Source organism: Nocardia alni (genome assembly GCF_019038435.1).
In the GTDB taxonomy this organism is placed as follows: Bacteria; Actinomycetota; Actinomycetes; order Mycobacteriales; family Mycobacteriaceae; genus Nocardia; species Nocardia alni.
This window is the reverse complement of sequence record NZ_JAGPOX010000004.1, coordinates 56,773-148,045: the sequence shown is the minus strand read 5'-3', so window position 1 is coordinate 148,045 and position 91,273 is coordinate 56,773. Positions and strand designations below refer to the sequence as shown.

Here is a 91,273-nt window from a genome sequence, read left to right as displayed (position 1 = left end):
TCGTCGGCAGCGTCAGATGTGGATAAGAGACAGGTGGCGGACAGGGACTGTGGCAGAGAGGATCTATGGCCGACGGGGTCTGTGGCCATGTGTTGCCGGGGTGGCTATGTCGGCTCTCGGCTATGTCGGCCTGATGACTCCAGCATCGTGCAGCCGCCCCAATTCGGCGGTGCTCAATCCCAGGACCTCGGACAGCACCTCACCGGTGTGTTCGCCCAGATCGGGTGCAGCCGCGTAGTCCCCGTACTCGGAGTCGATGCGCAGGGGAGAGCGGCTGGTCAGGACGGGGCCGACGCCGGGCTGGTCGACCTCGCCGAAGATCGTGGGTGATCCCTCGGCTCGGTAGCCTGCCGCTACGTCGTGGACCGTGCGGAACTTACTCCACAGCACACCGGATTCGGTGAGCACGCGGTCGATTTCAGTCAGCGGGCGGGCGGCGAACCACGGACGCAGGATGGCGGTGATGACGTCGCGGTGACGATACCGGTCGTCCTCGGTGCGGAAGTCGGCGTCCAGGGATTTCTCGAGGGCGTCGAACACCGCGCCCGTGCCGGTCAGGAGACGCAGCGCATCCCAGTGCCTGCGGGTGAGGGCTACGACCATGACGCGGCTGCCATCGGCGGTCTCGAAGTCGGCGCCGTAGCTGCCGTAGACCTGGTTGCCGTGTTTGACGCGGGCGTGGCCCAGTTCGTCGGCCTCGGCCAGCCAGCCCAGATTCACCAGCGAGGAGAACGCCACATCGGCCAGTGCGAGGCGGATGAACGAGCCCTCGCCGTGGCGGGTGCGGCGGTGCAGGGCGGCCAGCAATCCGGTGGTCGCGGTCATCCCGGCGAGCAGATCCCAGGCGGGCAGGACGTGATTCACCGGTGCGGCCGCGTCGAGTGGTCCGGTCATATCGGCAACGCCCGCATCGGGATTCACCGTGTAGTCGACCGCCGCCCGGCCGTCGGAGTAGCCGTCGATGTGCACCTGGATCAGGTCGGCGCGCCGTCGGCTCAGCGCCTCGTACGACAGCCACGGCCGCCCGACATTGTTGTCCACGACGATGCCGGAATCGGGTCCCGGCGCGGTGGCCAGCCCGATGATCAACTCCTGGCCCTCGGGAGAGCGCAGGTCGACCGCGACCGAGCGCTTCCCCCGGTTCAGCGCGGTCCAGTACAGGCTGCGCCCGGTCCGCTGCGACAGCGGCCACCGCGTGTAATCGGCGGCCCCGCCGATCGGATCGACCCGGATGACGTCGGCGCCGAGCTGGCCCAGCGTCATCCCCCCGGACGGGCCCGCCACGAAGCTGGCGAACTCCACGATCCGCAAGCCCGCCAGGGGAGTTCGGGTCGAATGGTCTGTGCTCACGTGATCCTCCACGATAGGTCGTCTGCGTGCTGCGCTCGCTGATGGTGAAAGGGGTTGTGCTTCGAATGGCCGCGGTCGTCGTGCCCGGCACGGCCCGCTCTAGCGGCAGAATGTCCGGATGGGCACTGATCTCCATGATCGTGGACGGCTGATGGAGGTGGGCGCTGTGAACCAGGCACCCTGGCGTGGCGATGCTGAATATATAATACGCGACTAGTGGGCGGGCAGCCCGGGTTCACGTGAGGGGTTCGGTGGCATCCCGATGCGGGCAGCGGAACACAGTGTGCGGTTTCGTGTTTGCGGGGATGAGTTGTCAGCGCGTCCGGATCGGCGCGTCACGCAGCCAGTAGGACACTGCCTCGGCACGGTTGGCGGCGCCGAGTTTGCGCAGGATGTGGGTCACGTGTGTTTTGACCGTGCCCTCGGAGATGCAGAGTGTGCGGGCGATCAGGCGGTTGGGCTCGCCTGCGGCGAGCAGTTCGACGACCTCGACCTCCCGGCTCGACAGGAGGGGGTGGGGTTGGGGAAGCGCCTGTCGGGCGGTGAGCGGTACACCGCCGGTGAGCTGCTGTAAACCGCGCTGGAGATCGGCGACGCCCTGGAGTACTCGCACCCGGGCGAGGCTGTGGCTCAAGCCCTCGGCGAACAGGTTCAGCACCGCGCGGTCGGCAGTGTCGACCTCGCGGTGCGGCCGGTAGCAGTCGCCGTGCACCATGCCTACGACCTGCCCCTGCACCGCCAGCGGCGCGACGCCGTAGGAGGTGCAGCGCGACATTTTCACCAGGGTGCGCTCGACCCGCGGATTCCGCTGCACATCCAGGGCCAGACCGGCGCGCCGGTGCGCGACGACATCGGATTCGATCAGGGTGCCGTCCAGGCGCGGCGGGTTGTCGCGACCGGCCGCCACCATGTCCTCGGCGAGTTTCGGATCGCCGACCACGTTCATGGTGTGCAGCTTCCAGGTCGAATTCTCCACCGTCGAGAGCAGCACCCGATCGAATCCGAGGGTGCACGCCGCCTCGGGGGCGCGGGAGAACAGCTCGTCGACGGTCGTCGCGTCGTGCATCCGTGCCAGTGCCCGGCGGACCCGGCGCAGCAGCTCGACGCCCTCGCTGATTCGGGCCTCATCGATCGCGCTCTCGGCGTCCCGGATCCGGGTGAGCAACAGGGTCAGCCGAGTCAGTTGTGCGGGCTGAACAGCGTTCGCCCGCAACAGGTCCGCGACGGTTGCCTCCCAGAGGTATCCGAGGACCTGTTCGGCCGTCGCCGCGCGGGACAGGTCGTGCGCGGGGAACTCCCGGCCGAGGGTATCGCCGGCGTCGGTGACCAGCTCGCGGATCCGGGCGCCGAGATCGCCGTGCAGCGCCACGTCACGGTGGTGCGCCTGCCTTGTTTCGGTCGCCACGATCGCTCCAGTATTTCGACAACACTATATATAATGTTAAATGTTAGCGGTAGGATGGTCGACGATATCGGAAAATCGCGGAACTGCGGGCGATCGTCCGCCCATCACCGCCGCGGCTGCCCTGAGAGGACGCGCTTCGTGTCGAAGACCATCGTCGAACAATTGGCCGATTTCACCACCGGGGTCGAATACTCCCGCCTGCCGACGGAGGTCGTCGTCGAGGCGAAGCGCATTCTGCTGGACTCGATGGGCTGCGCGCTGGGTGCGGTGGATCAGCACAAGGGCCGGATCGGCATCGAATACGGCCGACTGACCGGCGGAACCACTGGAGATGCCACCATCATCGGCACCGCGGACCGTGTGTCGATCTTCGGCGCCAGTTTCGCCAATGGCGAGTTGATCAACGCCCTGGACTTCGACGCGGTCCTGCCGCCCGGGCATGTGACGCCGTATGTGCTGCCGCAGACCATGGCGGTGGCCGAGAGTCAGCAGCGGTCGGGCAGGGATGTGATCGCCGCGATCGCGCTGTCGCACGAGATGTCGTTCCGGTTCTACAAATCGGTCGACTATCTGCGTGATCGCACCGACACCGAGATGAACCTGTCGCCGGTACTCGGTTACAGCAACACGATTTTCGGCGCGACCGCGGCCGTCGGGAAGCTCGAAGGCTACAGCCCGGAGGTGCTCGCCAACGCGCTCGCGATCGCTGCCGCCACCTCTCCGGTGAACTCCATGCGGTCCTGGCTCGCGCACGCGCCGACCGCGACGATCAAGTACTCGCTGGCCGGGGCACTCACCAACGCCTCACTCACCGCGGCGTACATGGCCAAGCTCGGCCACCGCGGTGATCTGCCGGTCCTGGACGACGCCGAACTCGGCTACCGGCGCTTCATCGGCACCCGGCGCTGGGAACCGCGGAACATCACCGACGGTCTCGGCGACGAATGGCTGTTCCCCGCCGAGCAGACCTTCAAGCCGTATCCGCACTGCCGGATCCTGCACGCGCCGCTGCACGCGCTGACCGAGATCGTGGAGCACAACGATCTGAAGCCGGAGGAGATCGAGGCGATTCGCTGCTGGGGCGAGGCGGCGGTCCTGCATCCGCTGTGGTTGAGCAACGTCATCGAACACACCCACGACGCGCAGTTCAGCATCGCGCACGGGCTGGCCGTGGGCGCGCACAACATCACTCCGAGCAAGGCGTGGCACGATCCGGAGCTGGTGTTCAGCCGTTCGGTCATGGATCTGATGGAGCGGGTCACCTTTCAGCCGCATCCGGACTATTTCAAGGCTCTGTCCTCGCACCCGTCGGCGCGTCCCGCTCGTATCGAAGTCGATGCCCGCGGAACGACTTTCGTCGCCGATCGAGTGTTTCCGAAGGGCAGTCCGACCCCGGACTCGCAAACCCGGATGACCGACGCGGAACTGATCGCCAAATTCCGCGTCAATGCCGAGGGCGTCATCCCGGAGTCGCGGATGGACGACATCGTCGAAGCCGTCTTCGACCTCGAGAACGTCGCCGACTTCGCGACGGTGATGCGCCGGCTCGGCACCCGGTGACCGTTATCGGCTATAGGTCGCAGTCGAATACGACCGGCGACGGATATCGCCTCGGGTGTGCGCTGCGACACACTCGGGGACAGCGCGCCGCGCGGCGCAACTACTGAGCCGCCCCCGTGTCCGAGACGGCGGCTCCATGACACGACCGGCGCGAGCGATGCTCGGCCTGTATCAGGAGAAGAACGTGATCTATCAAGGCAATTACTCGAAGCTGTTCATCGGCGGCCGCTGGGCCGAGCCCAACGCCACCGAGCAGATCGCGGTGATCTCGCCGTATACCGAGCAGACCGTGGCGCACGTGCCCAACTCCGCGGCCAGTGACGCCGACCGTGCCGTCGCGGCCGCCCGGCACGCGTTCGATCATGGTCCGTGGCCGCGGATGTCGCTGACCGAGCGGATCGAGGTGCTGACCCGCGTCAGCGCCGGCCTGGGTGACCGGCAGGAGGAGATCGCCCAGCTGGTCACCGCCGAGATGGGCAGCCCCATCACCCTGTCACGCAGTACCCAGTCGCTGGGGGCGAAACTGCTGCTCGATGCCTTCCTGGAACTGGCGCCGAGCTATGAATGGAGCAGTATCCGCCGCTCCGCGACCGGCACCGGCCTGGTGACGCGGGAGCCGATCGGCGTTGTCGCCGCGGTCATTCCGTGGAATATGCCGTTGCAGATCGCCATGCTCAAACTGGGGCCGGCCCTGCTCGCCGGATGCGCGGTGGTGCTCAAGACCGCGCCCGAGGCGCCGCTGAACGCCTACATACTCGGCGAGATCCTTCAGACAGCCGGTCTGCCGGACGGCGTGGTCAACATCCTGCCCGCCGACCGCGGGGTCAGCGAGCACCTGGTCACCCATCCCGGTGTCGACAAGGTGTCGTTCACCGGCTCCACCGCGGCGGGCCGGCGCGTCGCGGAACTCTGCGGGCGCGATCTGCGGCGGGTCACCCTGGAACTGGGTGGCAAGTCCGCCGCGATCGTGCTCGGCGACGCCGATCTCGACGTCGTGATCGGCCAGATCCGGAAGCTCTCGATGCGCAACAGCGGCCAGGCATGCAGCAACAAGACCCGGATCGTGGTGGCTCGGTCTCGTGAGGCGGAACTGGTCGAGCGGCTGGTCGCGATGGTCGAATCGATGCCGGTGGGTGATCCGGCCGATGCGGCCACCGAGGTCGGTCCCGTGGTCAGTGCGCGGCAGCGCGCGATGATCGAGAGCTACCTCGAGATCGGCCGCGACGAGGGGGCGAAGGTCGCCGTCGGCGGGGGCAGGCCGGACGGGCTGGACCGGGGATGGTTCGTGGAGCCGACGGTCTTCACCGGGGTCCGGGCGGATATGCGCATTGCGCAGGAGGAGATCTTCGGCCCGGTGCTGTCGGTGCTGAGTTTCGCCGACGAGGACGAGGCGGTGGCGATCGCCAACGACTCGATGTTCGGTCTCAACGGTTCGGTCTTCGCCGCCGACGACGAACACGCGCTGGCGGTGGCCCGCCGGATCCGCACGGGGACAGTGGAATTGAACGGCAACGTGGTGGGCTTCCACTCGCCCATCGGTGGCTTCAAGTGCAGCGGCATCGGTCGCGAGGCGGGGCTGGAGGGGTTCGACGGATATGTCGAGCCCAAGTCCTACGGTCTGTCGCCGTCGCTGGCGAAATCGCTGTCCTGACAGAGTTGTTCGATCGACCCGGCGGTGGCCGGAAGCAGAGGAGGGCCGATGCGCGGCGTTGTGTTCAATGGTGACCGCAACCTCGAAATCGTCTCGTTCGACGACCCCGAACCGGGGCCCGCGGACGTGGTTGTGCAGATCAAGGCGTCCGGGATGTGCGGTAGCGATCTCCGGTTCTATCGCGCCCCGGCCGGAGAGGCGCTGGCGGCGTTCGGATTACAGGGCGACGACGTGGGCATCATCGCCGGACACGAGCCGTGCGGTGTGGTGGTCGCACTCGGATCCGAGGTGGATTCGCGTGCGGTGCGCGTCGGCGACCGCGTGATGGTGCACCATTACGACGGGTGCGGATTCTGCGACCGGTGTCGCGGCGGATGGACGCAGATGTGCGAACGCGGCGCGAGGATCTTCGGCGCCACGGCGCACGGTGGCCACGCCGACTACATCAAAGTGCCTGCGCGAACCCTGGTTCCGCTGCCGGACGACCTGAGTTTCGCCGCCGGCGCGGCCATCGCCTGCGGAACCGGAACGGCCTTCGGTGGCCTGGTGCGCCTGGATCTGACCGCTCGCGACACCATCGCCGTCTTCGGCCAGGGCCCGGTCGGGCAATCCGCGGTGCAATTGGCCGCGGCGATGGGGGCCGAGGTCATCGCCGTCGATATCGCGAGCGAACGGGTCGCCCGCGCAGCCGAATTCGGCGCTGCCCACGCCGTCGACTCCAGCGTTACCGACGCGGTGGCGGCGATTCGCGACCTGACCCGGGGTAAGGGCGTGAGCTGTGCCCTCGACTGCACGGGCGCGGCGGCCGCACGGGCCGCGGCGGTCCAGGCCACCGCACCGTGGGGTCGCGTCGGATTCGTCGGCGAGGGCGGGGAGGTCACCCTGAACGTCAGCCCCGACGTCATCCGCAAGCAACTCACCATCATCGGCTCCTATACCTTCTCCGTTGTCGGACAGGGTGATTGCGCCCGCTTCATCGCCGGGCACGGTGTGGACGTCGACAAGATCTTCACCGACCGCTGGACTCTCGACGACGCCGATCAGGCATACCGTGAATTCGACAAGCAGACGGGCGGAAAAGCGGTCATCGAGTTCTGAGGTAACGGGTCGACCGCGACAACCCGACGAAATGCTCGCCCCGGCCTGGCCGGGGCGAGCATTATCGTTGCGGCGGTGGTCAGTACAGCGTGCAGCCGCCGCCTGTGGCCTGGGTCAGGCGGGTCGTCGAGGACGCGGCGTACGACAGCAGCCGCAATGAGGCCTCGGCACGCCTCACGGGTTCGCTCGGCGCCGGTCGCCGAACTCGGTTCACCGGATCAGTGCGAGCGTCAGCGTCCGCCCGTCGGCGACGCGGGTGCCGGTCTGGACGATCGCGGTTTCGTCCGGGGCGAGGACGCCGCCGGCGCCGATGTGATAGCGGCGCAGGATGTTCTGCCCGATCCGGACGGGGTCGGTCCCGAGTGCCCAGAGCGCATTGCCGCTGGGCGACATCACCGACGACTCGGACATCGGGCCCAAGGGGCTGTTTCCGAAGGGCGCATCGGGCAGTGGATGCAAGGCTCCGTCGGGTCGCACGGCGTAGGCGCTGATGAAGCTCGAGCCCATATTCGGGACGTAGACGTATTTGCCGTCGGGGGTCACGCTCATGACGTGGGGCAGTAGCCCGGAGGGAAACGGTGAGCCCGCGATCGGGATCAGTGTGCCGTCGCCGGCGACGGCGTAGCCCGACACGCTGCCACCGCGTTCATTGGAGATGTACAGATGGCGCCCGTCCGGGGTGATCGTCGGGTAGATCGGGCCGGAGCCGGTCGAGACGCGTTGCCGCGCCGCGGTGACCGTGCCGTCGCCGCTGATGCTGAACCGGACCAGTTGGTCCATGAGATAGCTTGCCGCATAGAGGTTTCGGCCGTCCGGGGAGACAACCACCGAGGAGACTCCGTCGGTCGGCGTACCGAACGGCACGGTGGGGCCGTTCTGGACCGGGGTGCCGTCGTCGCGGATGGTCAGCGCCATGATCGAGGCGTCGGCCGCGCCCATCACGACATACGCGTGGTGGCTGTCCGGCGTGAAAGCGATGTCCACCGGAATGTCGGGCAGTGCCATCCCCCCGAGGGCGGTGAGCCGTCCGTCGTGCCCGATCCCGTAGACGAGCAGCGTTCGAGTCGCCGCGGAGGCGACGTACAGGAAGCGGCCGTCCGGAGAGGCGGTCTGCGGCCAGCTGGCCATGCCGGAGAGGGCCTCGGGGATGGGCTGTGGCGGCGCGGTATCGGTGGCGTTGTAGCCGGCCAGCCCGTCACTGAGAAAACCGTGGGCGTACAGGTGATATGCCGGTGAACTCACGGTCGGAGAGTCGGCGAGGGCCGCCGCCGGCATCGGGAGGACCACCATGCCTGGCAGCACGATCGTCGCCAGGGCGGCCACCCACCATTCGCGCCGGGTCGGGCGCTGTTTCGGACGGTCGGCGGCGTCGGTCGTTGTCGCGGTATCACCTGTCGGCTTTGAACCAGATGTCATGAATCCGAAGCTAGGCAGTATTGCGGGCGGCGACTGTCCAGATAGTTGGACAGGAGTTGTCCCTCGACAACCCGGCCGTGGCAAGCGCTCCCGTGGCGGCGACATTGCGGGGATACCCCACGTCGGGCCCGGCGCGGGCGACAGCGCTCGGCGCACAGTTGCGGGAACGACGTATATCCCCGGCTCGAACGAGCCGGGGATATACGTCCGTTGGAGTCGATCCGCCGCCGCTAGTGCACCGCCGCGAACATCAGCCGGGTCTCGTCGGCCTCCTCCGGGGCGAACTCGGCGGCGATCGTCCCGTTCTTGGCCACCAGGATGCGGTCGGACAGGGCGCGTATCTCGGGCATGTACGAGGAGATGACCACGACCGCCACACCGTCGTCGGCGAGTCCCCGGATCATCGCGTGGATCTCCGGGATGGTTCCCAGATCCACGCCGCGAGTCGGTTCGTCGATGATGGCGACGAGGGGTTTGCGGGTCAGGCCCTTGGCAAGCACGACCTTCTGCTGGTTGCCGCCGCTGAGTTCTTCCAGGGTGGCCCGGTTCGGTTGCAGGGTTCGAACCTGGAACAGTTCGACGAATCGTTGCGCCACAGACTTCTTGGCGCCCGGGCGGACCAGGAACGGCAGTCGCGGTGCGCTGCACAGATGGCCGAGGTAGATGTTGTCGGCGATCGTCAGGTGGCTGAAGAAGCCGGAGGCCTTGCGGTCCTCGGTGATGTAGACGATGCCTGCCTTGCGGGCGTGCCGCGGTGTTCGGAACCGGACCTCACGGCCGTTCAACCGGGTGGCGCCCCCGCGCAGTCGGCGGCGTTTCATGATGCCGCTGACGATCATCGCGATCTCACTGCGGCCCGCGCCGACCAGACCGTAGATGCCCACGATCTCACCGGCGTAGGCGGAGAACGACATGTTGCGCACGACCGGCAGCAACGTCACATCCTCGACCTCGAGGACCGGCGTCGGATCGGGTTCCCGGCCCGCGGGCACCCGGCCCATCTCGACGTTGCGCCCCACCATCATTCGCACCACCTCATCGCGGCTGAACTCGGGCCGGGCCAGCGTGCCCTGCACCTCGCCGTCGCGCAGCACGGTGATGCGGTCGGCCTCCTCGAAGGCCTCGTCGAGCATGTGGGTGATGAAGATGACGCCGATGCCCTTGCGCTTGAGATGCTGCATCGACATGAACAGCTGCAACCGCTCCTCCGGGGTCACCGAGGAGGTCGGCTCGTCGAGGATCACCACCTTCGCATGGCGGTGCACCGCGCGCGCGATCTCGACCATCTGCTTCTGACCCACACCCAGCGTTCCCGCCGCCACATCGGGGCGGATGTGGAAGTTGTGCGATTCCAGCAGTTCTCGCGCCACGATGTTGAGGTGGCCGAGATTGTTGAACACCTTCTCGTTGCCCATGAACAGGGCCTGTGCGACCGTCATGGTCTCCACCAGCGAACCCTCCTGGTACACCATCGATATTCCGGCTTCCACCGAATCCTTCGGAGCGCTGAAAATCCGTTCGGCGCCGTCCACTTCCAGTGCGCCGCTGTCGTGAGCGACGGCGCCGGAGATGATCTTCACCATCGTGGATTTGCCCGCGCCGTTCTCACCCAGCAGGGCGTGGATCTCACCGGGCCGTACATCGAAGTCGACGCCGCGCAGCGCGTAGGTGCCGCCGTAGCGTTTGCTCACCTTCGACAGCCGGATCACCGACTCGGGGGTCATGTCGTTGTCCGCGTGAGGCATTCGTACCACCTCATTCCTTCTCGCTGGTCACGTGCAGGATATTTCCGAAACCGTTGGCGGCGACCATGATCCGGCCGTCCGATACCGCGACACCGGTCACGCCGTGCCGCTTGCTGTCGACGCGTGCGTGCGCGCTTTCCACCACGCGCCCGGTCCGGTCCAGACGCAGCGCCAGGCCGCACGAACGCGCCGGCGCCCAGGGCTTGACCACGCCGAGAACCCGCAGCTGCCCCATCTGCATGGTGTCGGTATAGGGATTGTCACAGCGCAGTCGCGGGACGAACCAGTCCTCGGGCGCTATCCGCGTCACCATCTCCTCGAGCACCGCGGGTTCGTCCAGCAGCATCTCGGTCACTCGATTGCGGATGTAGGGCGCCGCGACCCACCAGCCGTCACCGTCGGCCGCCAGGCGCCCCGGATAGACCGGCATATTGCGGGCGATCGGACGCGACGGGCGGGCCGGCGAATCCAGGGAACGCAGTTCGATGCGGTGGTCGAAACTGAGCGACACGAGCGCCTCGGCGCCGGAGGCCACTTCGATGCCCGAAGGCCACCCCAGACCCTCCGCCTCGACCCGCGCCCCCGAACCGTCGATTCGGACGATGAGGCCGGAACGATCTCCGCGGACCAGCGCCCGAGACCAGTTGCGTGCGTCATGGTTTCGCGAGCCGACCGTGGCGATCAGCGAACCGTCGGGCAGTACGGCGAGGTCGGTGACGCAGGCCGAGACCACCGGGTCGGCGCACACTTCCGTGACCGTCCCGGAGGCGTCCACCGCGACCAGCCCGGCGCCGTCGACAGCGGCGATCAGTGCGCCGCCACGGCAGACGAGCGACCCCACCGGTCCGGGCATTTCGGCGAGTGTGCGAATCTCGCCGTCCCGCAGCGAGAACAGGGAATTCCCGCTGCTGAACAGCACCGCACCCGATTCGGTGACGACCAGGTCGTCGGGTGCGTATGCGCCCGTCGGCAGCAACTCTTGCGCCTCGTCCAGACGCCGGTTGGCGCGCAACCCGGCGTCCATCGGCGGTACGGTGCGATGGCGCCCCCACGCCGGATTGATCCACTCGGCGAGTGTCGCGATCGTGCGGTTCACGCGATCACCCCCGCGGGTGTGCGAATCGTATCCGACAGTCCTGGAACGCGATTCGGGTCGATCGTGCCGATCTCACCGGCCGCCAGGGGTAGCCGGCCGATGCGATTGTTGCTGACGCCGCACAGATACAGATGGCCCGCGTGTTCCTTTACCGAGGTCACCATCGGGTAGTTCTCCATGGTCTCGTCCCACAGCACCTGAAGGATCTGCCCGCGATCGTCGAACTTGATCACACACGACATGTTCAACTGGGGAACGACCCAGTTGTCCAGCGACACTTCGCGAGTCATCCGCCGCCGGACGCTGGGATATTCGCGCAGCAGATCCGACATCGGGGTCCGCATCGCGCACAACGGCAGCCAGTAGTTGCCGTCCGAGGACCGATTCAGGTTGTCCGGGTAGCCGGGCAGGTTCTCCAGAACCGGTTCGAGCTGACCCTGTTTCGGCCCGGTGATCCACAGCCGATCCACGCGGCACAGCCCGGTGCTGACGATCAGGATCGACCGGCCGTCGTGGGAGGTGCAGATCCCGTTGGGGAATACGTGATTGGATACGACCACCTCGGTGCTGCCGTCGGGGTCGACGCGCACGACCCGTCCGTTGGCGCGGAATTCCACCAGTTCGATGAGGAAGTCCGCGGTGTTGTTGCGGGTGGAGAAGTCCGAGGCGTAGATCGACCCGTCGGGGGCGACATCGAGATCGTCGATGGCGCGCAGTCCGGAATCGTCGAGCAGGGAGAAGGGGCTGCGCTTGACCTTGTTGGCCAGCAGTTCCGATTCCCCGTCCGGCGACACCCGGTAGATGCCCATTCCGCCGACCGCGACGACGAGCTGCCCGTCGCGGTCGAACACATGACCGCAGGGGAAACCGCCCGTGCGAGAAAAGATTTCACCCTCGGTGCGGTCGGGTGCGAATTTCCACACCCAGCCGCGCTGGTCACCGCAGAAGACATTGCCGTCACCGTCGACGGCGCAATCCTCGGCGCCGCGGATCTGCCCCAGACCGATCGGCGGCGCATCGGTCAGGCGGCTGTTGAGATTCCAGACGCTGCCGGGCGCGTCGATACCGGTCAGCGGCGGCAGCACCAGGCGCGCCGGGTCGATCTTGAGCTTCTCCACCGTGCGCTGGCGATACTTACCCCATTTCAGGTCGAGGATCGTGAACAGCAGCAATACGGCGGCCAGGATCACCGTGTAGTACGACCCCTGCGCGCCCTCGGCGATGGTGGCCTGCTGGACGATCGCCACCACCAGGACGCCGACGGTCGCCCGCAATACCGACCCCCGGCCACCCTTCAGGCTCACACCGCTGAGCACCACGGCGGTCAAAGCGATGATCTCCCAGCCGTTTCCGACGTTGGGGTCGGTTCGGCCGAGCCGGGCGGCGGTGAGCAGGCCCGACAGGCCCGCGAGCGCACCGGAGAGCACGTAGATCCAGAAGGTGGTGGCCTCGACCGGAATTCCGTTGCGGCGCGCGGACCTTCGATCCGAGCCGACCGCGGTGATCCACCACCCCCAGCGGGAACGGGTCAGCCCCAGGTGCACCACGATCAGTACCACCAGGAAGATGAACCACTCCACCGGAATTCCCGCGATCTTGCCGAAACTCAGGAAATCCCAGACGATATCGGGCTTGGCGAGGCCGATCTTCGTACTGTATGCGCTCTGCAGCGCCGAGGCCGCGCCACCGAAGGCGATCAGCGTCACCAAAGTGGTGATGAACGGCCGCATCTTCAGCCGGGCGATGAGCACGCCGTTGATCGCGCCGAGCACGGCCCCGATCACGACCGCCGCGGGCGCCACGAGTGCCATCGGCCAGTTCCACACCCGGTCGGCGACCATCGCGCCGAGCGAGGCGACCCCGACGACGGAACCGACCGACAGATCGATCCCGCCGCCGACCAGGACGACCGTCAGGCCGATGGCGAGCAGTCCGTATTCGGTCGCCTGGTCCAGGATCAGGGGAGTGTTGTCGGCGCCGACGTCGGTGGTGGCCAGCACGATGGCGCACAGGATCAGAGCCAGTCCCAGGGGGACCGCTCCCTCCATCCAGCGTTTCTCGAACAGTTCCGACAGCGTGCGGTAGCGCGCGATACGGTCGGTCCACCTACCCCCGGTGAGCGGGAAGGAGTCCACACCGCGGGAGAGGTACCCGGTCCCCAGCCGCCCGCGCGTCAACGTCCTGGAAGGCGTCGCGGGCGGAGGGGTTTCGGCGACAGAGTTCGCGGCCATGCTCACTGGCCCTTGTAGCAGGCGATGGAGACGTCGTCGACGTTGCTCTTGTCGACCATCGCGTCGGAGACGAAGGACACGGTGTGGTTGCTGCCGGGTTTGGCGCCGGACTGGATCAGCTGCTGGGCCGCTACCGCCGCCGCTTCACCGATGCCCTGCACGTCGTAGGCGACCGAGGCGGTGACCAAGCCCTGCTTCAGCGCATCACACCAGCTCTTGTCGGCGTCGAAGGTGTAGGTACCCACGGAATTCGGCGCCACCTGGCCGCGGCCGACCGCGTTGGCGACGGTCTGGCCGACGGTCACCGCGTTGACATCGTAGGTCACCAGGAAGCCGCACAGCTTGCCCTGCGACTGCTGCAGCATCGACTCGGCCGCTTGCTGCGCGACCGCGTTCTGGAACTGCGAATGGGCAAGGGTCACTGTGTATCCCAGTGGGTCGAGCACATCGTGGATGCCCTTGTCCCACTGGATCGACGCCGGGTCGTTACCGGGTCCGTCGATCACCGCGATCTGTTTCGGTGCGTTGCGATGGCCGCAATCGTCGGCCGCGCGTTGGGCGATGGCGCGTGCCGCGTGCCCGACGTCGACGCCGATGAACGCGTCCCCGAGCCGTGTCGACATCATGTTCAGCACCACGGTGTAGATACCGGCTCGCTGGGCCTGCTGGATCGCGTTGTCGAGCAGGCCCAGGTCCTGGTTCTGCAGCACGAGCACATCGGCGGCCTTGCGGGCGATGAGGTCGTCGATGGTGCTGATCATCCGGTCGCTGGAGAAATTGGAATCGTAGACGCGGAAGTCGGCGCCGAGGTTGCCGAAGGCCCGCTGCATCGTCGAACCCCAGTTCTCGGTCAGCGCATAACCTTTGTAGAGAATCGGGACGAAGGCTATCTTCTTGCCCTTCATCACGTCGTGGGCCTTCTGCACCGCGGCGTTCATCTCGACATTGGTGCCGAATGCCGGGTCGCCCGAGGCGGTCCCGCCGGAACCGGAACCCCTGTCGACCGAACATCCGGCGATGGCGAACGCCGTCAAGGCGGCCGTTACCAGTGCGAGAATCTTCTTTCGGCTCATCGTTGAACCCTCCTGCTGTGTGCGGTGTTGAATATGAAAAGTGCTGTGGTGAAACGCATTACAGTTCTCCGGATTTCTCGGTCTCGACATTGCGCGGATGCAGCCAGGCATCGACGGCGATGGCGGCGATCAGGACCGCGCCGCGGATGAGGTCTTGCGCGGCGGTGCTCAGCCCGTGCAGTACCAGCAGGTTGTTCAGCACGCCGACGAACAGCGAACCCGCGAGCACGCCCAGAATCGTGCCCCGACCGCCCGACAGCGAGACGCCGCCGATGACGGCAACGGTCAAGGCCGTGAACAGAATCGGATCGAACGAACTCACCGTCGTCTGCACACTGCCCTGAATCGACACCGTCACATAGCCGGCCAGCACCGCCAGCAGGGCGGCGATCACATAGGTGAGCACCTGCAGCGGCCGCACCGGCGCACCGGTCGCGCGGGCGGTGTCGAAGTTGTCACCCATCGCGCGGATCAGCCGCCCCGGCGAGGTGTAGGAGATGAACAGCCAGGCCAGGACGAACACTGCGGCGGCCACCAGCACCGGTCGCGGAATGCCGAGCACCGAACCGTCGCTCAGCGCCGCGATCCACGATCCGCCGGGCACGTTGTAGACGTTCTGGCTCAGGAACAGAAGGTCGACCCCGCCGATGGCGAGCATGCCGGTGGCCAGGGTCGCGAACAGCGCCGGCGCCTCGAAGTAGGCGATCAGCACGCCGTTGACCACGCCGACCAGCAGCGCGAGCCCGGCCATCAGGATGATCGCCGTGCCCTCGGGCATCCCGCGATTCATGAACGCCAGGGTCGCCTGCGCGGACCCCAGCCCGATCCCGGCCACCGACAGATCGATCCCCTTACCGAGGATTACAACGGCCTCGCCGACGGCCAGGATTCCGAATGCCGCCGACAGGCTCGCGATACTGGTGAAGTTGTTCAGCGACAGGAAATTCCGGGTCGTCAGCCCGCCCACGACGCAGACCAGCGCCGTGATGCCGAGCACCAGATAGCCCAGTTCCACCCGTGCGATCCGGGTTCGGGGCGAGATGTGCGCGCGGGTGTCCATCGTGGTCGCGGTCATCGCCGATCACGCCCGTCCCTGTTGTGTGATCGCTCCATCGCCGCTCCTCGTCAGTCATGTGGTGTGGCTGACAACTGTGTCTCGGGGCACAGTGCGACGGCATCCGGCGTCGGTCCGATTCGACTACGACGTTCGGATGATCGGCCGGCGATGGCTGCGGGCGATGAGGGCCGAGCGCAGGTACCACAGGCCGGCGGAACGCGACACGTCGAGACCGGTGAGCTGGGCGATGCGTTTGAACCGGTAGTCGACCGAATTGGGGTGCAGATGCAGCCGGGTGGCCGTGCGCTTGCGGCTCTGATCGCTGGCGATGAAACACCGCAGCGTGCTCAGCAGTTCGGGGTAGTCGTCGAGGGGATCGAGCAGTGCGCTCAGCTGATCCAGGCCGGGACCGGGGCGGGTGAGCTGATATTCCAGCGCCAGGTCGTCGAAGCGACGCAATCCGGTCATGCCGAGCCGGGATGCCAGGTCGAGCAGCTCGTGGGCGCGGTCGGCGGCCGTGGGGATGCCCGCGGTCTCGGCGCGGATGACCGCGGCGGCGATCGGTATCCCTGCGGCCCGGGTGAGGTCGGCGACGAGAGGGTCGAGGCCGGGGTCCGCGGCGAGCGCCGTCGGCACAAGCACGGTGCCACCGTCGGGGGACAGGATTTCCAGTGCGGCCCCGTGGAATCGATCGGTGAGTTCGGCACGCACCCGGCGCATCGGCGCCGCGGTGAGGGCGTCGGACGGCGCTCGCGGGCACAGCGCATCCGGGAATCGCAGCACGGTCAGTGCCAGCACCCAGTACTCGTCGGCGACGTCGAGCCCGCCGTGGCGTGTCAGTGCGGAGGTCGGCCGGCCCCTGAGCAGAGCGGACGCCAGGGCGCGGGTCGATCGATCGTCCCCGGCGGGGTGCGGCTGGGGTGAATAAGCCGCGGCGACCGTGGTAGTGATCGTGGTCAGCAGGTCCAGGACCGCGGCGTTGTCCACGGTGTGTTCCGGGCCGGCCGGAATGGGGGTGGCATCCGGCACGAGGTCGAGGGCCAGCCGGACGCCGTCGTGGACCAGCCGCAGGATGGTATCGATCGGGATGCCGTCGAGGGCCCAGCGTGACGCCTCGTGCTCGAGTCGCCGCAGATGCTCGGGGCGTTCCTGGCCGGCGAGTATGCAGATCGACAGTTCCAGACATTCCTGCACGGCGCGAGTGAGGTCGTGGCCGGTAGGTTGTTGCGGCACTGCTCCTCCTACCCGGAGTCGATCTCCGGCGTCCGGACTGTCCTTCGGGTCACCCGAGACTACGGACGCGGCCGGTAGGGGAGTGTTCAGGTATTTGGACACCTCGTGCTCGCGGACGTTGGCGCTGGCCATCCACCTGTTCTGCCGAATTGGATGTGACCTGCTTCATTTCGTGTATAAAATATAATGCTTCTCACTAGCGAGACAAGGTGGTGTCGCTTGCCTTCGATATCGGCGAATCCCGGCATTCGACCGGTGCGACCGGATATCGCGTCGGCGTGGTCACGGTCGCGGCTCAACGGCCTCGACGAGAACGTCACGCCCCGCTTCGATCCGGAGGCGGTCGCTGTCGACACCGGCCTGACCCGTGCGGCGCGGCCGGTGCTCGAGCGGGCCTCGGCCGAACTCGCGGGCACCGCGGTCACGCTGCTGCTTGCCGATCAATCCGCCCGCGTGGTCGATATCCAGTGCGCGGATCGGGCGACGCTGCGCACGGTGGCCGACCTCGGCGTGGTCGCGGGGATCCGGCTCGCCGAGGACGAGGTCGGCGCCAATGCGGTGGGCACCCCGATCGAGATCCGGCGGGGATTGCTCGTGGCGGGGCCAGAGCATTTCATGTCGGCTTTCAAGGGCTTCACCTGTTACGGCCATCCGATCGTCAATCCCGTCACCCGCCGGCTGGAGGGTGTCCTCGATATCAGCGGTAGCGCCGGGCACGACCATCGGCTGTTCCCGCCCTTCGCCCGCCGCGTGGTCCGCGATATCGAAGATCGCCTGCACCTGGACGCGTCCCGGTCGCAGCGGCAACTGCTGGATGCCTTCCAAGCGGCGGCGGCCCGCCGGAAGCGGGCGGTCGTCGCGATCGGCCAGGGACTGGTCCTGGCCACACCCGCCGCCCTGGATCTGCTCGATCCCGCCGACCACGCGGCCGTGCGGATGTGTGTGGAGGGCAAACGTTTCGACGGTGCGGCGACCCACCGGCTGACGTTGGTCTCCGGGCGTGCCGTCCGGCTGCTGTGCGTGCTGGTGGACGACGGTCACGGGGTACTCGTCGATATCGTTCCCGATCAGGACACTCGCCGCGGCGAACGTCCCGTTCGGCAGGTGCCGGGGTGGCCGTTGCTGGTTGCCGGGGAATTGGGCAGCGGCCGGACCACCGCGGCCCGGACCGCCGCGGGCACTGATGCGGCCACCGTCGACGCCACCGAAATCGTGCGGCTGGGGGAGCAGGTATGGGCTGCGAACACCGAACTCGTGCTCGACAGCGCGGGGCCGGCGGTCGTGGTGGAGAACATCCAACTGCTCTCGGAGCAGATGACGACACTGCTGGCCCGATATCTGCGCACCGCGCGCCGCAAGGTCGTGCTGACCTCGACGCCGGGCGATCACCTCGAGACCGTCCACGCACCGCTGGTGGTGCTCTGCAACGAGCGGCACGATCTGCTGCCGCTGCGCCGGCGTCGCCACGAGATCCCGCAACTCGCCCAGCGCATGCTCGCCGAGGGGAACCCCGGCGGACGCACCCGTTTGACCGCGGAGACGCTGCGCATCCTGGCCGAACAGCCGTGGCCGGGCAATCTGGCGGAGCTGCGACGGGTGGTCGCGGCCGTCGCCGACCTGCGGTCGGCGGGTGACATCATTCCCTCGGATCTTCCGGCCTCGTATCGAGGTCGTCCCGCACCGGCGTCGCCGTTGCGCCAGGCCGAGCGGGAGATCATCGTCGCGGCGCTCGCGACAGCGGGCGGTAACCGGCTGCAGGCGGCGCGGGCGCTCGGAGTCAGTCGCTCGACCCTCTACAACCGGCTGCGCGCCCTGCGGATCGACTGAATCCGAATTTCTCCGGTGATCGAGGCCGGAAACGGGCGCCGGTGCTGTCCAAAAGCTTGGACATTCTGTGTGAACCCGGGGCCATACCGTCATTGCAGCGGTCCGGTGGATTGAAATCGGCCGCCGAACGCCCGAGCTGATAGTGCGCGCAGACGAACCAATGGAGGTTGTCTTGAACGATCGGAATATCCCAGGCGCCGGGAAAATCCGTGTGTCCCGCAAGACGCGTCGGCGAACGTCGGCGCTCGCCGCGGCGGTCGGTGTAGCCGTCGGGGTTTCCGTGGGCGGTGTCGCGGTCCCGCCGGCGAGCGCGGACGCGACCGGCGCCGGTTACCTCCTCGTCGGGGGCACGGGCTCGTCGAATCTCGGCGTCTTGCGTGAATCGGGCGACCGTTTGTCGGGTACCGGCCCCACGGTTCCCATCGAAACCGGAACTCTCACCGTCGCCGTCACCCCGAACAATCGTTATGTCTATGTCGCCCATACGGTTTCGGGGACATTGCAGGGTTTTCGAGTGAATCCCGATGGCTCGTTCGACCGGCTCGCGGGGGCGCGCCTGGATCCGGGACAGCCGATCGTGGGAGCGGTGGTGAGCCCCGACGGACGGTGGTTGTTCGCCACCATGGGCTCGGTGACCAACGAGGTCCGCACCTATGCGATCGAGCCCTCCGGTGCGCTCGCCCCGGTGGCATCGGCGACGATCCCGGGGCCCACGAGCGGCCTGTCGATCCCGACGATCTCACCCGACGGCCGATTCCTGTTCGCGCCCAGCTTCATCGGCGCCACCATGAATTCCTTCGCGATCGGCGACGACGGGCGCCTGACCCTCGCCGGACCGCAGGTACGCACGGGCGAGCGCCCGGCACTGCCCTCGGTGACCCCGAACGGGAAGTTCCTCTACATCACCAACGAGGGCTCCAATGATGTGTCGGCATACAGCATTTCGCCCACGGGCGCACTGACGCCGATCGGCCGGTTCCCGACCGCGGGAACCCCGCACGGCATGGCCATCACCCCGGACGGCAGATACCTGTATCTCCCGCAGACAACCGGAATGGGCGTGAACGGCTTCGCGATCCTGGACAACGGCTCGCTGGCCCCACTACCCGGCGCGTCCGCGCCCAGCCAACCCGGACATTTCCCCGGCCGAGTCGTATTGAGCCCGGATGCCAAGCGGCTCTACATAATCGACACCCTGAGCGCGGGCGGCACCGAAAAGGTGTTCAGCTATCGAGTGGAGCAGAACGGTGCACTCGAGCCCACCGGCGAACCGCCGGTCGACACCGGGGTGGTGTTTTCCGACGGCGCCACCGGCGTATTCATCACGCCGTAAGGTACTCGGGGCAGGTGGATGCGTGTGCCGACAGGAGATGTCAGACCTTTTTGCCGATCGCGCCGTAGAGCGACACCTGCTTGTCGTGGCTGCGGGGGTGTTCGATGCCCTCGTTGCGCCAGCGGTGGATCACCTCGACTCCGGGGTCCACCAACTCGAGGCGCTCGAAGAAGCGGGCGACCTCGGCTCGGGTGCGGGGCCGCACGGGAATTCCGCGGTCGATGTAGACCTGTAGGAGGCGCGCCATGCCGTCGGGATCGTCGTCGCCCTCGTCGAAATCGGTGGTCACATGCGACATCGCCAGATACGAGCCGGGCGCCAGCGACTCGATCAGCGTGTTCACCACCTCGTACACGTCGCCGGGCACGAAATGCAGCAGCGCCATCAGCGACACCGCCACCGGCTGCGAAAGATCCAGTGTGTCACGCAGTTCCGGTGCGGCCAGGATGGACTCCGGGTGCGCGGCGTCGGCATCGATGTAGGCGGTACGCCCCGCTCGTGTGCTCAACAGCCGCGCCCGGGCGTGGGAGAGCACGATCGGATCGTTGTCCGCGTACACCACCCGGGATTCGGGTGCGAGTTCCTGGGCGACCTGGTGCAGGTTGGGTTCGGTCGGGATGCCGGTGCCGATGTCCAGGAACTGGCGGATGCCCTGCCCTGCCAGGTAGCGCGTGGCGTGGCGCATGAAGTCGCGGTTGGTACGCGCTGTCACCCGGACCGCGGGGAACTCCTGCAACGCCTTCTCCGCGGCATCGCGGTCGGCTTGGTAGTTGTCCTTGCCGCCGAGAAAGTAGTCGTACATCCGGGCCGAGTGCGGCACGTCCGTGCGCAGGTCGATGGGACCGTCCGACACGGCAAATTCTCCCTCTACGTTGGTATCCGAACATCCGTACCACGCAGATATACCGCATCCGGGCACACCGTGCGAGACGATTCCGGGCATTCGTGATCCCGTGCCTCGCTCACCATCGGGAGCGAGGCACGGGTCATCGGCGGCGACTGTCGTGGTGGAGATCCTTTACCAGGCGACGGGGAGGGAGTAGACGCCGTACACGACCATGTTGTGCTTGAACGCGATGTCCTCGAGCGGGATCGCCAGTCGCAGCGTGGGAATCCGCCGATACAGCGTGCTGTACACGACGTTCAGCTCCATCCGGGCCAGCGGCTGGCCCAGGCACTGATGCACCCCGTAACCGAAGGCCACGTGATGCCTTGCCTCCCGGTGGATGTCGAGGCGGTCCGGGTCCGGAAACGCGTCGGCGTCCCGGTTCCCCATGTCGTTGGCCAGGATGATGCCCTCGCCCGCCCGGACGAGCCGGCCGCCGACCTCGACATCCTCGGTGGCCACCCGCCGACGCCCGCTGTGCACGATGTTCAGGTAGCGCAGAAGTTCCTCGACAGCGCCCGCGACCAGACCGGGATCGTCGGTGTCCCGCAGTTCGGCCAGCTGGTCCGGATGCTGCAGCAGGGCCAGCGTGCCGAGGCTGATCATGTTCGCCGTCGTCTCGTGCCCCGCGATGAGCATCAGCAGCCCCATGTTGGCTACCTCCTCGACGGTCAGCTCACCCTTCGCGAGCGGACCGGCGGCCAGCTGTCCGAGCATATCGTCGGTCGGCGACTTCTGCTTGGCCTCAACGAGATCCGTCAGATACGCGACCAGCTTGGCGTTGGCCGCCAGCGCCTCGTCGGCGGGCGTGTCCCGCGCGATGAGCACGCTGCTGCACGCCTGGAAGAACTCGTGATCGGCATACGGCACACCGAGCAGCTCACAGATCACCAGCGACGGCACCGGCAGCCCGAAGGCGGTCACCAGATCCGCGGGCATGGGCCCCGCGAGCATGGTGTCGATCAACTCGTCGACGATCTGCTGCACCCGCGGCCGCAGCGCGTTGATCCGCTTGATGACGAAGTTGCCGGTGAGCATCTTGCGCAGCCGGGCGTGATCCGGATCGTCCATCGCGATGAACGAGCGGGCGGAGCGCCGGCGCACCAGAATCGACTCGGACTGGTACGGGTAACCGTCCTTGAGCGTGTCGGCGCTGAAACGGGGGTCTGCCAGCACGGCCCGCTGATCCTTATAGCTGGTGACCAGCCAGGGCGTGCTGCCGTTCCAGATCTGCACTCGGCCGATCCGGTCGACGTCGCGCAACTGCGGCGGTGGATCGAACGGCGTGGTGGCGGCCCGGGCCATGGGAAAGGCGGGTAGTGCTTCAGTCATCAGGAACCCCAAAGTTACTAAACGAATGTTCACTAACTCTGTTAGGGTAGATGTAACCGGTTCCGCTGAGCAACCTTTGGTGACGTGTGAACCATCCTCGGCCGAGCGGCGTTGCGGCGCCGGGCCGCCTGGCGCGGGTTTCGACCCTCTCGCGCGGACGGCCCGGCTCACGACGGAAAGACAACTGTCGTGCGAGGTCCGAATTGGTCAGGCGTCGCCTTTCGCATGCAGAGTGTTGTACATCTGTGCGGCGCTGGCGATTCCGACAGGAATTCCGACGAGCGCGCTACCGACGATCGCGCCGGCGCCGCCGACCGTCGCAATACCGACCACGCAGCCGACGGCTGCGCCGAGCGGGGTCAAGACCACGGTCGGGGCGGTCAGCGCGCCACCGGTCACCACGCCGAGCGGACAACCGATCAGCGCGCCGGTCACGCCGCCGACCATGCTGCCGACACCGCTCGCCAGGCCGAAGTTCACCGCGGCCGTGCCCAGCGCACTCTGGAAGTCGCTTTGCTGATCCACCGGACTCGCGTGGGGCTTGTCGACCGGAGTCGTTACGCCTGCCACAGTCGACACTGTGCGACCGGGCGAGGCGGCGTTGTCGGTCTGCGTTGCTTGCCGAGTGGACCGAGTCGCCGTGGTGTCTGCCGGGACGGGCGAGGTGTTCGGATTGCCCCACACGCTCTTTCCTTGCGCGTCCTGCACGGCGAATTGGTTGCCGGAAGACGTCACTGTCCCGATCGGAGTCACGATTCTGGTGGACCGGGTGGCGGCGTCTCCGGTGTATTCCACGCCCGGCAGGATCTGCACCCGCAGCACACTTCCCGGCGGCGACTGGTCGGCCGTCGAGGGAGCGGCATTGGCAGTCGCACCGCTCACCGCGACCGCGCTCGCGGCCAAGACGGTGGCACCGATCATCATTTGCGTCAAATTACTCATGATTTCCTCATCTGGAATTGATACCGATTTGCCGAGATAAAGCGTGCGGGTATTTCGGGACCGCGAAACTCTCGCGCATGGCTCGATATTCTGCGCCGCGGCCTCGTATTTCTTGCGACAGTTCGCTCGGGTACCCGTCGAAAGCGGGTGGATCGACCCCGACGGGGTCCGTATCCCGATACCCGCGCCTCTGGGGGGTGGTATTCGGGAAGGTTCGATCAGGATGCATCGGCATCCTGCGGTGGCGTTTCTCCTCCTCGACGCTGAGGGTTACTTGCATCACTAGGGTGACGTAGTTAACTAAGATACATACACCAGGGCTGCTGGTCCAGATCTCGGGGCGATGCTGTTGCCGTAGCCTCCCGGGCTGGTTACCCTCCAGTGAGATGTAAGTTCACCTAGTTAGCTATGAGGAGGTGCCTTGTCATGGTGGAGCATGTGTTCTCGCACTTGGCGCTGGTGGTGACCGACGTGGAGAAGGTCGCGACGTTCTATGTCGAAGGGCTCGGCTTCCGGCGGGGCGAGCGATACAGCGCCGCGGGACGCCGGGTGTCGGGTTTGATGGATATCGAGCCCGACGGCTTCGAGGGAGTGTTTCTCGGCCGCGGCGACTTTCGGCTCGAACTGCTCGGATACCGGACGCCGGTCGACGCGGGCGAACGGCCGCGGATCGCCTCGAAGCCCGGCTACGCTCACACGAGCTTCGTCGTGGACGATTTCGAGCGGGCCATCGAGGCGATCGAGAGGGCAGGTGGGCGGCTGCTGCACCGCCTGCACAATCAGTACGTCGGACCGGGGGAGACGGCGATCGCGTTCTGCGCCGACCCCGACGGCAACCGGGTCGAACTGATATGGCATCCCTCGCAGGGGGAGGCCGACGCGCACATCGGCTTTCTAGGGATAGCCGGAATCGGTTGGCCGGCAAGGAATCAGATTGCGGTGGGGTCCAGGTGAACACTGCGGGCCTCGACATCGGCATGGTGATGGTCCGCTTGGCGTTGGGCCCGATGTTGGTGGTGCACGGCTGGAACAAGGCATTCGGCCTCGGCGGCCTGACGGGGACGACCGGGTGGTTCGAGTCGATGGGGTTCAGGCCTGCCCGGCTGCATGCGCGGATCGGGGCGGCGAGCGAGATCTGCGCCGGGATACTGCTGATCCTCGGTTTCCTGACCGGCCTGACCTGCGCGGCGTTCGTTGCTCTGATGGTGGTCGCCGCCGTCACCGGCCACCGGGGTAAGGGCTATTTCGTATTCAACGGGGGAGTCGAGTACGTCGTTCTCGTGGCGATGACGGCCGTTGGGGCGGCGGCCGCCGGGCCGGGGGAATGGTCGCTCGACCATGCGGTCGGCTGGACTGTCGCCGGTCCGTGGTGGGCGCTGGCCGCTGGGGTCGGCGGTGCGCTGGCCGGGCGGACGTTTGTTGCCGTTTCATGCCGTCCAGCATCCGAAGCTGTTGTGTCACAGGGAGAAGGAGAGAGAATATGACCGACGCTGCGAAGGGGGGGCCACTGCGGCCGCTCTTCGAATCGATCGAATTGCCCGGGGGGCTGGTGCTCCCCAACCGAGTCGCGATGCTCGCCATGACCCGGGTGCGCGCGCAGGTCGATGGGACGCCGACCGCCTTGATGGCGGAGTACTACGCACAGCGCGCGGGTGCGGGGCTGGTGATCACGGAGTCGACCCCTGTGAGCGAGACCGGTCGCGGCTTCCTGACGGCTCCGGGTATGTACACCATCGAACATGCCCTCGGCTGGAAGCGGGTAGTCGAGGCGGTGCATGCCGCGGGCGGAACGATCGTTTTGCAGATCAATCATGTCGGGCGCGCGAACAATCTGCTGCACCGGCCCGTGCCGCTGCGGCCGGTGGCGCCGTCCGAGGTCCGTATCCCGCGCAAGAGCCGCAAGATCACCGTCAATATTCCGCGTGTCACACCGTACGATCGCCCCCGCGCGCTGGCGACCGAGGAGGTGCCGCTCGTGGTCGACGAGTACGCCCGCGCGACACGCCTGGCGGTATTCGCCGGATTCGACGGCGTTCAGGTGCACGCGGACTCCGGCTATCTCATCCACCAGTTCCTCTCGACCAACGTCAACCTGCGCACCGACCGCTACGGCGGGTCGCCGGAGAACCGTGCGCGGTTCCTGCTCGAGGTGCTCGACGCGGTCGTGGCCGTCAACGGGCCCGAGTATGTATCGGTCAAGCTGACACCTGGCTTCGATGTGCACGAAATCGAGGAAACCGACATCGATGAGAAGTATCCCTACGTCATCGATGAGCTGAACAAGCGCAAGGGGCTGTCGTTCCTGCATCTGTACTTCACCGATCTGCAGAACTCGCCGGTGTTCGAGAAGCTGGCGGCACAGTTCGACGGAGCCGTACTCGGCGAGGGAAGTCTGGCACCGCAGGCATATGCGCGGATGCTGGCTGCCGGTGAGATGCAGATGACCGGTTTTGCGCGGCCGTTCATCGCCAATCCCGACTATCTCGAACGCATCGCGAACGGCTGGCCCCTGTCCCGACCGGACTCGGATCTCATCTACTACCCCGGCGCCGAGGGGTACGCCGATTATCCGCAGTACGACCCGGCCGATGCCGACGCAACGGTTCTCGGTCGCGAGGCGGATGCCGGCGTCAACCCGCTCTCCGCATAGGAGGATCGAATCGGTTGGTCGCCACGGGGGTTCGGGTTCTGCGCGGATCGGCCGCAGTTCCCGTGTTGACGCCTCGAATCTCCTCTTGTATAACTAGGTTAGTGACCTGAAAAGGAGCTTGTCGTGTCTGTTCCCATCGCCGCGGTCCCCCTGGAGGATGCCGGTCTTCCCGCGCTCGATCTCCGATCGGCAAGGTTCGCCGACGATCCGAGGGCCGTACTCGCCGAGGCGCTCGCGCGAGGCCCGCTCGCGATCAGTAGGCGTGGCGTCGAAGTGCTGTCCTACGAAGCGATTTCGCAGGCGTTCGTCTCCGAGCATCTCGACACCGCCGGACCCGAGCACTACACCGAACTCGGGGCGGGCCCGAATCTGCTGGGCTGGGTCGACAGTGGCCTCCTGTCGACCATGGGGCGCACTCGCCACGACCCGATCCGCCGACTGCTGCTGATGGCGCTCAACTTTCGCAACATCGAAGCCCAGCGGACCTTCGTGAACGAGACCGCCCGGCGCATGGCGGCCCCGTGGCTCGACAGGGGTGAGGTCGACCTCGTCGGCGATTTCACCGAGTATTACCCCATCAACGTCCTGTCGGCGATGATCGGATTTCCCGCCGCGGACATCCCCGGCTTCGCCAGGGCGGCACACGAACTGCATCTGCTGGCCGCGGTCCCGATGGCCCCCGGATTCCCGCGCATCGAGCAGGCCCTCGCCGACCTCGCCGACTACGTGCGCGATCTGCTGGACAAGCGCCGGGCGCAGCCGGGGGACGACTTCGTCAGCGCCCTGCTCGCGGCCCAGCAGGACCAGCGCAAGCTGAGCGAGGACGAACTGGTCGGCCAATTGGTCAACCTCATCTTCGCGGGCATGGGCACCACCACCAAACAACTCGCATCGGCCGCCGCCGATATCGTCCAGGCCGGCCGGTGGGAGTATCTCGCGGCGAATCCCGGGCAGATCGGCCGGGCTATCGACGAATCGCTGCGCTTCTCACCCGTCACCCAGTTCGTCGTGCGAATCACGCAGGAGGACTTCGAGTTCCAGGGGATCCGAATCCCGCGCGGTACCAGGATGCTACTGAATCTGCTCGCGGCCAGCCGTGATCCGCGTAAGTTCCCCGATCCGGGGACCTTCGACATCTCACGGATCACCGACGATTCCCGGCTGCCCTTCGGGTGGGGTGTGCACCGCTGCCTCGGGCAGCCGCTGGCCCGGTTGCTGATGGAGGAGGGGCTGCGCGTCATGCTCGAGAATCTGACCGATGTGGCTCTCGTGGAACGCGATCGCGGCCCGCATCCGGCGCAGATGCTGGGCGGGCCGAACAGCCTCACACTCACCTTTGGGCGGCGCTGATATGTGCAAGGTCGTTTACCGTCACGCCGACGGCACCGAAACCGCACTCGATGCGGACGAGGGGCAGTCACTGATGAATATCGCCGTCCAGCACGGTGTTCCCGGAATAATCGGGGAATGCGGCGGTGAATTGATGTGCGCGACATGCCATGTGTATGTCGTATCGCCGGAAACCGGAGGCCCGGCAACCGAAGAGGAAGACGAGATGCTGGAGTTCGCCGCCTGCCCGCGCCGGGAGAACAGCCGGTTGTGCTGTCAGCTCGTGGTCGGCCCCGACGTCGAATTCGTCGTGGAGACACCGGAGGCGCAGCGTTGAGGGGCGGCGGTGTGGTGGTGATCGGCGGCGGCCAGGCCGGCGCCGAGACAGTCCTGGCGCTACGCGCGGCGGGATACGAGGATCCGGTGACGCTCGTCTGCGCGGAACCCGAGCTCCCCTACCGGCGCCCGCCGCTGTCGAAGGGATTCCTCGACCACTCCGAGGTTTCCGACGAACTTCCGGTGCGTGCTCGGGCCGTCTACGACGCTCAACGAATCGGTCTTCGCCTGGGCGCTCGTGTCGTCTCGATCGATCGTCCCGGGCGCCTGGTCGGTCTGGATGACGGCGACGAGTTGTCCTACGACTGGCTCGTGCTGGCGACGGGCGCCGAGCCCCGGCGCCTCCCGATGGAGGGCGCCGAGGCCTCGGGAGTCCACGTCCTGCGCAGCATTCACGATGCCGATGCGCTGCGGGGGGCCTTGGACAAGGCGCAGAGCGTAGTTGTTGTCGGCGGTGGTTTCATCGGGCTCGAGGTCGCGGTCAGCGCGCGTAAGCGCGGCGCGGCCGTCGCAGTCCTCGAAATGGCGCCCCGCCTGATGGGGCGCGCGGTCTCCGCGGAACTGTCGGACTATGCGCTCGGCTTCCATCGGGAGATGGGGACACAGATCCGGCTCGGGGACTCCCTTGCCTCGATCGAAACCTCCGGCGGCATCCTGTGCGGGGTGACCACGGCCGCGGGAACGGCACTGCCCGCCGACGTCCTGGTCGTCGGCGTGGGAGTGCGAGTCGAGGACAGTCTGGCCGCGGCCGCGGGCCTGGCCGTCGACGACGGCATCCTGGTCGATGAATTTCTCCGCACCCGGGACCCTCGAATTTTCGCCGTCGGCGACTGCGCCCGCTTCCCGACGCGCTTCGCCCCGGGCAGCGTGCGGCTGGAGTCGGTGCAGAATGCGACCGGACAGGCGCTGCACGTCGCCACGGCGATCGCGACCGGGAACGCAGAGGCGTATGACGAGGTGCCGTGGTTCTGGAGCCACCAGGGCGACCTGCGCATCCAGATGGCGGGACTCACCACCGGCCACGATCGGACCCTGCTGACCGGTGCGGTCGAGGCCGGCCGATTCTCGGTGCTGTGTTTCCGGGAGGGCGTTCTGGTCGGTGTCGACTCCGTGAGCGACGTGCGGTCCCATCAGTCGGCTCGCAGGCTCGTGGGTTCTCACAACCCTGTGACCTATGCAGAGGCGTCCGCCGCGGATTTCGATCTCAAGACGCGGGCACTGGCGCGGGAGAGCCGATGAGAACCCTCTACCAGGTCGACGCTTTCACGCAGTGGCCGTTCACTGGAAACCCGGCGGGTGTGGTGCTGGACGCGGACGGGCTGAGTGACGAGCAGATGCTCGCCCTCGCGCGTGAACTCAACAATTCCGAGACCGCGTTCGTGCTGTCCGCCGACGCCGGTGACCACGACATGCGGGTGCGGTTCTTCACTCCGACGACCGAGGTGCCGACCTGTGGTCACGCCACGGTCGCAACGCACTTCGCCCGTACCGTCGAGCACGACCTACCGGCACATACGGTTGTGCAGAAGACCGGGTCCGGACTGCTCCAACGTATACACGTCGAACGGGAAGACGGGCGTGTACGCATCCGAATGCACCAAGGCACACCACATTTCGAGGCCATCCTCGACGGCGAGCAGCTGAGCGGGCTCGTCACGGCGCTCGGCATCGATCGTAGCGATCTGGCCGGCAGCCCCGTGCAGATCGTGTCGACCGGCCACTCGAAGGTCATCGTGGAGGTGAACACCCGCGCCGTTGTCGATGCCATCGCGCCCGACCTGCCGGCGTTGGCCGCACTGAGCCGGGACGTCGGCTCCAACGGGTACATGGTCTTCACGATGGATGCCGGGCCTGACGCCCTCACCTGGTCGCGCATGTTCGCTCCCGCGATCGGTATCAGCGAGGACCCCGTCACCGGCAACGGGCACGGCCCCCTCGGCGCCTACCTCGTCCACCACGACCGCGCAGCCCTCACCGACGGCGCTCTGAGTTTCACCGGACGTCAGGGAGAGGCCATGCACCGCCCGGGCGATGTCGAGGTCCACATCCGCCGGCAACCGGGCGATCACCTCGACGTCAGTATCACAGGCGACGCGGTCACCGCTTTTCGGACGGAGATCGCGATCGGCTGACGATGATAGTTAACTAAGTATGACATGATCGATATTCGGACCGATATGGCGTAGGACTCACGATGCGACTTGCTCCCACCGACGAAATCCGCGAGTTCCAGCTCGCGGTGCGTGCGCACATCGCGACGCACCGTCCGGACCTGCCGCGTCTGCCAGGCACCCGGAGCCCGGACAGCGTCGATCTCCCGGCGTACCGGGCGTGGTGCGGGAGTCTGTTCTCCGCGGGCTTGATGGGGTCGGACTGGCCCGTCGAGTGGGGCGGCTCGGGCGTTACGAATCCGTTGCGGGACTTCGTACTCGACGAGGAGCTGGCGGCGGCGCAGGTGCCCAGGGCGATCGGGGCGTGGAATCTGGTGTGCGGTACGCTGTTCGAGTACGGCAGCGAGCGGCAGAAGGCTACTCACCTCCCGCGAATACGATCCTTCGACGACCTGTGGTGTCAGCTCTTCAGCGAGCCTGAAGCGGGCAGTGACCTTGCCGCACTTCGTACTACGGCCAGAGTCGACGGCGACGGGTGGATCGTCCACGGGCAGAAGGTGTGGACCACCCATGCCCACATAGCGGACTTGGGATTTCTGCTCGCGCGCACCGACCCACTGGCGTCCAAGCATGCGGGCATCAGCGCGTTCATCGTCGATATGAGCGCGCCGGGCGTCACCGTGCGCCCGCTTCGGGACATCACAGGCGCCAGCGACTTCAACGAGGTGTTCCTGGACGACGTGCGGCTGCCCGCCGGCGCGATGATCGGTGCGCCGGGGCAGGGCTGGGAGATAGCGCGGTCCGCCCTGGCCCGCGAGCGATCCCACAGTGTGCGTGAGGATCCGGTGGTGGCGAAGGTCGAACGCCTGGTGGGCATCGCGGGCCGGACCGCCGATTCCACGGGTACGACCCTGGCCGACCGGCGTGATGTCCGTCAGCGACTCGGTCAGTTGTATGCGCGTGCCCGGGCGACCGACCTGCTCGGGTTCGAAGGGGTGCTGCGCGAGGCGTCCGGAGCGGACCGATCGTACGACGCGCCGGTAGTGAAGCTGATGTTCTCCGAGGCGAACCTCGATGCGGTCACCTATGCGGCCGAACTACTCGGCGAGCAGGCGGTCCACGGCGAGGACGATCCGCAGGCGCCGGACGACGGTTACTGGCAGAAGGCATGGCTTTTCGCGCGCGGTTACACGATCTCCGCGGGGTCCAACGAGATCCTGCGCAACCTCGTCGCCGAGCGCGGTCTCGGCCTGCCCCGTTAGGACGATGATGCCTCTTTCCATATCCGACCAGGACGACCTGCGCAGCGCCACCAGGGACGTGCTCGAGGCACTCTGCACCTCCGAGAAGGTCAGGGCGCGAACGGAATCGCCCGGCAAGTTCGATGCAGAGCTGTGGAAGCGCGGGGTCGACCTCGGATGGAACGCGCTGGCGGTGCCCGAGCAATACGATGGCCTCGGCCTGTCGGTCGCCGAGGCATGCATTGTGGCCGAGGAGTTCGGTCGCGTGGGTCAGGCCAGTCCGCTTCCCGCGACTCTCGGCGTCGCCTTCGTGGTGTCCGAGTTCGGTTCGGAGCGTGTGAAGACGCAATGGTTGCCGCGCGTCGCAGCAGGCGCCGCGCTGTCGTGGGCGAGTGGTCGCGGCACCGCGCGGCCGTCGTCCTCGCTGACTCTGCGCGAGTCCGAAGACGGGTTCGTGCTGGACGGCGCGATCGAGTGGTTGCCCGACGGTCCCACGGCCGCAGGGTTTCTGGTGCCGGCGCGGCTCGGCACGCGCGATGTGGCCGTCATGCTGGATGCCACGGATCCCGGTGTCGATGTCGGCCCCATGCAGTCGCTGGACATCGGACGTCTGCACGGCCGGTTGAGCTGCACCGGGGTCGCGATCGGCGCCCCAGCGGTGCTGCACGAGGGCGCGGCCGAGGCGCTGTTCGACGTCGCGGTGGCGCTGCAATGCGCGGAGACGGTGGGTTTGTCGAACGCACTGCTGTCGATGACGATCGCCTACGTACAGTCGCGGGTCCAATTCGGGCGTCCGATCGGAAGCTTCCAGGCGCTCAAGCATCGGATCGCGGACATGCTCGTGCTGTGCGAGGCCGCTCGCGCGACGACGTCGGAGGCTGCGGCGCTGCTCGCCGATTCGATCGGCGGCGCCTCGGAGGCGGTGAGTGTGGCCAAGTCGACCACGGGCCGCGCCGGGAATTGCGTTGCGTCCGAGGCACTGCAATTGCACGGTGGTATCGGCTTCACGTGGGAGCACGACCTTCATATCTTCTTGCGGCGCGCGAAGGTGAACGAACTTCTTCTCGGGACGCCGGAGTGGCACGACGATCGTCTGACCGCGTTCGTGCTGGCGCGCATCGGTTCCGAGGCGAGTTGATGCCGCAGTCCGATTCCGGACCACGAGGTAGGAGAACGATGGCGGATTCTGGTGCGGCCAACGGATCGGTGCCCGCCGCTCGCGCGGCGGCGCACCGAATTCCGAAGATGGCCGAGGTTATCGCCGCCGAATTGCGGTCGAGAATTCTCCAGGGTGAGCTCGAGCCGGGGGAGTCGCTGCTGAGCGAGGCGATCCTGATGGATCAGTACGAGGTTTCGCGCCCCACGCTTCGTGAGGCGTTGCGGCTGCTGGAGGCGCAGGACCTCATCTCTGTGCGGCGTGGTTCGCATCGCGGCCCGGTCGTCAATCTTCCGGATGTGGGTGTCGCGGCCCGGGCCGTCGCGATCCAGCTGCAGATCCGTAAGACGACGCTTGCGGATGTCTATCGGTTCCGGATGCTGTACGAGCCGCCTGCGGCCCGGCTCGCCGCGATGAATGCGACCCCCGAGAGCGTGCGGCTACTGCGCCGGGGCTTGGACGACGAGGCGGCGGCGATCGGCGACAGCGCCGCCTATGCGGCGGCGGCATGGCAATTTCACTCGGTCCTGATGGACCTGAGCGGGAATACGACCATGGCCGTGGTCACCGAGGGGCTGCAGCACATCAGCGAGCAGCATTCCGCCCGCGGGATGGTGAGTCTGCCGGACCAGAGAGAGCAGCAGGAGCGCTCGTTCAAGGCGCACTGCAGATTGGTCGACCTGATCGAGATGGGCGATGGCGCCAGGGCGGAGGAGTTCTGGGCCCGTCATATGGAACTGGTCCGCGAGGTGCAGTCGGGCTGGTCGGAGGATCAGCACATCACCGAACTGCTCGACTGACCGCGCGCCACTCGACCGGTTCAGAGATTGAGCACTACGAAAGGTACTGACATGGGCCACCTCGACGGGAAGGTCGCAATCGTCACCGGCGCGACGCGCAGCATGGGCATGGCCATCGCGCTCGGCTTGGCAGAGGAGGGCGCCCGGCTCGCCTGCCTGGGACGCAGTGCGCCCGAGGGTGAAGTGATCGCGGAGCGGTTGCGCAACAAGGGATTCGACGCCACCTTCATTCAGACGGACATCAGCTCCGAGGAGTCGGTCTCGGGCGCCGTCGCGATGGTGGCCGGACGGTACGGCCGCCTGGACATCATCGTCAACAATGCTGCGGCGACCGAGATCCTTCGTGTCGAGGGTGGTGTCTCGGCGATCGAGGAGACGACGGAGCGGTTCGATCGCATGATGAAAGTCGGTGTCTACGGTCCCTTCTGGCTCGCGAAGTACGGTATCCCGCACATCATCGCCAGCGGGGGCGGCGGCTCCGTGGTCAACATCGGTTCCATGAGTTCGCAGCGCGTCGAGAGCGCGATGCTGGGCTACTCGACGTCGAAGGCGGCGTTGGAGGGGTTCACGCGTCAGCTGGCGCACGACTTCGCCGATGAGGGGATCCGGGTCAACCTCGTGCTGCTCGGCTCGATCGCGAGCGACGAGACCGCCTATCTGCACAACGATCCGGTGAACGGCGCCGCGCGCGCCGACAACCGGATGATCAGGAAGGCGGGCACGCCGCGGGATCTCGCCAACCTTGTCCTGTTCCTTGCTTCGGACCTGAGTGCGTACATGACCGCCGCGATGGTGCCCCTGGACGGCGGCGCCATGGCGAAATATCCGGTGCCGCGCATCGCCTCGACGCCGTTATCGGAGTGAGGCGTGTCATCTCAGGGACTCGACTTCCGTCTCATATATAACTATGATTACTATCAGTACTAGGAAGGACTAATAGTGATCAGGTGGACAACGAGCGAACTCGATTCTGTCGATGCGGTTTTCGACCGCGCGTTCGAGGCCGTGCCCGACCGGCTGTACCTCGATTTCGGCGCCGAGCATCACACCTACGCCGATGTGGCCGCGCTCACCGCACGCACGGCCCGCGGGTTGGCGGAACTCGGGGTGGGCAAGGGCGATCGAGTCGTCACCGTGCTGGACAACAACATCGACCACGTTGCCGCGATGCTGGCCACCAGCCGGCTCGGGGCTGTTCTCGTGCCGGTGAATACCGCCTACCGCGGTGAATTCCTGCGTCATCAGATCGCCGACTCCGGTGCGAAAATCGTTATCGCCGAGCATGATTACGCCGAGCGGATCTTCGATGTCGCGGCGGGGCTCGGCGATGTGCGCGCAGTCCTGCGTCGTGGCAACGAGGTGACGGATACGCGGTCGCTGGGGCATCACGACGGTATCGATCTGCTGTCGCTCGACGAGCTTCGCGAAGGCGCGGACGACAGGCTGCCCGCACCCGTCGCCGCACCGTCGGACCTGTGCTGTTTCGTCTACACGGCCGGCACTACCGGGCCCTCCAAGGGCTGCATGATCAGTCACAACTACTTCGTCAACACGACTCGGCAGTATCTGCAGGTCAGTGGCCGTGGCAAGCAGCACCACACCTGGACGCCGTTACCGCTGTTCCACTTCAACGCCTGGAACTGCACGGTGCTGCCCACCGCCGTCTTGCACAGCAGCGCCACCATCGCCCCCCGCTTCTCGCTGTCCGGCTTCTGGCCGGAGATCGAACGGTCGGGCGCGACGATGACGACACTGCTCGGTACGATCCTGAGCCTGATCGCCAATGCTCCCGACAGCGAGGCGGCGAAACGGTGCTACGGCCAGCTCGAGATCGTTCAGGGCGCACCCTTCCCGCCCGAGTTGGAGAAGAAGTGGAAGGAGCGCTTCGGCGTCGGGTGGACCGGAGCCAATGTCTTCGGCCTCACCGAATGCTGCATGACGACGAGTCTGTCGCATGGTGAGATCGCCAAGTCCGGTAGTTCGGGCCGTCGCAACGAGGATTTCGATGTCCGCATCTTCGACGACGAGGACAACGAACTTCCCGCGGGGGAGGTCGGTGAGATCGTGGTGCGGCCACTGAAACCGCACGTCATGTTCGAGGGCTATTGGAACCGGCCCGACGCCACCCAGAACCTGATGCGCAACATGTGGTTTCACACCGGAGACCTCGGCAGGTTCGACGAGGACGACTTCTTCTACTTCGTCGACCGCAAGAAGGATTACCTGCGCCGGCGGGGCGAGAACATCTCCTCCTTCGAGATGGAGACCGCCTTCCAGCAGCATCCGGACGTGGTGGATGTCGCGGTCCATTCGGTCCTGTCGGATGTCGGTGAGGACGATGTGAAGGTGACCGCCGTGCTGGCCGAGGGCGCTGTGCTCACGCCCGAAGTGCTGTGCAAGTGGTCGGTGGAACGGCTTCCGTACTTCGCGATTCCGCGCTACATCGAGTTCCGGGCCGAGTTGCCGAAGAACCCGGTCGGGCGGGTGCTGAAGTATGCGCTTCGTGATGAGGGGGTCACCGCGGGCACGTGGGACCGCGAGAAGTCGGGCATCGAATTCGGTAAGCGCTGAACGACTTCGGCAAGCTTCGGCTGAACGATTTCGGAAGGCATCGAAAGACCCGAAAGACCCCGAAAGGTCGGAACCCCGCCCGTTTCCGGGCGGGGTTCCGGCCTTTCAGTGATCCCGTGCGTCGTAGCGGGCGCGGATCAGGGGGCGAGCTGACCGAACGGGCGGATGACCAGTTCTTCGATGGTGACATTTTCGGGCTGAGCAAGCACATGAACGGTGGCCGCTGCGGCAGCCGCCGGATCCATAGGGGTGAAGGTGCCGTAATGCGCTGTCCTGTCGGCGTTTCCGACATCGATCCGCGCGTCGCTGCGGATGTGGTCGACCAGCTCGCTTTCCATGCGGCCGGGCAGGAGCAGGCAGCAGCGGATGCCGCGGGGGGTCAGGCTCAGGCGCATCGAAGAGAACGCGCTGTCCAGGCCGCCCTTGCTGGCGCTGTAGACCGTCAGGTCCGCGATCGCGGTGCGAGTGACCGTCGAACCGACGAGCACGACATCACGGGGCCCGGTCGCGGGGAAGTGCGGCAGGCTCGCCCGGACGGTGTGCAGCGAGCCCAGCAGATTGGTTCGCAGCACGTCCTCCCACAGGACCGGATCGCCGGTGGCCACGTCGGTTGCCGTGGTGACCGCCGCGTTGGCGATCACGCCATCGATGCCGCCGAACCGGGCCGCCCCCTGCTCGGCGGCGGACCGGATCGAGGCGTAGTCGCGCACATCCGCCGCGGCGGCGTATATCTGTGCGGGCCAGCGCGATTCGAGTTTCTCGAGGCGATCGATCCGGCGCGCGACCGCGACGACCCGCGCGCCGGCCTCGGCGAGAGCGTGCACGATCGCCTCACCCAGACCGGCCGATGCTCCCGTGACCAAAATTGTTCTACCGACAACGCTCACTGTGCCTCCTTGGACAGCGATGGGGACTCGCGGAATGCTTGCCCGGCGCGCTCGATCGTGATCGGGCGCAGATCGGGGAAATGCGTGCTGGCGATGGGGGTTTCGGCGTCGGCGAAGCGTCCGAACCAGGACATTCGTTCGTGGACGACGCCCGATGGATCGGCATCCACGCCACCGAGCCAGCCGGGGTGGGTGAACTCCAGCGGATGATGCGCGAGGTCGCCGATCAGCGCCAGCTCCGCTCCCTGGTCGGAGACGAACACGATCGAATTGCCGGGGGTATGTCCCGGACAGTGCACCACGCGAAGCCACGGCAGGATGTCGGTGTCCGTCGTCCATGTCCGGACTTGTGACGCGGTGGGTTCCATGGCCGTTCGCACCCGGGGGTCGGCCTCACCGATCACGAACCAGCGCCAGTCCTCCTCGTGGCAGACGTACTGTGCGTGGGGAAAGGTGGTCCGGCCGGCCGAGGAGGCCCCGCCGCAGTGATCGAAATGCAAGTGGGTGAATACGACGTGTGTGACGTCCGCGGGCGCGACTCCGGCCCGCTCGAGCTGCTCGACCAGCAGCCCGCTGGTGTGCAGTCTGCCTTTGTCCTCGGCGACCGCGAACGACTCGCCGCCGCCGGTGTCGACCAGGACGACGGCGTCGTCCCGGCCGGACAGCAGATAGCCGCCGTAGTCCAGCGGCACGTTCCCGTCCTCGTCGAGCCGGTCCTCGGCGGCCAGGTCGTCCGGGCCGGCGAACGGGTACAGCACATGCGGGGCGACGCCCATGTGGCCGTCCAGGATCGGGTGGACTCGCACCGACCCGACCTGAAAGTCCGCCGGGCTCACAGCAACTCCAGGATCGTCGCGTTCGCGAGCCCACCACCTTCGCACATGGTCTGCAGCCCGTATCGGATTCCGCCGCGAGACATGCGGTAGATGAGCGTCGTCATCAGCCGCGCGCCCGACCCGCCCAGTGGATGGCCGAGTGCGATGGCCCCGCCGTCGGGGTTGACGACCTTCTCCTCGGCGCCGGTTTCGGCTATCCAGGCGAGGGGAACCGATGCGAAGGCCTCGTTGACCTCGAACGTTCCGATGTCGTCGATGGTTAGTCCCGCCTTGGCCAGGGCTTTGGCGGTGGCCGGGATCGGTCCGCTCAACATGATCATCGGGTCGTCCCCGACCACGACCGCGGTGTGTACGCGCACCAGGGGAGTCAGGCCGAGTGCCGCGGCACGCTCACTGGTCATCACCAGTAATGCCGCCGAGCCATCGCTGATCTGCGAGCTGTTGCCCGCGGTGATGACGCCGCTCTCGGTGAAGGCCGGACGCAGACCCGCCAGTCGCTCGAGCGATGTCGTCCGCCGAATCCCCTCGTCGGCGCGGATCACGGTGTCCTGGACGGGAATCTCGGTGATCTGCGCGTCGAAGGCGCCGGAGTCCTGGGCGTGCGCGGCCCGCTCGTGCGACTGGAGGCTGTACTCGTCGAGGCGCTCACGCGAGAGGTTCCATCGCTCCGCCATGCGTTCCGCCCCGACGCCCTGATGCGGTTCGACATTCTCGTATCGGGCCAAAAGCCTTGGGGAATTCGGGGTTTGGCCGTTGGTGCCCATGGATGAGCCGATCGGCACCCGGCTCATCGATTCGATGCCGCCGGCCACGGCGATCTCGTACTGACCGCTGATGACTCCGGCCGCCGCGAAGTGGACGGCCTGTTGCGAGGAGCCACACTGGCGGTCGACGGTCGTCCCCGGCACGGACTCCGGCCACCCGGCGGCGAGTACGGCATTGCGGGCCACGTTGACGCCCTGTTCGCCGACCTGGCCGACGCAGCCCCACACCACGTCGTCGATGAGCGCGGGGTCGATACCGGCCCGCTCGGTCAGTGCGTCCAGGACCGTTGCGGACAGGTCCACCGGGTGCAGCGGGGACAAGCCGCCGTTGCGTTTGCCTATGGGGCTGCGAACGGCGGCGACGATGACAGCGTCACGCATGGAAACCTCCTGGAGCTTCGGCACATCGTGCCGCGTATGGTGAAATATGTTGCGGTAGGGCGGGTCTCATTTGCCGGTCCAGACGGGGGGCCGTTTCTCGGCGAATGCGCTCGCGCCCTCGCGCGCGTCGTCGGAGACGTAGATCGGCGCGAGGATCTCCTCCTGCCGCTGCCAGCCGTCTTCGGTCTGCCAGTCGATCGTCCGGGAGGCCACCTCCTTGGTCGCGGCCAGGGCCAGCGGACCGTTGGAGACCAGGACCTCGGCCAGTTCGATCGCACCGGCCAGCGCCTCGCTATCGGCGACGACGCGATTGATCAGGCCGAGTTCATAGGCGCGCCGCGCGCTGACCGGTTCACCGGTCAGCAGCAGTTCCAGCGCGACGACGTACGGAACGCGACGCGGCAGTTTGAGCACCGCGCCCCCGCCCGCCACCAGACCGCGCTTGACCTCGGGCACACCGAACTTCGCCGTCGACGCGGCGACAACGAGATCGCATGCGAGCAGCAGTTCGAACCCTCCGGCCAGCGCCCATCCCTCGACGGCGGCGATCAGCGGCTTACGCGGCGGTGTCTGGGTGATACCGCCGAGGCCTCGTCCGGGCAGGTCCGGACGTTCCCCACGCAGGAACGCCTTCAGGTCCATGCCGGCGGAGAACGTGCCGCCGGCGCCGGTGAGGATGCCCACGCTCAGGCCGTCATCGGCGTCGAGTTCGTCCATGGCCGCAGCGAGGGCGTGGCCCGCCGCCCCGTCCAGGGCGTTGCGCTGGCGCGGCCGGTTGATCGTGACGATCAGGATGCGGCCCCGCCGCTCGACCAGGACGACGGGTTCGCCCGCGCCGGACGGTGAGTCGTCGGTACTCATGCCCGCGCCCGTCACTTCGGCTGCATCCGGACGGCGCCGTCGAGGCGGAACGTCTGCCCGTTGACATAGGAGTTTGTCAGCAGATGCGTTGCGAGCGCAGCGAATTCCGCCGGGTCGCCCAATCGTTTGGGAAAGGGAATGGTGGCGGCCAGGGAATCGCGCATCTCGGTCCCCCAGGCGCGCATCGGCGGCGTATCGAACAGGCCCGGTGCGATGGTGTTGATGCGAATGCCCGCGGCGGCCAGGTCGCGGGCGACGGGCAGGGTCAATCCCACGATGCCCGCCTTCGCCGAGCCGTAGCCCGCCTGACCGATCTGTCCCTCGAACGCCGCGACGCTCGCCGTGGTCACGATGGCGCCGCGGCCGCCGTCGGCATCGGGTTCGTTGCGGGACATCGCGGTGGCGGCCAGCCTGATGACGTTGAACGTCCCGACGAGGTTCAGCATCACGAAGTTCGTATAGGACTCCAGCGAATGCGCGGAGCCGTAGGAGCCGTCCCGGCCGATCGTGCGGCCGCCGAGGCCGCCGCCGCCCGCGCAGCTCACCGTCGCGCGCAGCGGTGCGAGTGCGGTCGCGGCCTCGACGGCGGCGATGACATCCGCCTCGCTGGTGATGTCTGCGTGGGCGTACTCGACGCCGAGTTCCGCGGCGAGTTGTTTGCCCCGCTCGTCGTTGACGTCCAGGATGAGGACCTTCGCGCCCTCGTCCTTCAGCCGCCGCACGGTGGCCTCGCCCAGGCCCGACGCGCCTCCGGTGACGATCGCGGATGATCCGCGCAGTTCCATCAAGACTCCTCCTGAAGAGTTGGTGTCGTATTGTGGACTCGAGAGAGTCTCAAATCTAACCTAGTGCACTAACTTAGAGAGTAGTCCAACGGCAGGTGCGCATCAATACCCTCCCGTAACGACCGCGGATTACCCACGGCCACTGTCGGTCTCTTTCATAGTTGGATATGAGGTACATATGAGTTACGAAAATCGCCGCTCGGTCGGCCTGGCCATTCCGAATATGGGCACGGATTCTCCGGACACGGTTCGGGACCTGCCCAGGATCGCCGAGGACCTCGGCTACGACAGCGTGTGGGTCACCGACCACCTCGTCGGCCTGCGCGCGACCGATGATCTCTACGGCTCGCACTGGATGGAGGCGCTCACGGCGCTGACCTGGGTCGCCGCGACGACGACAACGATCCGGGTCGGCACCGGCGTCCTGGTGGTCCCGTATCGGCACCCCGTCCTCACCGCCAAGATGCTGGCCACCGTGGACGTGCTGAGCGGCGGCCGGCTCGATGTCGGCATCGGAACCGGGTGGAGCAGAACCGAGTATCGGGCTGTCGGCGCGGGGGACCTGTTCGCCGAGCGGGGCGCCGCGACGGACGAGGCGCTGGATCTGATGCTCGCCTGCTGGCGCGGCGGCCCGATCGAACACGACGGGCCGCATTTCCCGGTCCGGCACGTGCAAGTGCAGCCCCGGCCCGCACAACATCCACATCCGCCGATCTGGGTGGGCGGCAACGGTCCCGCTGCCATGCGCCGCGCCGCGCGGATCGCCGATGTCTGGCATCCGTGGGACCTGACTCCGGCGGAGCTGGCGGAGCAGGGGCATCGGCTCGACGACATTGCCGGGCGGGCCGTGGCACGGTCCATCCGGCTCAATCTCGACGAGGCGGCGCTGGACCGCATCGACGATCTGGTGGACGGTTACCTCGAGGCCGGTGCGGTCCGGGTCGTGGTGGAGTTCCGTGGCCGGAACGGTCAGCAGGCGTGTGCGCTCGCGCAGCGTGCGGCGAAAGCGTTGTTCGGCTGAGATCTTCGGCATTGGAGACACCGGGGTCCCGGCGGCGGAACGTATTCCGCCGCCGGGACCCTCGTTCCGCCCGGCCGGTATGGTCAGCCGACCGTCTGCCCGGTGGTCCGGCCGCAGATCGGCTCGGCGCCCGGCAGCGGCTGGAAGGCATTGCCCTGCAACTTCACGATGTAGATACAGTTGCCGGGCCCGGTGCCGACGCTGACGTTGCCGATCTGGCTGAAGTCCAGCTTGGACCCGGTGTAGAGCCCGCCACCGTCGTAGTCGTGGATACCTCGTAGCGCGGCGACGAACTGTTGCTGCGTCGGGTTCGCCGGTGCGGCGCGCAGACCGGCGATGAAGGCGTCGGCGAGTAGCCAGCCGTAGTACTCGGCGGTGGTGGGTGTTGTGGTGATGCCGGAGTATCGGCGCATCGCGTCGAGCACCGCCTTGGTGGCGGGAGTGCCCAATTCCACGGGTGCGATGAACGAGGTGAAATCATCGCCCTGGGCGGCCTGGACCGCGGGGGGCGACCCGAGCAGATCGTGGCCGTAGCCGGTGAGCACGACCGCCGCCTTGATGTCGACATGCAGTTGCGCGAGCTGACCGAGCAGGCTGAAGGCCGTGTTGGGCAGGATGGGCAGGAAGACGCCGTCCGCGCCGGAGCGCTGAATGCCCAGGGCGATGGCCCCGATATCGGTCGAGCCGATCGGCAACGAGGTGTTGGTGTAGCTGACCTTCAGGCCCGTCGCCGCGGCTCCGGCCAGATGCGCCTTCACGGCGTTCGCCGAGGCCGCGTCGGGGTAGCCGACTCCGGCCACCGAGGTGACGCCCTGCGAGCGAAAGAAGTCGCCGTAGGTGGTTGCGACGGCATAGTGCGGGTTGTAACTTCCGGTGACCGAGAACATGTTGGTGTAGGCGGGCTCGCCGAACTGCGGGGCGCTGGATCCCTCACCGAGGTAGGGGATCTTGTGCTGGTGCAGGAAGTTCACGGCATTGCTGCCGTCGGCGTTGTCGCCGATCACCGCAAACGCCTTGTCGTTCTGCACGAGCGTCTGCGCCGCGGACAGTGTGCCCGCGCCGGTGGAGGTGGTGTCGGCGACGGAGTAGGCGAGCTTGTGCCCGTGCACGCCGCCCTGATCGTTCTGCAGGTCGAACCGGGCCTTGATGCCCTTCTCGGCTGTGTCGAAACCCGAGGCGTACCCGCCGGTCAGATCGGCCATGAGGCCGACCGTGATCGTGGAACCGGGGGTGGTGCCACTGCCGGCGGAATTGCTACAGGCCACAACGGAACTGGCTGTCAGCGCTAAGAGGAGCGCGGACCCCAGGAGCTTTTTCATCGTTGATGCTCCCATGTGATGCGGCCCGGGAGGGCCTCGACTGTGTTGCTTCTCATATATAACCAGGATAGTTATGATGAGGCAAGGATCGATCGGATCTTCACTATCTTCGCTAACTAGGTTAGCCTTGTCGAGCAGAATCTTCGGAGGTGGCGATGGACGACGACAATGTTGTGGCTCGAGTGGAAGGGTCCGTCGGCGACGAGGCTCCGTTGCGTGGGCGTGTGGCCTGGGTGAGCGGCGGTGCCAGCGGAATCGGAGCCGCGACCGTGGCCCGGCTCGCTGCCCTCGGTGCGAGCGTCGGCGTGCTCGATCTGGCCTCGCCGGCAGCTGCCCTCGGTGCGGACGCCCATCGGGTCTGTGATGTCGGCAGCGCGGAGTCCGTGACGCGCGCGACCCGGGAACTGACCGAGGTGCTGGGCCCGCCGGACATCGCGGTGACCTGCGCGGGCATCTCCGCGTCCGCGCCGCTGCACGACTATCCGCTGGAGCTCTGGCAACAGCTGATCTCGGTCGATCTGACCGGCACCTTTCTGGTCGCCACCGCGGCATACCGGGCCATGGTGGCCGCTGGCGGCGGCAGGCTGGTGCTGGTGACCTCGGATTCGGCGGTGCGGCCGCTGCCGGGACAGGGCGGCTACTCGGCGGCCAAGGCGGGGGTCATCGCCCTGGCCAAGACCTTCGCCGTCGAGGGCGGGCCGCGCGGCATCACCTCCAACGCCGTCTCACCCGGCGTGGTGGACACGCCTTTGACGCGCAATCGGTGGCGCAGCGTGGAGGAATTGGCGGCGGCCGTCGAGGCGTCACCGGCGCGAAACCTCATGTCGGCGGTGCTCGATCCCGGGGAGGTGGCCGCCGCCATCGCCTTCCTCGTCCATCCGGACAGTCGCCACATCACGGGCCAGACGCTGCACGTGAACGCGGGCGGAGTACTCGCGTGAGCAGGCCACCGCTGGGCATCGCAGGGGCGCAGCTCATGACGACGCGGAGGGGTGAGCGAGCGTCGATGGAGTACACACCGGGCCTCCGCTGGCGCCGGAGCGCAGGAGAGGCGTGAGCGAGCGCGGTGAGTGGCCGATCAGCGAGGCCGAGCCGCCGCGAGTGCTGGAGCGAAGAGGCGGCATGAGCCGGTGATGGCGTTGACAGGCAACGATTTCGAGAGACAACAGGGAGAGACGATGACGGACGACGATGGCGTTTTCGTGGTGACGGGTGGCGGTTCCGGCATCGGCGCGGCGGTGTGCGAGGAGTTGGCGAAGACCGGGGCGCGGATCGCCGTCCTGGACCGCGACATGGAGAAGGCCGAGATGGTCGCCGGCGAAACAGGCGGCACGGCATACGAACTCGACGTCACTGACGAGCAGGCGGTCGAACGGACCTATCGTGGCCTCGGACCGATCCGTGCCGCGGTCAACTGTGCCGGTTTCTCGTTGCTCCAGCCGATCGTGGCCACCCCGCTGTCCGAATGGCGCCGCATGACCTCGGTACACCTGGACGGCACCTTCCTGTGCCTGCGAGAGGCCGCCGCCTCGATGATCGAACACGGCATCCCCGGATCCATCGTGAACATCGCCTCGGTCAACGCCCAGTTCGCCCACCGCGGCCTGGCCGCCTACAGCGCCGCGAAGGCGGGCGTCGTAATGCTCAGCCGGGTCGCGGCACTGGAACTGGCAACGGCGGGCATCCGCGTCAACTGCGTAGCGCCGGGCATGGTGGTCACCGGAATGAACAGCTGGCGCATGCAGGACGAGAGTTTCGTATCCACCTGGTCCGGCGCGGTACCCCTGGACCGGGTAGCGGCGCCAGTGGATATCGCCAAGGTCGTCACCTTCCTGACCAGCCCCGACAGCGGGTGGGTCACCGGCCAGACGATCGTCGCGGATGGCGGGGTGTCGCTACGAGTCGAGCCGAAGGTGACCGGCGACGAGAGGTGGATGCCCGAGACCATGCTGGCGGCCCGGCAGGCCGACGACGCCGAGCGCCGCTGACGATCGGCCGGCACGAGCATCCGAGAGGCGCGACCCTCCATGATCGGGTCCATACACGCGACGAGGTCCGGTGAGGATTTCACCCTCTCACCGGACCTCGTCGGTTGCCGCGCCCCTCAGCCCTCCGTGCCGAGGTAGCCGCGCAGCGCGTGCTCCTGCGCCTCGGCCGCGGGCCCGCGCCAGGCGACCGTGCCGCGTTGTAGCATCAGGCATTCGTCGGCCAGCGACAGGGCTCGGTGCACGAACTGCTCGATGAGGATGATCGCCGCGCCGCGCTCGCGCATCGCGGCGAGCGTGGCGAATACCAGGTCGACCATCTTGGGGGCGAGGCCGAGTGAGAGTTCGTCGGCGACCACCACGGCGGGGGTCACCGCGACGGCTCGGCTCATGGACAGCATCTGCTGCTCGCCGCCGGACAGTCGTCCTGCGAGCTGTCGCCGCCGCTGCTCCAGGACGGGGAATGTCGCGTAGACCGTGTCGAGTGCGGACTGGCGGTCCCGTCGCGGCAGCGTCAGGGTTGCCAGCCGCAAGTTCTCGGCCACGGTGAGAGAGGCGAAGACTCCTCGGCCTTCGCTGAGATGTAGTAGCCCGTGCCGACGGATCCGGTGTGCGGGGGCATGCGTGACGTCGACACCGTTGATGAGGACGTGGCCCGCGCTCGGTCGCACGAGCCCCGAAACCGCGCGGGCCAGTGAGCTTTTCCCGGCGCCGTTCGCGCCGAGCACGGCGACGGCCGAGCCGCGGGGCACCTCGAGGCTGACCTGATGCAGGGCCGCCGCCGGGCCGTAGCGTACGTCCACGCGGTCGAGAACCACCGCCGGAGTGCTATCGGTCGTACCGTTCACTGGTCCTCCTGCTCGGTAATGGCCTCGCCCAGATAGGCGGCCCGGACTCGGGGGTCGGCGGCGATGTCCGCCGGGGTCCCGTGCGCGATCATGCGGCCGAAGTCCAGGACCGCGACCCGGGCGGACAGGCCCAGGACGAGTTCGACATCGTGCTCGACCAGGAGTACGGCCGGACCGTCGCGCTCGACGATCTCCCGCAGCGTGCCGGCCAGGCGCGTGGTCTCGTGGGAGTCCAGTCCGGAGAACGGCTCGTCGAGCAGAAGTACCGCGGGGTCGCACGCCAGGCTCCGTGCGAGTTCGATCAGGCGGCTGGTACCGAGTGGCAGGCCGATCGCCGGGCCGTCGAGCAGGTGCTCGATTTCCAGCTGGGCGGCGAGCTCGGCGATCCTGCCGGCTTCCGGTGCTGGGGCGCGGCGGAAGGCGCCACCGGTCAGCAGGTCGCTCCACAGTCGACGGTGGGCGAAGCGGACACGGTAGGCCAGTTCGAGATGCTCGCGGACTGTCAGTCCGGTGAACAACTCCGGATGCTGGAACGTCCTGGCCATTCCGGAGCGGGCCCGGCCCTGGGCGCTGGCCCGGGTGACGTCCCGGCCATCGAGCAGCACCGTGCCGCCCTGCGGTGGGCGTAAGCCCGACAGCACGGCGAACAGCGTGCTCTTCCCGGCGCCGTTGGGCCCGACCAGCCCGGTGATCGTGCCTGCCGCGACCTCGATATCGACCGAGTCCAGCGCGAGTAGTCCGCCGAACCGGACGGTGATATCGCGGGCCGCCAACCGGGGCGGGGGTGCTACGGATGGGGTGTTCATCGGGCGACCTCCGATCGCTCGGTCGACGGCTGCACCGGGACGGGCGGATGTGCGGGGGATGGCGCGGTCGTCCGGCCGCGCAGCAGCCGCCCGACCAGCCCGCGCAACTGCCGCGCATGCATCGCCACCACTCCGTCGGGGTTGGCCACGAGCAGCATCGCGCCGATGCCGAAGCCGATCGAGGGCAGTTGGGCCCATTGCCCGGACAGATATGTCTGGCATACCGCGGGCAGGATCGTGAAGATCAGCCCGGCGATCACGGCGCCGGTGACGCTGCGGACGCCCACGGTCACGACGACGGCCAGCCAGACCAGACCGCCAACGGTCGAGAACGACTTGGGCACGGCCGTACCGGAATACATCGCCGCCAGCGCGCCGCCGATCGCGGCGACACCGGCGCCGAGCCCGCTGACCAGTACCTTCGACTGCACCACGCTGAGTCCGATGGTCCGCGCCGCCGACGGGCTGGTCCGCACCGCGCTGAGCGCCAGACCCGCGGTGGATCTGCGCAGATTGACGGTGATCGCACCGAACAGCAGCAGGATCGCCAGGCACAGGTAGGCGAACGGCAGATCGTCGGTGGCGAAGCCCGGCCGGTCGAGGGTGACTCCCGCGCCGTACTGGTCGAAGACGTTGAGCGTGAAGACGATCATTTCGACGAGCAGTCCGAGGCTCAGCGTGACGAGGCTGACGAACAGATCGCCCAGCCGCAGCGTCGCCAGCGCCACTAGCACCCCGAGGACACCCATGCCGACGGCGGTCACCAGCACAGCGGGCAGCAGCGCCCAGTGATGGACGGTCACGAGTTGCGCGGTGGCGATCGCGCCGCCGCCGGCGAAGGTGGCCTGGCAGAGCCAGATCATGCCGCCCTCGCCGGTGACCAGCACATACGACAGGAAGATCACGGCGAACGCCATGCCCTGCGCGACCAGCCCGAGCCAGTACCCGCCCAGCACCGCGGGCAGGATCGCGAGGATCAGCATCGGTACGAGGCCGGACACGGTGCCCAGTGCGCTGAGGTGTCGTGACTGGTATCCGGCGGACGCCACGACCCGGCCGGTCGCCGCGGCGCCGGCCGCGGGCCGGATCGCCTGGTCGAGGCTGCCGCCGTGGACCTGGTCGCGGGTCTGTCCGCCGCGCCAGGTGTAGACGGCCAGGAAGACGAGAATGAACGCGAACGGGATGCTGGGCAGTACGGCCGCGGAGAAGCTGCTGCTCGGCGGCAGGTATTTCTGCACGATGTCGGTGACCAGTCCGATCAGCAGCGCCACTCCGACCGCGACCGGCAGGCTGCGCAGGCGGGCGGCCACCACGGCAGCGAAGGCGGCGGCCATCAGCGTGGTCATGGCCTCCACGGTCAGGCCGTTGGTGGGTGCGACGAGGATGCCCGCGAGCCCGGCGAGCACGCCGGACAGCGCCCACACCGAGACGCCCACCCGGCTCGGGTTCACCCCGGACATCGAGGTGAGGGCCTCGGAGTCGACCAGCGCCCGCACCCGCAGGCCCGCACTCGTCCGGGTGAGGACGAGGGATCCGGCTACCACGACCACGAGTACCGCGGCGTAGGTGTAGATCTGGTTGAGGTTGACCACCGCGCCCAGCACGGAGAACGTGCGCGGCGGGGTACCGCCCAGGCCCGGTGCCTGGGGTATGGCCGTGTTGCCGAACAGCACGATGGTGAGGGGCGGCAGGGCCACGCTGAGCCCGATCGTCGCGACGATCCGGATCAGCTGCGGCTGATCCCGCAGGCCGCGGAACAGCAGCGCCCACAGCACTGTGCCCAACGCGGGCGCCACCACGAGCAGTGACACCACTGCTGCGGCCGGTGTGGGCCACGCCAGCTGGACGTTCAGCCAGTAGTAGACGCGGGCCACCACGTACGCCATCGAGCCGAAGGCGAAGTTGATCAAGCCTGCGGACACGTAGGTGACTACGATCCCCGCGGCCGCGATCGCGTAGATCGAACCTAGTGCCAATCCAGCGAATATGTATCCGAGCATGCGATTCCGATTCGTGCAATGGACCTGTGGACGCCACCCTGCGGCACCCTGAGTGCGGGGAAGCCGTGGGCGGCAAGGGCGGAGGGAGGTGACCTCCGTCTCTTCCTGGACCCTCGCACGGTTCGATGCCTCTAGTCAATGGTAGATAACCTAGTAATCTATGAGTACTATGTTGGACAACTGGAGGTGCACCCTAGATGTTGCCGAGAACGATCTTCACCGAGGACCACGAGGACTTCCGGGCGCTGGCCCGATCCTTCTTCGAGAAGGAGTGCGCGCCGCACACCGCGCAGTGGGAGCGCGACGGGATCGTCGACCGGGAGGTGTGGCGCAAGGCGGGCAGTATCGGCCTGCTCGGCTGGGAGGCGCCGGAACGCTTCGGCGGCACGGGCATTCGTGACTACCGCTACAACGCCGTGCTGACCGAGGAGTTCATCGGCGCCGGGTGCGCGGGCTTCGGCTACGCGCTGCACAACGACGTCATGCCGCCCTACCTGCTCGACCTCACCACCGAGGAACAGCAGCGGCGCTGGCTGTCGGGCTGGGTCAGTGGTGAGCTGATCACCGCGGTCGCGATGTCCGAGCCCGGGGCGGGCTCGGACCTCAAGGCCATCGGCTCGACGGCCGTGCGCGACGGTGACCACTACATCCTCAACGGATCCAAGACGTACATCACCAACGGCATCCTGTCCGATCTGGTCGTCGTGGTCGCCAAAACGGATCCGGCCGCCGGTCACCGAGGAATCAGCCTGCTCGCAGTGGAACGCGATATGCCCGGCTTCACCCGCGGTCGCAACCTCGCCAAGGCCGGTATGCACGCCCAGGACACCGCCGAACTGTTCTTCTCCGACGTCCGCGTGCCTGCCACCAACCTGATCGGCCAGGAGAACCGCGGCTTCTACCACCTGATGACCGGCCTGCCCCAGGAACGCCTGGGCTGCGCCGTCCACTCGGTAGCCGTGATGACACGGGCGCTCTCGCTGACCGAGGAGTTCGTCCGCACCCGCCGCGTATTCGGCACCCCCCTGGGATCGCTGCAGAACACCCGATTCGTCCTCGCGACCGTCGCGACAACCCTGTCCGCCGCCCGCGCATACGTCGACCGAGCCATCGAACTACACATCGCCGGCGAGCTGTCCAACACCGAGGCCGCCGCCCTCAAACTGTGGACCAGCGAACGCCACGGCGAGGTCGTCGACGCGTGCCTGCAACTGTTCGGGGGAGCGGGTTACATGGACGAATACGAGATCTCCCGGCTGTGGCGCGACAGCCGGGTCCAGCGAATCTACGCCGGAACCAGCGAGGTCATGCGCGAGATCATCGGGCGAGAACTGAATTTGGCGCCCTAGGTTGAGATGGCGGTGGCGGCAGCGACCGCCGGACCGGATACCGATGTTCGCGCGCCGCCCCGGCATACACGCCGCCGCTTGCCCCGCCACCGTCGAGGCCGTCTTGCAGGCCGTGGCCCCCGAGGAGCGCTGAGCCCGCACGGGGGAGGCCGCCGCAGAACCTCCGGCACAACCCAGATGGCGAACCAGCCGAGTCGAGTGCTGGTGCGGTACCGAAGGATCAGGAATCGAGTGGGGCGGGGACGAAGGCGCGCTCGAAGGTGGGGATGATCTGTTCTGCCCGTTCCAGGGCCAGGCGTTCCAGTATCGACTCGGGTGCGCCCGCGGCCGCGCGGACCTGTCCGAACAGCGCGGCGTCCTTCGCGATCAATTGGCGTGCGTGCTCGGCGAATTCGGCGTCGCTCAGCAGGCGGGACGCGATGGAGTTCAAGGCCGCGCTGCCGGCGCTGCCGACACGGAGCACCTCCATGGCCTGCACCGGGTCCAGGCGGAGGCGTTCGGCGATTTCGATTGCGATGCAAGCCAATCGGCCGGTGGCAGCGCCCAGCACATTGTTCAGCGTCTTCATCGTCTGGCCCGCGCCCAAGCCGCCCACGTGGACGATCCGCTGGGCATAGCACGACAGGACCGGGCGGACCCGTTCGACGTGCTCGACCTCGCCGCCGATCATGACGGTCAGGGTGGCGGCGAGGGCACTCGCGCGGGCGCCGGTGACGGGGGCGTCGACCAGGGCCAGCCCGGCCGCCGCACACGCCGCGGCCAGCTCGCGACAGGTGTCGGGCGCTATCGTGCTGTGCACGACGACGACGGACCCGGAGCGGGCGCCTTCGAGGATTCCGTCCGGGCCTGTTATCACCTCCCGGACATCGGCGTCGCCGAATACGCAAAGGCCGATTACCTCACTGCCTGCGGCGAGTTCCGCGGGGGAGGCGGCGCTGGTCAGGGTGGTTTCGCGGAACTGGTCGAGTTGGGCGGGGCGCCGGGCCCAGACCGTGGTGGGGAAGCCGTTCGCGGCGATGTGGCCGACGATGGGGCCGCCCATATCGCCGACGCCGATGAATCCGACGGGCGTCGTGCCGTTCGCCGTGGTATCCACTGTCGCACTGTGCATCTCGTCGTTCCTTTCGCCGGGCAGGGTGGTGGTGCAAAGGTCGATGGCAAGCGGTCCGCAGGCTCGCGCCGAACGGGGTGCGCGGCGGGCTTGGGTCGGGCGCCAACGCGGCCGTGCAGGGAATCCCTTGCACGGCCGCGCAGCCGACGTGGTAACTCGCGAGCCGCCGACTTGCCGACGTTCGGCGGCACGGACAGCTGCCCACGACCGGACGTCAGATCCGTTGGGAGGTAAGCAACATCGCGCCCGCGATGGGGCCGCCGCCGTTACCGACCGCGGCTACCCTCGCGCCGCTGACCTGCCGATCCCCTGCGGCCCCGCGCAACTGGAGCACGGCCTCCTCGATGAGACCGAAACCGTGCAGGCGTCCGCCGGACAGTTGCCCGCCGCCGGTGTTGAGCGGCAGCTCACCGTTCAGCGCTATGCGGGAACCGCCCTCGATGTAGGCGCCGCCCTCTCCGGGCTCGCAGAATCCCATCGCCTCCAGCCAGGCCAGGGTCAGGATGCTGAACCCGTCGTAGAGCTGGGCCACGTCGACGTCGGCGGGGGTGAGGGTGGTGCGGCTCCACATGTGCCCGGCGGCGCCCGTGGCGGCCATCGCGGTGAGGTTCTCCTGCTGGTCCCAGGAAAACCGTTGTCCTACAGCGGTTCCGACCGCCTCGATATAGACCGGCGGCGTCGCGGTGTCCGGGGCGTATTCGGCCGCGGAGATCACGAAGGCGACCGAGCCGTCGATCGGGACGTCGCAGTCGTACAGGCACAACGGCGTGGAGACCATGCGGGCGTCGAGGTACTCCTCGAGCGACAGCGGCTGCCGGTAGATCGCGTGCGGGTTCAGCGCGGCGTGGCGGCGGCAGGTCAGTGGGATCCGGGCGAGCTGCTCGCGCGTGGTGCCGAACTCATGGAAGTGCCGAGCCGCCAGCAGTGCGAGCCAATTCGCGGCCGACGGCGCCCCGAACGGGGTGAGCCAGCCGGCCATACTGACAGCGTCCCCGTCCGGGTCGAAGACCGCGCGGCGGCCGCCCGTGCCCTGGGCGCTGGACTCGGTCACCGTGCGGTAGACGAGCACGTGTCGCGCCAGGCCCGCCGAGACCGCGGTCATCGCCGCGACGAGCGCGCCGAGCTGGCCGGGCAGCTCTGCGGCCCCCTGGAACCAGGTCGGGCGCAGGCGCAGCGCGTCCTGCACGATGTAGCTCGGCGGGCCGCCGTAGCCGTGCGAGGGCACGGCGTCGCCGCCGGGATACGTCGAGATGCCGTCGATGTCGTCGCGGGTCAGGCCCGCGTCGCGGATCGCGGCCAGCGCGGCCTCGACGGTGAGATCGGCAGGGGAGCGGCCCAGGCGACGGCCGGACGCTGAGCGGCCGGCGCCGGAGATGACGCTGTCGTGCTCGAAATGCCGGGTCATGGCGTCACCGGCCGGAACAGCGGGTAGTGGTAGCCGTGGCGTTCGAGAAAGGCGACCTGGACCCGATCGCCGATCGAGACCGACCACGGATCGCAGTCGACGATATTGGTCGTCAGGCGCAGGTCTTCCTGCTCGTCGAGGCCGACCCAGGCGACCACATAGGGCTCCTGACCAGGTGTCCACTGTTGCACGTTGACGGTGTAGCTGAGCACGGCGCCGAGCCCGGAGACCGGCTGCGGGCCGACTCGTGAGCTCAGGCAGCGGGCGCAGACCGGACCCGCGGGATGGGTACGATACCCGCAGTCCGAGCAGGTCTGCACGCGTAGGAGCCCGTCTGCGCCGCTGTGCCAGAAGAATTCGGTGAGCGGGTCCTGCTGTGGGCGTAGCCGATGAAGCAAGGGGTCGGCGGTGACCCTGATGTCGGTGGCGATGATGATCCTCCGAGTCTCAGTTGCCGAAGTTGAACAGCGTGCGGACGTTGCCCGAAAGCATCTGTTCCACTTCGTCATCCGGCACGTCGGCGAGCACCTGCGCGGCCCTGCGCCGCGTATTGGGCCAGTTCGAATCCGAGTGGGGGTAGTCCACCTCGAAGGTGATCCGGTCGATGCCGATCTCGTGCCGGTTCTTCACGCCGTGTTCGTCATCGATGAAACACCCGTAGAAGTGCTTGCGGAACAGCTCCGACGGCCGGGTCTCCTTGTCGATGTCCATGTACCAGCGGTGCCGCTCCCAGGTGTAGTCGCACCGTTCGGTGATATACGGAATCCAGCCGATCCCGCCCTCGGCCAGCACGATCTTCAACTTCGGATGCCGTTGCAGCACACCGGAGAACAGCAGATCCGACGTGGTCCACATGAGGTTCGTGGCGAACAGTGAGATCTCCACCGCGAAGGGCGCGTCCTGCGCGAAACCGGGCGCCAGCGACGACGACCCGAAGTGCAGGCACAGCGGCATGTCCGCGTCCTCGAGCGCGGAGAACAGGTCGTCCCAGTGCCGGGTGTGGAACGACGGCAGCCCCAGCGGGACCGGATTCTCCGGGAAGGTGAGGCCACGGGCACCCTTGCCCGCCACGCGCTCGATCTCCTTGACGCTCGCGCGGATATCCCAGAACGGCGCCATCACCATGGGGATGAACCGGTCGGGCGCGGCGCCGCACCATTCGTCGATGTGAAAGTCGTTCCAGGCCTGGACGCACAGCTCCGCGAGCTCCCGATCGTCGGCCTGCATGAACACCCGCCCGGCGAAGCCTGGGAACGAGGGATAACACATGGCCGCCTTGACACCGTCCAGGTCCATATCCTTGACCCGCGCGGCCGGGTCGTAGCATCCGGGGATCATGTCCTCGTAGCGGACCGGCTCGGTGCCGAAGTCCCGAGGATCCTTGCCCGCCACGGCGTTCAGGCCGATCTGCGGAAAGTTGCGGCCCTCGTAACGCCACACGTGGTGCTTGTTCTCGTCCTCGATGATGCGCGGGCCGACCTCGCGGTACTTCTGCGGGAGACGGTCCTGCCAGACGCGTGGATGTTCGATGAGATGGTCGTCCACCGAGAGGATTTCGTGGTGATTCTGAAGGGGCATGTCCCTCCTCCTTTGTGTTCTATTCAGTACTGCATGGCTTTTCGGCTGAGGCCGGCAGGCGCAGCGTGGCCGTGGCGCTGACGACGACCGTGCCGTCGGCCTGCTCGACGGTGAGTGCGCAGTCCGCGATTCCACCGCCCTCGGTGTCCGGGATCAGTTCGGCGACCGTTCCCCGGATCGTCAGCGTGTCGCCGGCTACAGCGGGGGAGAGGTTGCGTTCGGACAGGGCGACCAGGCAATCGGGATCGCCCGCCCAGCCCGTCGCCAGTGCGGCGAGGTAGGCGCTGAGCAGGTTCGCGGTCACCAGCACGTCGTCGTATCCCTCGGCTCTGGCGAGTTCGACGTCGTAGTGAATGCGGTGGGCGGTCCAGTAGGCGACGCCGAACAGGAACAACGTCAGGCGGGTGGGAGTGTGAGTCGCGGCCGGCAGTTCGTCGCCGACGCGAATCTCGGAGAAGCTCCGGGTCGGCACGCTCATCGGAAGATCACCGTCTGCCGGAAGCGGGCGACGAGTACGTCGTCACCGTTGGTGTACTCGCTCTCGGTCTCGGTGATGACCAGCGGGCCCGACCGGCCCTGCTTCTCGCTCAGCGAGCTCAGTCGTTCGCGGACCGTGAGGACGTCGCCGACCCGCACGGGGGCGAGGATCTCGTAGCTCTGTCCACCGGCCATCGACCGCCCGCGCACACCCGGGACCCCGAGGAAGGGGTACTGGCCGTCCTCCAGCAAATCGGCGAGCGCCACCACGGGGCGGCATGCCGCGTGGAAGAACAGCGGCGGCGTCGGCACCGGTGCGTGTGGATCACCCGGATCGCCCCACTGTTCCGGGCGGCCCCCGGTCGCCGCGACGTACTCGCGCACCTGACGCAGGGACACAGGTTCGGATGTCCAGGTGAACGTCACGGTCCCGATGAGTTCGCGGGCGCGGGCGTCGATCACGGGCCCGCGCTCGTCAGTGCGCACGACTCGCCGCCAGTTCGACCGCTATGCGGTCCGGTGCACCGAGTTCCAGTCGCAGTCCGGCAAGGCGCATCGTGTACACGTGCAGCCCGAACTCGTGTGTGAACCCACGGGCGCCGGACATCTGAGTCAGCTCGGGGACCAGGACCGCGGCCGTCTGCGCCGCGTACGACGCGGCGAGCAATGCGCTCTGCTCGTCGCCGGACCAGGCCGCCTCCCGGGTCATCCATCGGGCCGCCTCCGCCGAGACGGCCGCCTCGGATATCCGATGGCGCAGTGCCTGGAAGGTCGACAGCGGCTTGCCGAACTGCTCGCGAGTGCTCAGATAGCCAGCGGTGTGCGCGATTCCACCTGCGGCGGCGCCGGCGATCTCGGCGGCCAGTGCGAGCCGTCGGCGACGGCGGATCACCTCGGCCGGGACCGCGAGCGGTGTGCCCGCACCTGGGGCGGCGCGCACCCGCGCATAGCCGAAACCGAAGCTCGACTCCATAGGTTCGATGTCGATCTCGCCTGCCTCGCAGATCCGTGTCTCGTCGCCGAGGAGGAGCACTGACGATGCCACCGCGGCGTAGCGCACCGGCCCGCCTCGCCGGCCGTCGAGCACCGGGCCATTACGCCGAGTGTCGAGCACCGCCAGCGGTCCATTGGGCAGGCGGATGTCGTCCGCGGCGACGACCGCTCGCAGCCCGAAGCCCGTCGCGACGCCGAGCTCAGCAAGCCGTTCCGCGATCAGCACCCGATCCAGGAAGGCGGCCGAGTCGAGAAGTCCCGCGGCCGTGAGTTCGGCGTCGAGCCGCTCGTCGTGGCCGCCGGTCCGCGCCACTTGGCGGGCGCGGTCGATACCACCGCACGCCTCGATGACCTCGTCCAACGCGACCAGTTGCTTCTGCTGGCCGGGATCAAGATCGAAGTCCATCCCACTCACCTCCGACCGGACCCGAGCAGGGCCCGGGCCACCATGTTGAGTTGCACCTCGACGCTGCCTCCGCCGAGTCCGGCGATCATCGCCGTCTTGAGTTGTGCGTTTCCGGTCGACCGCCGCGCCAGGCTCTCGTCCTCGAACAGGTCGAGGGCGAGTTCCGCGACGAGCCGTTCGGAACGCACGATCGCGACCCGGGCCTGGCTCACGGCCAGATCCTCCGGCCTGCTCTTGATCCGTTCGTGGATCGCTCGGTAGACCAGCAGCCGCGCGGCGTGGCACGCCGCGTGCGCCTCGGCGAACCGGGTGCGCAGTCCGTCCCGGTCGAGTTCGCCGTACTCCCGCGCGAATTCTTCGAGGCGTTCGGCGACCTGCGCGGCCCGGGCATACCGCGGCCCGCCGATTCGCTCGTGCGACAGCGCTTCCCGTACGACCGCCCATCCCTGGTTCTCCGGGCCGAGCCGCGCCGAGGCGGGGACTCGCACGTCGCGGAAGGTGAGGCGGTTGAACTCGTGGATGTCCAGCACGCCGGGGATCGGTTCGATGCTGAAGCCGGGCGTGTCGGTCGGTACCAGGAATACCGAGATGCCTTGTCCTCCGGTCGTTTCCGGATCGGTGCGCGCGAGCAGGAAGCAGTAGTCGGCGACGCCCGCGTACGAGGTCCACACCTTCTCGCCGTTGATCACGTAGTCGTCGCCGTCGCGGCTGGCGAGAGTGCGCATCGCGGCGAGGTCTGTTCCCGCCTCGCGCTCGGAAAAGCCCTGGCACCAGAAGACATCGCCGCGGCTGATCCGAGCCAGGTGGTATGCACGCTGCTCCGGCGTACCCGCGTTGATGATGGCCGGACCGATCCAGTTCACGTTCATGTACTGGGAGCCGCGCGGTTCACCGGCGGACCACAGCTCCTCGCCGAGGATGATGAACTGCCAGGCCGACGCGTCGCGCCCGCCGTATTCGCTGGGCCAGTGCGGGGTGAGCAGACCGCGCTCACCCAGCGTGCGGCAGAAGTTCAGGACGAATTCCGAGGCGACCTCCTCGCCGGGAATCAGATCGGCCCAGCGTGGGGGCAGCTCCTGTTCGATGATCGTGCGGAGTTCGTGCCGGAATTCCCGGTCGTCCTCGAACCATCCGAACTCCACATGTCCTCCCTGACATCGCGCCGGCCAGGGCCGAGCTTGATGGTAAACGTAGTAAACTAAGATGCACGGAAAATCATCACGTTGGGGGCGTACAGGGGTGTCGTGCGGCCGGTGGGTTTCAGTTCACCGCTGGGATCGATCCCGAACTGCACGATGCTGTTCGACGCATTGCTGTTGACGTAGAGCCACCGGCCGCTCGGATCGATGGCGAAATTGGTAGGAACGTTCACGCCCTGCGTGGCGAAGCCGATAGTGGAAAGCTTTCCGGTCGAATGATCGATTCGATAGCCGGCGACGGACTGTGAGCCACGATTGGCTCCGTAGACGAAATTCCCCGACGGATGCACGGCGATCTCCGAACCGCTGGGGACGCCGGAATATCCGGGAGGTGCGGTCGAAATGGTTTGCAGCGCAGGACCGATCGCACCGGTCTCCGAGTTGTATGCGAAAGCCATGATATTTCCGTCCAGTTCGCCGATCACGTACAGCGTCCGGCTGTCAGGGGAGAAGGCGACGTGTCGTGGACCCATACCCGCCGGGGTGGATATCTCGCTGACCCGTTCCAACTGCCCACCGGACAGGCGGAAGATCTGTACTTGGTCGGTCCCGAGATCGGCCGCGCCGAGGAACCTGCCCTTCGGATCGAAGTCCACGGCGTGCGGATGTGCGGAATCCTGGCGCGGATTCGGGCCCTTGCCGGTGTCCTGGAGTGAGCTGCTCACCGGGCCGAGTCGTCCGTCTTCCCCGACCGGCAGGACGACGTACTGGCCGTAGTTGTAATTGGCGACGACCACATGCCGACCGTCGGGAGCGACCGCTATCTGCGCGGGACTGGTGTTGCCCAGCGACACCCGGTTCACGAAGGTGAGCGTGCCGGTGCGCGGATCGGTCGTATAAGCCTCGACGGCCCCGACGTTCTGCGTGCCGTCCATCAATGCGTAAGTGGCGAAAAGGAATCGGCCGGACGGGTCGATCGCCAGCCAGTCCGGATTGGTGGTGTGCAGTTGCTGCACCTGAGTCAATGCGCCCGATTGCGAATCGAGCCGGAAGACGGTGATCCCGATCGGGTTACCGGGCTGGGTCCCGGCCATGACCGAGTTCGAACAGACGTAGACGTACGTGGGCTCGCCCGTGGGGACGGGTGCGCCGGCCGCGGTCGGCGCACCCGAACCGATGGTCTGCCGCGCGATCATGGCCAGCGCCAGCAGCGCCCCACCGGTCACACCGGCGGTGAGTGCTCCGCGCCGCCCGACGTACCGTCCTGCCGTTTCCCTGCGCTTGGAGTCCAATGATCTTCTCCTAACTGAAGGCGTCGGAAGCGGAAGCGGCCGGGTAGCCGAAGAACCGCTCGAAGTTGTCGTCATTGATGGCGCGCCGGGAGTTCCGTTCACGCGACTGCTCCAACGCGGCCAGCCGGTCGCGGCATGCGGCGACCTCGCCGCCGTCATCCGGTTGCGCACTCGATTCGAGCTTCGCGAGGCGTGCGCGCTGACGGTCGATCTCCTGATCCAGCCGGATACCCGCCTCGGAGTAGGTGAGCAGGTCGTAGTCCTCCTCGTCGGCAGTGTCGCGGCCGTCGAACATGGATTCGGGCATCTCAACCTCCAGGGTCACCATATCAACATAGATAACTACGTGCACTATGTCATCATCATGACAGACGTTACGTGTGGGTGTCGACTACTTCGCCGGGTGCGTGAACAACCGACGCAGGATGCCGGGCGGCGTGACCTCGCACAGGGTGGCGAAATCGAAGCAGCCGCCGCCGCGCGGGCTCTGCTGGACCTCCCAGATCAGCCCCTCGTAGCGGTGGTCCGGCAGCAGTGTGTCGTACAGCCGCTCGTAGTCGTAGTCGTACTCGCTGTAGGGGAGGTCACCGGCTGGGTCGTCACCCACTTCGAACGCCAAATCTGTTGCGTAGGCGATCATTACGTGTAGGCACAACTGTTCGCCCAGCGTGCCCGGCATCGGCCGCAGACCGCACTCCAGGGTCTGCGCCAAGCCGTCCAGTGCGTATGCGAGGCGGCTCAGCGGCGCGGGCCGCATGCTCGACGTGCCGAGGGCGCGGACCTCATCGGCGAGTCGCCGACCTGCGACGGTGAGCAGCAGTGCGGTCCGCGGCGTCAGATCGGGGCCTTCGCACCGCGGGCGCGATCCGTCGCAGTCGCACACCGTCGGGAACGATGCGAGGCCGCCGGGGATGCGTGAGTTGTCGCAGACTCTCTCGGTCTGCCGGTCCTGCGCCGTGGTCCTGTTCACGATGACTCCTCCGGTTTTTCGTACGGAACGGGTCGATCGTGCGCTGTGCTCAGCCGGGCGGGCATCGCGCGGAATACCTATGCGACTACCTATTTTACGCGGCTACGTATGTCGCCGGACGGCTCGACGCCCTGGTGGTGGCCCGGTGTGCGGCCCGAACCGAGTCGGCGTGGTTGAATACATGGCTGAGAAGGTTGACTATGATGGACATGATAGAGGGAGGATGTGCCCGATGGCAGCAGCTCCGGTGAACGGCTACCGGGCCGATGTGCTCCGGCGGCGGATCCCCAAGATGGCCGAGGTGGTGGCCGCGGACCTGCGCCAGCGGATCCTGCGGGGCGAGTTCGTGGAGGGCGATTCGCTGTCGCCGGAGTCGGCGCTGGTCGAGGAATACGAAATCTCGCGCCCGACGCTTCGCGAGGCCTTGCGGCTGCTCGAGGCGCAGCAGCTGATCAGCGTGCGTCGAGGCTCCCACAAGGGCGCGGTCGTCAGCCTGCCCGGATCGGACCTGGCCGTCGATCCGTTCACGATTCTGCTTCAATTGCGGGGCGCGACGCTGAACGATGTCTATCGGTTCCGCATGATCTTCGAGCCGCAGGCGGTGCGCATCGCGGCCGAGAAGGCCTCGGCGCAGGAGATCAGCGATCTGCGTGAGCTGCTGGATCAGGAGGCCCGCGCGCGCCGGGACGCGAAGGTGTTCCCAGGGGTCGCCTGGCGGTTCCATACCGAACTTGTCAGGCTGTCCGGCAACGTCACGATGACGTTGGTCGCCGAGACCCTCGAGCGAATTTCCGAACGGCATGCGCGCACGGTCGCCAGCGAGTGGCCGGATGCGGAAAAGCAGCTGGATCGCGCCTACCGGGCACACAAGAAACTCGTCGGGCTCATCGCCGACCGGCAGGGCGAGGAAGCCGAGCGGTTCTGGGCCAAGCATATGGCTACCGTCGGCAAGCAGCTGATCTCCGATGCGGACCGCACCCGGATCATCGAACTACCCGAGTAGCCGATCGCGGTCCGCGACCCACGCCGCGATCTGGGCGCGTGAGCCGAATCCGAGCTTGACCAGAATGTGCTCGACGTGCGCTTCGGCGGTCCGCGGGGCGATGATCAGTTCCTCCGCGATATTCCGGTTCGACAGACCGCGCGCGACCAGGTGTGCGACCTCGTGCTCTCGTTTGGTGAGTGGAGACCGCTCCACCGGGGCGGGCGGCGTGACCGGGGCGTCGCCGAGCGCGAACGCGAGGGCGTCCTCGACCGGCATCCCCAGACCCGAACCGACGGCGCGGGAGAATTCCTCGTGCGACATGGTCTGCCGCAGCGCCGCCTCGCAGGCGATGTGGGCGTCTGCTGTATGGGGCAGATCGGCTGCGTGCAAACCCATTTCGTGCCAGCGTGCCGAGGCGGCGCCGAGCAGCGCGGCCGCGCGGCGCCGGTCGGTCCCGGCGGTCGCCCACGCGAGGCCCTCGATGCACAGCGCGATACCCATCGCATCGGTGAGTTGGGTCTTCAGTCGTAATCCAGTGCGCAGCAGGTCGATCGCCGCCGCCGCATTGCCCTGGTCCAGGCGGGTGAGCCCGGCCTGCCACAGCGAGTACGACCGGTACCAGCGGTCTCCGGACGTTTCGGTGGTCTCCATACAGCTCGCGTGCACCCGCATCGCCCGGTCGGCGTCGCCCGCACGGCTGAGCGCCATCTGCAACAGGATCCGGGTGCCCAGGGCGCTCGCGAGTTCGCCGTGCGCCTCGAATCCGGGCAGCGCCAGCTCACATTCGCGGACCGTGACTTCGGGATCGCCGGTATACATGGCGTAATTGCCGGTGGCCTCGTGCAGCAGGGCAACCGATACCTGGTCGGCGGCCTCGCCCGTGTCGACGAGCGCGCGCAGCTGCGCCAGGAACGACTCGGTGGCCGGGAGGTCACCCTGCAGCGTGGCCAGCCAGGCGGCCGTGCGCAGTCCTCGCGCCCGGACCGCCGGTCGTGCCCGCGCGGCGCCGAGCAGACGTTCGAGCCAGTGCCGCCCCTCGGCGAGGGCGCCGATCCCGATCCAGTGCTCGCGCAGATGCCCGGCGGCCCGCAGTCCGCGATCGGCCCGGCCGCCCGCGCCGAGGCCGAATTCGAAGGCGGACTGCAGGTTCGCGTGCTCGCGGCGCAGCCGGTCCATCGAGACGCGCTGGATCTCGGTCGCCGATTCGGCCTCCGAACGGATGGCCAGATCGAAGTAGTAGTCCTGATGCCTGCCCAGGACCTGTGCGCTCAGACCGGAATCCCGCAGTCGTTCCAGGCCGTAGTGGCGCAGGCTCTCGAGTGTCGAGTATCGCGCTGCGCCGTCGCGCGCCTCGCGGGTGAGCACCGACTTGTCGACCAGCGACAGCACGCCGTCGAGCACGGCGGCCCGGTCACCGCAGACGGCCTCGGCCGCCTCCAGTTCGAAGCCGCCCGCGAATACCGATGTCCTGGCCCACAGGTCCCGCTCGGCCACGGTGCACAGCTGATAGCTCCATTCGATGCAGCCGCGCAGGGTCCGCTGACGCTCCAGCGCGTTCCGGTTGCCCGAGGTCAGCAGGTGCAGGTGGTCGGAGAGGCGGTCGAACAGCTGCGCGGGGGACAGACCGCGCAGCCGCACTGCCGCCAATTCGAGCGCGAGGGGAATCCCGCCCAGTCCGCGGCAGATGCCGAACACCGCGTCCCGGTTCCGCGCGGTCAACTCGAATCCGGGCGCCGCCACCCGGGCACGGTCCAGGAACAGGGTGACCGCGTCCCACTCCGTGCCGCCGGTCGTGGCCGCCTCGGGTGGCGCCGGCAACGGCGGCACCGGGTAGGTGACCTCACCGAGGACGCCCAGCGCCTCCCGGCTGGTCGCCAGCACATGCAGCCGCGGGCACGCGCGCAGCAGGTCGGCCGACAACGTTGCGCAGGAGTCGATCAGGTGCTCGCAGTTGTCGAGTATGAGCATCGTGCCGCGCCGGGAGAAATGGTCGATCAGTGCGCCGAGGGTGCTGTCCGGGCTCTGGACGTGCAGTCCGATCGCCGTGGCGACGGTGTCCGGGAGCAGTGCGGGGTTGTCCAGCGCGGCGAGTTCCACCAGCCACACCCCGCCGGGGAAGGCGCGGCGCAGCTCGCCCGCGGTGCGTAGCGCGAGCCGGGTCTTGCCGACCCCGCCGAAACCGGTCAACGTCACCAGGCGGGACTCGGCGGCCAGCCGCCGCAGCTCGGTGCATTCCGCGCGACGCCCCACGAAGCTCGTCAGGTCGGTCGGAAGATTGCCGGCCGGACGCCGCTGCTGCGTGGGGCGCGTCATCTCGCGAGTCTAGGCCTTGGGACTCGGCATCAACGCGTCCCACAGCGGTGTGGATTCGCCGCGGTTGCGGGCGCTGAATTCCTCCCAGTACCAGTCCTGGCCGAGCAGTTGCTTGACCCGCGGGATCGCGTCGCCGTCGGGGCCGCTGTAGTAGCGGACCGTGCGGCTGTTGCCGTCGGTGACCATGCGGAACATCACCGCGGCGGTGATCGCCGGATCGGAGCGGACCACATTCAGTGACGCGAACCTGTCCCACGAGGCGAGGTAGTCCTGCGGGACATCCTGCGCGCGATCGGTCTTGCTGAAGATCCGGGTGGCCATATTGCCCGGGAACAGCGCCTTCACCGCGACGCCGAATTCGGCCAGTTCGGCGTGCAGGCCCTCGGTGAGCGACGCCACGGCCGCCTTGGACGCCTCGTATACCGAGGTGTACGGGAAGCCGGCCTCGGCGCTGATCGAGCTGACGTTGACGATGACGCCCGAGCGCTGTTCGCGGAAGATCGGGATGAACGCCTTGTTCAGGGCGATCAGGCCGAAGACGTTGGTTTGAAATTGCCGGTGGATCTGATCCATCGTGGAGGCTTCCAGCGGGCCGGAGTGGAAGTATCCGGCATTGTTGATCAGGGCGTCGACCCGGCCGAATTGGGACCGCGCGAGTTCACCGAACGCCAGGTCGGCCTCCTCGTCGTCGACGTTCAGGAACAGCGTCTTCACGTTCTCGACACCGGCATGCGTGTCCAGATCCGATTCCTTGCGGACGGTCGCCACGACATTCCATCCGGCTTCGGCGAACAGTCGCACGCTCAGATGCCCGAATCCGCTTGCGGTGCCGGTGATGACGATGGTCTTCGCTGACATGGAAAGTACCCCTTTCGGTCGATGGTGCGTTCTCGTATCGAGCTGCCGGAAGCATCGGTCACACTCCGCCTGACTGGTACTCCATACAGGGTCCCAGACCGACCGGATGGTATCCGGGTGTTTTCTAGCCGATCTACGAGATAACAGAATCAGATTCTCTTACTGAGACGATAGCAGAATCAGATTCACTTATCTACCGTGGTTCGTATCCTGTCGTGCGGCGATTCGAGGACCCTGGTCCCGGCCGATCCGCAGGTTCAGATCAGCCGGTCGTTCACCCAGCGCAGGAGGTCCTTCGTGACCTCGTCCCGGTTGGTCTCGTTGAGGATTTCATGTCGTGCGCCCGGATAAACCCGCGTGGTGACATCCGTGAGACCAGCCGTACGCAGGCGTTCCGCGAGCGGTTCGAACAGTGCCAGCCCGCCATTGACCGGATCGTGATCGCCGACCGCCAGGTAGACGGGCAGATCGGGACGAATCCCGGCGACCTGGGCCGGATCGGCGAGGGGGCGGGATCCCGCGAACATCGCTCGCGCCGAGTCCTGGTCGATGCCGAATCCGCAGAGTGGGTCCGCGAGATATGTGTCGACGACCGCCTCGTCACGGCTGAGCCAATCGAAATCGGTCCGTTGTGGCTGGAACGCCGCGTTGAACGCGGACAGCTCCAGTGGCGCGTCGAGGTCGAGGGCGGGCTCGAGCAGGTCGATGGCCGCGGTACCGGTCAGAGCCACCGCGTCGAGCGAGGCGCTGCCGGTCAGGAGGAATTGCTGAGTCGCGAAGGAGCCCATGCTGTGGGCCACGAGTCCGAGACGCAGGCCCGGGTGTTGCGCGCGGATCTGGTCGCCGACCAGGCCGATCTCGGCGACCAGTGCCGCCCAGCCGTCGGGGCCGAGGTCGCCCGGATCGCCGGCGGCCGAGGCGCCGTGACCGCGGTGGTCGTAGGCGTAGACGACGAAACCGGCGGCGGTGAGTTCCTCGGCGAACGGCGCATAGCGAAGCGCGTGCTCACCCATGCCGTGCACGATCTGGACGGCGGCACTCGGGGATTTCGCCGGATCCCAGCGGTACCCGGCCAACTCGTACCCGTTGCGTCCGTGAAAGGCGACTGTGGTGACAGGCATTGATACTCCTCGCCGGTTGGTGTCCGGCAGTGGGGCACGATTGCCACAGCCTGCACCAGCATTGGTAAGACCAAAAGTATAGTCAGACCGGATTGTCTTGGCAATGCCGACGGCCCGGCGACCTGTCATCGGGTCGCCGGGCCGTCCCGGGCGTACTCAGCGCACGTCGAGATAGATGCTCTTGACGTTCTCGTACGCCGCCAGGCCCTCCGGGCCCAGTTCACGGCCCATGCCGCTGTTCTTGATTCCGCCGAACGGGGCGGTCGGGTCGTTGGTGTAGCCGTTGACTCCGACGGTGCCCGAGGCGATGCGGCGGGCGAAGCGGGCGCCGCGGTCGGGGTCCGCCGTCCATACCGTGCCGCCCAGGCCGTAGTCGGAACCGTTGGCGACGGCCACCGCCTCGTCCTCGTCGGTGTAGGGAATCACCGACAGCACGGGCCCGAAGATCTCCTCCCGGGCGATGGTGTGCTCGGGGCGCACGTCGGCGAAGACCGTCGGCTCGACGAACCAGCCGCGGTCCCCGGCCCGCCCGCCGCCCGCGGTGACGCGTCCGCCGTCGGCGCGTCCGGCGGCGATGTAGCCCTCCACTCGATCGCGTTGCCGGGCCGAGACGAGCGGGCCCATGCCGGTGTCCGGGGACAGGGGATCGCCGACGGTGATCGTCTTGGCGAGATCGGTGATGGTGTCGACGATTTCGTCGTAGCGCGAGGCGGGGGCCAGCACGCGGGTGCACAGCCAGCAGATCTGGCCGTTGTTCAACAGTGTTGCGCCGAAGAAGGATTCGATATCGCCGGCGAGGTTCGCGTCGTCGAGCACGACGGCCGCCGACTTGCCGCCCAATTCCAGGGTCACCGGCCGCAGCAGTTCGCCGCAGGTCTGGGCGATCGATCGCCCCGCCGCGGTCGATCCGGTGAACGACACCTTGTCCACGCCCGGGTGGCGCACGAGGTAGGCGCCGAGTTCACGGCCGCCTGGCACCACGTTGAGCACGCCGGGCGGCATGCCCGCGGCATGGGCCGCCTCGGCCATCAGGAATGCGTCGAGGACGGTTTCCGGGGCCGGCTTGAGCACGACCGTGCAGCCCGCCGCCAGGGCCGGGGCGATTTTCAGAAAGGTGATGGCCTGCGGCACATTCCACGGCACGATCGCGGCGGCGACACCGATCGGCGAACGGGTCACCACCGTGGAGCCGCCGAGCATCCCGGGGCGGATCTCGTCCTCCCGGTCGGCGACCATCGAGCCGTAGTACTGCACAAGCATTGCGGGAAAGCCGCTTTCGAACTGCCGCGCGAGGCTGATCGGCATCCCGTTCTGGCTGCTGACCCGGGTCGCGGTCTCCTCGCCGCGCGCCTGCAACTCCTCGGCGAAGCGTGCGAGTACTTCCGCGCGGCGCTTGCCGTCCCAGTGCGCCCAGCCGCTCGGATCGTCGAAAGCCGTTCTGGCAGCGGCGACCGCGGCGTCGACGTCGGCTTCGGCGCCCTCGGGCACCGAGCCGATGCGTTCCTCGGTACTCGGTGAGATCACCGGAATGATCGAGCCGGTGGCCGGCGCGGCCCAGCGCCCGCCGAGATAGAGATCGGTGTAATCGATGGTCATGATCGTGCTTTCTGCGTGGAGTGGTTCACTCGTGGACGAGGACCGGTTTGAGGACCTCGCCGCGGTGTTGCGCGGCGACGGCGTCGTTGATCTTGGTGAAGGGGAAGGTCGTCACCAGTTTGTCGATGGGGAATCGCCCGGCCCGGAACAGCTCGATCAGCTCGGGAATGAACTCGTCGGGGATGCTGTCGCCTTCGATGACGCCGACGATGGTGATGCCCAGGACCAGTGTGTCGATGACCGTGAGCGGCAGTGCCGCTTCGGGATTCGCGGGTACCCCGATCAGGCCGAGTTTCCCGTGGAAGGTCATCGACTTCACCAGGCCGTCGATGACCGCGGGGAGGCCCGAGGTGTCGATGGCGTAGTCGACGCCCTCGGCGACGATGGCGCGCACCTGATCCGGGACCGGGCCCGCGGCCGGGTCGATAGCGTGTGTCGCACCGAGTTCGAGTGCCAGGGCGCGCCGCGACGCGTGCGGTTCGACGACGACGATGGTCGCGCACCCGCGCACCGCGGCCGCCATCACGGCCGCCAGCCCGACCGAGCCCGCCCCGGCGACGAGCAACGACGAGCCCGCCCGGCAGGCCAGGGAACGCATGACCGCCCCGGCGCCGGTCTGGATTCCGCAGCCGATCGGCGCGATGATCTCGGCCGGCAGGTCGGCGGGCACCTTCACGACGTTGCGTTCCAGTGCCAGGCTGTGCGTGGCGAAGCTGGACTGACCGAAGAACAGCCCGGTGATCGGCTCACCGTTCGCGGACAGCGGACCGCTGCCGTCCGGGCGCTCGCCGGCGTAGTTGAGGTGCATGAAGTTGTGGCAGTAGGAGGGGTAGTCGGCGCGACAGGCGGCGCAGGTTCCGCAGCTGGCGAACGTGATGCCGACCCGGTCGCCGGGCGAGACCTTGGTGACGCCCTCGCCCACCGCCTCGACCACGCCGCATCCTTCGTGGCCGAACACCGCGGGAAGCGCGACCGGGAGCGCCCCGTCGCGGGCGGCCAGGTCGGTGTGGCAGATGCCGACGGCTTCCATCCGGACGAGAACCTCGCCGGACTTCGGGCCGTCGATGGTGATGGTCTCGAGGGAGAATTCGCTGTGTGGTGCGCGGGCGACCGCGGCGAGTGCTTGCATGATCAAATCCTTCGTGTGTGAGCGGGACTCCGCGCGACCTCGCGCAGCGGGGTCCCGATGTCGGCCAGCGCGGCCCGGTTCAGGGGAGTCCGATTTCCGACGAACTTCCTGCCCGCCATGAAATCGGCTGCGGCGTTGATGGTTTCGACGGTGCGGGGGACGCCGTCGGCGTCCAGGTGGAACAGCGAACACGAGCCGCCGCCGGGATCGCCGCGCAGTACCGCCTCGGTGCCGGGGGTGAGAACGCCCGCCATCTTCATCTTCAGGTCGAACTGGTCCGACCAGAACCACGGCACCTCGTGCGGCGGAATCGGTGCGCCGGTGATGACGGCCGCCGCCTGTGCGGCCTGCTCGGTCGCGCTCGGAATGCTTTCCAGCCGCACGAGCGCGCCCAGGCGGTCGTGCAGCCGGTGGGTGACGTCGCCGATGGCCAGGATGTGCGGGTCGCTGGTCCGCGCGGCGCCGTCGACGACGATCCCGGCCACGCATTCCAGGCCCGCCGCCCGGGCGAGCCCGTCCTGCGGTACCGCGCCGATCCCGACGATCACTGTGTCGCAGTCGATGTCACGACCGTCCGCGAGCCGCACGCCGCGCACGCGGCCGTCGTCGCCGAGCAACTCCTCGACGGCCGCCCCGGTGAGTATCCGGGTACCGCGGGCGCGGTGACCGTCGGTGAGAATGCGCGACAGTTCCGGGCTGGCCACCCGCGCGAGGATCCGGTCCTCCCGCTCGATCACGGTGACCTCGCGGCCGCGAGCCCGCGCCGCCGCCGCGACCTCCAGCCCGACATAGCCCGCGCCGACTATGGCCAGGCGGGCGCCGGCCAGCACCGCGGTGCGCAGTCGCGCGGCGTCGTCGAGCGTGCGCAGGGCCATCACCCCGGACAAATCGGCTCCGGGAATCGGAAGCGCCCGGGGATCGGCGCCGGTCGCCAGGACCAGCGTGTCGTAGGCGAGGTCGAGCCCGGACCGTGTCGAGGCCGTGCGGGCGGCGCGATCGATGCGCACGACCGGATCGGCCAGGCGAAGCTCGATGTCGTTGTCGGCGTAGAACGATTCCGGTCGCAGCCACTGCACGTAGTCCTCGCCGTCGTACTTCTTGGACAGCGGCGGGCGATGGTAGGGCGGAACGGATTCGGCGCCACACAGCACGACCCGGCCGGTGAACTTCTGCTGTCGGAGCAGGCCGGCGAGGGTCGCGCCGGCCTGTCCCGCGCCGACGATCACCACGGTGTGTGTCGGATCCATCGTGTGCACGGCTGTTACCGGTTGAACTCGATAGCGACGGGCATGTTCTTCAGGCCGCCGACGAAGTTGGTCTGGATGAACCGGGTGTCGCCGGTCGGGGTGATCGACTTCAGATGCGGCACAAGCTCTTCGAGCATGATGCGCAGCTCGAGCTTGGCCAGGTGCTGGCCGATGCACATGTGCGGGCCGTACCCGAAGGCGATGTGCTTGTTGGGGCGGCGGGTGGGGTCGAAACGGTCGGGGTCCGCGTTGGCCTCGGGGTCCCGGTTGCCGGACTGGTAGAGCAGCATGAAGCGGTCGCCGGCGTGAATCTCGCGCCCGCGCAGGGTGTAGTCCTGCGTCGCGGTCCGCATGAAGTGCTTCACCGGCGATGCCCAGCGCAGCGATTCGTTGACCAGGTGCGGTACCAGCGACAGGTCGTTGCGGATGAGTTCGAGCTGCTCGGGGTTGCGGGCGAGTTCGAGGATGCCACCGGCCAGGGTGCTGGAGGTCGTGTCGTGGCCGGCGGTCGCGATGGCGATGAAATAGCCGTAGGCGACCTCGTTCTTGTAGTACTCGCCGTTCGCGTCGCGACCCGAGGCGATCACCGTCGCCAGATCGTCGCGCGGATTCGCGCGCCGATCCTGAAGCAGGGCTTCGAAATACGCGTAGAAGTCCTGGATCGTCGCCACCCACTGCTTGGCCGCCGCATCCGGGGTGAGTTGTTCGACGTCCTCCCGCGCGGCGTCGGGGTCCGCGGTGCCGAAGAATTCCTGGGTGAGCGACATCATCCTGGGCTCATCGGATTCCGGAACGCCGAACAGGCTCATGATGACGTGCAGCGGATACTGCAGCGCGAAATCCTTGACGAAGTCGATCCGTCCGTCGGTCTCGAGCAGCCGCGTCACCGAGGATTTGGCCAAGGCGCGGATCACCGATTCCCACTGTGCCAGGTTTTGCGGCCGGAACCAGTCCTGCGCGATGTCCTTGATCTCGGTGTGTTCCGGCGGATCGAGATAGGTCAGGGTTTCCAGGATCCGCAGGCTGCCATTGTTGATGCTCTTGGTGAATTCGTCACCGGCTTTGTTGGCGAGGATCGGATTGACCGAACCCTTGTCCGCACCGCCCGCGCTGGTGAAGATCTCGGGCTGCCGTTCGATCTCCATGATGTCGGCGTGCTTGCTGACCAGCCACAGCGGGTCGTATCCCTCGACGACCGCGCGGCCGAGCGGATTGTTCTCGCGCAACCAGCGGTAGGCCTCGAACAACGCGTCGTTGTCCCGGTGGCCCTCCGGAAGCACGATCTGCCGGGCGACGGTGTCCGGAATCAAATCTGTGGCCTGCTCGGTGGTGCTCATCATTTCTCCTCGCTCGATCAGGAAGTGCTACCCAGCGTGTCAGCGGGACGGGTGAGTGACATCACACCGATGTCCGAACACTGTCGGCACAAAGGGGGTAATCGAAGACCGGTCTCACCCCTATTGCCGGTGGTAATCGACCGTCGTGGGGATGCGGGGATTCCCGGTCGCTTCGCAGACTGAGAGCACATCACTCAGTGTTCGTCGCCAGGAGGACCCATGCCCACCGTTGTTTATCAATTGCCCGACGGCTCGGCCAGTTCGGTCGACGTGCCCGCGGGGCAGACCGTGATGGACGGCTCCGTGCGCAACAATCTGCCGGGCATCGTCGCCGAATGCGGTGGTAGCTGTTCGTGCGCCACCTGCCACGTCTATGTCGAGGACGATGCCGCCGAGGCGTTCGGCGAGCCGTCGATGGAGGAGCAGGACCTGCTCGAATACCTCGAGGGCGCGCGCCCCTGCTCCCGGCTGGCCTGTCAGCTGGTCCTGAACGCGACTATCGAGACGGTCACCGTGACGGTGGCGCAATCGAACGGCGTGTGATTCCGGCGGCGGAGTGACGGGCGATCAACTCACTGCGGTTGGTCGCTCCCAGCTTTCGCAGGATGCGTTTGACATGGGACTTCACGGTGTCGACGGTGATCACCAACTCGGTGGCGATGGCGATATTGGACGCGCCCCGGAGTATCAGGCGCAGGACCTCGGTCTCCCGCTCGGTCAGCGGCTCGGTGAACGGCGGTGCGGCCGGGTCCGGTTCGATGCCGGCCGGCGCCTCGTCGTGGTTCTCGTGCGCGATGCCGCTCGAGCGCAACAGGTCCAGCTGCCGCGCCCGGCGCGCGGCCAGACCCAGCCTCTGCAGGCAGCCGCCGAGGACCTCGATCAGCAGCATGGCCGAATCATGTTGTGCGGCACCGAGTTGCCCGGATATATGAATCAGCACCGCGGGCGTGTCCTCGACGCCGACGGCCATGATCGTGCAGCCGTCGGAGAACAGGTGGCCCAGCTCGTCGACCGGACGGCCGGTGATCGGTGCGCTCCCGGGCACGATCGTGCGTGCCTCCGCCGACCCTGGGGGCAGTGGATAGGCCGCCGGGATCTCGCTCCCGGCGTCGGCTCGGTAGACCGCGACCGGTGTGGCTCTGCCGGATTCGATGCCGGAGGCCAGAACGCAGCGGGCGCAGCAGATCTCGGCCAGGGCCGCGCACGCGCATCGCAGCAGTTCGGTGCTGGAGGTGGACGCGGCCAGCTCCGCCACCGCTCGATCGAGTCGTTGGGCATTGCGGCGAAGCTCATCGATCTCGTTGTCCCGCAGCGACTTTTCCCGGTCGAGCTGGTCGGCCAGCCGACGGCCCAGCTCGGTCAGATCCGGCCCGGAGGCAGTGCGCATGGCGGCGATCAGATCGGCGGCGCTCGCCTGTTCGTCGCCGCTGCTCACCGGGAGAATTCCGGCAGCGATCGGCGGCCCGCGTACTGCGCGGCGGCCTCGGCCCGGGTACTCACTCCGATCTTCTTGAAGATGCGCTGGACGTGAGACTTCACCGTGCCGTCGGAAATGCACAGGCGGCGCGAGATCGCCGCGTTGGTGGCGCCGGTGGCGACGAGCGCCAGCACGTCACGTTCGCGTGCGGTGAGGGTGGCCGGGTAATCCGCTGTCGGCGTGGCGGTTTCGCATTCCGTGCGCTGCTCGCCCGGATGTTCTCCGATGTCGTCGAGGGTTACGCCGGCGCGTTCCAGCGCTCGCAGCGCGCGCTCGAGCCGATCCAGATCGGCGGTGGTGCGCCGGTTCTGGTCGGTGATCGCGGCACGCAGTCGCGCCGATTCGGTGGCCAGGGAGCACGCCTGCGCCAGGGTGGTGATCAGATGAAAGTCGGCCTCGTTCAGGTCGTTGTCGTGGCGGTCGACGTGGATGATCGCGATCGCGCGGTCGGCCACGACGACGGGCACCGCGAGATATCCGGCCGGTCGGCTCAGCTCCAGCAGCGGGCGGTAGGTGTGACGATTGACCTCGCTTGGCCCGACCGCGTACAAGCGGCGGCGGCGAACCAGTTCCGCCTCGCGCGGTGCGTCACGCAGCGGGATCGAACTACCGTTCACCGCGGCGACCAGGGGATCGAAGTCGCCACGCAGTTCGGGGTTGACCGAGATGGAGACCGGCGACCAGGACGACCCGGACACCGCCGAATACATGGCCTTGCCGTAGCCCAGGGCGGTGCACAGCTCCCGCGTCAGTACGTCCGACAGACAGGCGCTGCCCGCGCTGTCGATCGCCCGCGCCACCCGGGTCAGGCCGCTGAACTGCCTGCTGTGCACCCGCACGCGGCGCGCGATGTCGGCGCGAATGGCGGTGTCGACAGTGGTTAGGATCGTCGCGACCGCGACGGTGACCTCGGGGGAGGGCAGTCCGGTGCGCAGCGCGCGACCGGCGTAATCGCGCACCAGCGACAGGCTCGGGTTGAACTCCTGCAGCCGCAGCAGTTCCGGATCCGGGCCGATCAGCTCCACCAACTCCGCGAAGGCCTGTTCGGCCACATGCGCGTCACTGTTGCGGCCGGCCGGAGTCGTCACTGACTGCACAACCACTGTCCACTCCTCGCACGAGCGGTCACCGACGCGCGGCGGTGGTTCGTCGACGACGACGTCCTGTGACCCATCCCACAGGATACCATGTATATGGTATGTCCAAAAAATCTGGCGGTGCGTTCGGCGGCGGTCAGCCCAGGTCGGCGACGCGATGCCAGTGCGCGTGCGCGTCGGGTGTCCACTCGGCGCGAAGGTCGCGCAGCCGCTTGGCCGTCTGCTGCCCGCGCCAGTGGGGGAGCAGGACCTCCGGCAATCGAGGGTCCATATAGGTCATGCGCCGCAGCGAGTCGGCGAGTTGGACATGGGCGAACAGCAGTTCGTCGTCGGTGGTGAACCGCCGGGAATCGAAACGGTCGAGTAGCTCGTCGTAGGCGAGTTCGGCCGCGGCGAGATCCCAGGACCGCCGGACCAGCTCCTCCTCGGAAATACCTGCGGCGCTGGTGGTTCCGATGAAGGACACCGAATTGTCCGTCAGGCCCAGGGCGTCCAGTGCCTTGGCCGCCTCCGCCGCGCGAAGGATGTGCGGAGTCACCCACATTCCGGGGGTCGGATTGCCGAATCCGGCCCAGCGCAGTGCTGCGTAGAGCTTCTTGCGGGTCGAACGATGCGATTCGGGGATCGCGACGTTGAGCACGAGCCATTGCCCGTCCCACTGCGTGGTGTCGATATCGGTGGAGAACACCCGCATATCCCCTTCGGTGAACAGGCGATGTGCAGTGTCGGTGAGGCTCCACAGCGTCTCGCGCCCGACGCGCTGCGAGGTGATCAAACCCGCGGCCGCGGTGCGCGCGACGGCCTGGCGGCTCGAGTGCGCCCCGAAGCCCAGCCCGGCCAATACGTACAGCAGCGCCGCGGTCCGAACCGGTTGCCGATACGGTTCGACCAATTCGCCGAGTGCCGTGATGAGGACGGATCGGGCACTTCGGGTCGATGTGTCTTTCGTGGACGACGGCGTCGAATCGGAATCGGACATACTCCCATGTTCGCTCAGCCGCTGGCTGCGTAGTCGCTGTACCCCGCACCGAGCCGCTGGATGGGAGATCCGGTCCTTCATGTTTGACACTTTCGGATACTAGGTGTCCAATTATGTCTTATCAGCGAAGCGGTTGCCGCGGGCGTTCGAGTGCCCGCCGTGCGGCCGTCCGAGAGGCCGAGGGGCTCGAGATGAACGAACTGGACCCGGCAGTGATGTCGGTGTTGCGAACTGTCGCCGACGATCCGGTGGCGTACGTCGCGCAGTGGAAGGCGGAGTCCGGGCGGCTCGCGATCGCGTCGTTCCCGATGAACTTCCCCGCCGAGATCGTGCACGCCGCCGGTGCGCTGCCGGTGATCGTGCAGGACGACCCGACCCCGATCACCGAGGGCCGCAGCCTGCTCGCCGAGTTCTATTGCGGCTACACAAGAAGCGTGGCCGACCAGGCCGCACTCGGTCGCCTGGACGTATTCGACGCCTTCGTCGTCGCCGACCACTGCGTCCAGCTGCTCGGCGCGGTCGACGTGATCCGCTGGGCGCGCCCGGACAAGCCGCTGCACTTCGCCCAGTTCACCAGCGCGATGGACGATCCGTGGACGAAGTCGCGGGTCACCGGCCGGATCGAGGAATGCGCACGCGAGGTCGAAGCGGCCCTCGGGGTCTCGGTGACCCCCGAGGCTCTCGCGGCGAGCATTCGGACGTTCAACGAGAATCGACGCCGCCTGCGCGAGCTGTACGACCGCCGGCGCTCGGGTCGCGCACGGATCACCGCGAGCGATATGCAGACCCTGGTCAAGTCCAGCATGGTCATGGACGTGCGGGAGCACACCGCGCTGCTCGATCGGTTGCTGGCGCAGCTGGACCCGAGCGCGGAACCCCCGGGCGATCTGGTGCGCCTGCACCTGTCCGGGCATTTCTGTCACGGCCCGCGCCCGGAACTGCTCGACCTGATCGAGGAATCGGGCGCGCTGGTCGTCGATGACGATCTGTACACCGGATTCCGCTACATCTCCACCGACGTCCCCGAGTCCGGTGATCCGCTCACGGCCCTGTCGGACTGGTATCTGGAACGCAACCGCGCAGCGCCCTGCCCGACCCGGGTCTCCGCGGAGATCGATTGGGACACATACCTGATCGACTCGATCGAGCGCAGTCGTTCGGACGGCGTCGTGGTATTGATGGCGAAGTTCTGTGAACCGCACATGCTCTACTACCCGGAACTGCGCAAGGCGCTGGACGCCCACGACATTCCGCTGCTGCTGCTGGAGACCGAGCACGAGGGCGTTCCGGCGGAGACGGTGCGCACGCGCATGGAGACCTTCGTCGAACGCATCCGCCGTCGTCCTGCGGCCGTCTCGCTCTGAATCCGCATACCGCACAAGGGAGTTCACCATGACCGTTCAGCAAGCGAGCGCCGAGAAGGCCAACCGGTTGACCAGCACCCGGATGGGCGGCCGGCTGGTCGCCGACTACTGGGAGAACATCTTCACCGCCAAGGAACGGGGTAAGCACGTCGTCTGGTACAACGGCGCCGCGCTGAACCCGCTGTTCCAGGCCGCCGGGCTGGAGTGGTGCCACGGGGAGGCGTTCTCCGCTCGACTGGCCGCTCAGCACCTGGAGGAACCCGCGCAGACCGCCGGCGCGGAATACGGCTACATCGGTGAACTGTGCTCCTATGCCAGGACTCACCTGGGATGTGCGGTGCTGACACACCAGAGCAACAGCGACCGCTCCAGCGGAGTGGTCGGGATGCTCGACCAGCAGGAGCTCGCCGCGAAGTTGCCGGCGCCGGATTTCCTGGTCAACGGCTATGCCGGATGCAGCACGGGCCAGCAGTGGGATGCCATGACCTATCGGGTCTTCGACCGCAAGCTCCCCTTGTTCAACGTCTCGATTCCTATGCTGTGGGGCAACAAGCCCGACGCGGGCTACATGCGCGGCCAGGAGTGGATCGAAGTGAGCCGGTACGTGGAAGGCCAGTTGCGCGAGCTGATCGGCTTCCTGGAGCAGCGAACCGGGCGGCCCTTCGATTGGGATGCGTTGAGCGAGAGCATGTCCTACGTCAAGCGCGCCTCGCAGTTGCGGCTCGAGGGCATGGAGCTGTGCAGGCAGGCGCCCACCCCGGCGACCTACTGGGACTGGGTGGCGAGTATCGCGCCGATCAACTTCCTGCCCGGAAACCAGGACCTGGTCGACTATTTCGCCGGAGTCAAGGCCGAGATCCAACAGCGACTCGCCGACGGTGTGAGCGCGGTACGCGACGAGCGCTATCGCGTGTACTTCGACGGCATCATGAACTGGAACAAACTCGGCTTCCTCACCCGGAAGTTCGCCGAGTACGACGTGGCGGTCGTCGCGGGACGTTACACCCACGAATCCTTCTGGCAGGAGCCACAACTCATCGATACCGAGAATCCGCTGCTCGGTATGGCGCAGCACTATCTGCTGTGCCCGCTGAACCACGGGTTGAAGACCCTGCAGGAGCTGTTGCTGCGCCGCTTGGACGAGTTCGCCATCGACGGCATCGCGTTCCACTCGACCCGAACCTGCCGCGCGATGACCAACCCGCAGGCGGTACTCGCCCGGACCGCCGAGAGTGAGCGGGGCGTCAAATCCTTCTTCTTCGAGGGCGACGTCGCCGACGCGTCGTTCTACAACGACGAGCTGTTCGACAGCCGGCTCGAGGCGATGCTGGAAGCCATCGACGTGCAGCGGATGAAGGCCAGGGTGTAGGTCATGACCCGCGAGTGGTTCGTCATGGGGGTCGACCTCGGTTCGACCACGGCGAAGGCGGTCGTCGTGGATCAGGACGGGGCGCTGCGCGGGGCGGACGTCGTGCAGATGGGCGCGGTGAGCCCGGCCGCGGTCGCCCGCGCGATCGCGGGCGCCCTCGCCGCCGCGGGAGTGCCGGACGATCGGATTGGGCGAACCATCAGCACCGGCTACGGCCGCAAACTGGTTCCCGGCGCCGACCGGAGTTTCACCGAGATCACCTGCCACGCGCGCGGTGCGGCCGCGCTGCGTCCGGGCGTCCGGTTGGTGATCGACATCGGCGGCCAGGACAGCAAGGCCATCCTGGTCGACGAGGATGGCCTGGTCGATCGGTTCGCGATGAACGACCGCTGCGCGAGCGGCACGGGCCGGTTCTTCGATGTACTCGCCCGGGCGCTGGAAGTGGATATCGCCGCGGTGGGCGAGTTGGCGCTGTCGGGTTCCGGCGACCTCGAAGTCAGCAGCATGTGCGCGACTTTCGCCGAGACCGAGGTTATTTCCCTACTGGCACAAGGTCGTTCGAAGGCTGATGTGGCAGCGTCGGTGCACCGAGCGGTGGCCGCGCGCACACTGGGTCTCGTCGCGCAGGTGGGCAGGGCGTCCCCTGTGGTCATGACGGGCGGTGTCGCGAAGAATCCGGCCGCTCGGCACTTCGTGGCCCGTGCGCTGGATCGGCCGCTCGAATTTCTGGATCGGCCGCAGATCGCGGGCGCCTACGGCGCGGGCCTGCTGGCCCGTGACGAATACCTCGGACAGGCCGGATCGCCCGTCGATCGGGACGCCGTCGCCGACGAGCAGGCCGCCGCATGGGCATCGACCGGCAACCGTGACTGCCTCGACTGCAACGGCGTACTCGAGCACCCGCTTCCCCCGGGGGCGACCGCGTTGCCGATCGAATTATCAAGGCATAAAGGATGATCGGTGAGGCGCGTGGCGGCGTGACAGCCGGCGTCGCACCCGACGCGGGGTGACGGCCGCCGCTGTAGCGGGCCCGGCATCCACGCGGCGATCAGTAATCTTTGACATTTTCGTAGACATAGGTGCCAAATATGTACTACATTGTGTGTGATCGGCGACACATCTACTCAAGTCGGGGCCCGATCGGCGACAGACGAATCCACAGCGTTGTTCACTCCCGCAGACTCTGAAGGCGGATCCCACGATGACCCTCACGCAATCTTTCTGGCCGGCCTCGCACAGTTCGGGGGTTCGCGACATCACCCTGGGTGAGCTGCTCCGCGAGGCCGCCGCCGCGGTGCCGGACAGGGTCGCGCTGATCGACGGCGATCCCGATCCGGCCGAGCGGCGCGAATGGACGTATCGCGAACTACTCGACGACGTCGAGGTGGTGGCCCGTGCCCTGCTGGCGCACTTCGCGCCCAGTGACCGCATCGCGATCTGGGCGCCCAACAGTGCGGACTGGGTGATTCTGCAGCAGGCTATCGCGATGGCGGGGATGGTGGTGGTCGGCATCAATCCGGCCTATCGGGCCGACGAATTGGAGTACATCCTGCGCCAATCCCGCGCGGCGTGCGTGTTCTTCCGCGAGAGCTATCGCGGATCGAACCTCGAGGAGATTCTCGGCGGCATCGCGGGCGAACTTCCCGAGCTGCGCATGGCGGTGCCGACTCGCGACTGGCAGAAGTTCCGCGCGGCAGGGGATCCCGCGAAGCCGCTGCCGGTGGTGTCGCCGACCGATCCGGTGCAGATCCAATACACGTCCGGCACCACGGGTTTCCCCAAAGGCGCTGTGCTGCACCACAAGGGGATCGTCAACGAGGCCACGTTCGTATTCGAGCGCGCCGGGCGGTCCGGAAACGTGGTGTGCGTCAACGCCATGCCGATGTATCACATCGGCGGGGGCGGAGTCACCGAACTGGGCACGTTCGCGGCGCACGGCAGCTTTGTGGTGCTGCCGGGTTTCGAGCCCGCGCTCATGCTGGAGACGCTCGAAACCTACGGTGGCACACACTCGTTGATGGTGCCGACGATGTTGATCGCGCTACTCGAGCATCCGGATTTCGAGACCCGGGATCTGTCGAGCATGTACACCGTCATGTCGGGCGCCTCGGCGGTGCCGCAGGCGCTGGTCGAGTGCGTCATCGCGCGGCTCGGGTGCCGATTCACGATTCTGTTCGGGCAGAGCGAGATGCACGGCGTGATCAGCCAGACGCGCATCTCCGACGATCCGGTGGATCAGGCCCGCACCGTCGGGCAGCCACTGCCCGAACTCGAGATCAAGATCGTCGACCTGGACGGCGATATCGTCCCGATCGGCGAACAGGGTGAAATCTGTTGTCGTGGTTACCAGAACATGCTCGGCTATTCCGATATGCCCGCGGAGACCGCCGCGACGGTCGACGCCGCGGGCTGGTTGCACATGGGCGATCTCGGCACGATGGACGACCGCGGATTTCTGCGAATCACCGGCCGCCTCAAGGACATGATCATCCGGGGTGGTCTCAACATCTATCCGCGGGAGATCGAGGAGTTGCTGTTCCGGCATCCGGCGATCGCGGAAGCGGTGGTGATCGGCGTACCGGACGAGAAATGGGGCGAGCAGATCGGCGCGGTGGTGCGGGTCGAGGATCCGGACAACCCGCCCGATGTGGCCGCGTTGAAGGCATGGTGCCGGGAAAGGATCGCGGCACACAAGACGCCCTCGCTCTGGTACTTCACCAAGGAACTGCCGATGACGCCGTCGGGCAAGATCCAGAAGTACCGTGTCCGGGACGAGATCGTCTCCGGCGCGCTGCGGGCGGTGACCCTTCCGGAGCGCAGCGCGCGATCGGTCGGTGCGGCGATCGGCGGTTGACCGCCCGGGTTGCCGGATACAGCGCGCGGTCCTGCAAGAATGCCAGTGTGTTCGAGCTGAATCTGCCGGCGCCGAGCGCCAGGTCCCTGCTGCTCACCGTGATCGGCGAATTGATGTACATGCCGCCCGAGGACGCGTGGACGACCGCTCTGCTACATGTGCTCGGCGGTCTGGGCGTCGAAGAACATGCCGCGCGGCAGGTGCTGGCGCGGGCGGCCGACGCGGGCTGGGTCGTGCGGGAGCGGGAGGGCCGGGCGGTGAAATGGCGCCTGGCGCCGAAGGGACGCGCCGTGGTGTCCGACGGTATCCATCGTTCCGAGGCGTTCCTGGCCGGTCCGCCGGAATGGGACGGCCGGTGGTTGCTGCTGTTCGTCACCGTGCCCGGCGAGCAGCGCACCACGCGCAAGCGGCTGTACGGCGGGTTGTCCTGGCTCGGGCTCGGCAATCCGGTGCCGGGGGTGTGGCTGACTCCGCACACGGAACGCGGGGCGGAGCTGAGTGAACTGGTCGAGGGTCTGGGCTTGCGCACCTCGGCGTTGTCCGTGGTGGGTTCTGTGCACGGCGCCGGGCTGGATGTCGACGAAATCGCCGGGAAGGCATGGGATCTGACCGATCTCGAGGCACACTACCGGGTCCTGCTGGATCAGCTGGACGCCCTGCCGGAGCCGCAGGGCGGCGACGAGACGCTGTTCGCGTATCTCGAACTGCTCAACGTGCAGCAGCGATTCATGCGGCGCGATCCGTTCCTGCCCGAGGAACTGTTGCCGGAGTGGATCGGCCGGGAGGGCGCGGCGAGGATTCGCGCATGCCGCGAGCGCTGGGGAGCCTCCGCCCATGCCCGCTGGGCGGAGTTGGTGCGGGACTGCGCACCGCGCTGAGGTCCGAGATATCGGCGGGATCGCCTGCCATCTATGCAGGTCGGGGACGTTCACGGCGTTAGGTTATACAAAAACGATCATCCTAGGTTGATTTCTGTATAAACTAGGGGCATCATGATCCGTGTCGGGCACATCACCTGCCACACCGGCTACGCAGTGGCGGCCCTCCTCACAGCCGGTCGGCTCGGCCGTCCTCACGGCCCGCGAGATCCGAAGGTTCCCATCGATGAATGAAGCGAAATCCCCGATCGCGACCCTGGTCGGGATCGCCGCCGATCCGGACGCGTACGTCACCGCGTGGAAGGCGCGGACCGGGCGACCGGTCGTCGGCGCGTTCCCCATGAACTTCCCCGCCGAGATCGCACACGCCATGGGCGCGCTGCCGGTGATCATCCAGGAGAGCCGGGAGACGATCACCGTCGGCCGCAACCTGCTGACCGAGTTCTACTGCGGGTACACCCGCAGTGTCGCCGACCAGGCGGCCAAGGGACGCCTCGGCATCTACGACGCCTTCTTCCTGGCCGATCACTGCATCCAACTGCTCGGGGCGGTCGATGTGACCAGGGAGTCGGAGCCGGACAAGCCTATGTACTTCGGGCAGTTCATGTCCTCGATGGGGGAGCCCTGGACCCCGGAGCAGGTGCGCCTGAAGATGGCCGAATTCCGTACCCAGATGGAGATATTCGCCGGAAGACAGATCACGGACGCGGATCTGCGGGCGAGCATCCGGACCTTCGACACCGGACGGCAGCTGCTGCGCAGGCTGTACGAGGCCCGCCGAGACGGCGACGCGACTTTCACCGCCTCGCAGCTTCAGGCGTTCATCAAGTCGAGCATGATCATGGACCGAGCGGAGCACAACGAACTGCTCGGCAGGATCGTGCGCGAGCACATCGTGCCCGTCGAGCGGGACGAGCGCGTCCGGCTGCATCTGTCCGGCCATTTCTGTCACGCGCCGCGCACCGAACTGCTCGACCTGATCGAGGAGTGCGGCGCGCTCGTGGTCGACGACGACCTGTTCCACGGGATGCGATACATCTCGACCGACGTTGGGGCGCAAGGCGATCCGATCGACGCGCTGTCCCAATGGTACCTGCGGCGCAACGTCGCGGTGCCGTGCCCGACCAGGGTGCAGCACGACGTCGACTGGGACGCGTATCTGCTCGACACGATCGAGCGCAGCGGCGCGGAGGGCGTGATCGTCCTCATGGCGAAGTTCTGCGAACCGCACATGCTGTTCTACCCGGAACTGCGCAAGGCGCTCGATTCCCGTGACATCCCGCATCTGCTGATCGAGACCGAACACGAGGGTCTGCCGGTCGAATCCATCCGCACCCGGCTCGAGGCGCTGCTGGAACGCATCCGGCGCCATCGGCTCGCCCCGGTCCAGGTATGACGCACAGGAGGTAACCAATGACCACGATCACCGAGAACCCGATCGCCGAGAACAAAGCCAACCGGCTCACCGTCACCAAATCCGGCGGCAAAATGGTCGCCGACTACTGGGAGAACATCTTCACCGCCCGCGAACGCGGCCAGCAGGTGGTTTGGTACAACGGCTCCGCGGTCAATCCCATCTTCCAGGCAGCGGGTCTGGAATGGGCGCACGGCGAGGCGTTCTCCGCCCGTCTGGCGGCGCAGCATCTGGAGGTTCCGGCGCAGCAGGCGGGTGCGGAATACGGCTACATCGGTGAGCTGTGCTCCTACGCCCGGACCCACCTGGGGTGTGCGGTGCTGACCGAGCGGGCGCGTCAGGCGACCGAGGCCGGGGTTGCGGCGGAGGGGCACAACGGCATCGTCGGAATGATCGATCAGCAGGAGCTGGCGAGCCGGCTGCCCGCGCCGGATTTCTTCGTCAACGCCTACGCCGGGTGCAGCACCGGGCAGCAATGGGACGAGATCTCCTATCGGGTCTTCGGGAAGCGGGTGCCGATCTTCAACGTCTCGCTTCCCTTCCTGTGGGGTAACGGCAAGGACGCGGGCTATCTGACCGGCACCGAATGGGACGACGCGTCTCGGTACGTCGTCGAGCAACTACGCGAACTGATCACGTTCATCGAGGGGCAGACCGGCCGGCCCTTCGACTGGGATGCGTTGCGGCAGAACATGACCTACATCAAGCGGGCCTCCGAGCTGCGCCGCGAGGCGATGGCGCTGTGCCGGGCCGCGCCGACCCCGGCCACCTACTGGGACTGGATCGCCAATATCGCGCACATCAACTTCCTGCCCGCCGGACAGGAATTGGTCGACTACTTCGCCGCCGTCAAGGACGAAATCCTGTGGCGCCTGGACAACGGCGTCGGCGGCATTGCCTCCGAGCGCTACCGGCTGTACTTCGACGGAATGATGAACTGGAACAAGCTCGGCTGGCTGGCGAAGAAATTCGCCGCCTACGACGTCGCGGTGGTAGCCGGGCGCTACACCCACAACGCCTTCTGGCAGGAACCGCATCTGATCGACACCGAGGATCCGCTGCTCGGCATGGCACAGCACTATCTGCTGTGCCCGACGAACCACGGTGTGAAAACCCTGAAGCATCTGATGCTTCGCGATATCGACGATTACGGCATCGACGGCATGGTGTTCCATTCGTCCCGTACCTGCCGCGCATTCACCAACCCGCAACGGCTGCTCGGCAATACCGCGCAGAAACAACGCGGCATTCCGTCGATGTTCTTCGAGGGCGACGTCGCCGACGCGTCCTTCTATAGGGACGAGATTCTCCAGTCGCGACTGGAGGCCATGCTCGAGTCGATAGATATCCGGCGCAGCAGGGCACAGATCGCCTGAGCGCGGCGCGAAGGAGTTGCTGATGACCTCGTATTTCCTGGGCGTCGACCTGGGCTCGACCACCGCGAAGGCGGCGATCGTCGACGAGAACGCCGCGCTCGTGGGATCCAGTGTTGTGCAGATGGGCGCGGTGAGCAGGCAGGGCATGCGGCGCGCCATCGATGCGGCGCTGGGGCAGGCCGGGCTGGAGGCGGGGGATATCGCCCGCATCGTCGGCACCGGGTACGGGCGCCGGCTGGTGCCCGGCGTGGACCGGACGTTCACCGAGATCACCTGTCACGCACGCGGTGTCGTCGAATGGCAGCCGGATGCCGGACTGGTCATCGATATCGGCGGCCAGGACAGCAAGGCGATCACCATCGATGCACTCGGTCTGGTGGACGAGTTCGCCATGAACGACCGGTGTGCCAGCGGAACGGGGCGTTTCTTCGAGGTTCTGGCCCGAGCTCTGGAATGCGAGGTGCAGGAGATCGGTGCGCTCGCCCTGCGGGGTTCCGCGGATCTGGAGGTGAGCAGCATGTGCGCGACATTCGCGGAGACGGAGATCGTCTCGCTGGTCGCCGAGGGCGCGGATCCGGCCGATATCGCCGCGTCCGTGCATCGCGCGGTGGCGGCTCGCATCCTCGGACTGGTCTCGCTGGTGGGCAAGCGGACACCGGTGGTGCTGACAGGCGGTGTGGCGAAGAACCCCGGCGCTGTGGAATTCCTGGCGCGGGCGCTGGACGCCACACTGATCGTCCCGCGCGAGCCGCAGATCACCGGCGCGTTCGGCGCCGCCCTGCTGGCCAGGGACGCCGCCGAGCCGAGTACCCGGGGTGAGCCCCTGCCGCTGATCTCGGCCACCGGCGCAACGACCGACTGCGGCCGCTGCGCCGTCCCGGCCGGACGGGGTCTGCTCGACTGATTCGGTCCGGCGCGTCCGCCTCACCGGGACGAGCGCGGAACGTTGACCACACCTTTATCCAAAAATATGGTCTATCCATATGACCATTAACGACCGGTTCGCGGAGGCGGCCCGTATGTGAGGAGCACACATGAACGAACAGACGAATAGCGGCCGACCACGGCCCGCGGCCACCGGATTCGATTTCACCGAGTCGAAGGTCATGGTGGTCGGCGGCACCTCCGGTGTCGGGCTGGCCACCGCGCTCGGGTTCGCCCGGTCGGGCGCGCGGCAGCTGGTACTGGTCGGTCGCAACGAGCAGCGCGGCAAGCAGGCCGTCGAGGCCGTCGCCGAGGCGAACCCGGCCTGCGAGCCGGAGTTCCTGTCGGCCGATGTCAACGAGCCCGTACGCGCCGACGAGGTGGTCGCGCAAGCCGCGGCCCGGATGGGCGGTCTGGACGTCCTGGTCAACTCCACCGTCGCGGTCTATCAGCCCACACTGCTGCACGACACCGACATCGAGGCGATTCCCGCCATGCTCACCCAGCAGGCGCTCGGCCCGATTCTGACCAGCCGCGCCGCGGTGCGCGTCATGCGAGAACAGCGGCACGGCGCGATCATCAACATCGCCTCCGACGCGGCGAAGGTGCCGACCCCGGGCGAATGCATCATCGGCGCGGCGATGGCGGCGATCGTGACGTTCTCCCGCACGCTCGCGGTCGAGGCGAAACGGTATGGCGTGCGGGTGAATACGATCACCCCGTCGCTGATCGCGAATACCGGATCCTACGACCGGGCGATGAATCTCGAATTCAGTAGGAAGATCTTCGAGAAGATCACCGCGCAGGCGCATCTGGGCCTGACCGAGCCCGAAGACCTCGCCAACACCATCCTGTTCCTCGCATCGTCGCTGGCGGCCAATATCACCGGCCAGGTGGTCAGCGTCAACGGCGGAATCTCGGTGGCCTGAGGTCACCGGCGGAATATCCGCCGCCCGTCATATTTCCAGTAGTGAAAGGCCCCGGCCAATGGCGTCCACACCGTCCACTCCCACGGCGACTCGCATCGTTCGTCGCCGGATAACAAGCTGTGCCGATATCGAGGGCGTCGAGCAGGAATTCTCTCCTGACGAATTGCGCACCGGGGCCACCTTCTACGACACATTCCGCGCCACCGCGGCGGAACACCCGGACAAGAGCGCGATCATCGCGCTGGAACCGCCGAATCTCCTCGAACCGGTTCGGACGGTGACCTACCGGGAACTCGTCGAGGCGGTCGAGCAGACCGCGAACGTATTCCACCATGCCGCCGGTGGCGCACCCAGCGTGGTGGCGGTGCTGCTGCCGATGCTGCCCGAAGGGCTCTTCTCGATCTGGGGAGGGGCGACGGCCGGAGTCGCGGTGCCGCTGAACCCCTTCCTCGAGGTGCCGGCGGTGATCCGGATCATGAACGACACCCGATGCACCACACTGGTAACCACCCGCGAGGTGATCGCGGCCCGCTGCGGCGGCGACATCGAGGTCCTTCGGCGCGCCGTCCCGAGCCTGCGGACGGTCTTCTACGTCGGCGACTGCGGTCCGGACGACCTCGTCACCGCGATGGCGCAGTACGCCGGACAGGGCTTCACCTTCGACCGCGACACCGATCCGCACCGCGACGCGGTCATGATGCCCACCGGGGGAACGACGGGAACGCCGAAACTCGTCCGGATGACGCAGTTCGGTCAGTTGGCCGTGACCTGGAACGTCGGCGCTCTGATGGGGCCGGAGCCGGACGGTGTGGTGGGACACGGCATGCCGAATTTTCATTGCGGCGGCAGCGTTTCCCTCGGGCTGCGATGCCTGCTGTACGGGCAGACCCTGCTCACCCTCACCTCGGAGGGCTTCCGCAACAAACAGGTCGTCGAGGAGTTCTGGACCATCGCACGCCATTTCCGGATGACCTCGGTGATGTCCACCCCGACCACCGCGCAGGCGCTGCTCAGCGCGCCCGGCGCCGACTCCGCCGGACATCGGGTCGCGAACTTCCACGTCGGGGGCAGTACGGTGCCCACGGAACTGGTACGTGCCTTCCACGAGCGTTTCGGCGTCTGGCTCCGGGAGAACTGGGGCATGACCGAGGTGCACGGCACCATGACCGGCCACCCGAACGACGACCGCGAACCCCGCATCGGATCGGCGGGGCGGCCCCTGCCGTTCTGCCGGGTCGCCGCGGTCGAACTCGACGAGAACCACAACGTGGTGCGGGTATGCGGACCGAACGAGCGAGGGGCCCTGCTGGTCGGCGGAGTCAGCATCGGCCGGGGCTACCTCAACGAGGACCTCAACGCCGGCCTGTTCGTCACCGGCATGCCCGACGGGCAGAAATGGGTGGACAGCGGCGACATCGGCAGCGTCGACGAGGACGGCTACGTCTGGGTGTCCAACCGAGCCAAAGATCTGATCATCCGCGGCGGCCACAATATCGATCCTCGCGAGATCGAGTACGCCCTCGACCGGCATCCCGCAGTGGAACTCGTTGCGGCCGTGGGCAAACCGGACGCGACGAAGGGAGAACTCCCGATCGCCTACGTGCAACTGCACGCTGGCACGTCGGTCGAACCCGGTGAGCTGATGGAATTCTGCCGCGAGCACGTGCAAGAGCGTGCGGCCACGCCCGTCGAGGTGATCGTGCTCGACGAACTGCCCCTCACCGCCGTCGGCAAGCTGGCCAAGCCCGCGCTGCGCATCATGGCGACCGAACGTGAGGTCCATGCCCGCGTCGCGTCCGCCTTCCCGGACGGTGTGCGCAGCGAGGTGCGAGTGGACAATACCGGGCGCCGGTTGCGCGTGATCATCGAGTTGTTCGGGGACACAAACGAACTCAGCGCCGGTGCGGCATCGGTGCGTCGCGCCTTGAGCACCTACGAATTCGATTCCCAGGTCGATATCGTTGACCCGGAGGCACATCCGAGTCGCTGATCGATGTCGGCCTCGCCCTTTAGCTGGGCCATGGGCGGGTCAAGCTGCTGGAACAGGTCGCCGAGCAAATCATCAGTACATCGCTGGAGTTGGGGGCCAATGCTCTGCTCATCGTTTTCGATGATCAGGTCACAAGCGACCGAAGGACATGGCGGCCGGATTTGGTCGCCCCAGTGTCCGACGCCACAGGCGATAGGACGCTGGCGGGGGACGGCAGGTCGAGATTCGGGGATCTCGCGGAGCCCTTCCCGATGGCGGTAACTCGGGTGGCGTGACGCACGGATGCGCCGAAAGGCGTTGGCATACGGCAACGTCCAAGTGATCGCACCCAACCTCGACGCGGCTGCAATCCATGCTCGATGGCATTGTCGGAGATATTCGTCTGGATGCCACGGTGCCCAAAGTTCGGGAATTCTTGGTGATGATGGCGGCGCGGTGAGGCAGCGAATTACACCTCACCCTCGGATCGTGGCCGCCGTCGCCCCATGGCCTTGCCGATCAGGCCGCGGGCTGCTTCGCCAACCACGGCCTGCTCGAGCAGCGTCCGGATGTCGGCTTCGGCTGGTGTCTGCTTGCCGCTCTCGATCTTCGATACTTTCGAGGAGTGCCAGCCGGTCAGTTCGGCCAGCTGGACGCCAGAGGCCCGCGTTTGCGGAGATCCCGAAGCCGGGCGCATAACGCCTTTCTGGCGTCACGAACGCTGGAGCTGGTCACTTGGCAGCAGCGTAGTCGCTCCCAATGTAGTCGGCGTGCGGGATGCCGAGGCCCCACACCGTGTCCCGAACAACAGTGCAATGAGCCGCGATCACCGGATCGTCGGTCACAGCGAACCCGCCGAAGTCACCATCGTCTGTGAAGGTGACGAAGACGACCAGGCGGTCATCGAACAACCAGTAGTCATCACCGGCCAACTCGGCCGCGTCGATCAGGGGGCGGGGAAGCCACTTGATCTCCTCGCCCGCCTCGATGTTCAACGGGGCGATGGTGAGCCCGAACCGGGTGTAGTCCACGTGCGGCACGCTGACCAATCGCACCCGGTGCACCTGCCTGCCGGTCGACGTCACCTCCTTGATCAGGTCGTCCCAGGAGCGGCACCATTCGTAGTCGTCCGGTTCGCTCGCAAGGAACTTCCGAAACGGCTCTGCTTCATCGGCGACGTGGTACTCGTCCTGAGTTTCCAGATGGAAGGCTTGTTTCCATTCACCGGATCGGAAGAGGCCGATGAATTCCTCGCCCTGGACGAGTTTCATACAGGCCGGGTTTCCTTTCCCATGCTGACTTCGATGGCGGTCTCGTGCTCGGGCAAATCCATTTGGCTCAGGGCTTCCTGATCGGTCACCGGGACCGCTGAGAGTGAACGTACCGCGCCCGGTATCGGTGAGCGGAGAGCCGAGGCAGGTTCCCCGTTCCAGGAAGCCGAGCAGCTTATGGGGAATCTCGATCACGGACGCATCCGGGCCACTCCGCCACCCCCGGATGACGTACGTGGATCTGTCGGAGGCGAAAGCGTTGGGCAGGTGCCGTTTTGGCTGTCTGTCCCGAGGTAGCGTAAACGCATGGGCGCTCCTGGTCGTCACCTGCGTGGTCACCGTGGGCCCATGCCGTGATCCGGTGGATGCGGGTCATGTCGATGCCCAGCGCGGTGTTGTCCGCGATCGCGAGATCGGCGCGGGCATCATCGCCCGCCACCCCGATCCCCCAGTCGGGTAACGGTATCGAGAGCTGATGGTGGCCAGCGTATTCCACACCGACCCGCCCCCGCGTGATTCGGCATACACCAGATCACGCGAGGGCCGCGCGGTGAAGTGCGCGTCGTGGACCACACAGCCCAAGCCCCACACCACGGGCATGCTCATCCCAGGGACGCCGCCGACGGGCGGGCCGGCTCGTGCGGCCCGGATATCGGGCCGACGGGCAGAGCGCGCTCGAGGCGATGCGGCCGGACTGTGGGCGTGCCGAATGCGGCCAGTATCGGGATCACGGCTTGGTCGGGTTCGACGTCGGCCCGGCAGGTGAACAGGTCGACGTGGGCGGCGTGGAGTTCGGGCCAGGTCGACACGATCAGATGGGATTCGCCCAGCACGAAGGCTGCGGTGGTGCCGTGCGGGATGAAGGTGACCGGTAGGCTGGCGTGCACCGTGCATCCGAGCTGTTCCACGGTAGCGTGCATTGCGGCGAGCAGGGCGTCGGCGGCGGGTTCGCTCGTGCAGTCGGTGAGGTCGTAGAGAGCGTGCAGCATCGGGATATCTCCCTTCAGTTGGTCAGGCGATGCGCTGGTTCGAGGCGGCTGCGGGCAGCAGAGCGGCGAGGTAGTCCGCGGTGTAGGCGCGGTGCAGACGCTGGGGATCCTCGGCCCAGCGGGTGACCTCGCTCCACAGGGCCTCGAGCGCCGGTTCGCCGTACTGCTCCAGCAGCAGATCCAAATTCATCAGTGCCTCGGGCAGGTCCGCGTACTCGCGACCGTAGGTCACGTACAGGGTCTTGGAGAGTTTCCCGCCGCTGCGGTCCAGGATCAGGGGCGTGAACAGGCTGATCGGCCAGCGAGTTGGGCGAATGTCGAGGGTGGCCAGTGCGGGCGCTAGGACGTGAGCGTGCCAGGCGCCGCCCCAGTCGGCGCCGTCGATGCTGATCGGGCACGCCTGGTACTGGTCGCGTTCGGCGGCGAGCAGATACCCCTTCTGCACCGAGCGGACCGCAGTGTTGGCGTCATACCAGCCGCTGGTCCCGGCGATGTCGATCGTCTCGCGGTAAGCACCGTGTTCCGGGCATCGTGAATCTAGATGCACCGCACCGTGACTGGTCGAGATCGTCAGGTGGTGGGCGGATTTCTCCACGAGCCAGCATTGCGGGCAGCGGGGCCGGATCCGCACCACACCGTCGGCGGGCGCGACCATCGGCCGGAATTCCTCGAGCCGGGATGCGATGCGGTACAGGCATTCTCGGACCGCCGGTGCTTGCTGATACTCGTGATAGGGGCGGATCTGGTAGCCGATGCTGCAGCGCCGGGAGGTCCAGTCCAGCAGCCGGGTGAATCCGGAGACTCGGTCGGCGCGATCGAGATCGCCGTGGTCGATCAGGTCCGCGACGGTGCGCACGTAGTGGTCGCCGTCGATGTCCAGATGCTGGCCGGGGGCATTGTCCAGCGCGTCGAACACCACCTCGGCCGGCAGATACAGATCGTGGGCGAAGCGGCGGGCCAGGGCGAACACACACATGACGGTGACCACGGTGCCCACGTGCGGGTGCCCGTTGAGCTGCGCGGCTGTGGTGACCCGCACCCGGGCCGCATCACGGGCGGCGGCGCGGACAAGGTCGGTCGCCGAGTCGGTCAGATGCGCGATACCGACCGGCGCGAAAATCAACTCGCGTGCTGTAGGGGAGGTCACGGCGTGCTCCTTCGGTTACCTAGATAGATCCAGAGCGAGGGGAAATCGGGATCAGCGCTGTCGATGCGCTCGAGCAAGGTCAGCTCGACATCGGCGGCGCGGGCGGCGGCCCGGTACAGTTCGGCACTCAGCCGCACCCGACCGGCACTGTTGCGAGCGGTCCAGTTGGCTCCGGCCACCCATCCGCTCGGGGCGGCCAATCGGTGGACCGCGGTGAAGGCTGTAGTGAAATGTGCTGCGTCGCGGGTCAATCCGAGGAGTCCGAATTGGGTCACCAGCCCGAACGAAGCCGCCGGGAGACCAGGATGCTCGATCGGGGTGGTGAGGCAGTCCGCCCACGCGGTCGCAGTCAGGGTTGCGCACAGGTCGGCGAACTCGGCGGGGTCGCGTCCGCACAGGTGCGCGACGGTGTCGTGCACGGGGTCCAGGCTGGCGGCGGAGGCTCGTTGGTGCAGCAGGTGCAGCTGCTGGGGGTCGGTGTCGACCGCGATCACGGTGCGAGCGTTCACGGCCCATGCCCACAGCAGTGTCTGCGCACCGCTACCGAGATCGGCCCAGCGGTCCACCGGCGGCACCGATCCCAGCATCGCCAGGATCTGCTCGGTGCCCTCCCCGTAGCGGAACCGGTCCCGGTAGTGCCGCGCTGCATACGCTTCGGCGGCACCCGCTCTGGCCGCGGTCATGCGCGGCTCCCGGTGACCGCCCGCAGCTCGGCCAGCCCGCCCGCACCGGACTCCAGGCGCACCGACACGAATCCGGCCGCGGTGAACGCGGCGAGAACGCCTGAGGGGGTGAAGAGTTCGAGGGCGACCGAGGCGCTGTGGACCTGGCGGCCGTGGTCGGCTAGGTAGACCAAGTCCACCCGGACCCGGTTGCCGTGGCGGGATTGGCAGCGCCGCCGCTCCAGCGCGCCGCCGGCATGCTCAGGCTCGAACCGCCGATCGGTGACCCACTGCCCATCCGGCAGGCCAGGGTCGAACGCACTCGACGCGCCACACTCGCCCGCAGTGGTGGTGAGGATCTGGGCCACAAGTTCGGTCCCGACGTCGTCCCTGGCGAGGCCGTGCAGGATCGTGGCCAGCTCAGTGAGCGGGTATTGGCAGGCCAGCTGGTTCAGCGCGGCGTTGGGGACCACCAGCAGGTCCACATCACCGGGCAGGCGCACCTGCTCGAGCAGCCCGTGCAGAACGGTCAACCGGGTATCGGGAATCCCTGCGCCACGGGCGTGCTCGACCGCTTCGGTGAGCATCGCCGCGTTCGCGTCGACCACCGTCACGGCGACATCGGCCGCGGCATAGTCGGAAAGGAAATATCCGCTGCCGCAAGGGAGTTCCACGACATGCCTGCATTCAGTCAACAGCGCGGCCAGCGAGACGGGGCGCGATGCGCATGCGGTTTCGGCGCGGCTGAACGCCGCGCGCTGATCATAGGAGGCCACGACCGCAGCCGATGACTCCGGTTGGCCCGCAGCATGTTCGGTGTAGTGGGCCGCGTGCTGCTGGCACACCGTATGTACTAGGCGGCCGCCGGTGGCGATGCGGGCGGTGTCGATGACCGAGTCGTCGGCGCCGTCGAGCGCGACGCGGGCCAGGCGCACCAGGTAGTCGCTGATCCGGGCGGTGTAGGCGGCCGTCGTGGTCACCGGCACGAGCGCGGGCAGCGCATCCAGACGCAGATGCCCGATGCCGTTCTCGACGAACGGGAGATCTCCGGGGGCCTGGATCGCGCCCGCGGTGGGCAGATAGCCGGGCCCGTACCCGCAGGTGGCATCGACGATCACCGCCCCGGGCTTCATCCGGGTCAAATCGGAGGCGGTGATCATCGGAGGCGTGTCGTAGGTGGAGATCAAAATCGCGCCGATCACCAGATCCGCCTGTTCCAGTGCTGCGGTGCGCGCGGTGTCGGTGTTGACCAGCACCCGCGCACCGGCTGGAGCCTGGTGCCGATAGTCCGCGGCGGAGGCGTGCGTGTGCGCGAGCACGATCACCTCGGCGCCGAGCGCGGCTGC

General features: G+C 67.3%; 81 protein-coding genes (1 of these 81 cut by a window edge). 33 read left to right on the top strand and 48 right to left on the bottom strand.

What is annotated here, in order from left to right:
• Positions 1–120 precede the first annotated feature (120 nt).
• A complete protein-coding gene (locus JZ791_RS03495) occupies positions 121–1,350 on the bottom strand; it encodes a CoA transferase (protein ID WP_216892654.1) in 1,230 nt (409 codons plus the stop codon).
• A 313-nt stretch (positions 1,351–1,663) separates the two neighbouring features.
• The gene (locus JZ791_RS46400; RefSeq protein ID WP_216892653.1) at positions 1,664–2,755 is read right to left on the bottom strand and encodes a response regulator transcription factor; all 1,092 of its coding nucleotides are present in this window, start codon (positions 2,753–2,755) and stop codon (positions 1,664–1,666) included.
• Positions 2,756–2,893: 138 nt separating this feature from the next.
• On the opposite strand from JZ791_RS46400, the gene JZ791_RS03485 reads away from it, so the two are divergent.
• The 3 genes from JZ791_RS03485 (at position 2,894) to JZ791_RS03475 (ending at position 7,064) form a co-directional block, all read left to right on the top strand.
• The gene (locus JZ791_RS03485) at positions 2,894–4,315 is read left to right on the top strand and encodes an MmgE/PrpD family protein (RefSeq protein ID WP_308162751.1); all 1,422 of its coding nucleotides are present in this window, start codon (positions 2,894–2,896) and stop codon (positions 4,313–4,315) included.
• 136 nt (positions 4,316–4,451) lie between these two features.
• Positions 4,452–5,966, top strand: coding sequence for an aldehyde dehydrogenase (locus tag JZ791_RS03480; protein ID WP_254205141.1), 1,515 nt, complete (start codon positions 4,452–4,454; stop codon positions 5,964–5,966).
• Between the two features lie 48 nt (positions 5,967–6,014).
• On the top strand, positions 6,015–7,064 hold the full coding sequence (locus tag JZ791_RS03475) for a zinc-dependent alcohol dehydrogenase family protein (RefSeq protein ID WP_216892652.1): 1,050 nt from the start codon (positions 6,015–6,017) through the stop codon (positions 7,062–7,064).
• Positions 7,065–7,274: 210 nt separating this feature from the next.
• Here JZ791_RS03475 and JZ791_RS03470 read toward each other — a convergent pair whose 3' ends face one another.
• The 7 genes from JZ791_RS03470 to JZ791_RS03440 form a co-directional block, all read right to left on the bottom strand.
• Positions 7,275–8,480: a lactonase family protein gene (locus JZ791_RS03470; RefSeq protein ID WP_216892651.1), complete on the bottom strand. Its 1,206-nt coding sequence runs from the start codon at positions 8,478–8,480 to the stop codon at positions 7,275–7,277.
• Positions 8,481–8,710: 230 nt separating this feature from the next.
• Positions 8,711–10,225 carry a sugar ABC transporter ATP-binding protein gene (locus JZ791_RS03465; protein WP_216892650.1) on the bottom strand — a complete coding sequence of 505 codons (1,515 nt, stop codon included), beginning with the start codon at positions 10,223–10,225 and terminating at the stop codon, positions 8,711–8,713.
• 10 nt (positions 10,226–10,235) lie between these two features.
• A complete protein-coding gene (locus JZ791_RS03460; RefSeq protein WP_216892649.1) occupies positions 10,236–11,321 on the bottom strand; it encodes an SMP-30/gluconolactonase/LRE family protein in 1,086 nt (361 codons plus the stop codon).
• Positions 11,318–13,552, bottom strand: a complete 2,235-nt coding sequence (locus JZ791_RS03455; RefSeq protein ID WP_216892648.1) for an ABC transporter permease — start codon at positions 13,550–13,552, stop codon at positions 11,318–11,320. Before JZ791_RS03455 ends, JZ791_RS03460 begins: the two co-directional genes overlap by 4 nt.
• 2 nt (positions 13,553–13,554) lie before the next feature.
• A complete protein-coding gene (locus tag JZ791_RS03450; RefSeq protein WP_216892647.1) occupies positions 13,555–14,625 on the bottom strand; it encodes a sugar ABC transporter substrate-binding protein in 1,071 nt (356 codons plus the stop codon).
• Positions 14,626–14,683: 58 nt separating this feature from the next.
• On the bottom strand, positions 14,684–15,700 hold the full coding sequence (locus JZ791_RS03445) for an ABC transporter permease (protein ID WP_216892646.1): 1,017 nt from the start codon (positions 15,698–15,700) through the stop codon (positions 14,684–14,686).
• Between the two features lie 123 nt (positions 15,701–15,823).
• The gene (locus JZ791_RS03440; protein WP_216892645.1) at positions 15,824–17,047 is read right to left on the bottom strand and encodes a PucR family transcriptional regulator; all 1,224 of its coding nucleotides are present in this window, start codon (positions 17,045–17,047) and stop codon (positions 15,824–15,826) included.
• Positions 17,048–17,134: 87 nt separating this feature from the next.
• Here JZ791_RS03440 and JZ791_RS03435 point away from each other — a divergent pair, with 87 nt between their 5' ends.
• Together JZ791_RS03435 and JZ791_RS03430 are read left to right on the top strand one after the other, a co-directional pair.
• Complete coding sequence (locus JZ791_RS03435; protein ID WP_254205140.1) at positions 17,135–18,742, top strand: sigma-54-dependent Fis family transcriptional regulator; 1,608 nt, start codon at positions 17,135–17,137, stop codon at positions 18,740–18,742.
• 172 nt (positions 18,743–18,914) lie between these two features.
• Complete coding sequence (locus JZ791_RS03430; RefSeq protein ID WP_216892643.1) at positions 18,915–20,075, top strand: beta-propeller fold lactonase family protein; 1,161 nt, start codon at positions 18,915–18,917, stop codon at positions 20,073–20,075.
• A 40-nt stretch (positions 20,076–20,115) separates the two neighbouring features.
• Here JZ791_RS03430 and JZ791_RS03425 read toward each other — a convergent pair whose 3' ends face one another.
• From JZ791_RS03425 to JZ791_RS03415, 3 genes are all read right to left on the bottom strand, one after another.
• The gene (locus JZ791_RS03425; protein ID WP_308162749.1) at positions 20,116–20,928 is read right to left on the bottom strand and encodes an SAM-dependent methyltransferase; all 813 of its coding nucleotides are present in this window, start codon (positions 20,926–20,928) and stop codon (positions 20,116–20,118) included.
• 165 nt (positions 20,929–21,093) lie between these two features.
• Entirely contained in the window at positions 21,094–22,293 is a 1,200-nt protein-coding gene (locus tag JZ791_RS03420; RefSeq protein WP_254205139.1) for a cytochrome P450, read from the bottom strand.
• Positions 22,294–22,500: 207 nt separating this feature from the next.
• Entirely contained in the window at positions 22,501–23,235 is a 735-nt protein-coding gene (locus tag JZ791_RS03415; RefSeq protein ID WP_254205138.1) for a hypothetical protein, read from the bottom strand.
• 426 nt (positions 23,236–23,661) lie between these two features.
• Between JZ791_RS03415 and JZ791_RS03410 the strand changes: the two genes are divergently transcribed.
• The 12 genes from JZ791_RS03410 (at position 23,662) to JZ791_RS03355 (ending at position 35,429) form a co-directional block, all read left to right on the top strand.
• Entirely contained in the window at positions 23,662–24,189 is a 528-nt protein-coding gene (locus JZ791_RS03410; RefSeq protein WP_216892641.1) for a VOC family protein, read from the top strand.
• Positions 24,186–24,719, top strand: coding sequence for a DoxX family protein (locus JZ791_RS03405; RefSeq protein WP_308162747.1), 534 nt, complete (start codon positions 24,186–24,188; stop codon positions 24,717–24,719). The genes JZ791_RS03410 and JZ791_RS03405 overlap by 4 nt, the downstream gene beginning before the upstream one ends.
• Complete coding sequence (locus tag JZ791_RS03400; RefSeq protein WP_216892640.1) at positions 24,716–25,885, top strand: alkene reductase; 1,170 nt, start codon at positions 24,716–24,718, stop codon at positions 25,883–25,885. The genes JZ791_RS03405 and JZ791_RS03400 overlap by 4 nt, the downstream gene beginning before the upstream one ends.
• Positions 25,886–26,008: 123 nt before the next feature.
• Positions 26,009–27,235: a cytochrome P450 gene (locus JZ791_RS46395; protein ID WP_216892639.1), complete on the top strand. Its 1,227-nt coding sequence runs from the start codon at positions 26,009–26,011 to the stop codon at positions 27,233–27,235.
• Between the two features lies 1 nt (position 27,236).
• Positions 27,237–27,551 carry a 2Fe-2S iron-sulfur cluster-binding protein gene (locus JZ791_RS03390; RefSeq protein ID WP_216892638.1) on the top strand — a complete coding sequence of 105 codons (315 nt, stop codon included), beginning with the start codon at positions 27,237–27,239 and terminating at the stop codon, positions 27,549–27,551.
• Positions 27,548–28,789, top strand: coding sequence for an NAD(P)/FAD-dependent oxidoreductase (locus tag JZ791_RS03385; protein WP_216892637.1), 1,242 nt, complete (start codon positions 27,548–27,550; stop codon positions 28,787–28,789). Before JZ791_RS03390 ends, JZ791_RS03385 begins: the two co-directional genes overlap by 4 nt.
• The gene (locus JZ791_RS03380) at positions 28,786–29,682 is read left to right on the top strand and encodes a PhzF family phenazine biosynthesis isomerase (protein ID WP_216892636.1); all 897 of its coding nucleotides are present in this window, start codon (positions 28,786–28,788) and stop codon (positions 29,680–29,682) included. The genes JZ791_RS03385 and JZ791_RS03380 overlap by 4 nt, the downstream gene beginning before the upstream one ends.
• A gap of 62 nt (positions 29,683–29,744) precedes the next feature.
• Positions 29,745–30,923 carry an acyl-CoA dehydrogenase family protein gene (locus JZ791_RS03375; protein WP_216892635.1) on the top strand — a complete coding sequence of 393 codons (1,179 nt, stop codon included), beginning with the start codon at positions 29,745–29,747 and terminating at the stop codon, positions 30,921–30,923.
• Positions 30,924–30,930: 7 nt separating this feature from the next.
• Positions 30,931–32,040, top strand: coding sequence for an acyl-CoA dehydrogenase family protein (locus JZ791_RS03370; protein WP_216892634.1), 1,110 nt, complete (start codon positions 30,931–30,933; stop codon positions 32,038–32,040).
• 38 nt (positions 32,041–32,078) lie between these two features.
• Positions 32,079–32,858, top strand: coding sequence for a FadR/GntR family transcriptional regulator (locus JZ791_RS03365; protein ID WP_216892633.1), 780 nt, complete (start codon positions 32,079–32,081; stop codon positions 32,856–32,858).
• A 51-nt stretch (positions 32,859–32,909) separates the two neighbouring features.
• Positions 32,910–33,722, top strand: a complete 813-nt coding sequence (locus tag JZ791_RS03360; RefSeq protein WP_216892632.1) for an SDR family NAD(P)-dependent oxidoreductase — start codon at positions 32,910–32,912, stop codon at positions 33,720–33,722.
• A 75-nt stretch (positions 33,723–33,797) separates the two neighbouring features.
• Positions 33,798–35,429, top strand: coding sequence for an AMP-binding protein (locus JZ791_RS03355; protein ID WP_308162746.1), 1,632 nt, complete (start codon positions 33,798–33,800; stop codon positions 35,427–35,429).
• Between the two features lie 137 nt (positions 35,430–35,566).
• Here JZ791_RS03355 and JZ791_RS03350 read toward each other — a convergent pair whose 3' ends face one another.
• The 5 genes from JZ791_RS03350 to JZ791_RS03330 form a co-directional block, all read right to left on the bottom strand.
• Positions 35,567–36,316 (bottom strand): SDR family oxidoreductase, encoded by a 750-nt coding sequence (locus JZ791_RS03350; RefSeq protein WP_216892631.1) that lies wholly within the window; start codon positions 36,314–36,316, stop codon positions 35,567–35,569.
• Positions 36,313–37,152 (bottom strand): MBL fold metallo-hydrolase, encoded by an 840-nt coding sequence (locus JZ791_RS03345; RefSeq protein WP_216892630.1) that lies wholly within the window; start codon positions 37,150–37,152, stop codon positions 36,313–36,315. The genes JZ791_RS03350 and JZ791_RS03345 overlap by 4 nt, the downstream gene beginning before the upstream one ends.
• The gene (locus JZ791_RS03340; RefSeq protein WP_216892629.1) at positions 37,149–38,297 is read right to left on the bottom strand and encodes a thiolase family protein; all 1,149 of its coding nucleotides are present in this window, start codon (positions 38,295–38,297) and stop codon (positions 37,149–37,151) included. The genes JZ791_RS03345 and JZ791_RS03340 overlap by 4 nt, the downstream gene beginning before the upstream one ends.
• Positions 38,298–38,363: 66 nt before the next feature.
• Complete coding sequence (locus JZ791_RS03335; protein WP_216892628.1) at positions 38,364–39,158, bottom strand: crotonase/enoyl-CoA hydratase family protein; 795 nt, start codon at positions 39,156–39,158, stop codon at positions 38,364–38,366.
• Positions 39,159–39,169: 11 nt separating this feature from the next.
• On the bottom strand, positions 39,170–39,943 hold the full coding sequence (locus JZ791_RS03330; protein ID WP_216892627.1) for an SDR family NAD(P)-dependent oxidoreductase: 774 nt from the start codon (positions 39,941–39,943) through the stop codon (positions 39,170–39,172).
• A gap of 178 nt (positions 39,944–40,121) precedes the next feature.
• Between JZ791_RS03330 and JZ791_RS03325 the strand changes: the two genes are divergently transcribed.
• Complete coding sequence (locus tag JZ791_RS03325; protein WP_216892626.1) at positions 40,122–40,964, top strand: TIGR03619 family F420-dependent LLM class oxidoreductase; 843 nt, start codon at positions 40,122–40,124, stop codon at positions 40,962–40,964.
• A gap of 83 nt (positions 40,965–41,047) precedes the next feature.
• On the opposite strand, the gene JZ791_RS03320 is transcribed toward JZ791_RS03325, so the two are convergent.
• Positions 41,048–42,283 carry an ABC transporter substrate-binding protein gene (locus JZ791_RS03320; protein ID WP_256461797.1) on the bottom strand — a complete coding sequence of 412 codons (1,236 nt, stop codon included), beginning with the start codon at positions 42,281–42,283 and terminating at the stop codon, positions 41,048–41,050.
• Positions 42,284–42,438: 155 nt separating this feature from the next.
• On the opposite strand from JZ791_RS03320, the gene JZ791_RS03315 reads away from it, so the two are divergent.
• Both JZ791_RS03315 and JZ791_RS03310 read left to right on the top strand, forming a co-directional pair.
• The gene (locus JZ791_RS03315) at positions 42,439–43,224 is read left to right on the top strand and encodes an SDR family NAD(P)-dependent oxidoreductase (RefSeq protein ID WP_216892624.1); all 786 of its coding nucleotides are present in this window, start codon (positions 42,439–42,441) and stop codon (positions 43,222–43,224) included.
• A gap of 237 nt (positions 43,225–43,461) precedes the next feature.
• Complete coding sequence (locus tag JZ791_RS03310) at positions 43,462–44,271, top strand: SDR family NAD(P)-dependent oxidoreductase (RefSeq protein WP_216892623.1); 810 nt, start codon at positions 43,462–43,464, stop codon at positions 44,269–44,271.
• Positions 44,272–44,387: 116 nt separating this feature from the next.
• Here JZ791_RS03310 and JZ791_RS03305 read toward each other — a convergent pair whose 3' ends face one another.
• Genes JZ791_RS03305 through JZ791_RS03295 form a run of 3 tightly spaced genes read right to left on the bottom strand, consistent with a single transcriptional unit; the run spans position 44,388 to position 47,898 of the window.
• Positions 44,388–45,116 (bottom strand): ABC transporter ATP-binding protein, encoded by a 729-nt coding sequence (locus JZ791_RS03305; protein ID WP_216892622.1) that lies wholly within the window; start codon positions 45,114–45,116, stop codon positions 44,388–44,390.
• The gene (locus JZ791_RS03300) at positions 45,113–45,922 is read right to left on the bottom strand and encodes an ABC transporter ATP-binding protein (protein ID WP_216892621.1); all 810 of its coding nucleotides are present in this window, start codon (positions 45,920–45,922) and stop codon (positions 45,113–45,115) included. Before JZ791_RS03300 ends, JZ791_RS03305 begins: the two co-directional genes overlap by 4 nt.
• On the bottom strand, positions 45,919–47,898 hold the full coding sequence (locus JZ791_RS03295) for a branched-chain amino acid ABC transporter permease (RefSeq protein WP_216892620.1): 1,980 nt from the start codon (positions 47,896–47,898) through the stop codon (positions 45,919–45,921). Before JZ791_RS03295 ends, JZ791_RS03300 begins: the two co-directional genes overlap by 4 nt.
• A gap of 224 nt (positions 47,899–48,122) precedes the next feature.
• Here JZ791_RS03295 and JZ791_RS03290 point away from each other — a divergent pair, with 224 nt between their 5' ends.
• Positions 48,123–49,271 (top strand): acyl-CoA dehydrogenase family protein, encoded by a 1,149-nt coding sequence (locus JZ791_RS03290; RefSeq protein WP_216892660.1) that lies wholly within the window; start codon positions 48,123–48,125, stop codon positions 49,269–49,271.
• A gap of 220 nt (positions 49,272–49,491) precedes the next feature.
• Here the strand turns inward: JZ791_RS03290 and JZ791_RS03285 are convergent, their stop codons facing one another.
• The 11 genes from JZ791_RS03285 to JZ791_RS03240 form a co-directional block, all read right to left on the bottom strand.
• Entirely contained in the window at positions 49,492–50,382 is an 891-nt protein-coding gene (locus JZ791_RS03285; protein WP_216892619.1) for an NAD(P)-dependent oxidoreductase, read from the bottom strand.
• A 214-nt stretch (positions 50,383–50,596) separates the two neighbouring features.
• Entirely contained in the window at positions 50,597–51,787 is a 1,191-nt protein-coding gene (locus JZ791_RS03280) for a thiolase family protein (protein WP_254205137.1), read from the bottom strand.
• Positions 51,784–52,185, bottom strand: a complete 402-nt coding sequence (locus JZ791_RS44690) for a Zn-ribbon domain-containing OB-fold protein (protein ID WP_254205136.1) — start codon at positions 52,183–52,185, stop codon at positions 51,784–51,786. The genes JZ791_RS03280 and JZ791_RS44690 overlap by 4 nt, the downstream gene beginning before the upstream one ends.
• A gap of 49 nt (positions 52,186–52,234) precedes the next feature.
• The gene (locus JZ791_RS03275; RefSeq protein WP_216892618.1) at positions 52,235–53,365 is read right to left on the bottom strand and encodes an amidohydrolase family protein; all 1,131 of its coding nucleotides are present in this window, start codon (positions 53,363–53,365) and stop codon (positions 52,235–52,237) included.
• A 19-nt stretch (positions 53,366–53,384) separates the two neighbouring features.
• Positions 53,385–53,843, bottom strand: a complete 459-nt coding sequence (locus JZ791_RS03270) for a hotdog family protein (RefSeq protein WP_216892617.1) — start codon at positions 53,841–53,843, stop codon at positions 53,385–53,387.
• Positions 53,840–54,328: an FAS1-like dehydratase domain-containing protein gene (locus JZ791_RS03265; protein ID WP_216892616.1), complete on the bottom strand. Its 489-nt coding sequence runs from the start codon at positions 54,326–54,328 to the stop codon at positions 53,840–53,842. The genes JZ791_RS03270 and JZ791_RS03265 overlap by 4 nt, the downstream gene beginning before the upstream one ends.
• The gene (locus JZ791_RS03260) at positions 54,318–55,241 is read right to left on the bottom strand and encodes an acyl-CoA dehydrogenase family protein (protein WP_216892615.1); all 924 of its coding nucleotides are present in this window, start codon (positions 55,239–55,241) and stop codon (positions 54,318–54,320) included. Before JZ791_RS03260 ends, JZ791_RS03265 begins: the two co-directional genes overlap by 11 nt.
• A gap of 5 nt (positions 55,242–55,246) precedes the next feature.
• The gene (locus tag JZ791_RS03255; RefSeq protein ID WP_216892614.1) at positions 55,247–56,383 is read right to left on the bottom strand and encodes an acyl-CoA dehydrogenase family protein; all 1,137 of its coding nucleotides are present in this window, start codon (positions 56,381–56,383) and stop codon (positions 55,247–55,249) included.
• A 56-nt stretch (positions 56,384–56,439) separates the two neighbouring features.
• The gene (locus tag JZ791_RS03250; RefSeq protein WP_216892613.1) at positions 56,440–57,672 is read right to left on the bottom strand and encodes a lactonase family protein; all 1,233 of its coding nucleotides are present in this window, start codon (positions 57,670–57,672) and stop codon (positions 56,440–56,442) included.
• Positions 57,673–57,682: 10 nt separating this feature from the next.
• Positions 57,683–57,997 carry an acyl-CoA synthase gene (locus JZ791_RS03245; RefSeq protein WP_308162744.1) on the bottom strand — a complete coding sequence of 105 codons (315 nt, stop codon included), beginning with the start codon at positions 57,995–57,997 and terminating at the stop codon, positions 57,683–57,685.
• A 66-nt stretch (positions 57,998–58,063) separates the two neighbouring features.
• Positions 58,064–58,642: a hypothetical protein gene (locus JZ791_RS03240; RefSeq protein WP_216892612.1), complete on the bottom strand. Its 579-nt coding sequence runs from the start codon at positions 58,640–58,642 to the stop codon at positions 58,064–58,066.
• A gap of 232 nt (positions 58,643–58,874) precedes the next feature.
• On the opposite strand from JZ791_RS03240, the gene JZ791_RS03235 reads away from it, so the two are divergent.
• Positions 58,875–59,645, top strand: coding sequence for a FadR/GntR family transcriptional regulator (locus JZ791_RS03235; protein ID WP_216892611.1), 771 nt, complete (start codon positions 58,875–58,877; stop codon positions 59,643–59,645).
• Here JZ791_RS03235 and JZ791_RS03230 read toward each other — a convergent pair.
• The 7 genes from JZ791_RS03230 to JZ791_RS03200 all read right to left on the bottom strand — a co-directional run bounded on the left by JZ791_RS03230 (position 59,634) and on the right by JZ791_RS03200 (position 69,228).
• The gene (locus tag JZ791_RS03230) at positions 59,634–61,940 is read right to left on the bottom strand and encodes an ATP-binding protein (RefSeq protein WP_216892610.1); all 2,307 of its coding nucleotides are present in this window, start codon (positions 61,938–61,940) and stop codon (positions 59,634–59,636) included. The two genes, JZ791_RS03235 and JZ791_RS03230, sit on opposite strands and share 12 nt — an antisense overlap.
• A 9-nt stretch (positions 61,941–61,949) precedes the next feature.
• Positions 61,950–62,798 carry an SDR family oxidoreductase gene (locus JZ791_RS03225; RefSeq protein ID WP_216892609.1) on the bottom strand — a complete coding sequence of 283 codons (849 nt, stop codon included), beginning with the start codon at positions 62,796–62,798 and terminating at the stop codon, positions 61,950–61,952.
• Between the two features lie 257 nt (positions 62,799–63,055).
• On the bottom strand, positions 63,056–63,919 hold the full coding sequence (locus tag JZ791_RS03220) for an alpha/beta fold hydrolase (protein WP_216892608.1): 864 nt from the start codon (positions 63,917–63,919) through the stop codon (positions 63,056–63,058).
• A gap of 156 nt (positions 63,920–64,075) precedes the next feature.
• Positions 64,076–65,515 (bottom strand): aldehyde dehydrogenase, encoded by a 1,440-nt coding sequence (locus JZ791_RS03215; protein WP_216892607.1) that lies wholly within the window; start codon positions 65,513–65,515, stop codon positions 64,076–64,078.
• Between the two features lie 25 nt (positions 65,516–65,540).
• Positions 65,541–66,644, bottom strand: coding sequence for an NAD(P)-dependent alcohol dehydrogenase (locus JZ791_RS03210; protein WP_216892606.1), 1,104 nt, complete (start codon positions 66,642–66,644; stop codon positions 65,541–65,543).
• A gap of 2 nt (positions 66,645–66,646) precedes the next feature.
• Positions 66,647–67,891, bottom strand: coding sequence for an NAD(P)/FAD-dependent oxidoreductase (locus JZ791_RS03205; protein WP_254205135.1), 1,245 nt, complete (start codon positions 67,889–67,891; stop codon positions 66,647–66,649).
• Positions 67,892–67,905: 14 nt separating this feature from the next.
• A complete protein-coding gene (locus JZ791_RS03200) occupies positions 67,906–69,228 on the bottom strand; it encodes a cytochrome P450 (RefSeq protein ID WP_216892604.1) in 1,323 nt (440 codons plus the stop codon).
• A gap of 219 nt (positions 69,229–69,447) precedes the next feature.
• Here JZ791_RS03200 and JZ791_RS03195 point away from each other — a divergent pair, with 219 nt between their 5' ends.
• Complete coding sequence (locus JZ791_RS03195) at positions 69,448–69,771, top strand: 2Fe-2S iron-sulfur cluster-binding protein (protein WP_216892603.1); 324 nt, start codon at positions 69,448–69,450, stop codon at positions 69,769–69,771.
• Here JZ791_RS03195 and JZ791_RS46390 read toward each other — a convergent pair.
• The 3 genes from JZ791_RS46390 to JZ791_RS03180 form a co-directional block, all read right to left on the bottom strand.
• Positions 69,737–70,663: a helix-turn-helix transcriptional regulator gene (locus tag JZ791_RS46390; RefSeq protein ID WP_216892602.1), complete on the bottom strand. Its 927-nt coding sequence runs from the start codon at positions 70,661–70,663 to the stop codon at positions 69,737–69,739. The two genes, JZ791_RS03195 and JZ791_RS46390, sit on opposite strands and share 35 nt — an antisense overlap.
• Positions 70,660–71,808 (bottom strand): helix-turn-helix transcriptional regulator, encoded by a 1,149-nt coding sequence (locus JZ791_RS03185; RefSeq protein WP_308162743.1) that lies wholly within the window; start codon positions 71,806–71,808, stop codon positions 70,660–70,662. The genes JZ791_RS46390 and JZ791_RS03185 overlap by 4 nt, the downstream gene beginning before the upstream one ends.
• Positions 71,809–71,938: 130 nt before the next feature.
• A complete protein-coding gene (locus JZ791_RS03180; protein WP_216892601.1) occupies positions 71,939–72,781 on the bottom strand; it encodes a PaaX family transcriptional regulator in 843 nt (280 codons plus the stop codon).
• A gap of 191 nt (positions 72,782–72,972) precedes the next feature.
• Here JZ791_RS03180 and JZ791_RS03175 point away from each other — a divergent pair, with 191 nt between their 5' ends.
• The 10 genes from JZ791_RS03175 to JZ791_RS03130 all read left to right on the top strand — a co-directional run bounded on the left by JZ791_RS03175 (position 72,973) and on the right by JZ791_RS03130 (position 85,879).
• Positions 72,973–74,145, top strand: a complete 1,173-nt coding sequence (locus tag JZ791_RS03175) for a 2-hydroxyacyl-CoA dehydratase subunit D (protein WP_216892600.1) — start codon at positions 72,973–72,975, stop codon at positions 74,143–74,145.
• Between the two features lie 28 nt (positions 74,146–74,173).
• Positions 74,174–75,514: a 2-hydroxyacyl-CoA dehydratase subunit D gene (locus JZ791_RS03170; protein ID WP_216892599.1), complete on the top strand. Its 1,341-nt coding sequence runs from the start codon at positions 74,174–74,176 to the stop codon at positions 75,512–75,514.
• Positions 75,515–75,517: 3 nt separating this feature from the next.
• The gene (locus tag JZ791_RS03165; RefSeq protein WP_254205134.1) at positions 75,518–76,471 is read left to right on the top strand and encodes an acyl-CoA dehydratase activase; all 954 of its coding nucleotides are present in this window, start codon (positions 75,518–75,520) and stop codon (positions 76,469–76,471) included.
• A 244-nt stretch (positions 76,472–76,715) separates the two neighbouring features.
• A complete protein-coding gene (locus tag JZ791_RS03160; protein WP_216892598.1) occupies positions 76,716–78,368 on the top strand; it encodes an AMP-binding protein in 1,653 nt (550 codons plus the stop codon).
• A 47-nt stretch (positions 78,369–78,415) separates the two neighbouring features.
• On the top strand, positions 78,416–79,246 hold the full coding sequence (locus JZ791_RS03155; protein ID WP_308162742.1) for a PaaX family transcriptional regulator: 831 nt from the start codon (positions 78,416–78,418) through the stop codon (positions 79,244–79,246).
• Between the two features lie 226 nt (positions 79,247–79,472).
• Positions 79,473–80,642 carry a 2-hydroxyacyl-CoA dehydratase subunit D gene (locus JZ791_RS03150; RefSeq protein ID WP_216892597.1) on the top strand — a complete coding sequence of 390 codons (1,170 nt, stop codon included), beginning with the start codon at positions 79,473–79,475 and terminating at the stop codon, positions 80,640–80,642.
• Positions 80,643–80,659: 17 nt separating this feature from the next.
• Entirely contained in the window at positions 80,660–82,036 is a 1,377-nt protein-coding gene (locus tag JZ791_RS03145; protein WP_216892596.1) for a 2-hydroxyacyl-CoA dehydratase subunit D, read from the top strand.
• A gap of 22 nt (positions 82,037–82,058) precedes the next feature.
• Positions 82,059–82,940, top strand: coding sequence for an acyl-CoA dehydratase activase (locus tag JZ791_RS03140; protein ID WP_216892595.1), 882 nt, complete (start codon positions 82,059–82,061; stop codon positions 82,938–82,940).
• A 130-nt stretch (positions 82,941–83,070) separates the two neighbouring features.
• The gene (locus tag JZ791_RS03135) at positions 83,071–83,889 is read left to right on the top strand and encodes an SDR family NAD(P)-dependent oxidoreductase (RefSeq protein ID WP_216892594.1); all 819 of its coding nucleotides are present in this window, start codon (positions 83,071–83,073) and stop codon (positions 83,887–83,889) included.
• A 58-nt stretch (positions 83,890–83,947) separates the two neighbouring features.
• Positions 83,948–85,879, top strand: coding sequence for an AMP-binding protein (locus tag JZ791_RS03130; protein ID WP_216892593.1), 1,932 nt, complete (start codon positions 83,948–83,950; stop codon positions 85,877–85,879).
• Between the two features lie 448 nt (positions 85,880–86,327).
• Here the strand turns inward: JZ791_RS03130 and JZ791_RS03125 are convergent, their stop codons facing one another.
• From JZ791_RS03125 to JZ791_RS03095, 6 genes are all read right to left on the bottom strand, one after another.
• Positions 86,328–86,555 carry a helix-turn-helix domain-containing protein gene (locus JZ791_RS03125; RefSeq protein WP_216892592.1) on the bottom strand — a complete coding sequence of 76 codons (228 nt, stop codon included), beginning with the start codon at positions 86,553–86,555 and terminating at the stop codon, positions 86,328–86,330.
• A gap of 34 nt (positions 86,556–86,589) precedes the next feature.
• Positions 86,590–87,324, bottom strand: coding sequence for a DUF6879 family protein (locus JZ791_RS03120; protein WP_254205133.1), 735 nt, complete (start codon positions 87,322–87,324; stop codon positions 86,590–86,592).
• A 407-nt stretch (positions 87,325–87,731) separates the two neighbouring features.
• Complete coding sequence (speD, locus tag JZ791_RS03110) at positions 87,732–88,118, bottom strand: S-adenosylmethionine decarboxylase (protein ID WP_216892590.1); 387 nt, start codon at positions 88,116–88,118, stop codon at positions 87,732–87,734.
• A 22-nt stretch (positions 88,119–88,140) separates the two neighbouring features.
• Entirely contained in the window at positions 88,141–89,265 is a 1,125-nt protein-coding gene (locus JZ791_RS03105; RefSeq protein ID WP_216892589.1) for a hypothetical protein, read from the bottom strand.
• Entirely contained in the window at positions 89,262–89,948 is a 687-nt protein-coding gene (locus JZ791_RS03100) for a class I SAM-dependent methyltransferase (protein ID WP_216892588.1), read from the bottom strand. The genes JZ791_RS03105 and JZ791_RS03100 overlap by 4 nt, the downstream gene beginning before the upstream one ends.
• On the bottom strand, positions 89,945–91,273 hold the 3' portion of the coding sequence (locus tag JZ791_RS03095; protein ID WP_216892587.1) for an NAD(P)-dependent oxidoreductase. 555 nt of this gene lie beyond the right edge of the window; the window shows 1,329 of its 1,884 coding nt (coding positions 556–1,884); its start codon lies off the right edge, out of view — the gene reads right to left on this strand; the stop codon is at positions 89,945–89,947. The genes JZ791_RS03100 and JZ791_RS03095 overlap by 4 nt, the downstream gene beginning before the upstream one ends.

Coding starts and splice junctions, on each gene's coding strand:
- JZ791_RS03445 (WP_216892646.1), bottom strand. CDS start 15,700: ATGACCGCGACCACGATGGACACCCGCGCGCACATCTCGCCCCGAACC.
- JZ791_RS03170 (WP_216892599.1), top strand. CDS start 74,174: ATGACCGTTCAGCAAGCGAGCGCCGAGAAGGCCAACCGGTTGACCAGC.
- JZ791_RS03230 (WP_216892610.1), bottom strand. CDS start 61,940: ATGACGCGCCCCACGCAGCAGCGGCGTCCGGCCGGCAATCTTCCGACC.
- JZ791_RS03140 (WP_216892595.1), top strand. CDS start 82,059: ATGACCTCGTATTTCCTGGGCGTCGACCTGGGCTCGACCACCGCGAAG.
- JZ791_RS03310 (WP_216892623.1), top strand. CDS start 43,462: ATGACGGACGACGATGGCGTTTTCGTGGTGACGGGTGGCGGTTCCGGC.
- JZ791_RS03130 (WP_216892593.1), top strand. CDS start 83,948: ATGGCGTCCACACCGTCCACTCCCACGGCGACTCGCATCGTTCGTCGC.
- JZ791_RS03360 (WP_216892632.1), top strand. CDS start 32,910: ATGGGCCACCTCGACGGGAAGGTCGCAATCGTCACCGGCGCGACGCGC.
- JZ791_RS03320 (WP_256461797.1), bottom strand. CDS start 42,283: ATGAAAAAGCTCCTGGGGTCCGCGCTCCTCTTAGCGCTGACAGCCAGT.
- JZ791_RS03335 (WP_216892628.1), bottom strand. CDS start 39,158: ATGAGTACCGACGACTCACCGTCCGGCGCGGGCGAACCCGTCGTCCTG.
- JZ791_RS03175 (WP_216892600.1), top strand. CDS start 72,973: ATGAACGAACTGGACCCGGCAGTGATGTCGGTGTTGCGAACTGTCGCC.
- JZ791_RS03380 (WP_216892636.1), top strand. CDS start 28,786: ATGAGAACCCTCTACCAGGTCGACGCTTTCACGCAGTGGCCGTTCACT.
- JZ791_RS03280 (WP_254205137.1), bottom strand. CDS start 51,787: ATGACCCGGCATTTCGAGCACGACAGCGTCATCTCCGGCGCCGGCCGC.
- JZ791_RS03260 (WP_216892615.1), bottom strand. CDS start 55,241: ATGGACTTCGATCTTGATCCCGGCCAGCAGAAGCAACTGGTCGCGTTG.
- JZ791_RS03440 (WP_216892645.1), bottom strand. CDS start 17,047: ATGGCCAGCGCCAACGTCCGCGAGCACGAGGTGTCCAAATACCTGAAC.
- JZ791_RS03475 (WP_216892652.1), top strand. CDS start 6,015: ATGCGCGGCGTTGTGTTCAATGGTGACCGCAACCTCGAAATCGTCTCG.
- JZ791_RS03225 (WP_216892609.1), bottom strand. CDS start 62,798: ATGTCAGCGAAGACCATCGTCATCACCGGCACCGCAAGCGGATTCGGG.
- JZ791_RS03145 (WP_216892596.1), top strand. CDS start 80,660: ATGACCACGATCACCGAGAACCCGATCGCCGAGAACAAAGCCAACCGG.
- JZ791_RS03200 (WP_216892604.1), bottom strand. CDS start 69,228: ATGAGCACCACCGAGCAGGCCACAGATTTGATTCCGGACACCGTCGCC.
- JZ791_RS03275 (WP_216892618.1), bottom strand. CDS start 53,365: ATGCCCCTTCAGAATCACCACGAAATCCTCTCGGTGGACGACCATCTC.
- JZ791_RS03300 (WP_216892621.1), bottom strand. CDS start 45,922: ATGAACACCCCATCCGTAGCACCCCCGCCCCGGTTGGCGGCCCGCGAT.
- JZ791_RS03100 (WP_216892588.1), bottom strand. CDS start 89,948: ATGACCGCGGCCAGAGCGGGTGCCGCCGAAGCGTATGCAGCGCGGCAC.
- JZ791_RS03455 (WP_216892648.1), bottom strand. CDS start 13,552: ATGGCCGCGAACTCTGTCGCCGAAACCCCTCCGCCCGCGACGCCTTCC.
- JZ791_RS03220 (WP_216892608.1), bottom strand. CDS start 63,919: ATGCCTGTCACCACAGTCGCCTTTCACGGACGCAACGGGTACGAGTTG.
- JZ791_RS03150 (WP_216892597.1), top strand. CDS start 79,473: ATGAATGAAGCGAAATCCCCGATCGCGACCCTGGTCGGGATCGCCGCC.
- JZ791_RS03450 (WP_216892647.1), bottom strand. CDS start 14,625: ATGAGCCGAAAGAAGATTCTCGCACTGGTAACGGCCGCCTTGACGGCG.
- JZ791_RS03465 (WP_216892650.1), bottom strand. CDS start 10,225: ATGCCTCACGCGGACAACGACATGACCCCCGAGTCGGTGATCCGGCTG.
- JZ791_RS03470 (WP_216892651.1), bottom strand. CDS start 8,480: ATGACATCTGGTTCAAAGCCGACAGGTGATACCGCGACAACGACCGAC.
- JZ791_RS03340 (WP_216892629.1), bottom strand. CDS start 38,297: ATGCGTGACGCTGTCATCGTCGCCGCCGTTCGCAGCCCCATAGGCAAA.
- JZ791_RS03205 (WP_254205135.1), bottom strand. CDS start 67,891: ATGGATCCGACACACACCGTGGTGATCGTCGGCGCGGGACAGGCCGGC.
- JZ791_RS03390 (WP_216892638.1), top strand. CDS start 27,237: ATGTGCAAGGTCGTTTACCGTCACGCCGACGGCACCGAAACCGCACTC.
- JZ791_RS03235 (WP_216892611.1), top strand. CDS start 58,875: ATGGCAGCAGCTCCGGTGAACGGCTACCGGGCCGATGTGCTCCGGCGG.
- JZ791_RS03160 (WP_216892598.1), top strand. CDS start 76,716: ATGACCCTCACGCAATCTTTCTGGCCGGCCTCGCACAGTTCGGGGGTT.
- JZ791_RS03480 (WP_254205141.1), top strand. CDS start 4,452: ATGACACGACCGGCGCGAGCGATGCTCGGCCTGTATCAGGAGAAGAAC.
- JZ791_RS03195 (WP_216892603.1), top strand. CDS start 69,448: ATGCCCACCGTTGTTTATCAATTGCCCGACGGCTCGGCCAGTTCGGTC.
- JZ791_RS03180 (WP_216892601.1), bottom strand. CDS start 72,781: ATGTCCGATTCCGATTCGACGCCGTCGTCCACGAAAGACACATCGACC.
- JZ791_RS03325 (WP_216892626.1), top strand. CDS start 40,122: ATGAGTTACGAAAATCGCCGCTCGGTCGGCCTGGCCATTCCGAATATG.
- JZ791_RS03315 (WP_216892624.1), top strand. CDS start 42,439: ATGGACGACGACAATGTTGTGGCTCGAGTGGAAGGGTCCGTCGGCGAC.
- JZ791_RS03370 (WP_216892634.1), top strand. CDS start 30,931: ATGCCTCTTTCCATATCCGACCAGGACGACCTGCGCAGCGCCACCAGG.
- JZ791_RS03400 (WP_216892640.1), top strand. CDS start 24,716: ATGACCGACGCTGCGAAGGGGGGGCCACTGCGGCCGCTCTTCGAATCG.
- JZ791_RS03285 (WP_216892619.1), bottom strand. CDS start 50,382: ATGCACAGTGCGACAGTGGATACCACGGCGAACGGCACGACGCCCGTC.
- JZ791_RS03415 (WP_254205138.1), bottom strand. CDS start 23,235: ATGAGTAATTTGACGCAAATGATGATCGGTGCCACCGTCTTGGCCGCG.
- JZ791_RS03270 (WP_216892617.1), bottom strand. CDS start 53,843: ATGAGCGTGCCGACCCGGAGCTTCTCCGAGATTCGCGTCGGCGACGAA.
- JZ791_RS03365 (WP_216892633.1), top strand. CDS start 32,079: ATGGCGGATTCTGGTGCGGCCAACGGATCGGTGCCCGCCGCTCGCGCG.
- JZ791_RS03420 (WP_254205139.1), bottom strand. CDS start 22,293: ATGACTGAAGCACTACCCGCCTTTCCCATGGCCCGGGCCGCCACCACG.
- JZ791_RS03135 (WP_216892594.1), top strand. CDS start 83,071: ATGAACGAACAGACGAATAGCGGCCGACCACGGCCCGCGGCCACCGGA.
- speD (WP_216892590.1), bottom strand. CDS start 88,118: ATGCTGCACGCTCTCTACGACCTCACCGACTGCACGAGCGAACCCGCC.
- JZ791_RS03375 (WP_216892635.1), top strand. CDS start 29,745: ATGCGACTTGCTCCCACCGACGAAATCCGCGAGTTCCAGCTCGCGGTG.
- JZ791_RS03410 (WP_216892641.1), top strand. CDS start 23,662: ATGGTGGAGCATGTGTTCTCGCACTTGGCGCTGGTGGTGACCGACGTG.
- JZ791_RS03210 (WP_216892606.1), bottom strand. CDS start 66,644: ATGCAAGCACTCGCCGCGGTCGCCCGCGCACCACACAGCGAATTCTCC.
- JZ791_RS03330 (WP_216892627.1), bottom strand. CDS start 39,943: ATGGAACTGCGCGGATCATCCGCGATCGTCACCGGAGGCGCGTCGGGC.
- JZ791_RS03165 (WP_254205134.1), top strand. CDS start 75,518: ATGACCCGCGAGTGGTTCGTCATGGGGGTCGACCTCGGTTCGACCACG.
- JZ791_RS03215 (WP_216892607.1), bottom strand. CDS start 65,515: ATGACCATCGATTACACCGATCTCTATCTCGGCGGGCGCTGGGCCGCG.
- JZ791_RS03125 (WP_216892592.1), bottom strand. CDS start 86,555: ATGCGCCCGGCTTCGGGATCTCCGCAAACGCGGGCCTCTGGCGTCCAG.